This window comes from Nocardia veterana NBRC 100344 (genome assembly GCF_000308855.1).
GTDB lineage: Bacteria > Actinomycetota > Actinomycetes > Mycobacteriales > Mycobacteriaceae > Nocardia > Nocardia veterana.
Genome location: NZ_BAGM01000067.1, coordinates 1 through 83,806, shown reverse-complemented (window position 1 = coordinate 83,806; position 83,806 = coordinate 1). Strand labels below are relative to the sequence as shown.

Genomic DNA, 83,806 nt, shown 5'->3' with positions numbered 1-83,806 from the left:
CCCGGGGAGCCGGTCATCGGGTCGGCCCTGACCGGCGCGCTGGTCGTGATCGCCGCCGACGTCGCGGCCCGGACCGTCGTCCCGGTGGATCTGCCCGTCGGCCTGGTCACCGCCGCGTTCGGCGGCCCGTTCCTGCTGTTGTTACTGATCCGTGTGAACCGGAAGGCGACATTGTGAGCACTCGAACCCACCACCGGATCACCCCCGATTCCCCCGCGACCGCGGCACCCGACGCCCGGCACCGCCTCGCCGCCGAGGACATCACGCTCGGATACGGCGGCCGGGTGATCGTCGACGGTCTCAGTGTGGATATCGAACCCGGGCTGATCACCACCGTCATCGGTCCCAACGGCTGCGGGAAGTCCACCCTGCTGCGCGGCCTGGGCCGGCTGTTGCGCCCCAGCGCGGGCCGAGTTCTGCTGGACGGTAAGGCGATCGCCACCATGAAGACTCGGGAGGTGGCCCGGATCGTCGGCATGTTGCCGCAGACCCCGGTCGCACCGGAGGGCCTGACGGTGGCCGATCTGGTCGCCCGCGGCCGGCATCCGCACCAGTCGTGGCTGCGGCAGTGGTCGGCCGACGACGAAACCGAAGTCGCTCACGCGCTCGCGCAGACCGGCGTGCAGGATCTGGCCGACCGCACCCTCGACGAGCTGTCCGGCGGGCAGCGGCAGCGGGCCTGGATTTCGATGGCGCTGGCGCAGGGCACCGACATCCTGCTGCTCGACGAGCCGACCACCTATCTGGACCTCGCCCATTCCCTCGAGGTCCTCGATCTGGTCGACCGCTTGCACGACGACCTCGGCCGCACGGTGGTGATGGTGCTGCACGATCTGAATCTGGCGATCCGCTACAGCGACCGGCTGATCGTGATGCGCGAGGGGCGCATCGTCGCGCAGGGCAGGCCCGCCGAGGTCGTCGACACCGAGCTGCTGAGCTCGGTGTTCGGCCTGCGGGCCGAGGTGCACACCGACCCGGTGTCGGAGCGCCCGATGATCGTCCCGATCGGTTCGCGTCACGTCATCGGCGCCGTCGGCGGACCACGTGCCGGAACGCCCGGTGAGAGTTCCCCGACCGGGCTATGAAAAATCCCACACAGCTACCGACCGGTTACGACGAACGGTAGTACGCATTTGTGTCGTTGCCTCCGTAAGCTGGAGGGATGGCAGGTCTTGGTGAACTCGAGAAAGCGGTCATGGACCAGTTGTGGTCGGCCGATGAACCGCAGACGGTCCGGCAGGTCCATGAAGCCCTCGCCGCACGCCGCGAACTCGCGTACACCACGGTGATGACCGTGCTGCAGCGACTCGCGAAGAAGAATCTGGTCGTGCAGCAGCGCGACGACCGGGCGCACCGGTACGCACCCGTGCACACCCGCGACGAACTCGTCGCCAGTCTGATGGTCGATGCGCTGCAGCAGGCCGACGAGGTCGGCTCGCGCCGGGCGGCCCTGGTGCACTTCGTCGAACAGGTCGGAAAGGATGAGGCTGCCGCACTCCGCGACGCACTCGCTAAGCTCGAAGCAACCGAGGCCGCGCGCAACCCGTCCGACGACGAGAACACCGCGTCCGACGACAACGGAGTCGCCCCGCCGCAGTAGCTGTGCGGTGCTCTCCGGCGCCGCGATCTCGGGCCCTGGCCCCACAACGCAGTGAGCTGAGAATGAACGCAACCGCGCCGGTCTTCGCCGGTCTCGCTTTGCTTCTGGCGGGACCGGTCCCGGCGCTGCTCAGCCGAGCCACCTGGCCGTACCGGACCCCGCGCGCGGCGCTGGTGCTGTGGCAGGCCGTGGCGCTGGCGGCAGTGCTGTCGGCCTTCGGATCCGGTCTGGCGATCGCCAGTCTGCTGCTGGTGCCGGGCCCGGACGGCCGGCCGACCACCTCGCCGACCAAGGAGATCGACGCCCTGGGCCTGGCGCTGTGGCTGGTCTACGTGGTCGTCTTCGCCCTCACCCTGCTGGTCGGCGCCCGCCTGATCTACGCGGTGATCCGGGTGGGTGTGCACACCCGGCGCCGCCGCGCCCGTCATCGCATGCTGGTCGACCTGCTCGATCAGGGCGGCGATCCGGCCCACGGCGATCTGCTCGCCACCTCACCCCTGGCCGGGACCCGCGCCGCCGATATCCGGGTGCTCGCCGCCGCCGAACCGATCGCCTACTGTCTGCCCGGCCTGCGCCAGCGTGTCGTGCTCAGTCAGGGCACATTCGCGAATCTGTCGAAGGCCGAGCTCACCGCCATCGTCAGCCATGAGCGGTCACATCTGCGCGCTCGGCACGATCTGGTGCTGGAAGCGTTCACCGCGGCCCACGAGGCGTTCCCGCGCGTGGTGCGCAGCAAGTCCGCGCTGGATTCGGTGAAGCTGCTGATCGAACTGCTCGCCGACGATTCCGCGGTCAAGGTGACCGGGCCGGCCCCGCTGGCGCGGGCCCTGGTGACGTGTTCGAATTCGACCGCGCCGCAGGGGGCGATGGCCGCCGGCGGTCCGACCACCCTGATCCGGATCCAGCGGCTGACCGGACCCCTGGGCGATCTGCGCATCGCGACCGCGGCATACGTCACCGCCGCCGCGATTCTGGTCGTCCCCACGCTCGCGGTGGCGATTCCCTGGCTGGTCGAATTGAACCGGCTGCTTCGTGCCTGAGCGTCGGCGCCGCAGCAGCGGACCCCGGCGCGGCGGGAGCGGCCGACCGGCGGGGGCGAACGACCGATCCCGTCACCCGGTGCGCGACGGCCGGGGTGCCGCCGGACCCCGGAAGCCCTCGAGCGGAAACGGCGAACCACCCGCGCGCCGACACACCTCCGATGCGGACACGGCCCGCGACCGCCCTGCCACCGCCACCGGCCCGACGTTCGCCACACTCGGACTCCCGGTCGAACTCGTGCAGGCGTTGCGCCGGGCCGACCTGCGCACCGCGTTTCCCATCCAGGCCGCCGCGATTCCGGATGTGCTCGCCGGGCGCGACGTACTCGGGCGTGCGGCCACCGGCTCCGGGAAAACGCTCGCATTCGGTTTGCCGATACTGGTGCGGCTGCGCCGGGGCGCCTCCGCCCCGCGGCGGCCACGCGCGCTCGTCCTCGCCCCGACCCGGGAGCTCGCCCTGCAGATCGAGCGCGCACTCGACGAACCGGCGCTGTCGCTGGGTCTGCGGCCGGCCGCGGCGGTCGGCGGAATGCCGCTCGGGCGCCAGGCCGACCGGCTGGCTCGCGGGGTGGATCTCCTGGTCGCCACGCCCGGGCGCCTCACCGATCTGCTCGGGCAGGGTGCGGTCGCCCTGGACGCGATCCGCGTGGTGACCGTCGACGAAGCAGACCACATGGCCCAGCTCGGTTTCATCGATCAGGTGCGCGCCATCCTCGATCGGCTTCCTCCGGGCTGCCAGCATCTGTTGTTCTCGGCGACGCTCGACGGCGCGGTCGACACCCTGGTCCGCGACTACCTGAACGACCCGGTCCGCCACGAGATCAGCACCGGATCCGAGATGGACACGGCCGTACCGGACGCGGAGGGTCGTCCGGCATTCGGCCCGTCCGCTCCGACCGAGCGGGCGACCAGCGGAAACCTCGGCACCCCAACGGTTTCCGAGCCCGGGGTCGCCACCCCCGCCAACCACACCGGTACGGTCACCCATCACCTCCTGCAGGTCCGCACCGCCGACAAACGCGCGGTGGTGACGGCGATCGCCGCGCGCGCCGGCCGGACCCTGCTGTTCGTCCGCACCCAGTACGGTGCGGACAAACTCGCACGACGCCTGCGCGAATCCGGCGTGGCGGCGGTCGCGCTGCACGGTGGCCTCACGCAGAATCAGCGAATCCGCACGCTGTCGGCCTTCTCGACGGGCGCCGCTCCGGTGCTGGTCGCCACCGATGTGGCCGCGCGGGGCATCCACGTCGACGACATCACGCTGGTGGTCCACGTCGATCCGGCCGCCGACGCCAAGGATTACCTGCACCGGTCCGGGCGCACCGGCCGGGCGGGCGCACCCGGCACGGTCGTCACCCTCACCACCGACGACGGCGCCGAGGTCGCGCAGCTGCTTCGCGACGCCGGTATCGACTGCCGCCCACTGCGCGTGCGCCCCGGCGATCCGCTGCTCACCGAGGTGACCGGGGCACGACCACCCAGCGGGCGCCCGGTCGCGGATCCGGCGGCGCCGGCGCCCGTGGCCACGCCGGCCGACACGCCCGGCACCTCCCGGCGAAACGCCCGGCGGCGATATCCGCGCGGCGGCCCGAGCGAGCGCGCAGCAAATTAGCCGCGCTCCACCGCTGCCGCACCCGACTGATCCTTGAGGTCCACCCCGGAGCGCCCGAGGGTATGCGCACCGCTGATCAGGCGCGCGACCACCGCCGCGGCCTGCCGATAGCCGAGGCCCGCCGGCGGATGGATATTGGAGACGCAGTTGCGTTCGGCATCGGTACGGCCGGGCCGCGGGCGATGGGTCAGGTAGATCCCGAGACTGTCGGCAACCGACAGCCCGGGCCGTTCCCCGATCAGCACGAGCACCGTGCGCACCCCCATCGCCGCGCCGAGATGATCACCCAGCGCGACCCGCGCCTGGGTGGCGATCACCGGAGTCGCCAGCGTCCACCGGGGTGCGAGCGCCTCGGCCAGGGCGGCGAGGAGCGCCGGGCCGTGCGCGGTGAGCGCCTGCGACGAAAGCCCGTCGGCCAGAACGAAACCCACGTCCGCGTTGCCGCGCGGGACGAGTACCGAATCGGCATCCTCGGGTAACCGGCCGAGGTCGGGCCGGCGCAGATATTCGGCACGGTCGCGGGCCCGGCTGGTCACCCGGACCGGTTCGCCCAGACCGACGGCCGCCACCCGCATCGCCAGATCGTCCACGTCCAGCGGTGTGTGCACCGCGTCGCGCGCGACCGCGTGCGCGGACCGCAATTCGAGCACGCGTGCAGTCGGCAGCGCGTCCCCGGCGCGGCCGAGCCCGATCCGAGCCGGGGTACTGCGCCGCAGTTCCTGCCAGAAGTCCTGTCCCCCAGCCTTTTCCGCATCGTCCACCCGGGGGCCGGGCCGACCGCTCGCCGCGCCCTCGGGGACGGGACCCGCCGGAGTCTGCGACCGCTCGGTCATCGCGATCGCCCTACTTCCCGCAGCGGTGAGGTGGCCGGTTCCACGGCGGCGATGCCGCCGTGATCGTCCAGCATGCCCGATCTCGCCAGCCAGCGCTCGAATTCCGGCGCGGGCGCCAATCCGAGAGTCCGGCGCACGGACAGCGCGTCGTGAAAGCTCAGGCTCTGATATCCCAGCATCACGTCGTCGGCGCCCGGAACCGTGATGACGAACGCGACCCCCGCCGCGCCCAGCAGGGTGAGCAGGGTGTCCATATCATCCTGATCCGCCTCTGCATGGTTGGTGTAGCAGACATCCACCCCCATCGGCAGCCCGAGCAGCTTGCCGCAGAAGTGGTCCTCGAGTCCGGCCCGGATGATCTGCTTACCGTCGTACAGATATTCCGGGCCGATGAATCCGACCACCGTGTTGACCAGCAGCGGGTCCAGTTCGCGCGCCACGGCGTAGGCGCGCGCCTCCAGCGTCTGCTGATCGACCGGTCTGCCGCCGGTGCCCAGATGCGCACCCGCCGACAGCGCGGCGCCCTGGCCGGTCTCGAAATACATCACGTTGTCGCCGACCGTGCCGCGCCCGAGGGCTCGACCGGCGGCATTCGCCTCGCGCAGCAGCGCCAGATTCACCCCGAATCCGGCATTGGCCGCCTCGGTCCCGGCGATCGACTGGAACACCAGATCCACCGGCGCCCCGGACTCGATCAACCCGAGGGTGGTGGTGACGTGGGCGAGCACACAGGACTGCACCGGAATGTCGTATCGCGTGCGGATATCGTCGAGCAGGTGCAGTAATTCGGCGGCGGCGTGCGGGGAATCGGTGGCCGGATTGACCCCGATCACCGCATCGCCGCAGCCGAGCAGCAGCCCGTCCAGGACCGCGGCGGCGATCCCGCGCGGATCGTCGGTGGGATGGTTGGGCTGCAGCCGGGTGCTCAGCCGGCCCGGCAGGCCGATCGTGGTGCGAAAGGCCGAGCGAACCTCGGCCGCCCGGGCCACCGCGATCAGATCCTGATTGCGCATGAGCTTGGCGACCGCGGCCACCATCTCCGGGGTGAGACCCGGTGCGAGACAACGCAGTTCGTCGCCCGGCGGTCCGGCGGTCCCGGTGGCCAGGGCCAGCAACCGGTCCCGGAGCCCCCCGACGGTCAGATCCGCGATCGGGCCGAACGCCGCCCGATCGTGTGAATCGAGGATCAGCCGCGTGACCTCGTCGGTCTCGTAGGGCACCACGGGGTCGTTCAGGAATTCGGTCAGCGGTACCTCGGCCAGTGCCCACTGGGCGGCAGCCCGCTCGGCATCCGATGTGGCGGCGCAGCCGGCCAATTCGTCGCCGCTGCGCCGCGGTGTGGCTTTGGCCAGCAGATCGACCAGGCCGTCGAATGCGTAGGTGGTGCCGTGCAGGGTCTGGCTGTACCGCGTCATCGGCATACTCCTGGCGCGTCCGCGTCCGATGGTGGCTGCCAGCGTACCGCCGCGACCGCTGCCGCTCGTCCGCGCTGGTGCGTGACATTACGATCGGACGTGCACGCCGAGGATGCGGGAGGGTTGCGATGACCGAGCGCAAACCGGCCGGCATGGGCTTCGAATCCTGGATCGACAAGCAGATCCGCGAGGCAACCGAGCGCGGCGAATTCGACAATCTGGCCGGTGCCGGGAAGCCGCTGCCCGACAGCGGCCGGCCCTACGACGAGAACTGGTGGCTGCGCAACTATTTGCGGCGCGAAGGGATCGGCGGCGAAGCCCTGCTGCCGACCTCACTGGTGCTGCGCCGCGATCTGGAGCGGCTACCCGAGACCCTGGCGGAGTTGGATTCCGAAGCGGAGGTCCGCGCGTACGTCGGTGATCTCAACGCCCGCATCGTCGAATGGATCCGGATGCCGCACGGCCCGCACGTCCGGATCGCACCGGTGCGCACCGACGAGGCCGTCGAGCGCTGGCGGAGCACTCGCCGACCGCGTGGTCGCCCGATGGCGGAATCCGGTGCACCGGTCTCGACGTCCGTCGCATTCATACCGGGCCGCCCCGGCGCCCGCCCGAGCTGGTGGCGGCGGCTCCTGCGGCGCGCCTAGTCCTGCTCGGGTGGAAAACCGCCGGTCGCGACGGGCCCCCAGCGGTCGATATCGATGCGGATCAGCGATTTGTTCTGCCGCGCCATCGCCGCCCGGTAGTCGTCCCAGTCCGGATGTTCACCCGCGATGCAGCGGTAGTAGTCCACCAGCCCGTCGAGTGCCTCCGGCATGTCCAGGACCTGCGCCCGCCCGTCGATCTGCACGTACGGACCGTCCCAGTCGTCCGACAGCACACAGATCGACACCTGCGGATTGCGCCGGATGTTGCGGGTCTTCGCACGGCCGGGGTAGGTGGCGATCACGATCCGATCCGCGGAGTCGATCCCACAGGTCACCGGCGACATCTGCGGAGTGCCGTCGGCGCGGCCGGTCACCAGCACCCCGCGGTGACGGGTACGCGCGAAGGCCAGCAGCTCGGTCCGGTCGACTGCGGCGGCGGTCGCGATACGAGGCATGCTCCGGTCCTTTCTCGTGGGTCCGGTTCGGTGATCCCGGCTCGGTGTCCTTTCGCTCCCAGCCTCCCATGATCGATTCCCCTACAATGGCCGGAGTGCAGTTTCTTCCCGGACACACGCCGCCGTACGACCTCACCTACGACGATCTGTTCCTCGTACCCAATCGCACCGATGTGTCGTCGCGGTTCGATGTGGACCTGTCCACCAGCGACGGAACCGGCACCACCATCCCCATCGTGGTCGCGAACATGACCGCGGTCGCGGGGCGCCGCATGGCCGAAACGGTCGCGCGCCGCGGCGGCCTCGTGGTCCTGCCGCAGGATCTGCCGATCAGCGCGGCCGCAGACACCATCTCCTTCGTCAAGAGCCGTTCGCTCACCGCCGACACACCCGTCACGCTGGGTCCCGACGATTCGGTATCGGACGCGCTGGCGCTGATCCACAAGCGCGCCCACCGGGCCGTGGTGGTCGTCGAGGACGATAAGCCGGTCGGTGTCGTCACGGAGTCGGCCTGCGCCGATGTCGATCGCTTCGCACGCCTGCGCACGGTCGCCGAGGCCGACTTCGTGACCGCGGCCGCCACCGCCTCCCCCCGGGACATCTTCGATCTGCTCGAGGCCGCGCACGCCACGCTCGCGGTGCTGGTCCACGACGACGGCAGTCTGGCCGGCGTCATGACCCGCACCGGCGCGGTCCGCGCCGGTATCTACACCCCGGCCGTGGACGGCAACGGAACCCTGCGGATCGCGGCCGCGGTCGGGGTCAACGGCGATATTCCGGCCAAGGCCAAGGCGCTGGTCGACGCCGGGGCGGATGTGCTGGTCATCGACACCGCGCACGGCCATCAGCAGAAGATGCTCGAGGCGCTGCGCGCGGTCGCGGATCTGAAACTCGGGGTGCCGCTGGTGGCGGGCAATGTGGTGTCCGCGGCCGGCACCCGCGATCTGGCCGAGGCGGGCGCCGACATCGTCAAGGTCGGGGTCGGGCCGGGTGCCATGTGCACGACCCGGATGATGACCGGCGTCGGCCGGCCGCAGTTCTCCGCCGTCGCCGAATGTGCCGCGGCGGCAAAGGATCTCGGCATCCATGTCTGGGCCGACGGCGGGGTTCGCCATCCCCGCGATGTCGCGCTCGCACTGGCCGCCGGCGCCTCCAACGTGATGATCGGCTCCTGGTTCGCCGGGACCTACGAGTCCCCCGGCGATCTGCGCGTCGACCGCGACGGGAACGCCTACAAGGAGAGCTTCGGCATGGCCTCCAAACGCGCGGTGGCCGCCCGCACCGCCGCCGACAGCGGCTTCGACCGGGCCCGCAAGGCCCTGTTCGAGGAGGGCATCTCCTCCTCGCGGATGCGGTTGGACCCGGAACGCCCCGGCGTCGAGGACCTCATCGACCACATCTGCTCGGGCGTCCGCAGCGCCTGCACCTACGCCGGTGCCCGTACCCTCGCCGAATTGCACGACAAAGCGGTACTCGGTGTGCAGTCGGCCGCCGGTTTCGCCGAAGGACGTCCGCTGCCCTCGGGCTGGTGACGATCGTCCGTACGATTTCGTCCCGCGGCGCGCCGCCCCGCCGGACCGGCCTCCGGCTCCCGGTAACATAGGCTGTGCCGACCGGTGGAGCATGCCTCCGCCGACCGGTATCAGCTGTTGCTCGGCTCGTCCACTGCGAAAGGAACCAGTTGTCACCCGCGTCCGAGGGCGCCACACAGGAGGGCTCCTCTACCGAGCCGGGTGACCAACCCGGCGCCTCCGTCTCCGCAGATCCTCCGTTACCTGGTGGGCGGTGCTGATCCGTGTCCGTTGTGCTCACCATCGCCAGCCTGCTGGGATTCATCGCGCTCACCGCGGGCACGGCGATCTTCGTCGCCGCCGAATTCTCGCTCACCGCATTGGAACGCAGCACGGTCGAGGCGCACGCCCGCGAGGGTGACCGCCGCGCCCGTCAGGTGCGGCACGCGCATCGCACGCTGTCGTTCCAGCTCTCCGGCTCGCAGCTCGGTATCACCATCACCACCCTGGTCACCGGCTATATCGCCGAACCGGTGCTGGCCCGGCTCATCGAACCCATCTGCACCGCGCTCGGCGCCGGGCCCGCGACCGCTCGCGGAATCGCCCTGGTCATCGCGCTGGTGCTGGCCACCTCATTGTCGATGACCTACGGCGAACTGGTGCCCAAGAACATCGCGATCGCCAAACCGCTGACCACCGCCCGCTGGACCGCCGGGCCGATGATCGTGTTCACCACGGTGTTCTCCTGGCTGATCAAACTCCTCAACGGTGCCGCGAACTGGGCGGTGCGCCGACTGGGGATCGAGCCGGCCGAGGAATTGCGCTCGGCCCGGTCGCCGCAGGAATTGGGGTCGCTGGTGCGCACCTCGGCCATGCGCGGCTCGCTCGATCAGCGCACGGCGCTGGTGGTCGACCGGTCACTGCTGTTCGGGGAGCGCAGCGCGGAGGATCTCATGACGCCGCGGGTGAAGATCGAAACGCTGGACCAGAACGACACGATCGCCGATCTCATCGCCGCCGCCGGGCGCACGGGCCTGTCCCGGTTCCCCGTCATCGACGGCGATCTGGACAACACCCTGGGCATCGTGCACGTCAAGCAGGCCTTCCTGTATCCGGTCGGGCAGCGCGGCACCATCGCCCTGTCCTCGATCGCCCGCCCGGTTCCGATCGTGCCGGCCAGTCTCGACGGCGACACCGTGCTGGAGCGGGTGCGCGCGGACGGGATGCAGCTGGCCCTCGTCGTCGACGAGTACGGCGGTACGGCCGGACTGGTGACGATGGAGGACATCATCGAGGAGATCCTCGGTGACGTCCGCGACGAACACGACGAGGAGGAACTCGACGTGCGCCGCACCGCGCTCGGCTGGAACTGCTCGGGCCTGCTGCGCATCGACGAGGTGTCGCGCGCCACCGGCTACGAGGCACCGGAGGGCGAATACGACACCCTCGGCGGGCTGGTGTTGACCACGCTCGGCCGCATCCCGGTCGCCGGCGACGAGGTTCTGCTGCCGAGCCCGACCGCCGGTGCCGGGCACGGCATGCAGCCGCATACCCACGGTGGCTGGCTGGCCCGCGTGGAACGGATGGACGGGCGCCGGATCGATCGAGTGCTGCTGCAGCCGGTGGATGCCGACGCGGTGACGATGTGGGAGCTCAGCCATGGGTGATCTGTTCGGACTGCTGCTGACCGTCGTGCTGCTCGGCGCCAACGCCTTCTTCGTCGGCGCCGAGTTCGCCCTCATCTCCGCCCGCCGTGACCGCCTGGAAACCCTTGCCGCCCAAGGGAAGCGAGGCGCCAATACGGTGATCGGCGCCGCCGAGCATCTGTCCATGATGCTCGCCGCGGCGCAGCTGGGCATCACGATCTGCTCGCTGCTGCTGGGCCGGATCGGCGAGCCCGCGATCGCGCATCTGCTCGAGCGGCCGTTCGATCTGGTCGGTGTGCCGGACGAGCTGTTGCATCCGGTCGGATTCGCACTGGCCCTGGCGCTCGTGGTGATCCTGCACATGCTGATGGGCGAGATGATCCCGAAGAACATCGCCCTCGCCGGTCCGGAACGGGTGGCGCTGCTGCTGGTGCCGATCATGCTGTGGTGGCTGCGGCTGGCCCGCCCGCTGATCGGGCTGTACAACCTGGCGGCCAATCTCACGCTGCGCGCGCTGCGGATCGAGCCGAAGGACGAGCTCGACGCCACCGTCTCCTCGGTGGAGCTGGCCGAGATGATCGGCGAATCGCGGTCGGAGGGGCTCATCGACGAGGAGGAACATCGGCGCCTCACCCAGGCGCTGGGCACCACCGACCGGATCGTCGCCGATGTGATGGTGCCGTTGGACAAGACGCGCTGCGTCCCGCTGCGCGGCGACGGCACCACCCTGGGCGATATCGAATCCGCGGTGGCCGAAACCGGGTTCTCCCGCTACCCGGTGCGGGCCGGTGACGGTTCCCTGGTCGGCTATCTCCACGTCAAGGACGTGCTGGACAAGGTGGCCGACGATTCGGCCGGGCCGTCGACGCCGATTCCGCGTACCGATATCCGGCCTCTGCCGACGCTGAGCATGGGTACCGCCCTGTACGAGGCGCTGGCCCGGTTGCGGCGCACCAACAGCCACCTCGGCCGGGTCATCGACACCCGCGGCAATACCGTCGGAATCGTGGCGCTCGAGGATCTGGTGGAGGAATTCGTGGGCACCGTCCGCGATGCCACCCACCGGGTGGCGGAATGACCGCGGAATCGGCACATCTCGCGCCGCATCGGTTCCGGATTCTGCCCGCCGAGCAGTGGCGCGAGCGCGAGCGCGCGCATCGCGCCCGGGTCGACAAGCTGGTCGGCCCCTACCTGCGGGAGCGGGCGGACGGTCGTAAACATCCGGTGATCGACTTCCTGTTCACCTACTACGGCCACAAACCGGCCCAGCTGCGCCGTTGGCATCCGGGTTTCGGTGTGGCACTGGCCGATTCCGACGACTACGCGCAGCGCCGGGGCTATCACCGGGTCGACACCCCGGCCGGGCCGGTGTGCACCGCCGACCCGGCCTTTCTGGACCGGCGTCGCGACACCGTGGAATTCGTCGCGGCGCTGCTGGCCGCCACCGCCGCGCGGCCGGCCCAGTTGTCGTGTTTCGGACTGCACGAATGGGCGATGGTGTACCGCAGCGACGACGTGCGCCACCGGCAGGTGCCGCTGCGGCTCGGGCGGGCCGGTACCGATGCCGTGGTCGACTCGATGTCGTTGCGCTGCACGCATTTCGACGCCTTCCGCTTCTTCACCCCGGAGGCAGCCCCACGCAACATCGAAACCCTCACCCGCGACGACCAGATCCATCGGGAACAGCCGGGCTGTCTGCACGCGGGGATGGACTTGTACAAGTGGGCGTTCAAGCTGGTGCCGCTGATCGATTCGGACCTGCTACTGGACTGTTTCGCCCTCGCGATCGCCGCCCGCGAGATCGATATGCGCGCCAGCCCCTACGACCTCACCGCCTACGGCTACCGGCCGATCGCCATCGAGACCCCGGCCGGGCGCGCCGAATACGTTCGCGCCCAGTCCGATACCGCCCGCCGGGCGGCACCGCTGCGGGCCCGGCTGCTCGATCGGTGCCGCGCCCTGCTCGCGGCCTGACCGCTCCGGTCACCGCCCCCGCAACGCACTCAGGTCCGCGGTGGCGTCGTAGATCCACGACATATCCGCCGCCGCGAAGTCGGCCAGCCAGGTCGGCGGCGCGGCCGCGGTGAGGGTCTCGAAGTTCCAGTAGTCCTTCCACAACGAGACCTTGCCCTCGCGGACGCGGTGGACCGAGACGAACGGCAGTTCGGCGCGTTCCCCCGTGGGCCATACCCAGGTTTCGGAGTGTTCGTAGATCACGTCGGCACCGTCGGCCAGCAGCAGGCCGTCGTGGTTGGTGTATTCGGCGAGTCCGGCCAGACCGATCCGCAGCCGCTTCACGGTGTCGGCGGGGCCCTTCGCGGCGAGCGTGGGACCGGTCGGCACGTCGAGGTAGATGCAGTCCTCCGTCAGCAGTGCCGCGACGCCGTCCCAGTCGCGCCGGGCCAGCGCCGCCCACAGCCGCAGCACCACCGCCCGCGATCCCTCGTTGTCCGGCATTGCGTCTCCTCCCGTCCGCGGCCGCGGGCGCTTTACAGCACCGGGTCGATGGTGGCGTTGATGGTGTGAATGGTTCCGTCGGGAATGACGAAGGTTTCGGTGATGTCCACGGTCATCAGCCGTACCCCGGCGACACCGGAGTCCAGCAGGTAGCGCGCGGTGACCACATCACCGCATTCGGTCATCCGCAGTTCGCGGATGTCCTGGATCACCGAGTACTGGATGCCGTGATTCAGGTCGTGGGTCAGCTGCGCTCCGGAGTATCCGGTCTGGATCCCCGCTTCGACACGAGTGGCGTCCGGGGCGAACGGAACCGCACTCGCGTCGTGGGAGACCAGTGCGTCGATATAGGCCCGCGCCACGGCCTCCCGGGGGGTGTCGGCCGGATTCGGTGCGGCCGCAGCGAGTCCCGCTCCGGCGTTCAACGCGGCAGCCACCGCGCCGGATATGACTGCAACGTGTTTCATTCCCATCGGGCGAGTTTGTCCCAGATGTGGCTGTGGCGCAACAGTTCCGGTCCACTCGTCGAGTTTCGCGGAAAACGGACCGATGAGAAGGTGGCTGAGTTACCGTTTCATGCATTGCCCACGCCCGTGGCTGTCGCGCACGGTGCTCGGCGACGCAACCCGTTTCGATGTGAGAGTGGGGCCCGCAATGGTGCGGTCGACGCGTAGACGCCTGCCCAAACCGCTGGCCGTGCTCGTCGCGGCGCTGCTCGCCGCCGCCGTACTCCCGGTCGGCGGCGCGTCGGCGGATCTGCAATCCGATATCGCCGGCCAGGTGCAGCAATTCCTCGATGTCGGCCGGTCGGCCGTGCCGGGCGCCGACTGCGGCCCCGGATCGCGACCGGAAACCGGAATGCAGGGCGATGTCCCGGCCGCCGACCGCGAGAGCGGACGCAGCGCCCAGGGCTACAGCTGCAATATCTCCTTCGTGGGCGGCTACGCGGGTCACGGCGCCGGCATCACGTCGGCCACCTATGATCACTGCTCCTACACCGGGTCGTTCTTCCCCGGCAATCTGCTCGGCCCCGCGCAGGGTGTCCAGGTGCTCGACGTCTCCGACCCGGCCCACCCCGTGCTCACCGGATCGCTCACCGAACCCGCGATGCTGGCCGGGACCTGGGAGAGCCTGAAGGTCAACGCCGCGCGGAAATTACTGGTGGGCACCGGTGTTCCGGTCGGCGAAGGCGTCGGCTATCTGTCGGTGTACGACATCTCCGATTGCGCGCATCCACGCCTGCTCAACCCCGGGCCCGGGTCGAATCTGGCCATGCCACTGCCGATCACGACCCACGAGGGCGGTTTCTCCCCCGACGGGCGCACCTATTGGGCCTCCGGAATCGCACCCGGCTTCGTCAGCGCCGTCGATCTCACCGATCCGGCGAATCCGCACGTGATCTGGCAGGGACTCACCGGGATCGAGGCACACGGCTTCGGCATCAGCCCGGACGGCAACCGGATGTACCTGTCGGCGCTGGCCGGATTCACCGTCCTCGACATCAGCGCCGTCCAGCGCCGCGATCCGAACCCCGGGGTGAATCACATCGGGCGGGTGTTCTGGACCGACGGGTGGGCGACCCAGCACAGCGTGCCGGTGACCTACGACGGCAAACCGTACCTGTTCACCGTGGACGAGGCCGGAGCCGGTGGGGTGAAACTGGTCGACATCGCCGACGAGAACAACCCGAGGGTGGTCGCGAAGATCAAGTTGCGGATCGATCTGCCGGAGAATCAGGACAGCATGCTCGCCTCGTCGATGGGCGGCTCGGTGTTCTCCTACGACCCGCACTACTGCGCGGCCGACCGCCCGGCGAATCCGACCGCACTGGCCTGCGGCTGGGAGTCCTCCGGAATCCGGGTCTTCGACGTGCGGAATCCCTTCCAGCCCCGCGAGATCGCGTACTTCAATCCTCCGGCTCGCACCGGACAGAATCTGCAGCTGTGGAACTCCCCGCACGCCTTGGGCTCGTTGATCGGGCCTCCGGTGCTGGAGGGCTTCTCGGTGGCCCGCGCCATTCTCGAGGGCCGGTTCGATCCCGCCCAGGCGCTGTCACCGCGCAGCGGCATGCTGGCCTTCGGCGACGTCTCCTCGGATTGGTGTTTCGCACCGCCGGAATGGCACGGCGACCAGCTGTGGACCTCCTGCAACGACAACGGTTTCATGGTGCTGCAACTCGACAACGACGTCTATTCGCCGCCGGCGGACCAGCAGTCGATCGTGGGGTCGTAGATGTCGCGGCTGTTGCGCTGGTGCGCCGGCGTCTCGGCCGCGCTGATCCTGCTCGTGATCGGTGCGGCACTGCGACCGGTCCTGCTCCCCGAAAAGCACACCGCCGCACCGGTTCTCGATGCCGTCGAAATAGGCTTCGCACAGGATATGACCGCCCACCACCAGCAGGCGATCCAGTTGGTGCAGCGACTGGACCCCGAGGTGGACCCGCAGGTGCTACGCCTGGCCCGCCAGATCGATCAGTCTCAGCGGGTCGAGATCGGCACCATGCTGGGCTGGCTGCGGCTGGCGAACGCGGCACCGACCGCCGATCAGCCGATGGCCTGGATGTCCCCCGAAAGCGCTGCGGCGCACCACCACTCGATCGCGGAAACCACCGCGAATCCCGGCACTCCCGCCGTGATGCCGGGTATGGCGTCGATGGCGGAACTGGACCGGCTCTCGGCCGCCCGCGGTCGCGCGGCGGAAATCCTGTTCCTGCAACTGATGTACCGCCATCATCAGGGCGGGCTGGTGATGGCCCGCGCCGCCGATCAGCGGATCGTCTCCGGGCCGGTCAAGGAGCAGGCCCGGGCCATGGTCGTCGCCCAGAGCCAGGAGACCGGATTGATCGCGCTGATGCTGAACCAGCGTGGGGCGCAACCACTGCCCTGAACGCAGCAGCCCGGCCGGGCGGCACCGCAGGTGTCGGTGCATCCCGTTATGGTCGAGGGAAACTCAGTGGATCGAGAGATACGGACGCCGATGACTGCCGGTACGGCCACCACCATCCCCGCACATATCCACGGCTACCCGGACTTGGCATTCGGCGGTTACGTGGCAGGCATGCTGGCCGACCGGGTGGGCGGCGAGGTGCGGGTCGACTTCCGGCGCGGGATTGCGGTGCAGGCCCCGGTGCTGCTCACCGATTCCGGGTCGGGCAGCGTTCTCACCGATCTCGACGGCACCGTGCTCGCCGAGGCGAATCCCGGTTCGGTGGAGTTGGCCGTGCTGCCGCCGCCGTCGTGGGAGCAGGCGGTGGAGGCCTCTCGTGCGTCCTTCGCCGCCGGCCGTCCCATCCCCGATTGCTACGGATGCGGGACCGCGAATACCCCGGGGCGAGGGCTGCGGCTGTATCCGTGGCGACTGCGCGAACGTGATCTCGTCGCCGCCGCCTGGGTGCCGGATCCCGAATTGGCCGGTCCCGGTGGGCATCTCACCACCGAGAACATCTGGTCGGCCGTCGATTGCCCGGGCGGCTGGGCGGCCGTCGAACTGTCCGGCATGCGGCCCGGTGGTGTCACGGCCGCCCTCACCGCCCGCCACATAGGGCCGGTGCGCGCCGGGGAGAACTATCTCGTCTGGTCCTGGCCGATCGCGGCCGCCGGCCGCAAACATACGGTCGGGGTGGCGATCTCCACTCCCGGAGGGGATCTGCGGGTGCTGGCCGAGGCGCTGTGGATCGAACCTCGCGGATGAGTCCGCGGCCGGTGGCCGCCGAGCCGGGTCAGGGCCGTTCGTCGAGTTTGTCGAGATCGCCGAGAACCTTCTCGTGCCAAGCTATTTCGGCACCCAGGCGCATCCTGGCATGTTCGACGATCAGGTCGTCGGCGCGGGTCTGATCCGGCCAGCGACGCTCGAGCTGGTGGTCCATCGCCGATTCCCGGGCGCGCAGTGCGGCGATTCGATCCTGAAGGTAGCCGCGCAACACCTCCCGGTCGAGATCGGCGCCGACGGCCAGCGCGAGATCCACCGGATCCGGGCGGATGTCGACCTCGGTGAACGCCTCGTCGCGCAGGGCACGCAATTCGCGCCGGCCCTCCTCGGTGATCTCGTAGATCGTGCGCGCCGGCAGTGACCCGGGTTGTTCGGTGCGGAGCGGCCGGATCAGCCCCTCGTCCTGCATCCGGTGCAGGGCGCCGTACAGCGAGCCGGGTTTCACGCGCGACCACAGATCCGCGCGGTCCAGGCGGGCGTCACGGCGCAGCTGATGGCCGTGCATCGGGCCGCGCTTCGCCAGCGCGGCGAGCACGAAGAGCCGGGTTTCGTTCACCGCACCAGTCTCGCACGAGTACTCGCATTTGAGTACCCTCGGAGATATGGCCATTCGACCGATCCTCATCGCCGGTGATCCGCGCTTGTCGACTCCCGCTTCCCCGGTCACGGAATTCGACGCCGAACTGGCATCGTTCATCGACGATCTCTTCGAAACCAATACCGCCGCGCACGGTGCCGGACTGGCCGCCAACCAGGTCGGCGATCCACGGGCGGTCTTCGTCTACGACCTGGTCGACCACGGCGTCCACCACCGCGGCCATATCGTCAATCCGGTGCTCGAGACGTCCGAGCTACCCGAGACGATGCCGGACCCGGACGACGATCTCGAGGGCTGCCTGTCGGTTCCGGGCGAATGGTTTCCGACCGGTCGCGCCGACTGGGCCAAGGTCACCGGGGTCGATATGCACGGCGCCCCGGTCACCGTGGAAGGCACCGGCTACCTCGCCCGCTGCCTGCAACACGAGACCGATCACCTCGCCGGCCGGCTCTACCTGACCCGCCTGATCGGCCGCAACCACCGCGCCGCCCGCCGCATGATCCGCGACCGCGACTGGACCCGCCCGGGCAACTCCTGGCTCCCCGACGGTTCGGGCCGCCGCCCGCGGTGATACCGGCCGGGCGATGCCGGATTCGGCCCGCTCGACGGAAAGCCGTGCGCCACTTCGAATCTCGCTATCGGCTCAGCTCGACCCGGGCGCATCGGCAAGGGCCCGGTAGGCCGCGGCGTAGGTGTGTGGTTGCACATCGCCGAGCAGCAGGTATTGCTGGATGAAACCGATCATGGCACCCAGCAGGATCTGGGCGACCGCCTCGATATCGGCATCGGGCGCGAGCGTGCCGGCGGTGCGGGCACGGATCAGCAGTTCCCGCCACGCCGCCCGGACCTGAGCCAGTCGCTCCCGCACGATCCGGGCCACCGCCTCGTCGCGTCCCGCCTCCGCCCACGCCTGCACGGCCACGCGCGGAATATCCCCGTCGCCGTCGCGGGCCAGGTCCCGAATCTGCTCCAGGATCGATTCGAGCGCGTCGATGGGGGTGACCGGAGTGGCGGATTCGGTGAGCCGGGCGAGATTCGCGGTCATCCGGCCGAGAACCGAATCGGCGATCGCGCGAATGATGTCGTTCTTGGACTCGAAGTAACCGTAGACCGCCCCGGCCGACATCCCCGACTCGGCGATGACCGCACTCATCGTCGTCTTGTGGAAACCCTCCCGGGCCACGCACCGGATCGCGGCGGCGATCAATTGGTCGCGGCGTGCGAGCCGCCGTTCTTCGGTCAGACGAGGCATGTTCGCATCATAAAAAGAATGTTCGTTCTTGACAATCTGCGCAGCACAGGAGCATGCTCAGCTTATAAAAAGAACATTCCTTCTTTTTGGAGCACGTGATGAAATCCACTCCTGCCGCCCTGGCCGGACCCGTCGTCGCCCTGTCCGTCCTGATCACCGTGCTCGTCACGGCCTTCGCCTGGCCGACCGCGAATCTGGCACCGCGCGATCTTCCGGTCGGCCTGGTCGGCCCGGCTCCCGCGGTCGCACAGGCGCGGGCCGGATTGCAGAGCGCCGGCTCCGCCGCGATCGAGCCCACCGTCTATCCGGATCGCGGCGCTGCCGTGGCCGCCATCGAGGACCGAGCCATCTACGGCGCAATCGTCCTGTCCGCCAACGGTTCCGAAGTACTCACGGCATCGGCCGCGAGTCCGGCCGTGGCCCAAGCGCTGGGCGAAGTCGCGCACCGGCTCGCCGCCGCCCCGGGATCACCACGAACCGCGGCAGATACGCACCCGCCGGCCGCCACCCCCGATCGACCGGCGTCCGCCACGCCGGTGATCACCGACGTCGTCGCCCTGCCGGCCGCCGATCCGCGCGGCGCCGTGTTCGGCCTGACCCTGGTTCCGATGGTCATCGGCGGCCTGCTCACCGGCATCGCGCTGTCCCTGGTGGCCGGTAGCCGCGCGGCACGCATCACGGCCGCACTGGCGGTGGCCGTCCTCGCGGGATTCGCCGTGACCGCGGTCCTGCATACCTGGCTCGAGGTGCTGACCGGCAACTATCTCGCCGAGAGCGGGGTGGTCGCCCTCGCCGTCGCCGCCATCGCGCTGACCCTGATCGGGCTGCGGTCGGCCTTCGGGAATCCGGGTCTCGGCGTGGGCGCGGCAACCCTTGTCGCCCTGGGCATTCCACTGTCGGGCGCGATGTCGGCGCCGGAACTGCTCCCCAGCGGCTGGGGCACGCTCGGCAGCCTGCTTCCCCCGGGCGCCGCCGCCACCGCGCTCCGGTCGACCGCCTACTTCCACGGAGCGGGTTCGGCCACGGCGTTCACGGTCCTGAGCTGTTGGGCGCTCGCCGGTCTACTGCTGGCCGCCCTCCCCCGGCCGCTGCGCCTGCCCCGCCCGGCCGCGCGCGACGCTCGGCCCGCGTGAGCACCCGGGTCCGATCACCACAGGCGGTGGGCGACTCGTAGGTTGGGCAGGACCGGTACCGTCCCCGGCGCCCGGATCGACGACCTGCCCCGACTGTGGCTCACGATACAATCGGGCCTGCTCAATCGATGCCGACCGCAGCCGTGCAACTACCCACGGGTAACATGACAGGCGTACTTTTTCCATCCGGCTTTCTCGAAATGAGGCAGTAGATGACAGAGCGGATTCAGGTCGGCGGGCTCCAGGTGGCCAAGGTTCTCCATGACTTCGTGGAGAACGAGGCGCTCCCCGGCTCCGGCGTAGATTCCGCCGCGTTCTGGACCGGTGCGGAGAGCGTCATCAACGACCTCGCTCCCCGCAACCGCGCCCTGCTGGCCGAACGCGACGAGATCCAGGGCAAATTGGATGCCTGGCACGCCGAGAACCCCGGCAAGGGCTACGACAAGGCCGCCTACAAGAAGTTCCTCACCGAGATCGGCTACCTGCGCGAGGAGCCGGCCGACTTCTCGATCGGCACCCAGAACGTCGACGACGAGATCGCCACCACCGCAGGCCCCCAGCTGGTCGTGCCGGTCAGTAACGCCCGGTTCGCGATCAACGCCGCCAACGCACGCTGGGGCTCGCTCTACGACGCTCTCTACGGCACCGACGCCATCTCCGAGGCCGGCGGGGCGGAGAAGGGCACCGGCTACAACAAGGTCCGCGGTGACAAGGTCATCGAGTGGGCCCGCAACTTCCTCGACGACGCCGTGCCGCTGATCACCGGTTCGCACGTCGGCTCCAAGGCCTACAAGATCGTCGACGGCGAACTCGAGGTCACCCTCGAGGACGGCACCGACATCGGCCTGGCCGATGCCTCCGCGCTCGTCGGCTACCAGGGCGATCCCGCCGCGCCGAGCTCGATCCTGCTGCGCCACAACGGTTTGCACATCGACATCCAGATCGATCCGGAGTCGCCGATCGGCAAGACCGACGACGCCGGCGTCAAGGATGTCGTGCTCGAGTCCGCGGTCACCACGATCATGGACTTCGAGGACTCGGTCGCCGCGGTCGACGCCGAGGACAAGGTGCTCTGCTACCACAACTGGCTGGGCCTGATGAAGGGCGATCTGGCCGAAGAGGTCAGCAAGGGCGGTAAGACCTTCACCCGCACCATGAATCCGGACCGGGTCTACACCGGCCTGGACGGCAAGGAACTGGTGCTGCACGGCCGCTCGCTGCTGTTCGTGCGCAACGTGGGTCACCTGATGACCTCCGACGCCATCCTCGACGCCCAGGGCAACGAGGTGCCCGAGGGCATCATGGACGGCCTGATCACCTCCCTGATCGCGCTGCACTCGCTCAACGGCAACGCCCGGGTGAGCAATTCGCGCACCGGTTCGGTCTACATCGTGAAGCCGAAGATGCACGGCCCGGACGAGGTCGCCTTCGCCAACGAGCTGTTCGAGCGGATCGAGGATGTGCTGGGCATGGCCCGCAACACCCTCAAGGTCGGCATCATGGACGAGGAGCGCCGCACCACGGTCAACCTGAAGGCCTGCATCGCCGCCGCGAAGGACCGTGTGGTGTTCATCAACACCGGCTTCCTGGACCGCACCGGCGACGAGATCCACACCTCCATGGAGGCCGGCCCGATGATCCGCAAGGCCGAGATGAAGAAGCAGCAGTGGATCCTGGCCTACGAGGACTGGAACGTCGACAAGGGGCTGGCCACCGGCCTGCCGCACAAGGCGCAGATCGGTAAGGGCATGTGGGCCATGCCGGATCTGATGCACGACATGCTCGAGCAGAAGATCGGCCACCCGCGTTCCGGCGCCACCACCGCCTGGGTTCCCTCCCCGACCGCGGCAACGCTGCACGCCACCCACTACCACCTGGTGGACGTGTTCGCCAAGCAGGCCGAGATCGCGAAGGGCGGCGCCCGCGCCACCGTCGACCAGATCCTGGAGATCCCGCTGGCCGCCGACACCAACTGGTCGGACGAGGAGATCCGCAACGAACTGGACAACAACTCGCAGTCCATCCTGGGCTACGTGGTCCGCTGGATCGATCAGGGCGTCGGCTGCTCCAAGGTGCCCGACATCAACGATGTCGCGCTCATGGAAGACCGTGCGACCCTGCGCATTTCGAGCCAGCTGATGGCCAACTGGCTGCGCCACGGCATCGTCACCGAGCAGCAGATCGTCGAGAGCCTGGAGCGGATGGCGCCCGTCGTCGACCGGCAGAACGCCGGAGACCCCGCCTACAAGCCGATGGCGCCCGACTTCGCCGGTAGCGTCGCCTTCCAGGCCGCCAAGGAACTGATCCTGGAGGGAACCCGGCAGCCCAACGGCTACACCGAGCCCATCCTGCACCGCCGCCGCCGCGAGGCGAAGGCGCTCGCCGCCAAGGGCTGATCCGCGAGGCTGCCCGGGATCGGCGGCCGCGGGAATTCTCGTACCCGGCAGCGCCGGTCGTCATCGACGACCGGGGCTGCCGTGTGTCCGGGCGATGCGGTCGCGGTGGGCCGGGATCGAGCGATCGGACTCAGCATTCGTTCGGTGCGGGCTCACCCCGCAGCCGTTCGTCGAGCCACGTGATCAGCAACGGCCAGCCGGTGTCGCCGGCCAGGAAGTGTTCGCCGGGCACGCTGCGGTAGATCGCCGCGACACCCAGCGCGCACTGCTGCCGGAACAACTGCTCGGCGCCGGCGGCCGGGATCCAGATGTCCTGCGCCCCGTTGTAGACCAGCAGCGGCACCGCCGATTTCCGGTCCGCCAGATCGGTCGCCCGGAACACCTGCTCGGCCACCGGGCCGTTCAGCGGGTCGGGAGTGTTCGCCACGAGGTCGATCGGCATCAGCAGTGCACCCGGCGCCGCGATCAGATTCATACACGTGTTCTTCAGCGGCGATACGGTCACCTGCTGAGCCAGATTGTTCATCGACGCGAGGATCTCGGGATGCTCGCGCCCGATGCCGAACACCGCGGCCATGAACACCCCGGAGGCCAGGTTGGCGTTCATCGTCCGGGCCAGCATGCGGAAATCGGCGGGCACCCCGCCGACCGCGGCGCCGGTGACGACCTCGGTCAGATCCGGTGCGTAGGAGTCGATCAGCGCCGCCGCGGCCCGGGTCGCGATCGCGCCGCCGGAATACCCGGCCATCACGTAGCGGCTGCCCCCGAGTTCTCCGGGCAGCAGGGTTCGCGCGGCGCGCACGGCGTCCAGCACCGCGTGCCCGGCCACGAACGGTTCGGCATAGGCCATATGCGGGCCCTCGTGGTCGGGGATCAGCACCGCGTAGCCGCGCTGCAGCGCCGGCTGGGACAGCGGCGGGAAGAAGTCGGCGAAGTTCGTGGTGTCCGAAATACCGTGTGCCAGAGTGTATCCGGGGGTGCATCGGCGCCCCAGACCGTCGATCGCGAGATTGTTCACCAGGACGGGGCGGCTGCCCGGCCCGGTCCAGGCCGTCGCCGGCAGCGCCAGCGTTGCGGTCGCGAACGACGGCTCACCCCGGGCATCGGTGGTGCGGTATTTCATCTGCACCACCTGCCGCGGGGGCGCGCCGAGCGGCATGGACAGCAGCGGTCCGGCGACCGGAGTCACGTCCCTGACTTCGACGATGTCACCGGGAACCAGCTCCGCCAGCCGCGCCGGCCAGGCGTCGAACAGCGGATCGCCGATATCGTCGGGCAGCACCGCGGCGCGCAGCGCGGCGGTCGCGCGGCCGGGGGTTGTGGACTCGGCGGCGGGCGTCGTCGGCCCGGCCGGAAGCTGCGGCCGAGGCACCACGGAGTCGATCCACCGCTGCAGATCCGGAATGCTCGGCCCCGGAGGCAACGAGATCTGCCCCGCTGCCGGCGGAGGCGGCGGATCCGCCCGCGCGACCAGCGCGGGCCCGCCGGCGACCGACACCACCACCACAATCAAGACACGCCAAGCCCACCGGGGCATACAACCCTCACCATCGACAAGTGGAAACACCGGACCGGCGGCCGCGGTGTACGCCGCCCCCGAGACACCACCTCAGCTCAGAGTTCCGTTATGCCACAGCATAAATGCGCCGGTGGCTCATTGTTGCCCAGCACTGGGGAGAATCGTCGATCCCGCTGACCCGGTCGAGCGGAGAACCGACACCCGACGGCTCCTCGGCCGCGCGGCGTATCGGCCGTCACACTCCGGTTCCGGCCGTATCGGAACAAACCTCCCGGACACCACGTTGTAGAACTCGACGTGGGGGGATCACCGGCCGCTCACCCCGGCGATCGCGTGAAAAATGACCCGACAACGGCGGTAACGCTGTGTCACCATGACAACGATGATCAACCGGCACCGCCACCCGTGCGGCGCCGTCCGACGAGTTCCGGGAAGGAGGAGGTGGCCGATGTATCCGAAGAATATGCGCGACGAGATGAACAGTCCTGTCCGACAGCGACTTTCGTCCGGCATCGAGTTGTCGCACCAGCGTCTGCGGCGATCCGACCGGGAAACCGGCCGCCTCGCTCTGCAGGCCTGATCGGCCGCTCCACTCTCTTCTCGTTCGCTCTCTCCGAAACATGGTGGCCCCATGCCGTTCCGTCGTGCCGAAAGACAGCTCACTCCCGACAACTGGATACACACCCCGGTGCTGGTCCTCAACGCCTCCTACGAGGCGCTGACCGATATCGGCGCCGATCGTGCGGTGGTGCTCGTGATCAGCGGGGCCGCCGAGACGGTGGCCGAGCGCCGGCCGCGGTTTCCGATTCGCTCCAAGCATCTGGAAATCGCACTGCCGCAGACGATTCGGTTGCTGCACTACGTCTACCTCGAGCACCGCGTGCTCGTGCACGACGAGAGCCGGGCCACCCTGGCGGGCGTCTTGCGGCGCGACAACCACCGGTGCGGCTACTGCGCCGGCTGGGCGGGAACCGTCGACCACATTCGACCGCGCAGCCGAGGGGGCCCCAACACCTGGAACAACCTGATCGCGGCGTGCGGACCGTGCAACACCCGCAAGGCCGACCGCACCCCGGACGAGGCCGGGATGCGGCTGCTCTGGGAACCCAAGGCGCCCACCGATCTGCAACGGCGGCAACGGCAGATCTGGAAGCACCTCGCCGCCGCCGACACCACACAGTGAACACCTATATCTCCCGAGAAAGGAGGGGTCCGAAATGACAACGACAGCACTCACCCTGGTGGATCTGCTCCCGGTCTCGGATACGCAGAGCTGGGAACAGGCCGCCTGCAAGGGCGATCCGAACCACGATGCGTGGTTCCCGTACCCGTCGCAGGACTTCGATTACGCACGCGGGATCTGCGGCGGCTGCCCGATTCGCCGCCAGTGCGCGGAATTCGCGGCCGCCACCGGCCAGTCCGGTGTGTGGGGCGGTCACGAATTCGATCGCGGCAAGCTGATCCGCGACTGACACACCGAACCGGCGTGCCGGCGGGACCACCCGCGGGCACACCGGTTCGGTGATCGGGCCACCGCTCCCGGTCGCGGTAGGTCCTGGTCGAGCGCCGGTTTTCGGGTGACCATACACTGGAAAATCGTGGGCACACATCGCAGCGCGGGCGGATCACGGGGCGTCAGCAAAGGTTTGGTTATTACCGTGGTGGCAGTCGTGCTGCTGGTCGCGGCCGTCGGTCTGTGGATCTGGCTGGGCAATCGCTCGGCGTCGGAGAACCGCACTGCGGCAGGCCAGTGCATCGAGGGCCCGGTCACCCTGGCCGTCACCGTCGATCCGGAGATCGCCGGGCCGGTGCGCGCCGCCGCGGATCGCTACAACGCCACCGTGCCGCAGGTCCGCGATCACTGTGCCAAGGTCGCGGTGACCGTGCAGCCGACGGCCGCGATGGTGGCCGCGCTCACCGCCCCGAACTGGGATGCCAAGCTCGGTCCGCAGCCGGGATTGTGGATTCCGAGTTCCTCGCGGGCGGTGGAGCGCATGCGCGTACCGGGGCTCGTCCAAGGCACACCGGCCTCGGTCGCGTCGAGTCCGATCGTGGTGGCGGTCCCCGAACAACTCGGCCAGGCCTTGGACAAGGCGAAACCCAGCTGGTCCGATCTTCCCCGCCTGCAGCGCGGATCGCTCGCCGACCTGGGGCTCGGCAGCTGGAACGGGCTGCGCATGGCGCTACCGCCCGGGGATACCTCCCTGGCCGCGGCGGTGGCGGTCGGCTCGGCCGTCTCCGGCTCCGACCCGCTGACCGAGGACAGCGCCCGCTCCGGTCAGGTCGTCGCCGCCATCTCCGGATTGGCCGCCGAAGCGCCGGAAGCCGCCGACACCGCCGCGGCGCTGGCCGCTGTCGCGCAGCGCGGGCAGACCGCTGACGGCCCCATCCATGCCGTGGCAGTTACCGAGCAGCAAGCCAAGGCCTACCCGCACCTGGCCCAGCTCCGGCCCACCGGTGCCGCGCCGGTCGACGATTATCCGGCCGCGCTGCTCACCGGCAGCTGGGTCGACAAGACCCAGAACCTCGTCGCGGGGCTGTTCGCCGATTACCTCCGCGCCCCCGCGCAGCAGAAGTTGTTCACCGACAACGGCTTCGAAGCCCCGGCCGCGACACCCGTTGCGCCCCCGGCGAAATCGGTACTCGACCAGGTGCAGTCCGTCCTGGCCAACCCGGTCCTGGGCGTGCAATCGACCATCCTGATCGATACCTCGGCGTCGATGGCGAGCACCGACGGGTCGATGTCGCGGCTGAACAACACGCTGGCCGCGGTGCAGTCGACACTGGACACCATGCCGCCCGACTTCGGCGCGGGCGCCTGGATCTACGCCAACCAGCTCGCCGACGGCAATCCGTATCGGATGATCGCGCGCACCGCGCCGCTGAGCCCGCAGCACCGCCGCGAATTGTCCACGGCCCTGGGCAATGTGGCGCTCGCGGGCTCCAGCACCGACCGCACCTATCCGGCGCTGGAGGCCGCCTACCGCAGTGCGGTCGAGAACTACGCCACCGGTAAGACGAACTCGGTCCTGCTGATCACCGGCGGCCCCAACGACAGCTCGTCGGTGACGGGCGATCAACTCCTCGCCGATATCACCGGGGCGACCGACGCCGCCCACCCGGTACGCGTCGACGTCATCGTGGTGGGCGGCCAGGGCGCCCCGACCCTGCAGAACCTCGCACAGAAGACCGGGGGCACCTACACCAAGGTCGCCACCTCCGACGACATGTCCTTCGGCACCGCCGTCAACCACGCGCTGACCACCACATAGGACACGCGAGCGGAATCCGGTTGCGGCACAAGGGTTCGGGCCGCATCGCCCGGGCGCTCACCCTTCGGAGTGAACCTGCCCGGGCGCTCACTTTCCGGTCAGTCGGTGTAGGCGTCCAGGGGCGGGCAGGAGCAGACCAGGTTGCGGTCGCCGAAGGCGCCGTCGATCCGCCGTACGGCGGGCCACACCTTCGCCCGAGCCGAATGCAGACCCATCGGGTACACCGCGGTTTCCCGGCTGTACGGGTAGGTCCATTCACCCACCAGCGCGGCGGCGGTGTGCGGCGCGCCGCGCAGCGGGCTCTGCTCCACCGGCCAGGTACCGGCGGCCACCTCGTCGATCTCGCCCTTGATCGCGATCATCGCATCGGCGAAAGCATCCAGTTCGTCGAGGTTTTCACTCTCGGTGGGCTCGACCATCAGCGTGCCGGCGACCGGGAAACTCATCGTCGGAGCGTGGAATCCGTAGTCCGCCAAGCGTTTGGCCACATCGTCGACCGTGACGCCGGTCCGCTTGGTGATCTCGCGCAGATCCAGAATGCACTCGTGCGCCACCATGCCGTTGTCTCCGGTGTACAGCACCGGGAAATGCGGATTCAACCGCCGCGCAAGGTAATTGGCGGAGGCGATGGCGGTCGTCGTCGCCCGCCGCAGCCCGTCGGCGCCCATCATCCGGATGTAGGCCCAGGTGATCGGCAGAATCGACGCCGAACCGTAGCGCGCCGCCGACACCGCGTGTGAATCCCGCTGCAGCGGATCACCCGGCAGATACGGCGCCAGATGCTCGCGCACCGCCACCGGTCCCACGCCGGGACCGCCGCCGCCGTGCGGGATGCAGAACGTCTTGTGCAGGTTCAGATGCGAGACGTCGCCGCCGAACCGCCCCGGCCGGGCAAGTCCCACCAGGGCATTCAGGTTGGCGCCGTCGACGTACACCTGACCACCGGCGTCGTGGACCAACGCGCACAGTTCGGCCACCTCGTGCTCGTACACCCCGTGGGTGGACGGGTAGGTGATCATGATGCAGGCCAGCCGGTCGGCGTGATCGGCGATCTTCGCCCGCAGGTCGTCCAGGTCGACGTCACCGTTGTCGCGGCACTTCACGACCTCCACCCGCAGGCCCGCCATCGCCGCGGAGGCCGCGTTGGTGCCGTGCGCGCTCGACGGGATCAGGCAGGTGTCACGGTGGGTGTCGCCGCGATCCAGATGGTAGCGGCGGATCGCCAGCAGGCCGGCGTATTCGCCCTGGCTGCCGGCGTTCGGCTGCAGGCTCACCCGGTCGTATCCGGTGACGGCCGCCAACCAGTTCTCCAGATCCTCGATCACCCGCAGCATGCCGGGCACATCCTCCACCGGCGCGTAGGGATGCAGCCGGGCGAAGCCGGGCCAGGTGATGGGTTCCATCTCGGCGGTGGCGTTGAGCTTCATGGTGCAGGAGCCGAGCGGAATCATGCTGCGGTCCAAGGCGATATCCTTGTCCGACAGCTGCCGCAGGTACCGCAGCATCGCGGTTTCGGTGCGGTAGCGGGTGAAGGCCGGATGGGTCAGATAGGACGAGGTCCGGGTCTCGATCGACGGCCGCTCGCTCACCTCCGGTGCGGCGTCGGCGCCGAAGCACTCCAGCACGACCGCGACCTGCGCGTCGGTGGTCGCCTCGTCACAGGCCACCGCCACGTGATCGGCATCGACCAGGCGCAGATTGATGCCGCGCCCCTTGGCCTTGCCGACCACCGCTTCGGCGCCGCCGGGCACCGCGACCAGGACGGTATCGAAGAAGCGCTCGTGCACGACAGCGTCACCGAGTCCGGCGGCCAGCCGTTCGGCGTGGCGATGGACGCGCCGCGCGATCGCGCGCAATCCGTCCGCGCCGTGGTAGGAGGCATACATGGCGGCGACGATGGCGAGCAGAACCTGCGCGGTGCAGATGTTGGAGGTCGCCTTCTCCCGCCGGATGTGCTGTTCGCGCGTCTGCAGGGCGAGCCGATAGGCCCGATTTCCGTCGGCGTCCACCGAGACGCCCACCAGCCGGCCGGGCAGCTGCCGGGCATGCGCGGTGCGGACCGCGAGATAGCCGGCATGCGGTCCGCCGAAGCCGAGCGGGACACCGAAACGCTGCGTGGTACCGAAACAGACGTCGGCTCCCTGCTCGCCGGGCGGTGTGATCAGCGTCAGCGCCAGCAGATCGGCGCCCACCGCGACCAGCGCGCCGCGGTCGTGGGCGGCGGCGATCAACCCCGTCGGCTCCAGGATCCGGCCGGAGGCTCCCGGGGTCTGGAGCACGACACCGAAGAAGTCGCCGTCGGGCAGCTCACCCGTGCTCAGATCGGCCTCGACCAGGGTGATGCCCAGCGGTTCGACGCGGGTGGCCAGGACGGTTCGGGTCTGCGGGAAGAGGTCGGCATCGATCAGCAGTCGCTGCGAGGTGCTCTTCCGATTGGCCCGCTGCAGCAGCGTCATCGCCTCCGCCGCGGCGGTCGCCTCGTCCAGCATGGAGGCGTTGGCGACCTCCATCCCGGTCAGATCCGCGACCATGGTCTGGAAGTTGAGCAGGGCTTCGAGACGCCCCTGGCTGATCTCGGGTTGATACGGCGTGTAGGCGGTGTACCAGGCCGGGTTCTCCAGCAGATTGCGGACCAGCACCGGCGGCGTCAGGGTGTCGTAGTAGCCGAGGCCGATCATGGAGGTGGCCACGGTGTTCGAGTGCGCGAGGGCCGCGAGTTCGGTGAGTGCCTCGTGTTCGGACACGGCGGGCGGCAGCGCGTCCAGGCCGGTGTCGTCGGCGGCGTCGAGGATGGTCGCGGGTACGGCGCGACGCGTCAGTTCGTCCATCGAGCCGACGCCGACGGCGTCGAGCATCCGATCGAGCTCGGTGGGGTCGGGTCCGATGTGGCGGTCGGCGAAACTACGGGTCACGGCAGCTCCAAGGCTCGGGCGAGTCGACCGGGCAGCACTGCCACGTCGACGACTGTCGGCCCTCCCCCTCTGTCGTGGCGCCTGAGAGATTCGGGTCCGCGATGCGACCCTTTCCCCATGGGCGGGTAGCCCGCATTGTGTGCGGACACCGCTTTCCAGAGGCGTCGAACTCCGTACGGTCCCTGATGCCTGAGAGATTGACGGGGAGGTGCTGCTCCTTCGGCGCCCGGGACGGACCCGGAACTCTCCCGCACGGCGGCGACGCACCCACAGTTTAAGCGGCTCCGGATGAACGATATGTTTCCGGCCCGGTTCGACGACCAGTCGGCTCCGTCACATCCACCGGACCCGGGGTCGGCGGCGCCGCGGCCCCGCCGAGCCCTACCCGGTCTTGCGGTTCTCGCGCGCCTTGCGCCGGTAGGCCAATTCGTCCTCGGGCCGCTCGCTGGCGGCGTGGCTTTCCGCACGCTCGGCGGGGAAGTTGGCGATCGCCCCGGTCAGTTCCCGCATCGCCCCGCTGACGGCGATGCCGAAGACGCCCTGACCGCCCTGCAGTAAATCGACGACCTCTTCCGGCGAGGAGCACTCGTAGACGGTCGTGCCGTCGGAGAACAGGGTGATCCCGGCCAGATCCTCGACCCCGCGGCTGCGCAGGTGGTCGACGGCGATGCGGATGTTCTGCAGGGAGATCCCGGCATCGAGCAGTCGCTTGACGATCTTGAGGACCAGGATGTCCTTGAACGAGTACAGGCGCTGACTGCCGGAACCGGTGGCGCTGCGAATCGAGGGGACGACGAGCCCGGTGCGGGCCCAGTAGTCGAGCTGCCGATACGTGATCCCGGCGACCTGGCATGCACTCGGAACGCGGTAACCGACCAACTCGTCGGGCACCGTGTCGTCAGGGAACAGCCCAGGCTGCACGACCGCGGTGGGCCGCGGATCGGGTGCTGGTTGCTGCGGTCGGTCTCCCACTGCTACTCCCTCACTGCATCGCCGAAGAAGAACAACGGCCTAACTGTCGAGGCTACTCCGTCGATTGTCTCGGCAGCACGGGCATGGAGCCAAACTCCGCGTGCGGCGTGTTTCTCACCCTCTAGCTGAGGTATAGAGCACAATCCGGGATCGTCGCACCGCCGCACGCGGTCGCCGACGATCCGGCCGGCCGACGTCGCGTGCGACTCAGCTGTCGGTGGCCTTGAAGTCGTCCGGGGACACCGATTCCAGGAACTCCTTGAACTTCTCCACCTCGTCCTCGCGCTCGTCCGGCATCACCAGCCCGGCCTCCTCGAGCACCGGCTCCTCCGCGTAGATCGGGCAACCGACCCGCAATGCGATGGCAACCGAATCCGAGGGCCGCGCGGAGATCCGCACGTCGTTGTCGAAGACGAGATCGGCGTAGAAGGTTCCTTCTTGCAGATCCACGATCCGGACCTCCTTCAAGGTGTGGCCGAGATCGTGGATCAGGATCTTGATCAGGTCGTGGGTCAGGGGCCGGATCGGGGTGACCCCCTCCTGCTCGAGCACGATGGCGGTCGCCTCGGCCTGACCGATCCAAATGGGCAGATAACGGTCGCCCGACTCTTCACGCAGCAGCAACACGGGTTGGTTCTGGGGCTGCTCGACCCGGATGCCGATCACACGCATTTCACTCATCGCACTGGCCTCCCATACTCGCCGGCCGCCCGCACGAGCCCTGCTGGGCAGGCCGTATCACCGAGTCTAGGCGAAGAATTCAGCCGCCGAGGGACGCGCGCACCGACGTCTTCACCAAGCTGGTATGCAACGTCAGCGACAACGCCGCCAACTCGCGCACCGTCTCCTCGGCGCGGGCCCGGGCATCGGCATCGCGACTCTTGGCGATCGGCGCCGCGATCTGGGCGACCATGGCGGCCTCCCGGTCCGCGGCCAGCTTGAACGCCCGCAGATGCCGTGCCTCCAAACCGAATTCGCTCATCGCCTTCGCGGTACGAGCCAGGGTCACGGCCTCGGCGTCGAAAAACCCGGCCGCGCCGGGGGTGATGAGCCCGGCGCGGATCAATTCGGTGAGAAATTTCTCATCTATTCCGGCCTGCTCGAGCAGATCGGCACGCGTGACGCGGATTTCGTGGTCGAGCCGCAGCTCATCCGGAGACACCTCACCGGGTACCACGCCCAACCGGCGCGGCGCGGCAGGTGTGCCCAGGGTGCGGGCGGACTCGGACGCACGCCCCGAGCCGTCCCCACCGGCGCCGTCGGCCCGGGCGCGTGCTTCACGCACACCCAGGGTCGCGGCGCCGCGGTCGATCGCTTCGAGCTGCTCCTTGATCACCTTCAGCGGCAGATACTGATCCCGCTGCGCGGTCAGCACGAACTTCAACCGCTCGACATCGGCGACCGAGAATCTGCGATATCCCGAAGGCGTGCGCTCCGGTCGGATCAGCCCCTCCGATTCGAGGAAGCGGATCTTGGAAATGGTGATGTCCGGAAAATCCGGACGCAGCAGGTCCAGCACGGAGCCGATCGACATTCCTCCGCGTGTCCATTGCGCTGCGCCAGTCATCAGTGGATCCGCCTCGGCCCGCTATGCGCTCGGCTCGTTGACCTGCGGCCGCGGTCCGGTCAGGAAGACCAGCCGGAACTTGCCGATCTGCACCTCGTCACCGTTCTGCAACTCCGAGGAATCCACCGGCTCCCGGTTGACGTAGGTGCCGTTCAGGCTGCCCACGTCGACCACCTGGAAGGTGTCCTCGTCCTGCCGGAACTCCGCGTGCCGACGGGACACGGTGACATCGTCGAGAAAGATGTCGCTGTCGGGGTGCCGACCCGCCGAGGTGGTGGGCTGATCCAACAGGAACCGCGAACCGGCATTCGGTCCACGCTTGACCACCAGCAGGGCTGCGCCCGCGGGCAGACCCTCGACCCCTTGCACCGGCTGTTCGCCGGTCTGCTCACCGGAGCGCGACGCGTCGACCTCGTTGAGGAAGTCAGCGCGGAATACCGAAGTCGTTTCGGCCGCGCTCTCCCCGTAACCCGGGTCTTTGTTCTCGCTCACCCTTGCTCTCCTCCTCGAACCGATTATCCGTACCGGTATCCGGCGCCAATACTGAGCGCACTGCCCTCACCGTCGCCACCCATCGCGACCGGCTGTCGCGCTGCCAGGTGTCACCGGCAAGTTCCGGCAGAGTTCCCGGCACCGGCCGCCGGCACATCTGTTGGCATTGACCGTACCCTGCTGGGGCGCACCCGTGCAGGTAGAACTGGGAAGGCTGACTCAGCCCTCGATAACTCCTTGGTAACCCGCGGCATCCAGCAGTGCGCCGAGGGCGGTGTCGAGCGCCTCGGCGTCATCGATCTGCAATTCGAACATCCAGCCCTCACCGTAGGGGTCGGTGTTCAACGACTCGGGCTCGGAGTCGAGATTCTCGTTCGCCGCAACAACTTTCGCGTTCATCGGGGCAAAGATCTCCGACACGCTCTTGGTCGATTCGACCTCGGCGATCGCCTCACCGGCCGACACCACGGTATCGACCGCCGGCAGCTGCACGAACACCACATCACCGAGCTGCGACTGGGCGTAGTCGGTGATACCGACCCGGACACGGTCCGGCGCGATCCGCTGCACCCACTCGTGTTCCTCGGTGTAGCGAAGGTCCTCGGGAAGGTTGGTCACAGGCTGATTCCTCTCACGGGGTGTCCTTTCACGGGCATCGGCCAACCGGCATCGGGACAACTCTATCCACCCGGACCGACACCGCGACCTTGCACACCCGCTACGAAGTTGCTCGCGGCGCAACGGGTATGGTTCGCGCGACGGCGAACGCCTTGCCGAGATAGAGCAGACCCGTCCAGACATAGACCGCGACGCCCCACCACAGCAGCGCCCAACCGAAGGCGCGCCCGAAACCCGCGGCGGCCCAATCCATCTGCCCCGCGAGCAACCACGGCAGCGCCGACATGAGCGCGAAGGTGGCCGCCTTGCCGAGATAGATGACCTCCGGGGGATCGAGGTTGCGGCGGCGATAGATCGGCAGCGTCGCGCTGAGCACCAGGTCCCGCCCGATCACGACGACGACGAACGGCCACGGCAGGATCGCGCGCACCAGTAGACCGACGACGGTGGCGATCAGATACAGCCGGTCGACCAACGGATCCAGCAGCGCCCCCAGCCGCGAGGACTGGTCGAGCAGCCGCGCGAGCTTGCCGTCCAGGAAATCCGTGACGCCACTGACCACCAGCAATGCGAACGCCCAGCCGTCGGCGTGCTCGACCAGCAGCAGCCACAACAAGACCGGAACACCGGTCAGCCGCAGCACACTCAGCACGTTGGGGACGGTGAGAATGCGGTCGGACAGCACCTCGGCCGGCGGGGCACCGGGCTCGTTCGCGGCTGCCGCCCGCTCGGCGGCCTCGTGCTCGGGGCCGGATCCGCCGGCCGATGGAGTGGTCACAGCCTGTGTGCATACCGGAATGCCCGCTGCTGCGCCATTCGGGCACGCCGCGGCCGGTACGGCGGCACGATAGGTTTATCCGTCGCGTCCGACCGCCCGCAGTCCGGTTCGTGACACGATGAGTCGGATATCGTTTCATTATCGTGCGGTGACGAGAGGATGACATGCCCGACTTCGACTACGACGTGGTGGTGATCGGCTCCGGCTTCGGGGGCAGCGTCAGCGCGCTGCGCTTGACCGAGAAGGGCTATCGGGTGGCCGTCCTGGAATCCGGTCGCCGGTGGCCGGCCGAGGCCATTCCACGCTCGAATTGGAATGTGCGCAAGTCGATCTGGGCCCCACGACTGGGCCTCACCGGCCCGCAGCGGATCAGCGTGCTCGGCAAGTGCGCGGTCTTCTCGGCCGCCGGTGTCGGCGGCGGCTCGCTGATCTACGGCAACACCCTCTACGAACCGCTGCCCAACTTCTACACCGACCGGCAGTGGGCGCATATCGCCGATTGGCGGTCCGAGCTCGCGCCGTACTACGACCAGGCCAAACGCATGCTGGGGGTGGCGCCGAATCCGCGCGTGACCCCCGCCGACGAGGTGATCCGTTCCATCGCAGACGATCTCGGCGTCGGTGACACCTATCACCCCACCAACGTCGGGGTGTTCTTCAACGAGGAGCAGCCCGGTGTCGAGGTCGACGATCCCTACTTCGGCGGCGCCGGCCCGCGCCGCAGCGGCTGTATCCACTGTGCGCGCTGCTTCACCGGCTGCCCGCACAACGCCAAGAACACCACCCCCACCAACTACCTCTACCTCGCCGAGCGGGCCGGGGCGAAGGTGTTCGAGCTCACCACCGTGACCGGAGTGCGGCCGATGGTGGGCGGCGGCTACGCGATCGAGACCCAGCGGTCCGACCGCTGGATCCGCAAGGGGCGCAAGACTTTCACCGCCGAGCAGGTCGTCTTCGCGGCTGCGGCACTGGGGACCCAGAAGCTGCTGCACAAGATGCGCGACGAGAACGTGCTGCCGAATCTGTCACCGCGCCTGGGCGAACTCACCCGCAGCAACTCCGAGGCGATTCTCAACGTGGTCAGCCGGGAGCGGCGCGATTTCGCCGAGGGAATCGCCATCACCTCGTCGATCCACCCCGAGCCCGACACCCATATCGAGGTCTGCCACTACGGCAAGGGACAGAATGCGCTGTTCCCGATGTCGGTGCCCATCGTCGACGGCGGTGCCTTCCGCTTCCTGCGGTTCCTGCTGGCCATCGTGCTGCATCCACTGGTGTTCGCGCGCAGCCTCAACGCCCGGCACGCGTCGGAGAAATCGGTGATCCTGCTGGTGATGCAGTCGCTGGACAATTCGCTGACCTCGTTCCGGCGCTGGGGACAGCTCAAGACCAGGCAGGGCACCGGACAACCCAATCCGACCTGGATCCCGCTGGCCCACGACATCGGCCGCCGATTCGGCGCGAAGGTCGACGGCGACGTGCACGGCCTGGTGATGGACGTGTTCAACATCCCGGCCACCGCCCACTACATCGGCGGCTGCGTGATCGGCGAGGGACCCGAAAGCGGTGTGGTCGATCCGTATCAGCGAGTGTTCGGCCACCCCGGGCTGCACATCGCCGACGGCTCCGCGGTCACCGCGAATCTCGGGGTGAATCCGTCGCTGACCATCACCGCTCAGGCCGAGCGGGCAATGGCGTTCTGGCCCAACAAGGGTGAGGCCGATCCGCGGCCCGAACTCGGCGCGCCGTATCGCCGGGTCCAGCCGGTCGCCCCGCGTTTCCCGACCGTTCCCGAGACGGCGCCGGGCGCCCTGCGGTTGCCCATCGTGCCGATCGATCCGGCGCCGGCCGACCGCTGACCGGTGCGGCCCGGCCCGGACGATATCGTGTCTGCGGGCCGGGCCGGCACCGCAAGGCCGACATCGGCGCGTCGAATCCTCCCCCGGACCTGTAGTGCCCCTTATGCTTTCCGATATCGAGTGTCGACGGAAGGGCGGTCGCCAATGCTCGTGCGAGTGCAGAACGCGGCCGGAACTCTGGCCGAGCGGGTCCTCATCGATTGGCTGCGCACCTGGAAGGGTCCGGGTGACCCGCAGGGTGTCGCCACGGTCAACTGCAGCCTGTTCCATGCCGATCGGCTGCACCAGTTCGACGCCGTGATCTGGACGCCGACCACCTGTGTGGTGATCGAGGCCGAGGCCATGGTCGAACGGGTCAGCGGTGAACTCGAGGTGCCGTTGAACGGGCCGTGGCGCGTCGGCGGCCAGGTCGTGAGTTTCGAAGGCGACGAGCGCGGCACCCCGCTGGACCGCAGCCGGGAACACACTCATGCGCTGCAAACCTGGCTGGCCGAACGCGGACTCGGTCAGCGGGTGGTCCACGGTGTGGTCGTGGTCGTGCCACCGCACGGCGTGAACCTCCGGATCCGGCAGCTGTGGAACGATCCGGGGTTCCAGGTGGTGGCCGGAGACGATCCCGGGCGGCTGGCGGCCTGCCTGCGCGACCTGACGTCCCAGGGCCGGGCGCAGTGGACGGTCAACGACGTGGCGCTGACCTTCCGCGGGCTCGGCATTCTGCCGTATCTGCCCGCCCCGCAGGACCTGATCGGCGAGGGATTCGGCGGGCCGGTCGACACCACGCTGTGGTACGGCGGCCCACAGCAGGCCCAGGCCGAGGCCTTCCTCGAGGAACAGGCGCACGCCGACCAGGGGTACGCGCGCCCGTTGCCGATCACGATGCCGTGGTACAGCCCGTGGAATCTGTACCCGAAGGAAGCCGACCGCATCGATCCCGGCCGGGCCGCGCTGCGCATCATGCTGGCCCTGGGCATGCTGATCGGATTCGCCTGGGTGCTGTGGTTCGTGATCTCGCTGATCCTGGCCTACGGGCCGGCCTGATCTCCGTCGGCAGCACCCGGCTTACCGACCTGCCCCGGCACGAAGCCGGTATCGACGACGGTATCGGCGGCCGGCCGCGTCTCGCCGACGTCGCGGCGTCCATCGGTCCGACCGCGCAGCCGGCACAGCCCCGACCATGCCGCCGTCACCGCGGCGGCCGCGAATGCCGTACCGCCGACGATATCGGTCGGATAGTGGTAGCCGAGCCCGATCATTCCCACCGCCACGGCCGCCAGGGCGAGGAGCGCCACTGCCGCCAGGGCGATCCGAATCCACCCGGCGGCGGCCACCAGCAGCAAACCCGTTGCGATGGCGACGAATTGGACGGTGTGCCCGCTCGGGTAGGCGAGATAGTGCTGTAAATGCCTGCCCCACAGCGGTTTCAGCACCCAGGTGTTGATGGCGACCACCAACTCGGGAACGACCAGCAGGAATACGGCGGCCCACCGCTCGCGCCGCCACAGACAGTATCCGATCCCGATCAGCAACAGCGGCAACACGATATAGGCGTCGCTCGGCACCACCAGGGCGTCGTAGACCCCGCGATGGGCGTCGAGCCGCTCGTGCACGCGGTCACCGATCGCCCGGTCGAATGCGGTGGGCCCGCCGCCGGCGGGGAAACTCAACGGCAGCGTGACGGTGGTCAGCAGGCCGATCAGGACGACGACGGCGACGACGAGAGGCTGCGGTCGATGCGGGGTGATCGGCGGCGGAGCATGCACGTCCTCGACGATAGCCGGGGGCCGAGCCCGCCCCGCCGCCGATCGATCAGATGCCCTGACGCACGCTCGCGTCGTCGAGCATCGCCGCGCGCAGCATCGCCTCGGGGACACCCAGCGCCTCGACCAGGGTGGCGGAGTGCGGCCGCAGCCGGTCGACGAGTTCGTTGACGCCGCGGCGCACCGACTTGGCGCGATCCACCGACATGAACCGGTGCATGATGTACCAGGCCTGGTTCTGTTCGATGGTCGAGTAGACGAACAGATCGCAGACGGTGTCGGCGAGCGCCCGCGCGTCGGGATCCTCGATATCGGCGATGCCCTCGATGAACGCCTCCAGCACCAGCCGGTCGATATGCGCCTCACCGGCGGCGAGGATGTGATCCTGCGCGTTGTTGAACGCCTCGAAGGGGCCCGTCTCCTCGGCTCGCGCGCGCAGCCGGTGCGCGGCCGTACGGGTCAGATAGTCCTCACGGTCGGCGAACAGCTGCAGCTGCACCGAGCGGCGGGACAGGTCACCGTCGTCGACACTGTCGTCGGAACGGTCGCGCAATCGCTGGATGAGCTGGCGCACCCCGGAGGTCTCGCGCACCACGTCCCGGGCCATGGTGGCCGCGAACTTCACCCAGCCCAGCGCGTCGAGATCGCGCACCTCGTCGGCGTAGGCGGTGAGCAACTCCTTGGCGACCAACTGGGTGAGCACCACGTTGTCACCTTCGAAGGTGGTGAACACATCGGTGTCGGCCTTCAGCGTGACCAATCGGTTCTCGGTGAGATACCCTGCGCCACCGCAACATTCGCGGCATTCCTGGATGGTGCGGGTGGCGTGACGGGTCTGCGCGACCTTCAGGCCGGCCGCCCGCTTCTCCAGCGCACGCTGCGCCGCCGGGTCCAGATTCTGTCCGGTCTGCACCAGATGCATGCGCCGCACCAGGTCGTTCTGGGCGAACGACAGCGCGAACGCCCGCGCCACGTGCGGCAGCAGCCGGCGCTGATGGCTGCGGTAGTCCAGGAGCAGGGTTTCGCTGCCGTCGTCGGGATCGGAGAACTGCCGGCGCTTGTCGGCGTAGCGCAGGGCGATACTCAGCGCCACCCGTGCCCCGGCGGCCGCGGCCCCACCGACGCTGATCCGCCCGCGCACGAGCGTGCCCAGGGTGGTGAAGAAGCGCCGGCTCGGATTCTCGATCTCGGAGCTGTAGGCGCCATCCGGTGCGACATCGGCGTACCGGTTGAGCAGATTCTCCCGGGGGATCCGCACCCGATCGAACTGGATGCGGCCGTTGTCGACGCCGGGCAGCCCGCCCTTGAGGCCACAGTCGGAGGTGGTCACGCCCGGGAGGTCGTTACCCTGTTCGTCGCGGATGGGCACCAGAAAGCAGTGCACGCCCTGGTTTTCCCCGCCGGTGATCAGCTGGGCGAAGACCGCCGCCATGCGGGCGTGTTCGGCGGCTCCGCCGATATAGTCCTTGCGCGCGGACTCGGTGGGACTGTGCACCACGAATTCCCCGGTGCCCGGATCGTAGGTCGCGGTGGTCTCCAGATTGGCCACATCACTGCCGTGCCCGGACTCGGTCATCGCGAAACAGCCCAGAAGATCCAGCGAGAGCAGGCGTTTGACGATATCGGCGTGGCGTTCGGTGCCCAGATTCTCCACCGCGCCGCCGAACAGCCCCCATTGCACACCCGCCTTCACCCACAGCGACAGATCGGTGTAGGCCAGCATCTCCAAACCGGTGACGGCGCCGCCGGGATCGTTGCTGCCACCGTGCTCGATGCTGAAACCCTTTTCCGCGTAACCGAATTCGGCGACGATGCGCAGCTGTTCCAGCACTCGGGCGCGGGACTGCCGGTAGTCGAGGTACGGGTCGCCGAACAACCGGTCGTCGACCAGTTGGCGACGCGCCTGTTCCCGCACCTCGCGCCAGGGACCGTCGAGCGCGGCGCGCAGATGATCGGCCGTCGACTTCCCGGTGTGGGAGCTGCCGGCGCCCGGTGTCGCGGAGTCTGCTGTCTCGGTACCCGCTGCTGCCCCGGTACCCGTAGCCGTTTCGGTGCCCATGGTTACCGACTGTAGCGGGAGGGTCGGCGCCGCGCGGATAACCAGCGCTTTGCCCTCGTGGTCGCCGCGGCCGGAGTGAGGGAGCTGACCCCGGGGCACGGCCGCGCTCCGACTACCGTGTCCTGTGTGACAGATGAGTTGGAGCCCGAACTCGTCCGCACGGGGCCGGACACGCGGCCGAGTTCGTTGTGGCATCGGGCGATGGGTGCGGTGACCGACCGGCTGGTCGCGCAGCGCCGGGCGACGGTCGACTCGGTGGTCGAGGCGCCCGCCCCGTTGCAGCCGATCGATCTGCGCGACGACGCCGCGGTGACCGAGGTCCTCGACTTGGCCGAGCGGGTCGGCGAGGTGGTGCTCGCCTCGGGCACCGCCGTGACCGATACCAGTACGCAGGTCGAATTCATCGCGGCGACATACGGTTTGGCGCAGTGCGATATCGACGTGACCTACAACTCCATTCGCATCTCCGCCGATCGCGGTCCCTCGCTGCCACCTGCCAGCACGATGCGCGTGGTGCAGTACCGCTCGCTGGACTTCACGCGGCTGTCGGCGGTCGATCGGCTGACCCGGCGGATCCGCCGCGAGGTGGTGCCGCCGCAGGAGGCGCACGCCGCCCTCGACGCGATCACCACCGCACCGCATCCGTACAACCGGTGGGTCGCGACCTTCGGTTGGTCGCTGCTGGCGGCCTCCATCGCGATGCTGCTCGGCGGCGGCGCGCTGGTGGCGGCCGTGAGTTTCGCCACGACGTTGCTGATCGACCGGTGCAACCGCGCGCTCAACAAGCGCGGGCTGCCCTTCTTCTTCCAGAACATGGCCGGCGGCATCATCGCCACCCTGCCCGCGATCCTGCTGCAGACCTTCGCCGAGGGCCTGGAAACCAATCCCACCCTGATCGTCGCCGCCGGAATCACCGTGCTCCTCAGTGGTTTACAACTGGTCGGTGCGGTCGAGGACGCGATCACCGGCGCACCCATCACGGCCGCCGCCCGCATGCTCGAGGTGCTGGTGATGACGGGCGCGATCATCGGTGGCGTGGCGCTGGCGCTGCGCGGCGCACAGGCGTTCGGCGCTCAGGTGCCGCCGATCGATATGTCGCCGAACTACGACATCGCCAATCTGCCCCTGAAGGTCGCCGCCGGTGCGCTGGCCTCGCTGGCCTTCGCGCTGGCCTGCTACGCCGAGCGGCGTGCGCTCACCGTGGCCGCGATCAGCGGCGCGGGTATCACCGTCTGCTATCTGTTCGTGCAGCATGCCGGGTTCGGCCCGGTGATCGCGGCGGCGGTCGCGGCCACCGCGGTCGGTCTGGCCGGTGGTCTGCTCGCCCGGCGTGCGGTCACTCCCCCGCTCGTGGTGGCCGTCGCCGGGATCACGCCGCTGCTTCCCGGTCTCAAGGTCTATCGCGGTCTGTTCGGACTGATCAACGACGATCTGCTGCTGGGTCTGAACCAGATGTTCGCCGCGCTGGTGGTCGGCTGCGCCCTCGGCGGCGGGATCACGCTCGGCGAATGGTTCGCACGGTGGTTGCGGCGGCCGCGGATTCTGCGCCGGGTCACCGGAGTTCGACCCGACGACTTCAGCTGAATCGGCGGCGACCGGGCCCGCCCGGGAAGCTTCGGACCTAGGCGGCGAAGCCGATCGAGCGGGCCAGGTCGGCCAGCGTCGCGTCGAACAGCGCGTCGGGATCGCGCACCGGCATCGGGTAGTTGCCGAACACCTCCAGCGTCACGTGTCCGTAGAGCCGGGCCCAGAACTGGGTCATCAGATACGTGACGCCGAGATCCAGTTTCTCGGCGGGAAATTTCTGGCCCGACTCGGCGAGGACGGCCAGCAGTTCGGTCTGGAATCCGATCAGATCCTCGCGCAGCGCGTGCGGAATCACATCGGTCGGCGGGGTCACGATGTCGTAGGTGGTCAGCAGCCGGCCCGCCGCCTCCAGGAAGATCCGGCCGAACGGTTCGTCGAATTGCCGCATGGCACTGGCGGAATCACCGGCGGGCGAGGCGAAGACCAGGGTGAATTCGTGGGCGTGCGCCAACGCCCAGTGCCGAAACCCCTTGCAGATCGCGAACAGCTGGACCATCCCGTCCTCGGGCAGTTCGGCGACCTGCTCGGCGAGCTCCTGGGCGAGATCGGCGCAGATGTCGCTGCGCAGCGCGCTCACCAGATCGTCGCGCGAGGCGTAGTACCGATACAGCGCGGGCGCGGTGATGCCCAGATCGCGTGCGATGGCCCGCAGGGTCACCGCCTCGGGTCCCTGCTCGACCAGCAGCGTGCGGGCGGTCCGCCGGATATCGGCGTCGCTCACCGCCGGCATCCGGCCCCGTCGTGCGGCTGTCATGCGTCGTCCTTCGTCGCATGCGCACGGCCCCGACGTCACGGGAACGTCGAGGCCGGTGCGCACGCTGTGTCCTGGGCCGCCGGAGGCCGGGCCGCCGGGGTCTGCTGCACCCCGGCCGGCCGCGACGCTCATTCGTAGGCGACCTGCCAGCTCTTGATTCCGTTCAACCAGCCCGAGCGTAGCCGGACCGGCTCGGACACCTCACGCAGGTTGGGCATCACGTCGGCGATGGCGTTGAAGATCAGATCCAGTTGCAGCCGAGCGAGGTTGGCGCCGACACAGTAGTGGGTACCGGTGCCGCCGAATCCGACGTGCGGGTTCGGGTTTCGCATGATGTTGAATTCGAACGGCTTGTCGAAGCGCTCCTCGTCGAAGTTGGCCGAGGAGTAGAACAGCCCGACCCGCTGCCCCTTCTTGATGGCCTGCCCACCGATCTCGGTGTCCGCCAACGCAGTCCGCTGGAACGCGATGACCGGGGTGGCCCAGCGCACGATCTCGTCCGGTGCGGTGCGCGGCCGCTCGGCCTTGTACAGCTCCCACTGTTCCGGATTGTCGACGAAGGCCTTCATGCCGTGCGTGGTGGCGTTACGAGTGGTCTCGTTGCCGGCCACGGCCAGCAGGATGACGAACCAGGCGAATTCCTCCGAGCCCAGCGCCTCGCCCTCGATATCGGCATTGAGCAGCTGGGAGACGATATCGTCGGCCGGGCATTTGCGCTTCTCCTCGGCGAGGTTCCACGCGTAGCCCATCACCTGGGCGTTGGCCATCTTGTAGCTGTCGGCGTACTCGGGGTCGTCGTAGCCCATCATCTGGTTCGACCACTCGAACAGCTTGCCGCGATCCTCCTGCGGCACCCCGAGCAGTTCGGCGATCGCCTGCAGCGGCAGCTCACAGGCCACCTGCTGGACGAAGTCGCCGCCGCCGGTCTTCTTGGCCTCGTGCACGATCCGCTCGGCGCGCTCGCGCAGCGCGGCGCGCAGGCTCTCCACCGCGCGCGGGGTGAAGCCGCGGGAGATGATGCGGCGCAGCTTGTCGTGCGCGGGCGGATCGGTGTTGACCAGCATGGCGCGCTGGATCTCGATCTCCTCGCGGGTGATCTCGCCGTTGAAGCGGATGACCGCGGTGTTCTCCTGGGTGGAGAAGACCTCGGAGTTCTTCGAGATCTCCTTGATGTCGTCGAGCCGGCTCACCACCCAGTAGCCGCCGTCGTCGAAGCCGCTCACGCCCTTGGGCTGGTCCACCCACCACACCGGCGCGGTGCGACGCAGTTCGGCCCATTCGGCGACGGGCAGCCGCTGAGACAGCAGATCGGGGTCGGTGAAGTCGAAATCGTGACTGATGGACGGCAGAGACGGCGCGGACACGGTACCTCCTTTGGAACACGTTCCTATGGAGTGAACCACACCACACCGGTTTTGTGAACACCTATTAGTAAATAATGTTCACGCGCTTGTTCCGGCACCCTGGCACCCGGCCGGCAACACCCTGACCAGCACCGGAGCCCCCCGCACAGCCGACGGGCCGGCCCCGTCCGAGGTCGGCGCCGGCCCGTGCGAGGAGGGCTCAGTCCAGCTGCAACTGCGGAGAATACAGGCTCAGCCAGGTATGCAGGTCGATGATCCGATCCAACCCGGCCCGGCTGCGACTGTCGATACTCAGCGGATCCTGCGCTACCACGCGCTGCAGCCACTGCCGGTCGATGATCTCGAACAGCGGTGAATCACCCTCGGCGAGAACCTGTTTCGCCTGCTGCTGCAACACCGCGGCATACCCCGGATCCTGGGTCGACGGATAGGGGCTCTTGACCCGGCGGACGACCGATTCGGGCAGCACATGCTGGGCGGCATGCCGCAGCAGGCTCTTCTCCCGGCCGTCGAAGGTCTTGAGGGACCACGGGGTGTTGTAGACGTACTCGACCAGACGGTGGTCGCAGAACGGCACTCGCACCTCGAGCCCGACCGCCATCGACGCGCGATCCTTGCGGTCGAGCAGCATTCGCACGAACCGGGTCAGATGCAGGTGACAGACGGTCCGCATCCGGTGTTCGAGCTCGGATTCACCGTCGAGGTGTTCGACCTCGGCCACCGCGGCGCGGTACTGGTCGGCGACGAACTCCTCGAGCCGCAGCCGCTCCCGCAGCGCCGGGTTCAGAATCTGCCAGCGGCCATCGCCGGTCAGCGCGTTGTCGAACGCCAGCCACGGGAAGGTGTCCTCCTTCAGCGCCACCTCGTCGTGGAACCAGCGGTAGCCGCCGAACACCTCGTCGGCGGACTCGCCCGACAGCGCCACGGTCGACTGCTGCCGAATCGCCGCGAACAGCAGATACAGCGAGGTGTCCATATCGCCGAGGCCGGCCGGAATGTCGCGGGCGGTGATCACTGCCCGCCGCACCGCCGGGTCGGACAGATCCGCCGGATTAAGTACCACATCGCGATGGGCCGACCGGACCAGTGCCGCCACCTCCCGCACGAACGGCGAATCCGGGGTGTCGCGCATCTCGTCGGGGACGAAATTCTGCTCCTGGTCGGCGAAATCCACCGAGAAGGTCCGCACCTGCTCCCCGTCGCGCGCCAGCCGCGCCGCGGCCAGGCCGGTGATGGCGCTGGAATCGAGCCCACCCGACAGCAGCACACACCGCGGGACGTCGGCGATGAGCTGGCGATCGACGATATCGGTCAACAGCTCACGCACCCGGGCGACGGTCCGCTCCTGATCGTCGGTGTGTTCGACCGCCTGCAGCCGCCAGTAGGTCCGCGCGCGAATGCCGTTGCGGTCCACCGTGACCAGCGTCCCCGGCAGTACTTCCGTCATCCCCTTCCACAGCGACCAGCCCGGCTGTTTCGTCATGGCGAACAGCTCGCGCAGACCGTCGAGGTCGACGGTCTGCGCCGCCAGCGGGTTGGCGAGGATGGCCTTCGGTTCGGAGCCGAACAGCACGCCGCCGGGCGTCGGGTAGTAGTAGAAGGGTTTGATTCCCATCCGGTCGCGCACCATGATCAGCTTCTGATCGCGGTCGTCCCAGATCGCGAAGGCGTACATGCCGTTGAGGTGGTCGACGACCCCCTCCCCCCACTGCAGATAGCCGTGCAGCACCACTTCGGTATCGCTGTCGGTATCGAAGGTGTGCCCGAGCCCGCGCAATTCGTCGCGCAGCTCGCGAAAGTTGTAGGCCTCTCCCGAATACACCATCGCCACGTCGCCGGCCGGCGTCGGCACGCTCATCGGCTGCGCACCGCCGGGCAGATCGATGATGGCCAGCCGCCGATGCCCCAGTGCCGCGTGCTCACGAACGAAGGTGCCACGCCCGTCCGGACCCCGACAGGCCATCGTTTCGGTCATCGCATCGATAACCCCCTGCTGCCGGGTGAGGTCCTCGGAGAAGTCCACCCAGCCCGCGATTCCGCACATTCCGCCGCCTCTCAAAGTAGTTAGCTTAGTGAACGATGCGTAAAACCGTTGTAACACAAGGCGTCTCGACCGCGCCACCACCCGCCCGACTTGTCCACACTTGTCCGAACTCGCCCCTTTCTTCCGAATAGTTCCATTCCCCGGAGGCAAGCGAACGACCGGAAACCGCTCGTTCCGCCGCACCGGTCCGCTCCCATCGAAAGGCCCACCACAGTTCGAACTCGGTTCAGAACGAAGAGGCGTGTCGGTCCGAAATTCTGCGGTGGTCGCCCGGGTGGTGACCGATGCGTCGCGGCAAGGTCGGCCCATTCACTCCGGTGCGCCGCATTCGGCGTCCGGACCAGCGGCGGACCCACGGCCGGGCAGCGTTGGACGGCCTCCTGTTCGTGGTCAGCACCAGCATCGGCTGGAAGCAGCCGCCGCGACCGGACCGTTCGAAGCCTCGGACTCCTGAGCCGGCCGCGTTGCCTCAGCCGACGCGGTAATGGCGCGATCGCGCAACGAAACATCCGCGCATCGGCCTGAGGTCCTCGGCGCGACCTGAAGTTCGCGTCGCCTCTACCGGTCGACCATCAGCCGGAAGTCGATGACCGCGCAACAGACATGTCCATCAACCGCGCGACCGATCCACAACGGGTACGCGCCGTCGCCCCAGCCCGCATGGAAGGCGATGAGGTTGGGCTCGGAATCCGAGCCTGCTACTTCCACAACGACATCGGTCTCGAGCCCGCCACCCAGTATCTGTTCGTCGAAGGTGTCGACACCCTCGTCGTCGACGAGAGGTCCGCGGGTTGCATCGAAGAAGGCGGCTACGCCCGTGTCCACGCCGACGCCGTAGAACTCGTTCTTACCGAGCAGACTCGGGTCTTCTCCTGCTCTCAGGGCCATTTCCCACATAGCGACCGGCGCCTCGGTGACGGTCAATTTGGCGCCACCTACCCGCCCCGAGTGGTCGTCGAATCGCATGAGCGCCAATGTGACCGGATATTCTCCCGCGGGCACGGGGACCACTCGCAGCTTGTCGACATCACCTTCGATCCAGCCGGGGTCCGCCGCGGCCAAGTGTCCAGAGGTGACACGCAGCACTCCTCCGTCGCGCAACGCGATCACCGCAGTGCCGTCGACAGTCTCGTGTGTCGCGCCCGGAGTGAACAGCTCCTCGATCCCGACCGCGCTCAACGGCTGCCAATCACCCTCCATCTCGTCGTGCACGAAGCTCAGCGTCGGCGCAAGTTCGTGGCCCCCCAAAGTAAGCAGGTCCGCAAAGGATGCCCAGTCGCCGAATTCGGGTGTGGGTATTCCCAGCACGATCGGAGTGTGGTCGTGCCCGTTCTCGGTGGGAAAAACCGCGAACACCGGACGGGTGTGGTCCTCGGGGCCCGTGACCGGATAGTTGCCGATCGAAAATCGCCGCGTGACACCGGCTTCCGACTCCGTGAGCGGCCGGTGTCCGTGCCGCACTCGTTCGTGTAACGGCAACCAGGTGGTCCAGTCGGACGCCGTTTCGATCTCGAATTGTCCGTTCGCCGAGATGCTTATGATCTCCTGGGCGGCCCAGCCATCGGTGCGCGTCTCCGTGCCGGTGTATTCCCACCGGTAATCGCGGTAGACACGCATCATCGATTCCGACCAGGGCTCCAAGTCGATCATCTGCACCTGAAAACCCGCGTCATCGTAAAGATATATGCGCCAATTCTTTCGATTCGAGTATTCACCCCGAGCCAGTGGGCGGCCCTCCGCAGACAGCAACACCGTGTAGCTCTCTCCGGCCGCGTGCCTGCGCTCAGCCAACGACGGCGGGATCGGGCTGGGATGAGTGGAACCGCGGTGGCTGCCCCATTGGTCCCCGTACGACACCCGGAGCGTGCGGACGATCATGGCACTCATTCCTCTCGTCACAGCGTTTGTGAAGACTGTTTACCGGTCCGGCACGGCTCCGGCCGCATCGGCGGGTTCCCAACACGGGGACGAGACCCGCCGGCCCGGGCTCTCGACGTCGACGACAACTGTCACCGAATCGTGCGCACCCCGCGCGAATTTCTCGTCCGAAAGTTTGATTCCGTCACGGACGCGGCCCGGTATCGTCGGAGGGGAAGTTAGGTAACCCATACTTGTCGTGACGAAGTGAGGACATCGCCGATCATGCCGGACGCCACCTCCACCGAGCAGCCCGTGCCGTTCTCCGCGCAGATCCGCTCCGCCACCGCCGAACAGCACGAGCGGGCCGAGAACTCCACCTTCATGAGCGACATGCTGGGCGGCGCCCTGGATGTGCGGGCGTTCTACCGCTACACCGGTCAGCTCTGGCACATCTACCGGGCCCTCGAGGCGCACTGGGACGTGCTCGCCGCCGATCCGGTCGCCGGGCCGTTCATCCGGCCCGAGCTCGCGCGCCTGGCACATCTCGAGGATGATCTGGCACACCTGGGCGGGCCGGGCTGGCGCGACGACATCGCCGCCGTGCCGGCGACGGCCGAGTACGCCGCCCGCATCACCGAATGCGCCCTGAACTGGCCGGCGGGCTATGTGGCCCACCACTACACCCGGTATCTGGGCGATCTGTCGGGCGGTCAGGTCATCCGCGGCACCGCGGCGAAGCTGTGGCAGCTCCCCAAGCGCGGCGACGGGGTGCGCTTCTACGTCTTCGATCAGATCCCTAATCCGGCCGCCTTCAAACGTGCCTACCGGACCCTGCTCGACGAACTGGCCGTCGACGACCTGGAGAAGCAGCGCGTGCTCGGCGAGTGCCGGCGCGCCTTCGATCTCAACAGCGCCGTATTCGCCGATCTGGCAAGCGAATTCCCGGTGCGGCGCGAAGGCTGAACGACCCTCCCACGCTTCTGGACAGCCGACCGGATGGTTGCCAACAGATAGCCAGGTGCGTCTCAGGGTTACATCAAAATCGTTGTTACACATACCGATCGGCGCTCCGACGTGGTGACAAGTCCCACACCACGCGGAGCGCCGTCTGGTTGCGGGCACAAGCGGGCGCCAGCTAAAGTTACTCACCAGTTAGGCACGCAGGGGTTCCTACAGCGACCTCGATTCTGATAGAGGCCGATTCGTTCACGTCCGCATCCACCGACGCATGTCGGACGAACAACGTTGTGCGACAACATGTTCGACATGCAAGGAGGGGTTATGTCCACCTATATCGTGACCGGTGGGACGGGTTTTCTGGGACGGCGAGTGGTGGAGGGCCTGCTCCAGGCGGATCCCGACGCGATCCTGCACATCCTCGTCCGCGAGGCGTCGGCGGCCAAACTCGCCGAACTCGCCGTCCGCTGGAATGCCACCGACCGGGTATTTCCGCTGATCGGAGACCTGACGGCCGACCGACTGGGACTGGCCGACGAACCGCCGGCGGCGCAGCACGTCATCCATCTCGGCGCGGTCTACGACATGACCGCCGACGAGGAATCCGCCTATGCGGCGAATGTCGAGGGCACCCGCGCGGTGATCGCGCTCGCCACCGAACTCGGTGCCATGCTGCACCACGTCTCGTCGGTGGCCGTCGCCGGCGACCATCGCGGCAAGTTCTTCGAGGACGACTTCGACCTCGGCCAGAACCTCGAATCTCCTTATCATCGAACGAAATTCGCCGCCGAGAAGCTGGTCCGGGAGAGCGCCGGGCTGCAGTGGCGGGTCTACCGACCGGCGATCGTGGTCGGCGACTCCCGCACCGGCGAAATGGACAAGATCGACGGCCCGTACTACTTCTTCCCCGCGATCGCGCGGCTGGCCGCGCTGCCCGGCGGGCTGCCGCTGCCACTGCCGGATCTGGGCGCCACCAATATCGTCCCGGTCGACTACGTGGCCCGGGCGATGGTCGAGCTGATCCGGCGACCGGGCCTGAACCAGCGCACCTTCCACCTGGTCAACCCCCGTCCGCAGCCGTTCACCGAGATCTACGGCGCGCTCTCGCGAGCGGCCGGCGCACCCGCAGGCCTCGGTCCGGTTCCGGGCAGCCACACCGCACTGGCGACGCTGAGCCGTCTGCCCGGCGTCACCGCGGCTCGTGATTTCCTGTTGCAGCAGTTCGGCATTCCGGCCGAGGTCGCCCCGCACGTGTCCTTCGCCTCGGAATTCGTCTCCGATTCGACTCGGGCACTGCTACGCCGAATCGATCTCGAGGTCCCCGCCTTCGACACTTACGCCGAGAATCTGTGGCGGTACTGGCGCGCCCATCTGGATCCCGACCGCGCCCGCCGGCACGGCGGCGACCCGCTGCGCGACCGGATCGTGCTGATCACCGGCGCATCCTCGGGCATCGGGCTGGCGACCGCCCATGCGGTGGCCCGCCGCGGCGCGACGGTGCTGATGGTGGCCCGCGGTGTCGACGAACTCGAGGCCGCGGCCGCCCGGGTCCGCGAACAGGGCGGCGACGCCTACAGCTATTCCTGCGACATCACCGATGAGAAGGCGGTCGAACTGCTGGTCAAGCAGGTGCTCGCCGATCATCACCACGTCGACTACGTGGTGAACAACGCCGGGCGTTCGATCCGCCGTTCGGTGCTGAACTCCACCGACCGCATGCACGACTTCGAGCGGACGATGGCCGTCAACTACTTCGGCGCCGTGCGATTGATCCTGGCGCTGCTGCCGTCCATGCGGGAACGCCGATTCGGGCACGTGGTCAACATCTCCTCGATCGCGGTGCAGACCAAACTGCCCCGCTTCGCCGCCTATGTGGCGAGCAAGTCGGCGCTGGACACCTTCAGCGAAATCGCCGCCGTGGAGAACGCCGACGCGGGCATCACCTTCACCTCGGTGCGGATGCCGCTCGTGCGCACGCCGATGATCGCGCCGACCGAGATGTACCGCTCGCTTCCGGTGCACAGCCCGGAACAAGCGGCCGCGATCGTGGTGCGCGCACTGGAGGAGCGGCCGGCCCGCATCGATACCCCGATCGGTACGTTCGCCCAGGTCATCGACACGGTCATGCCCTCGGTGAAGAAGGCCATCCTGCACCAGGGTTTCCGCCGCACCGGTGAGTCCGCCGCGGCGCAGCACGGCCGCGCCGCATCGACCGAGCCGGCGGAATCCGGCGGCCGCAGTCCGCTGCTGGCGCTCGCGCCGGTGGTGCAGCCGCTGATGGGGCTGCCGACCCCGGCGGCCCGGATCGTCAACCGCCTGCCCGGCCTGCACTGGTGATCCGCACCTACCACCGGACCCGTTGTCCGGTGGTAGGTTTCGCCGATGACACGCAGGCTTCTGCTCGGCGGTGCGATCGTCGTCGTCATCGCGACGGTGGTGTCGATCGGCGCGTACGTCCTGATGAACTCGCGGACCTTCCAGGTGGCCGGCCGGCTGGTCCACCGGGTCGACACCACTCGCAAGGTCGTCGCGCTGACCATCGACGACGGCCCCACCGACCGCACTCCGGCCATCCTGGAAACCCTTGCCGCCGAGCATATTCCGGCTACCTTCTACCTCGTCGGGCGTGATCTGGCCGCCCATCGCGACTACGGGGCGCGGATCGCTGCGGCCGGGCACGAGCTCGGTAACCACAGCTACTCCCACCGGCGCCTGGTCTTCGTCACCCCGGCCACGGTCCGCGACGAGATCGAGCGCACCGACGCGGAGATCGAGCGCACGGGCTATCACGGTCCGGTGACGTTTCGCCCGCCCCACGGGAAGAAGCTGGTGGCACTGCCCCGGTATCTGTCCCGGCACGATCGCACCACCGTGATGTGGGACGTCGAATCCGATTCCACCGGCGGCGCCGGCACCGATGCCATCGTGGCGGACACCGTGAGCCGTACCCGGCCGGGTTCGATCATTCTGTTGCACGCCATGTACCAAGCAGCGGCAGCGGCGGCGATCCCCCGAATAGCCGCGGAACTTCGTTCCCGCGGTTACGATTTCGTAACCGTCTCGCAATTGATCGCAGGCGGTAACCGCTCCGGAATGTGACCGAACTCCCCGCCCATTTCGGCCAAAACTAGAACGTGTTCTAATAGGCTATGGGTATGGAACGATTGACCGGGCTGGATGCCAGCTTTCTGTACCTGGAGACCGACACCCAACTGCTGCACGTCTGCGCGCTGCTGATCCTCGATCCGCCCGCCGACGGCACGGACTACGAATTCACGGCGCTGAAGGAAGAGCTGAGCCGTCGCCTGCACCTGGTGCCCTCGATGCGCCGCCGCGTGCACCGCGTCCCGTTCGACCTCGACCATCCGGTCTGGGTCACCGATCACGACTTCGACCTCGACCGGCACGTGCACCGCCTCGGCCTGCCCTCCCCCGGCGGACCGAAGGAGTTGGCCGAACTCGTCGGCGACCTGGCCGCTCAGCCGATGGATCGAACCCGGCCACTGTGGGAGATGTGGGTGATCGAAGGCTTGGCCGACGATAAGGTCGCCGTCGTTTCGAAGTACCATCACGCCGCCGTCGACGGCGTCACCGGCGCCGACATGATGGCCTATCTGTGCGACGCCGAACCGGGTGTGCGCTATCCGGATCCGCCGGCCGAGATCCACACGGAGTCGAACGAACCCAACGACCTCGTCCTCGCGGCCGAGGGACTGGTACGGATGCCGGCGAAACTCGGCGTGGTCGGCATGGTGCCGAAAACACTCGGCAAACTCGGCGGCCTGGTCCAGCGCCGCCGCGCCGACAAACAGGGCATGGCACTGCCGTTCACCGCGCCACGCACCCCCTTCAACCGGACCATCACCCGCCATCGCAGCGTCGCGTTCACCACCGCTCCGCTCGCCGATATCAAGGAGATCCGGGCGGCCTTCGGGGTGAAGATCAACGATGTGGTCCTCACCGTGATCGCCGGGGCCCTGCGCCAATATCTGGCCGAGCACGACGAACTGCCGGAGACCTCGCTGATCGCCTCGGTCCCCGTCTCGACCCACGAGACCACGCGGCACGAACGCGGCGTCAACAAGGTGTCGACGCTGTTCACTCAGCTCTACACCGACGTCGCGGATCCGGTGGAGCGGCTACGCCTGATCGCGGCGGCCAACGTCGGCGCCAAGGAGGAGCACGAGGTGCTGGGCGCGGACTTCCTGCAGGACTGGGCCGAATACGCCCCGCCGAACACCTTCCGGCTCGCGGTGCGCGCGTATTCGTCGTTCAAACTCGCCGAACGCCATCCGGTAGTGCACAACCTGGTGATCTCCAATGTGCCCGGGCCGCAACAGCCACTGTATTTCCTCGGTCATCGCATCGACGCGCTGTTCCCGTTCGGGCCGGTATTCCACGGCGCCGGTCTCAACGTCACGGTGCTGTCGGCCAACGGTGATCTCGATTTCGGCTTCATCGCCTGCCGTGAACTGGTCCCCGATCCCGACCGGATGGCCGATGCCGTGCACGACAGTATCTCCGCGCTGCTGAAGGCGGCGCACGCCCACGGCTGAGCGGTTCAGCTCTCCCGCCGAGCGGCCACCGCCGCACAGGCCTCGAGGAGCACCGGGACAAAGACGTCCGCCTCGAGTACGCAGGCCGCATGTCCGGCCGGCGCCAGGAAAATCTCCGCTCCGGCAATCATTTTCGCCATTTCCAGCTGCCGATGGACCGGCAGTGCCCGATCGTGGGTCGTGATCACCACCCCCGTCGGCACCCTCAGGCTCGACAGCCAGGGCGAGGAATCGAACCGCCCCAGTTCGGCGATCGCCTGGGTCATCGCCCATCCGCTGGTGGTGCGCAGTTCGGCCAGCGCCCACCGATCCATTCGCCCGTTCTCCCACGATATTTCGGGCAGATGCGGCAGCTTGGTCGCCGCCCGCGCGACCCGGCGGCCCGCGGTCTCGGACATCGCCCCGGCGACCAGTGCCATTCCGCCGTGAAACAGCCGCTCCCGCCACTTCTCGCGGAACCGATAGGTGGTGGCGCACAGCACCAGCCCGCCCACCAGATCCGGATGCCGATGCGCGACGGATTGGGCGACGATGCCACCCATCGAGTAACCGGCCAGGATCGGACGGTCCGCGCCGACCAGTTCGGCGACCGCCGCGGCATCGTCGGCCAGATCTTCGAGATCGAAACGCGGCGAACGGATTCCGTGGCCGTGCCAGCGCTGGTCGAACAGCACGACGCGATAGCGTTCGGACAATTCCGCCAGCGCCGGAAACCAGTTCAGCATGGCCGTCGTCACCAGGCCGTGCAGCAGGATCACCGTCGGCGCGCCCTCCGGCCCGGGGATGTCGACCAGATAGGTCCGCCCGCGCCCGGGCAGGTCCACCATGCGGCCGGCGGGCACCGAGGTCGTGCGTGACACGCGGGAGCCGAAACGCCCGCCGACCGCCCCGCGCCCCCGGCCCGTCGTCTGCCGCTCCGTTGCCATCGCATCCTCCTACACCGCCGGCCCGGTCGTGAATTAGAACACGTTCCAGTCCGATGGTACCGGGTGCCGCACGCCGTCCGATGCGGTCAACGGATCCCGGGTAGCAGGACGGCCGCGCCGGCGAACCGGCCGTGGGCCAGATCCGCCAGGGCGCGATCGGCGGATTCGAGCGGATAGGGGTTGATCCGCACCTGCATCCGGTGCCGCCCGCAGAACTCCAGAAACTCCCGGCCGTCGGCGCGGGTGTTGGCGGTGACCGAGCGGATCTCGCGCTCCTGGAACAGATGCCGTTGATAGTTCAGCGGCGGGATATCGGTGAGATGGATACCGGCGATCGACAACACACCGCCTCGATCCAGCGCCGCCAACGCGGGCAGGACGAGATCACCGACCGGTGCGAACAGAATCGCCGAATCCAGCGGCACCGGCGGCGGATCGGCAGCGCCCTGGGCGGAGGCCGCCCCGAGCGCCAGCGCCAATTCCCGGGCCTCGGCGTCCCGGGTCATCACATGCACCTCGGCACCGCGAGCCAGCGCGACCTGCGCGGCCAGATGCGCGCTGCCGCCGAATCCGTAGATACCCAGCCGGCCGCCCGGCGGCAGCGAAGCCCGTTGCAGCGCCCGGTACCCGATGATGCCCGCACACAGCAGCGGCGCCAGCTCCGCATCGGCATAGCCCGAGGGCAGCGGGTATACGTAATCGGCGGGCGCCGTGGCGTATTCGGCGTACCCACCGTCGGCGTCCCATCCGGTGTAGCGCGAATCGGGGCAGAGGTTCTCCGCCCCGCGACGGCAGTATCCACACTCCCCGCAGGTGCGGCGCAGCCACGCGACACCGACCCGGTCACCGGGTGCGACAGCCGTCACCCGATCGCCCAGGGCGACCACCTCACCCACGACCTCGTGGCCGGGCACCACCCGCGCTCGGTGCACCGGCAGATCTCCCTCGGCGACATGCAGATCGGTTCGGCACACCCCGCACGCCAGCACCCGCACCAGCACCTCGCCCGGGGCCGGTTCCGGAATCGGAATCCGGGTGCGCGACGGCGGACATTCGTCGATCGGGCCGGGCCGCAGCACCTGCCAGGCGGCCATGGTCGCAGGATTCATCGCACTCCTTCCGACACCGGAACGCCCCGCGCCGCGGCGGGAAGATCGATGGTAGTGCCCGGGTGCGACGAACCCGGCGAATCCGGCCCCGAGCCGGTCGGTTCCCGCCCGCACCGACGTTGATAGCGTCGCTGCGTGCCCACCACGCCGACCGCTGTCACCCTGCCCATCGGCCGGGTGCACGCGATCGTCGATCTGGCGCGCCGGCGGGGATGGGACACCGCCGAACTGCTCGCCGACGCCGGGATCGCACCGCAGCTGCTCACCCAGGGCCGGGCCCGCGTCACCGTCGGACAAACCGTGCACATGGTGCAACAGCTGTGGCGCAGTACCGATGACGAGCTGTTCGGGTTGGGCCGGCGACCGATGCCACGCGGCACCTTCCGGCTGGTCTGTTTCGCCCTGCTCGGTTCCCGCGATATCGCCGCCGCGCTGCATCGGTTCCGGATGTTCCAGAAGGCCCTCCCCGGCTTTCCGCCGCTGCAGCTGACCACGGACGGTCGGGAGGCGCGAATATCGTTCGATATCACCGATATTCGCCATCCGCACGGTCTGATCATCGACACCCTGCTGATGGTCGTCTACCGGTTCCTCGATTGGGCGGTAGGTGGCTCGCTACGCCTGTTGCGCGTCGAGGTCCCCTATCCGCCCGCCGATCTCGACGACTACGACGTGATCTTCGGTGCGCCGGTGCGCTTTTCGGCACCGCACCCCGCGCTGGTGTTCGATGCCGCAGTGCTGGCCGCTCCGCTGGTGCGCGACGAGGACGATCTGATGCGCTTCCTGCGCAACGCCCCGGAAGCGGTGATCGGACGCGGCGACTATTCGGTGTCCACCGCGGCGCGGGTGCGGCGCATCCTCGAACGCGGTGGGCCGGGGCAGTGGCCGAGCGTGGAGCAGATCGCCGCCGAACTCGCCGTCAGCCCGGCCACCCTGCGCCGCAAACTGCGCGACGAGCACACCTCCCCCAGCCGGATTCGGGAGCAGATCCTGCGCGATGCGGCGATCGCCGCTCTGGTGCGCGGCGAGCCGGTCGGCGCGCTGTCGCGGCGGCTCGGTTTCTCCGAGCCGAGCGCGTTCTCCCGCGCGTTTCGGCGCTGGACCGGCAGCCCGCCCGGTTCCTATCGCAGTCCGGGCGCCGCCTCGTGAGCGATCCGGTCACAAGATCGAGCGCTGCGGTCATTGGCTCCGTCGGCACCGCACTCCTACCGTCACGGTGAGCACAGTTTTCGAACAGAGGAGTTCCCCCGTGCCGGTGCATCGGTCCCCGTGGATGGACGAAGATCTCGACGCTCTCACCGACCTGGCGCGTCGCTTCTTCGAGAAGGAATGCGCCCCGAACGAGGACCGCTGGGGCCGTCAGCACCACGTCGACCGGGAGATCTGGAATCGCGCCGGCGAGCTGGGGCTGCTGTGCATCTCCATTCCCGAGGAATACGGCGGTGGCGGCGGCACGTTCGCCCACGAGGCCGTCATCGCGATCGAGCAGACCCGGGCGATGGCCCCGAGTCTCGGCAACCCGGTGCATTCGACCATCGTCGCCCACTACATCAACGCCTACGGCACCGAGGATCAGAAACAGGCCTGGTTGCCGAAGATGGCGTCCGGCGACATCGTCGGCGCCATCGCGATGACCGAACCCGGCACCGGCTCGGACCTGCAGAGCATCCGTACCCGCGCGGTCGCCGACGGCGACCACTACGTCATCGACGGCGCCAAGACCTTCATCTCCAACGGCCTGCTCGCCGACCTCGTGATCGTCGCCGCCAAGACCTCGGAAGGTAAAGGCGCCGAATCGGTTTCGCTGATCGTGGTGGAGACCGATCGCGAGGGTTTCCGGCGCGGACGCAACCTGGAGAAGGTCGGCCAGCACGGCCAGGACACCTGCGAACTGTTCTTCGACGGGGTGCGGGTGCCGAAGTCGAATCTGCTCGGCGCCGCCGAAGGCACCGGCTTCGTTCAGCTCATGCAGCAGCTGCCGCAGGAGCGCCTGATCCTGGCGGTGGCGGCCGCCGCGGCCATCGAGAAGACGGTCGAGATGACGGTGGCCTACACCAAGGAGCGCCAGGCCTTCGGCAAACCGATCTTCAATTTCCAGAACACCCAGTTCACCCTCGCCGAATGCGACACGATCGCCTCGGTCGCCTGGGCTTTCCTCGACGACTGCGTGGCCAAACACCTGCACGGCGAACTCGACATCCCCACCGCCGCGAAGGCGAAATGGTGGCTGACCGAACAGCAGTGCCGCGTGGCCGACGAATGCCTGCAGCTGTTCGGCGGCTACGGGTACATGGCGGAGTATCCGATCTCCCGCGTATTCACCGACGCCCGAATCCAGAAGATCTACGGCGGGACGAACGAAATCATGAAGCTGATTATCGGGCGCAGCTTGTAGAACGCCTGGTGAGAGGTGGTTTTCGGGGTCAGGATGCGGCCGCTGTCCCGTCTCCGTCCCGTCTCTCACCGAAATCGGGGTCGATTTTTCCCGGTACCCCCGGGGGGTTACCGTTCTCCGAGGTGAAGATGTCGTCGATCGCGGAGACGGTGTGGGAGTCGTGATCGGGCCACAGATGCGTGTAGACCTGCAGGGTCACGTTCGCGCTCGCGTGGCCCAATCGCATCTGCACGGTCTTGACCGAGGCGCCCTTGGCGATCAGCGCCGAGGCGTAGAAGTGCCGCAAATCGTGCCAGGTGAACCCTTTCGGAACGCCGGCCTTGACGGCGATCTCGCGAAATCGCTGCCCCATTCCGTCGGCAGACCACGGGCGCCCCACTCTGGTATAGAACAGCAGATCGTTCCTGCCTCGCTCAACCGTGGCGAGGAAGGCACTGAGTTCATGATTCGCTTCCGCGGGCAGTGGCACGGTGCGCTTGCTCCGCGGTGTCTTCAATCGGGCCGTGGGCGGCCGGCCGCGAAAGTGGTTGGCCTGCTGGACTACATACACCTTCCTGCGCAGGAAGTCGATGTCGCACACTCTCAGTCCAGCAACCTCACTCGGGCGCAGGCCAGTTTGGGCGGTCAGCAGCATCATGCATCCGGTCTGCCGATTCGAGCACTGAATCAGCGAGCGGATCTGCTCGACCGTCAACACTTCAGCGGGCGTCTTCTCCGCGTCGGGGCGAGCCGGTCGCTCCACCTTGCGGCACGGGTTCACCGCCAGTACCCCATCTTCGGCTGCAATGTTCAACACGGTGAACAGAAACTGGAAATGTAAGGCCACCGAGTTCTCCCCCAGAGCCCGGCCGCGACACCACGGCCGGCCCAGACGAAGGTGGTCGAGCCAGTCTCGGATGTCAGAAGGTCGGATTGCACCGATCGCCATCGGGGCCAACTCCCCGAGGTTGTTGGCGAAATTTCTGCGCTGATAGCGGGTCGTTTCCGTCCGCGCTCGCCGAACCCATTTCTCGACCTCGACCCGCAAAGACACCTTCGCGAGGTCCGGATCCACGTACATGCCCCGAGCCATCCGCTTTTCCAACTGATGCTTGTAGTGCTCGGCTGTGCCGGGGAGGTCGTACCGGCCACGTTTGGCGAATGATTCCGACTTCTCATTTCCGTCTGGATCAACCCAGCGAACTACATAACTCACCGTTCGCCCTCGGACACGTCTCTGTATATGTGCCACCTTTTCAACCCTTCAGATCGAACCAACTCCACACTCGGACAGGTTCAATGAACACACTCATGGCTCTAGTTTCAAGATCATTCTTGTTGCTAGATATTAGCTATGGACAGATTGGGGGTCCGATCACCGCTGCGGTGTCAGCCGGCGTCGTCCAGTTGTTCCTGCTCCCACGCCACGACATCCTGAAGTCGATAGCGGCGATACTTCCCCATCCGTACGTATCGAGGCCCCCGGTCCAGCGACGCCCAGACGGCGAGAGTCTTTTTCGGGATCTTCAAGCGCGCGGCTACTTCATCTGTCGTGAGCCACACCTCGTCCGCCGTCATCGGCGCATCACCTCGAGCCCCATGGCCACTTGGTCAATCTGCGCTCAAATCGCACAGAGAGCTTCAGTCGCACAGAGATACTGGTGCCTCGGCGGAATGGCCATCCAGGCGAACAAGCATAGAGGTGTGGAGGTTCTGAGCCCACATTCGACGGCGGGAATCCAACTTTCCCGCTACAAGGACAAAGCACGGACACTACATGCCTCCCGACATGTCATGAGACCGTTCAGTTCCTCGCAGTCGCCACCATACGCTCGACGCGCCCCCCAAGCAGCCACGAGACGCAGTTGTTATTCGTATTGCGCACTTACCCGAGCCGAAGCACCCCCCCGGCGGTGAGCCCAGGATTCGAAGGTCCCATCTATCGCGACGTATCCCGATACGCTGTTGGACAGCTTGGCCCACGCCTCGCGTCACCAACCGTGGCGGCAGAGTCACACCGCCACCGCGATTGCGCACACTCGACAACCCCACCGCCGTATCGCCAACAACGTTCCGTCACAGCGAGTTCCGATTCGGTGTCTCCGACTCCTACTGCGGCTTGCCCAGCGGGTTACGACCTGCCGACTGGGATGGATTCCAGGGACGGGACAGAGGTACTTGGCTAACAACACCCAGACGCGACCTGGATTCACGGAATTCATGCAGATGACGAGCGGAGACCTCCACCGCGCTCTACGTGAGGTGTGCCACATTCCTGTCACAGGTGAGGAGGTACATGACCGATGCGCGACACAACTGTTCGTTTTACCTATCGACAGGCTCGGAGTGGAGGTGTTCGATGGAAGCAACCATCTCGCCATCGGCTACGAGCAGAGACGTTGTTGCGCACCTGCGATCTTCCTGGCGCAGCGGCGGTCGGAGGGGATCGAAACCTCATGAGCGTCGATATCTCTTGTCCCGCTTGCGGCTACGACGACTGCGTACAGAGCGTTCCTGCGATCCGCGCTTCGGGGACTTCGACGGTATATAGCACCGACTACTACTCGGGTGTCGGTGTGAGTTCGTCGGGCCTGGTGCCGGTCATGGGCTCCTCGCTCGTTGAACGAACGCAGTCCAGTTATCTGGCACAATCACTCGCGCCCGAGCCTGGCTTCCGGGGTGCTGGTCGCCTCACAACTCTCGCAGTGGTGCTGAGCCTGCCTGCGGTCGTGTATTTCGTCGCTGGGGGCGTGCTGATTAGCCGTCCACATCCGGACATCTCGACTGCTTCGATTTTGATTGGGGCTTTTGGCTTTGCGCTTTTCCTCGCGCTTCCGTCGTTGCTGATTTTGTGGTTCGCGTTCCGGAGACTGCGACGGTCGGCCCGAATTCGCCGAGGCGCGCCTGCGGCTTATGCGGTGTGGCGCGCCGGGATGTACTGTCATCGATGTGGCACGTGCTTTTGGCCCTTCGCGCCCGCCGCTGGAGTCCCGGTGCGACATCCGGTTCCCCCAGGCGGTTTCCAGGGGATCGTCTGGAACGCCGGGGGCTACCTCAACGACGCGTGATCGGCCGTAAACACGCTCTTAGGACTTCACTGCGGTAGGCCCGGCATTGCCCGCTTGGGCACCGTCCTATCGGCGATCCCGGCAGCAGGCACTTCCAGGCTGCCAGTTAGGGCGATTGTTCTGCCGATTCCACGGACCGCTGCAGCTCGTTGAGCGGTGGCTCGCTCTCAGGATGTGCCGTCTGCGCGCCTGGTTCGGGCTCTGCCCGCCCGGCGGCAAGTAGTTGCCGCGCGGCCTTGACGCTGATTTCGAGTAGTTCGGCGATGTCGTCGGTGCTGCATCCGTGCTCATTCATGCGCGCCACGGCCGCAGTCTGCCTAGTTTGGTGCACCGCGATGTCGGTTGCAGCGGCCTGTTCGAGGTGACCAATCTTGTCGTGCAACGCTCGGATGCGGCGGTCGCGGCGTTGTTCAATCTTTGAAATCGATTGCCACGCTAACCAATACTCTCGTACGGCGTCGCTGACGATCTGTTCGCGTTGACGTTCGACCGCACGGCGGCGATCCATCACTTCCCGCGAATGATGTAGCCGCGCAGCAAGTTCCCCAGCGTCTTGCCCGCGTGCGCTTCTGCTTGTGCGGGGGTCGTTCATGTCGGGATCTCCCAAATTCTGGGTGAGATCGACCGTTCCTCGCAGTTCAACGATACGCCCAACGCCGACGACCTGGCGCCGCCGCGTCCGCAGCAACGCGGTCGAGGCGGCGACGCCGTACGGCGACTCGCGGCTACGCCTTGCCTGTCCTTCTCTCCTGCCCCTGCTGTCAAAAGGAGCCCCTGTGACCGAAACCCAGCCCGCTGATGTCGCTGATGTCGCGTCGATGGTATCTCGGTGTTTGTCCGATCTCGAGCCGGTGTTCGAGCAGATCGACTGGGCCGAGGACGAAATCGCCCGCGCGCAACGACGCCACCCCCGCCACCGCAACGCCCTCTACCACTCGTTCGCATTGTTGATGCCGACCCATGAGCGGATGCGTCAGGAATTCGTGTTCCGCTCGCACTGCCGTGAACTGCTCGACCGCGTCGCCGCAGGCCTGTCGCCGACGCCGGGGACCGCAGCCGAGGTCGCGCTCGCGGTCATGCACGCAAGCCAGAAAGCCCCACTTAACACCGCTGGATTCGGCCTCTACGTACGCATGTGGATCCAGGCCGGATTCCCGGACCTGGAATCGGTGACCTGTTCACACGAACACTACGAAGCCATAGCCAAGTCGCGCATCGACGATCTGGAAGCCGAGACACGCACCCGCCTGTCCGTGGCCGACCGCGTCCTGCGGTCTGTCGACTGTCCGGGCCGCCACCACGGCCAACCCGCCGACGACTGCGAATACGCCCGTCCCAGCCTGGCCGCCTGACCGAGAGCCGCAGTTTCCATCGACTGCTCACCTTTTCTCGGCTTGCCTCTGTTCCTGTCCATGTTCCGCGCCGGTCGACTCCCTTTGTCGGCCGGCGCTTCTGTTGTGGAGGGTGTGTGTGTTCATGACCGATCCGATCCTCGGCCCGTCGTGCGCGGTGTGTGATGGCGCGGCGTCCGAAACGGAGCTGTGCATCGCGAATGCCGCTGTCTGCGAGTCATGTTGGCAACAGCTCCCTCGCTGCGACCACTGCCGGGCCCCCTCACTGCGGTTGACTCGCACGGCTGAGGAATCCGAGTTGTGTGCTCACTGCTTGACCGGGTGGGCGGGGTGTGTGTCGTGCCGGGCGTTGACTGGCCCGCACTTGCGCACCGACACCGATCACCCGGTGTGCGCACGCTGCGCGGGCGCGTTGTTCGCCGCGTGTTTCAGCTGCGGGCGGTTCAGTGCCGACAGCCGCTACATCTCAGGCGGGCACCGCGCCTGCCCGCGCTGCGCTACACAATTTCGCGCTTGCCCAGACTGCGGCACCCTCGTCCAACCCGGGCACCGGTGCGAGGCCTGCGCCCACCACGGGCAGGTGTGGAACTACACCTACCGCCCCGACCCCCGCTTCCACGGCACCGGCCCCCTCTACCTCGGCCTCGAGTTGGAGATCATCGTCCCCGAACACCGCGTCGCCACCTGCGCCGCACTCGCCACCGACCACCTCGGCCACCTGGGATATTTGAAGCGCGACTCGTCCATCAGGCCGTGCGGATTCGAGCTCGTCAGCCACCCGATGTCCTACCGGTACGCGATCGAGGCATTTCCTTGGCCGTTGCTCGACCAGTTGCGCCGGCTCGGGTGTGAGGCCGACGCGTCGGTGGGCCTGCACGTGCATGCCAGCCGGGCCGGTTTCGACAACCCCGCGCATGTGTATCGGTGGCTGAAACTGTTGTACCGCAACGAAACCGCAGTCGCCCGGTTGGCGCGCCGCCGCACGCACTACGCCCAGTTCGACAGCATCGCCCGCGCGCGGGCCCGCCATACCGCCAAGGGCCCGCAGCACGCGTTGGGCCTGGAGCGATACCAGGCGATCAACCCGTTGCCGCGAAACACCTTGGAGGTGCGGGTGTTCGCCAGTTCTCTGGATGTGCAGCAGGTGCAGGCCGCACTCGCGTTCACCGCCGCCTCCATCGACTACACCCGCGGGCTGCGGGTCGCCGATATCCGCGCCGGCGCCTGGGACTGGGCTCGTTTCGCCGCCTGGGTCGCTACACGCCCCGACTACAGGCCGCTGGCCGCGGAGATGGAGAACCTGCAATGTGCCTGCTGACCTACTACCCCGCCCGCGTCGTCCCCGACCTGGGGGCGTTGCGGTTCGGGGCGGAGGCGAACCCGGACGGTCACGGCTTCGCGATCGTCACCCGCGGCCGCATCATCACCGGGCACGGTATGAACGCCGACACCGTCATCGACGCGTTCTCCCGTACCCGCGCCGAGCACCCGGACGGTCCGGCGTTGTTCCATTCCCGCTACGCCACCCGCGGTGCGGTCGAGCTGTCCAACTGTCATCCCTTCCGTCTCGGTGGTGACCGTCGAACAGTGTTGGCGCACAACAGCACTCTGCCCAAACGGGTACATCCGCGTGCGTTCGACCGACGCTCGGATACCCGGATCGCGGCCGAGGACTACCTGCCGAGGCAACCGTTCGGGCCGATCGACACCGCCGCCGGCGCGCGCGGACTCGCTGGCTGGTTGGGGCCGAGCAAGCTGGTGATCTTGACCGTCGACCCCGCCTACGCCCACACCGCCTACCTGTTCGGTGAGCACGCTGGTCTGTGGGTCGGCGGGATCTGGTACTCCAACCGCTCCTACCTGCCGCCCGAACTGCGGTGGCCGACCCGGCGCCGAACGGTCTGCGGGTACTGCCTGGACCGCGATCTCGAACGCACCAGCCGCTACTGCCGCACCTGCGGCTGGTGCTTCGACTGCCACTCCACCCTCTCCCACTGCACCTGCCTGCCCACCCCGACCAGGCCGTCTCCCACCGCGGGCCCCGCGTCCAACTGGACCTGACCCGACTCGCCAGGACTGCTCGACTCGAGCCGCTTGGCACCGCTGTCCCCTCGCGCCCCGCTCCGCCGGCTACGGCCGGAGCGGGGCGCCGCCGTCTGTCCCCCAAAATTCTCTGGAAGGCGTGAATTTCGTATGCCCGCATCCACGCTCACCGATCAGCGGTGTGATGACTGTTCACACCCGATCGACGACACCACCACCGTCACCACCGTCGAGGGTGACGATCTGTGCCGCGCGTGCGCCGACCGGCTCGAGACCTGCGACGACTGCGCCACCCCCACCCGTGAGCGTCGCTCCACCGTGGGCGGCACCGACGTATGCACGGAATGCTCGACCGGGTGGCGGCGGTGCCGCGACTGCGACCGCTTCGACAGCGATCTGGTCACCGTCAACGGCCACGGCGAGGTCTGCGACGACTGCTCCGACAGCTACCTGGTGTGCGACGACTGCGGCTCGCGCGCCGACGGGCTCAACGAGACCGAATCCGGGGCCGATGTGTGCGGGCGCTGCGAGGACGCCGACTACCGCTGCTGCGCAGGCTGCGACATCCTCATCCGCTGCTGGGAAGACTACTGCGACACCTGCGCCAACGAACGCCCCGACCACCGTGGCATCCACTCCTACGACTACAAACCCGAACCCGACTTCCACGGCACCGGACCGCTCTACCTCGGCCTGGAACTGGAAATCAAAACCCCACGGAACGTTTTCGACGAAACCGCCGAACTCGCCATAGACCGCCTCGGCGAGCTCGGATATTTGAAGCACGACGGGAGCATCCAGCCGTGCGGATACGAGATCGTCACCCATCCGATGTCGTACGACTTTGCACGACAGCACTTTCCGTGGTCGCTGTTGAACAGGTTGCGGTTGCTTGGCGCTTACACCGACACCAGCGTCGGCATCCACGTCCACCTCTCTCGCGCCGGATTCTCCTCCCCTGCCCACGCCTACCGGTGGTTGAAATTCGTCTACCGCAACGAACCCCACGTCAAGGCGCTGGCGCGGCGTGACTGCGAGGAGTGGGCCGTGTTCGATCCGGGCACCCGCGCCAACGCCGCCGCCCATGCCAAATCCAACGCCGAGGACGCGTTTCGGTATCAGGCCATAAACGTGCGTCCCGAGCACACCTTCGAACTGCGGGTCTTCGCCAGCTCCTTGAACACGCGGGAGGTGCAAGCGGCGCTCGCCTTCGCCGACGCCTCCGTCGAATACACCCGCGCCCTGTCGGCCTCCGACATCGCCCGCCGGCGTGGCTGGGAATGGACGGCGTTCACCGCGTGGCTGGCCGCCCGGCCCGAATACCGCTGCCTTACCGATGAATTGGAGGCCCTCGCGTGTGCATCCTGACCTTCTACAAGCCCGGTCAAGCACCTGACCTCGACGCCCTGCACGGCGGCGCGCTGGCCAACCCCCACGGGCACGGCTACGCCATCCACACCAGCGACACCATCCTCGTCGGCCACGGCATGAACAGCGACGAGGTGATCGACGAATTCGCCCGACAGCGGGCGAAGCACCCCAGCGGTCCGGCGTTGTTCCACTCCCGCTACGCCACCCACGGCGACCACGACACCAGCAATTGCCACCCCTTCGCCGTCGGTGGCGATCCACGAACGGTGCTCGCCCACAACGGGGTCCTGCCTCCCACCGTGCACCCCGCGGCCGACGACACCCGGTCGGATACCCGGATCGCGGCCGAAGATTTCCTGCCCACCAACCCGTTCGGCTCATTGGACAGCTGGGCAGGGCGCGACCGATTCGAGCACTGGCTCACCAGCAACAAGGTCGTCATCTTGACCACCGATCCCGCCTACAAATACCGCGCCTACATCTTCAACGAACGCCACGGACATTGGGTCGGCGGCACCTGGTACTCCAACGACAGCTACCTGATGCGCGAATGGGCCAGCGCCGACACCGACTACTTCGGCTTCTGCCAGCAGTGCGGCGAATTCGAAGACGACCCCCTCGGCCCCCATTGCGGATACTGCGGCTACTGCGCCGACTGCGCACACCCGTTTCCCCGCTGCGCGTGCCCACAATTCGACGGCATCGACCGCTACGCCGACCTGTTCGGCCTGCAAACCCACTGACCAGTCCGACCTCATATCGATGCTCTCGGCCACCGCTGCCCGGCCGAAAACGGCAGCGGCCGAACGCATCAGCTCGAAAGGAGCAACACACCGTGGGCGATTCCACCGCACAACCGTTGAGCCGCGACGAGACCGTCACAGTGTTACTCGACGCGCTCGAACCCTACATCGCCTCCGCGCAGCACGCTCTCCGCGTCGCGCACGCAATGGCCACCGTTATCGGCGGTGAGCCCCTAGATCTGCTCAACCACGCCATCGCCGACTACCGGATCCGGGAACGCCTGGTGCGCACCGCCTCGCGGGCACTACGCACGCAGTCGTCTCCGGGTGCCCAGCCGCGCTGAGGGCCCATGCGCTCACGCCCTTCTTGTGCATTTCCCTGTCCCGATCCGAACGGAGGTCTCCGATGCCCGAAACTCCCAGCGGTCCGGCGCCCGGCCCGATTCCGCAGCGTCTGGCTGAAGCGCCGGTCTCGGCGGGCATGGTCGTGCCCTACATCACGATGAGTCACCGCGACCCCGCCAAGCCGGTGTGGGGTGCGGTGAATCCGGCGCGGCTGCAACAGATCTGGCTGCACACCCTGTGTCAAGTGTGCGGCCAGCGCCTCGACGGCCCCTGGGTCGTGGTCTACATCCGGCCGCAGGACTACCTGCGCGGTATCGGGCCAGAACCCGCTCTGCACCCCGAGTGCGGCCTCTACTCCAAACGGACATGTCCAATGCTGGCCGGCCAGACCGATCACTACAACCGCCATCCCAGCCGCCGCCCGTGCGGTGACCCGGAATGCACCTGCCGCCTCTGGGCGCCACCAACTCAGGCCCCCGGCGAGGGGCAACGTGAAGACCACCCGGCCGAAGCGTGGTACGAGGCGTGGATCGCGATCGAGGACTACACCCTGATCCGGGCACCCGGCGGCGAATACGGCATGGGCAGGTTCGGTGTCGAACTGCGCCCCGCCTCGCGGCTGCGCAAACTCCGAAAGGTCCGCGACGCCGCACCCAGCGACAACCGTGAGCAGACGCTGGATCTGCTGGCCGCGATCATCGCCACCCGCACCCTGTTCACCGGGGACGGTGAATGATGACCGGCTCGGACAAGTTGCTCACCCGGATCGGTGCCTTGATGCGCCAGGCCGAGGGCACCGATAACCCGCACGAGGCCGAGGCATTCCTGTCCCGCGCTCAGTAGCTGGCAACCCAGCATTCCATCGACCTGGCCGTGGCGCGCGCCACGGCCGCCGACCGCGGCCGTGCCCGACCGATGCCGGGCATGCGGCGCATCGAGATCGGCGCCCAGGGAACCAAGGGACTGGCCACCTATGTGGCGTTGTTCGTGGCCATCGCCCACGCCAACGACGTCCGCGTGGACGCCGCCCACAATTCGACCTAGGTGATCGCCTTCGGGCTCGGCGCCGACATCGACACCCCCCAACTGCTGTACACCCATCTGCTCGCCCAGATGGTGCGCGGCTCACGCGCCTACCTGCACTCCGCGGCCCACCAACGCCACCCGGCCGCCGGTGTCACCGCACGCCTGGCCTACCAGCGCGCCTTCGCCGCCCACGTCGGACAACGCCTGCGCGCCGACCGCGACCGCGCCCGCGCCGACGCCCTCGCCACCGACGCACCGGCAGCACCGGGCACAGCGTTGGCGTTGCGGGACAAAGACATCGAGCTGCGCGACTACTACACCGCCCACTCGACCGCGAAAGGAACCTGGACTGGTCACCGGCGAGCCAGGGGCCACGCACCGGCCGCCGCCGACGCCGGTGACCGTGATGGACAACGCGCCCGCCTGCACGACCTCGCCCAGATCGACGGCCCGCGCAAGGGTTTGCCGTCGTGACCGCACGGCCACGCGACACGCATCGCCGCAAGGTCTACGACGCCGAGCACCGGCTGCGTGCCCTGTTCGATCTCGCCGACCAAACTCCCGGGCGCACCGTCGAACTGTTCGGCTCCCAGATCAGCGTGCCGATCGAAAGACGCATAGGCACAGTCGAATCCGTAAGCGCATACCTCGACGCCGTTCTAGCGTTGTCCTCTCTTCAGGCCCAGTACCCGCACGCCGCGGTACCCGTGCGGGTGCGTGCCCGGCGCGGCAGCCGCTACGCACACTACAGCCCGCCACCGCCACGATCGCCGTCCCGCTCCACGAGCGCGCCGTGCGAGAACTGCTGGTGCTGTACGAGCTCGCCCACCACCTGCAACTCCGCCCCGCTGGGCACGGACCCGAGTTCTGCCGCTTGTTCTGCGATGTCCTCGACACCGCCGTCGGCGCCGAAGCCGGATGGCTGATGCGCACCCTGCTCCACGACACCGGAGCCCGCCTCGCCTAGCACCCCGACCGGCGACACGAATGCTTCTAATGGGTTCGCTCACCCACCGCCGCGACGGGAAGCCAGCGTTTAGGATTCGCGAAGGGATCGGGGATCGAGGGGATGCACGGGTGGCTCGCACCATCCCCTTCCCTGATGCAACCCATTTCGTCGTCACGGTGCACTCACACCGTTGCTGGGACGAAAGGGGGGGCGAGAACGGGCGTAGTTCCACCCCTCCGGACGCGCCCGTTCTTCTCACCCCACCTGCGTCGACAGCACCTTCCGCGACATGGCTGACTCCCGCCCACGTGGCGCCACTGGATACGCCTCGCCCCTGGCGACACCGATGCTCCGGCCGGAGTCATGGGCGCCGTCGCGGCATCGAGGCATCTGGCTCTCCTGCACGTCCGCTGGCGACAGAGCTACGTCTAGCGCTCGAGTCCGGCACTGCTCGACTCCACCATCGACTTTTCAGGAGGACTACCGTGACGGCTTCCGACCATGTCTTTGACGAACGTTTCGCGCTGTTGACCTCGCGGCGGCGGCTCGCGTGGGCCGTCGCCGCTCGCGCCGCGTTGACCAATTCCCTTGGGGTGTCGTCCCTTCTGGCCGACACCGATGTCGAGGACGTCGCTGATCGGTTGTGCACCGAACACGAACTGTTCCAGATCCCATCAGATGTGGGCGAACAGGCGGTAGCGGATCTCGATCGCGCCGCCGCCGTCGACGCAATGCTGGTAACGCCTGAGGATCCCGATTGGCCGACGGCCGCGGTCGCCGACCTCGAACGCGCGAATGTTCGTGCCCCGGTTGCGTTGTGGGTGCGTGGGCCGCTGCCGCTGACGGTGTCGGTGGATCGCACCGTGGCGGTGACCGGGTCGCGGGCTGCCTCCGACTACGGCATCCACGTGGCACACGATATGGCGACCTACTTCGCCGACCGCGGCTGGCGGGTCCTCAGCGGCGCGGGGTTCGGCATCGATACCGCCGCCCACCAGGCAGCACTGCTGTTGTCGGCACCCACCATCGCGGTCGTGGCCGCCGGGATCGACCGCGCCCGCCCGGCCGGCAATACCCGGCTGTTCGATCGGCTCGCCGACCGCGGACTGATCGTGTCGGAGTATCCGCCCGGCTCCGTGCCGACCAAAACCCGCTTCCTCGAGCGCAATCGGCTCGTGGCGGCGCTCTCGACCGGCCTGGTGATCTGCGAGGCCGGTGCGCGGTCGGGAACCCTCGACACCGCGTCGTGGGCCCAGCGACTGCATCGGCGCATCGCCGCGGTCCCAGGACCGATCTGCTCAGCGACCTCGGCTGGATGCCACCAGCTGCTGCGTGAACGCACCGCGCACCTGGCGGCCAGTGGAAGCGAGGCGCTCGACATCGTCACCGACCTCGGCGCGGGACCAGCGTCGTGACCGGCACCATCACCTCCGATCTGTTGGACCGAGCACTCGTCGCCCGGGCGCTAGCCCACAACGCGCGCGGACCCCGGCTGCTGTGCCAGTCCGGACCCACCGGCGAGATAGCGGACCGGATCCGCCGCGGACACGCCGGTTTCGCGATCCCGTCCGGTCTCGAGGAGCACGCGCGCCGCGACGTCGGCCGTCTCGACGAACTCGGAGCACGGCTGATCACTCGCGATGACGCCGAATGGCCATGGCCGCGGCTGGCGCGGCTGGACCGCGCCACACAATCCGCCCCGTTCGCGCTCTACCTGCGCGGCCCCGCCCGCCTCGACACCCTCACTGAGCGGGCCATCACCGTCACCGGCTCCCGCGCGGCGACCGGATACGGCCGCACCGTCACCGCCCGGATCGTTACCGAACTCACCGCCTTGGGCTGGAATGTCTTGGCCGCCAGTGCATACGGCGTCGCCGCGAGCGCACACAGAGCCGCATTAGCCGCTCACGGCAGTCCGGTCGCGGTTCTCGCGGCCGGGATCGACGTCGCTCACCCGCCCGGACACGCCGGACTACGCGACACCATCGCCGCCAGCGGCCTCCTGGTGTCCGAGTACCCGCCCGGCACGTCAGTGACCCGGGCCCGTCGCCGCGCCCAGGCTCGCCTTTTGGCCGCGCTGTCGCGGGCAGTGCTGATCGTCGAGTCCATACCAGGCGGTGAACCCGCCACGATCGCGGCGCACGCTGTGCGCCATCGGGTTCCGGTATTCGCGGTGCCTGGGCCGGTGACCAGTGCGACCACCGCGCTGCCGCACGAGTTGATCGCCACCGGCCGCGCGCGCCTGATCACCAGCGGTCACGACATCCACCACTTGCTGAGTTGACCGCGGCCCGCCGACCTGCCTATCCCGCGCCCCAATCAGCTGTGTCGGCCGTCTCCGATTCGTTGTCCAGTGAAGGGACTGTTAATGACTCAGCCGACGACACTACGCATGTCTGCCCCGGGTGAACTCATCGCCGCCGTGCCGGCGCTGCTCGGTTTTCACCCCGTCGATTCCTTGGTGGTGGCACTCCTCGAACGCCGCCCTCCCGCCGGCGAGGTCTGCATCAAAGCCGTCGCACGCCACGACCTCCACATCACCGACAAGCGACTCACCGCCGTCGCAACGCAACTGGCCGGCATCGCCGCGAACGAAAACGCGTCGGCAGTATTGGCTCTCGTCGTCGACAGCGGCGCGCAACCGGCGTCCGCACCGCACCACCGACACACCCACACCGTCGACATCCTCGACCGCGCCCTCACCGAGCGTGGTGTTGTTCTCGCGTCGGCGTGGGCGACCCGCATGATCGAAGCAGGCGCGCCGTGGTGGAGCCTGCTCGATGCCAGCGAGACCGGCGTCGTGCCCGACCCCGACGCTTCGGCGCTCGCCGCCTCGTTCGTCGTCGCGGGACATCCGATCCGCCGTTCCCGCGAGGAATTGACCCGCCTGATCGAGCCCGACCCGGGGCTGGCCGCCCAGGTCCGCGCACTGCTCCCCGCCGACGCCGGCCTCGGCACGCAGCGGGCGTCCAGCGAAATCACCGCTGCCGTCGCGACGGTGGTCGAGCACATCGACACGCTCGCGGCAGGTACGAGATTGACCCCGGCGGATATCGCCAGGCTCGCGATGGCCTTAGGCACGGCAACCGTGCGCCATTGCATGCTCGGCCTGGCCGGCACTGCCCGTGCCGATGCGGCTGAACGGTTGTGGGCGCTGCTCACCCGCAGCCTGCCCGATCCTGAACGCGCCCATGCCGCAGCTCTGCTGGCGTTCTCGGCCTATCACCGAGGCGATGGAGTGCTGGCCTCAATCGCCCTCGACGCGGCCCTGGCCTCCGACCCACAGCACTGGTTCGCCCGGTCCCTCGACGCCGCGTTGCGAGACGGCACGTCCCCGCCCCGACTCGGTGCTGTCGTCACCTACGCGCACGACATCGCCGACGCGCTCGGCCTCGATCTGCACCACTGACCAGCATCACCTCTTTTCTCGTCTCCTCGTTTCGTCCCGATCAGAAAGGTCGTTGTTCATGCCGTCCGCGAACTCTGTCCCTACCCTGTCCCGCGCGGAATTCGATCGACTCGAACACCGCGGCGCCGCCGGCGCGACGGCCATCCTCGCCGAGATGGATTCCGCCGTCGCCGACCGCTGGCGCCGCGAGCAAGCCAGGTGGCGGGGCCGCCACTGGGCCTACCTCGACGACGAGCATGGCGTGCTGCGCCTGCATCCGGTCAACGTCACCCGGGCCTCGAGCCGAGCTGCCGCCTGAGCCATCCGCATTCCGGTCTACTGCCCAGCTCGGCGCGGCCACACCATCATTCAACGGTGGGTCGCGCCGTTCGTATCTCCTAGGAGGTTTCCCTGTGAGTTCGACTGCCCTGACCGTCGTCCCCGACATCGAACCCGACGCCGGCTCCGCTTCGTTCACCGCGGCGGGCAATCAGGCTGGCGACGAGCACACCGATACACAGCCTGTGCCCGCCGGCATCGCCGACGAGGACACCGACGATCGGACGCCGGTTCCGCTGAACGCGACTGCGGCGTATATGGCTCCGCGCGAGTTGGTGATCGCGGAGAACGTGCGTAAGGACTTCGACGTCGCCGCGCATCCGAAGCAGGCCGCGTCGATCCGCGAGTTCGGTGTCACCGCACCGGTGTTGGCCGAACGCGAACCCGACGGGACGGTGCATGTGATCGACGGCCAGGTACGGGTGTTGATCGCACAGGCCGTCGGCGCCTCCCGGGTGCCGGTGTGGATCACCGATGCACCTACCGAGGTCGATATCAAGCAGCGGCGCATCGAGCGCGCGATGGCCCAGATCAATCTGAACGAGCGTCGGATACCGTTGACCCAGGCCGACTACGCCGCCGGTGTCGCGCTCATGATGGATCTGGGTGCCTCACCGACCCGGATCGCGCGGGGCCTGCAAACGGCCAAACGCGCCGACGTCCGCAAGCTCGCCGCGGTCGGCCGGTCGGCGGCCGGCCGCACGCTGGCCGACGACGGCCAGTACAGCCTCGATCAGCTGGCGATGATCGCCGAATACGACAACCTCGGCGACACCGACGCCGTGGAGAAACTAACCTCCGCCTCCCGCTATAACTTCGGCTACATGGCCAAGGCGATCGCCGCGGACCGCGAGGAAACCCGGAGACGCCTGCACGCGTCACTGCCGTACGCGGCATACGGATTCGGGATCCTGACCGACGAACCCGGATCCGACGACGGATATCTGGCCATCACCGACCTCGTCCGCTCCGACGGCGAACCGGTCACTGACGACGACGTGCATGCCGACCCGGCGCGGTGGCTGGCGTGGGTCGACGTCGAGGAAAACGGGGAGCTGGTCGACACCGCCACCGGCGAGCTTGTCGATCCCGACACCGTCGACTGGGTCACCCAAGACCACCCCGGCACCGAACCCGGTGACGGGTTGCGTCGCGCGGACGGGCTGGCCTGGCGCGACCGTTGGATCCCGGCCTACTACGTGCCCGCCGACCAGCTCGACACCGCCGGACTACGGCCGGCTGTTGCGCGGGCCGCCGACCCGCACGAGGCTCTGGCCGCCGCCGAACGCGCCGTGGCGGAGCGGGAACAATCGCGGCTGGCGCGGCGCCGGGTGCGGGAGCTGAACAAGCGGGGCGTGGCCGCGGCCGAGCGTCGCGAGGACTTCCTCGCCACGTACTTCCAGCGCACCAAACCGCCAACCCAGGCTGCGCATTTCGTCTCCGAATATCTGGCACGGAATCTGGCGCCGGGTGCGTTGCAGCTCGTGACCAAGCTGCTCGGAATCGGGTTCTCGACCGAGGAACTGGTGAAAGTGATCGGTTCGGCGTCGGTGAACCGGGCCTGGGTGCTCGCACTGGGCATGGTGCTGGCCACCCGCGAGGTCACGCTGGACAAGAGCTTGTGGCGCACTCACTCGGACGCGACGGCGCGGTATCTGCACCTGCTGGCCGACATCACTGGTCCCGACGACGATTTCGCGTTGGTCGACGTCGAACAGGCCGCCGCCGGCGACATCGACTACCGCGACATCCCCATCGACCAATAACCACGACCCGGCCCCGCCCCTGGCCGGGCCGGTCCTTGCATGCCATCCGATCCCGCTCTCTGATTGAGGAGGACGTCCATGGCCGGTGACACGGTCTTGACCGTCGTAGGAAATCTGACCGATGCGCCCGAGCTTCGGTTCACCCCCGCCGGCGCGGCGGTCACCAATTTCACCGTCGCCTCGACACCGCGGTACTTCGACCGCGACGCCGGTGAATGGAAAGACGGCGATCCGCTGTTCCTGCGCTGCAATCTGTGGCGCCAGGCCGCGGAAAATCTCGCCGAATCGCTGTCGCGCGGTGCGCGTGTCATCGTCACCGGGCGACTCAAGCAGCGTTCGTTCACCACCCGCGAGGGCGACAAACGCACCGTCGTCGAACTCGACGTCGACGAGGTCGGCGCCTCCCTGCGCTACGCCACCGCGACCGTCACCCGCGCCACCGCAACCGGCGGGCCGCGGACTCGACGAGCGGTAACCACGCACCGCGACGGATTCGGCGACCCCGGCACCGGATTCGAGCAGCCGTCGGCTTCCCCGTCGGAGAGTTCGGATCCGTGGCGCGAGCCGGCGATGGCCGGAGCCGCCGCGGGTTTCGGCGACGACGCGCCCCCGTTCTAACGCACCGCCTCTCTAATTGCTTCTGCTCGGCTCGCTCACCCCGCTCGCAACCGTCGATTCCGGGCGGGGTGAGTTGCGTTGTGGGGGCGGGAGTCTGGCCGGTCGTAGTGACCAGCCATCCGAGGGCTACCAGGTCGGGCCGCGCCGCGCGTGACGGCCCGCGCCCGGCGCGCACGAATTCCCCGGCGCGCCGACCCCACCATCTCCCGCCGACCGAGTTGGTGCGCGGGAATTCGCCCGCGCACGCCCCGGCGCGTTCCGCCCCAACCCGCGCGTCGTGACCCGCCCCGGTTCTCGCGCCCTCGGCTGGTCACCGCTACCGGCCCGACACCCGCATGCTCGATCACGGGGCCATACCGGTCCCATCGGGTGCTCGCCCATCTTCGATTGACGACAGGACAAACTCTCGTGACCGAAACCAGCACCTTCCTCGATGCCATCGCCCACCTCGACTACGCCATCACCAGCGACCGCCGCGCCGCGCGCCGCACCTTCACCACCGCACTCACCCACGCCACCACCGCCGAGCGGGACGTACTCGACACCATGGTCGACACCTTCACCCTCCACCCGTACCGCAGCGCGCTGCTGCGCCTGGAAGCCGCGTTCCGCCACGACGAACCCAAACGCGCACTGCTGGCGCGGCTGCTGCCCGACACCGACCCCGGCCTGTATGTACGCGAGCGCGCCGAGCGGATCGCGATCCTGGAACAACGCGCCCGCACAGGCGGCGGCAGCGTCGATGACCAAGCCTTCCGCGACTACGCACCGCTCACTACCGCCGAGACCGAGCGGACCTCGATCCGGTTCTGGCGCAACCCGCCCGCCCGGGTTTACCTCGCGCCGTCACGGCCGACCGACAAGTCGCGCATGACGCCCGAGCAGATCACCGCGCGTGTCCGTGCCCGCGGCAAGCGCCGCCCGGCACTCATCGAGCCCGACGCGGTCGCCGCCTACGTCGCCGACACCATGCACCGCGACACCATGGTCGGTGAGCGTGCCCGCATACGCGCGACCGAGGAGCGGTTCCGCGATCTCGGCCTGCTCACCGAACCCGGGTCGTCTTCATCAGTGCGCGTGCACGGGGCGCAGCCGCGCAGCGATGAGGATATGCGGGCGCGGTGGGATCTCGAGTTCGTGCACCACGTTGCCGAACAGCACATCCACGCCGCCGCTGCCGCCGAGCGCAGCCACCGTGTGTCTCAGGAGCAGGCGCTCGCCTACGCCGATGTCCGCACCGGTGTGCGCGGAGATCTGCGGCCCGAGTTGCCGTTCCAAGGCAACAGTGTCGACTACACCCGCGAAGCTATGACGCCGATCTCCGGGTGGCGCTGCGTCGCCTGCTTCATCGAACGCTCAACCCGCGACCAGCACCCCTTCCACACCGACGGCGGCCGGTTGCGCAGCGACGACGGCCTGTGCGACTACTGCCGCAGCGACGATCGCACACCGCGCCTGCCCGAACTGCCCGCCGGATTCACCGCCACCGACCTCGCCCGCACCTACTGCCGGTTCCTCACGACCACCTACCCAGGCGCCGCGCCCGCCCTGCTCGCCGAGACCCGCCGCCGTGCACCGCGCTGGCTGACCACCATCATCGACGAGTTCGTGCCCCAGCCCGCACACGCCGAGCACGCCGCCGATGCGGAGGCCGACGCTGAAACAGGTGCGGCACAGGCCAAGCCTGTGACACGCCGCCGTCGCGGCCCGGTGACCGGTGCGGGGCAGCGCCAGGCCCGCTGCGAAGGATGCACCCGCATCCGCGCCATCCACGATGACGGGTTCTGCACCGAGTGCCGCGTCTGGCTCGGCCTCGTCACTCCCCCACGCGCCAGACTGTCGCCGCCTGACCCAGGCGAGCGTCGCGCTCCGGTCCGTCGCGGTGACGCCCCACCCGCGACGGGCCGGCCCCCATCTATCGGCCCTGCAAGGAGTTCCGCATGCACGACCTGCTCATCTTCATCGTCGGCCTTCTCATCGGCCTCGCCCTGGCCGGCCACCCCCTCATGACCGTCCCCGACACCCGCGCGCCGCGCGACGACCCGCGGCCACACGACTAACCCGATCGCGCCGCGCAACCGCAGCGCGGTCCCGATCGCTTGCGTCCGCGTGGGGCCTGCGACTACCAGCCCGCAGGCCCCACCGCCACATCCCACAACCACTCATTCACCACCACACATCACCCACACCACATATCCCCTCACACCCATAACCCCATATCTCCCATAACCCCTCACCCCTCATACACTCACTCACCCATAGCAGACCTCATGCATCGCGGAATCTGAGAATTTCCTTACATCGCGGGGAAATGGCGCGTTTTGATACAAACTACCTCCCTTCGAAGTCTGGAAATCCTGGGTGCAATGGGCTTGTGATGGATTAGTGACCGCGACGCTTCACAAAATTCTCGCGGGCGACAGTTACCGGTATTACCTTCGTCAGGTCGCTGCGGCCGATGCCACCGACCGCGGACCCGCAACCCTCTCGGACTATTACTCCGCCCACGGTGAACAACCCGGGACGTGGTGGGGCAACGGACTTGCCGCCCTGGACCTCTCACCCGGTGACGAGGTCACCGAAGCGCAGATGCGGGCGTTGTTCGGCCACGGCCGCCATCCCGACGCCGACGCGATCACCGCACGCGTCATCGCCTCCGAGACCGCGAAAGGAACCAGCCTCAAAGCCGCGAAGGAAAACGCGGAACGCGCGACACGTTTAGGTAGCCCATATCGCACCTATTCCGGTGACAACGAGTTCCGCAAACGCTGCGGCAAGGCGTTCGCCGAACACAATATTGCTGCCGGAGTCGACGCCCGCGCGGCGATTCCCGATGATGTTCGCGCGCGGATTCGCACCGATGTCGCGACGGAAATGTTCACCGAACACTACGAGCGACCGCCACTGGATGACCGCGAGTTGTCCGGGTTCGTCACCAAGACGTCGCGCCCGAAATCAGCGGCGGTCGCCGGGTTCGACCTCACTTTCTCTCCGGTCAAAAGCGTCTCCGCGCTCTGGGCCATCGCACCCCTCAAGGTGTCCGAGCGCATCGCTGCAGCGCACGACGCCGCCGTGGACGACGCACTGCGATGGCTGCAAAAGCATGGGATCTTCACCCGGGCGGGTCGCAACGGGGTGCGCCAGCTCGATGTCGACGGCATCATCGCCGCCCGGTTCGTTCACCGCGAATCCCGGTGCGGGGACCCGGATTTGCACACTCATGTCGTGATCGCCAACCGCGTGCGCGGTGCCGACGGGCGCTGGCGGACACTGGACGCGGCGCAGATCTACCGGCTGAATGTGACGATCAGCGAGATCTACAACACCCGCCTTGAGCACCACCTGCGCGCCGACCTCCGGGTCGAGTTCGCCGAACGCGCCGGCACCAACCCGAACAAGCGCCCCATCCGCGAGATCGTCGGCATCCCTGAGGCGGTGATCCGCTACTGGTCACGGCGCGATACCGCCATCCGAAGACGGCTGGGTGAGCTGACTGTCGAGTTCCATCAGCAACTCGGGCGCGAGCCCACCGCGGCCGAGATGTGGAATCTGTCCCAGGTCGCGACCTTGCAGACCCGCCCAGCCAAACACCTGTCGCGGTCGTGGGCCGAGCAACGCCGCGACTGGCGCACCCAAGCCTCCACCGTGCTCGGAGGCCACACCATCCTCGACCAGGTCGTCGCCACCAGCATCAACCGCGCGTCACCTCCCTCACCGATGCTCGGCGAGGATCGTGTCGCGGATATCGCTCGCGAGGTGGTGGAGGTTGTGTCGGGACAGCGGTCGGTGTGGCAGCACCACCACATCCGCGCCGAAACCGAACGCCGCATCCGCGCCCTCACCGACCGCGACACCTGGGCCGACATCGCCGACGCCGTTGTCGCCCATGCACTCTCACCCCGCAATTCCCTGGCCCGCCAAGACCGCGACATCGCTGCCGAACCCGACCTCGCCACCGTGCCCGCACCGTTACAGCGTCGCGACGGCGCCAGCGTCTACACCCATTCCGGCACCCAGACCTATACCTCCGCCCACCAACTCGACATCGAATATCGCCTCACCGAACTGGCGCTGCAGCCCGGCGCCCGCAGCATCGACGAGCGTTTCGTCACAGCCGCGATCGCTGCCTACAACACCGATGCCGCCCACGAAGGCAAGAAACTCAACGCCGGCCAGGCCGCCATGGTCACCCACTTCGCCACATTCGCGGCACGCATCGCGGTCGCGTCTGCCCCGGCGGGCACCGGGAAAACCACCGCGATGCGCGTCCTCGTCGACGCCTGGCACGCCTCCGGCGGAACAGTGCTCGGCCTGGCCCCCGAGGCCGCGCCCGCCGCGATCCTCGCTGAGGCCACCGGCGCCCGCGTCGAAACCGTCGACCGACTCCTGCACATTCTCGACCGACACCGGCCACGCAATGGCTCCGAAACCGCGCGACCGGCCGACGATTTCCCCGCCTCCGTACCGATGTGGGTCCACCAAATCGACGAACTCACGCTGGTGATCGTTGATGAACACATCAAACTGTCGGATCGAAAACGATTGCGGTTGTTCGAATTCCTCACCGCCCGCGGCGCTACCGTCCGGTGTGTCGGCGACGACAAACAACTGCCCTCGATCGACGCCGGCGGCGCCGGAATAGACGGCACCCAGGCCCCCGACGCGATCACGTTGACGCATGTGGTGCGCTTCGCCGACACCGCCGAAGCCACCGCCGGACTCGCACTACGCGAAGGCGATCCCTCAGGTCTCGGCTACTACCTCGACCACCAGCGCATCCATTCGGGCAGTACCGCCACCGTGGCCGACAAAGCCTACGGAGCCTGGTTCGCCGACCGGCACACCGGACGCGACGCGATCATGCTCGCCCCGACCCACGACATCGTCACCGACCTCAACAACCGCGCCCGAAGCGACCGCCTCGCCCGTACCACCGAAACAGCCTCGGCCACGACGGTATTGGGCGACGGATTGTCCGTGTCCGCCGGTGACATCGTCTGCACCCGCCGCAACAACCGCCGCCTGGCCCTCGGTGAACGCGACTGGGTGCGCAACGGCTACCGCTGGCGCGTCGACACCGTCCACGCCGACGGCAGCCTCACCGTCACCCACCTGCGCCCCGGCGGCCGGCCCGGCGCCGCCACGGTCCTTCCTCCCGAATACGTGGGCCTGCACGTGCGTCTCGGGTATGCGATGACGATCGATTCCGCCCAGGGCACCACTGCCGACACCTGCCATGCCGTGCTCACCGGCAGCGAATCACGCAACCAGCTCTACGTCGCGATCACCCGCGGCATTCACGCCAACCACCTCTACGTGCCCACCACCGTCGACGGCAGCGAGGCCTCCTTCTGGACCGAACCCGCCATCCTGCCCCGCACCGCCGTCGAAGTCCTGCAACACATCCTGGCCCGCGAGGCCACCCACACCAGCGCCCACACCGCGCTGCGCGACGCGCTCGACCCACACCGCAGGCTCGGCCGCGGGGTCGATATCTACCTCGACGCCATCGGCGTCGCCACCGAACACACCCTCGGACCCGACGCCCTCACCCAACTCGACCACGACACCGAAACCCTGCTCCCCGGACTCACCGACGCACCCGCGTACCCCACCCTGCGTCAACACCTGGCCATCCTCGCCCTCGCCGGCCACAACCCCGTCACCGCGCTGCGCGCAGCCATCGGCGACCGTGAACTCGACACGGCGAAAGACCCCGCCGCCGTGCTGGACTGGCGCCTCGACACCAGCGGCGCGCACTCCACCGGAACCGGACCACTGCCCTGGCTGCTCGGCCTGCCCGACCGGTTATCCGACCCGGCACTCGCCGGCGAACTGGACGCGCGCCGACGCATCGTCGCCGACCTCGCCACCCAGATCACCACCGAGGCCCGAACCTGGACCGCCGCCACCGCACCGGTATGGGCGCGCCCGCTGCTCGGCAACCGCGAGCTGATCGCGGATCTGGCGGTGTGGCGCGCCGCGAACCACGTCCCCGACACCGACCTACGACCCACCGGGCCCGGCCGCTTCCCCACCCGCGAACGCGAACACCTAACACGCCTCACCGCCCGAGTAACCAATGCGCTCGACGACCTGCAAACCGCCACCCATACCTGGGAGCCCCTGGTCAAACGCCTCGACACCCGCATAACCAGCGACCCTTGGTGGCCCGTCCTGGCCGACTATCTCGACACCGCCGCCGCGGCGGGACTCGACATCGACACCCTGCTCACCGACGCCGCCGCTACCCGCGCGCTGCCCGACGACATGCCCGCCGCCGCCCTCTGGTCACGCCTGCGCCTCGACCCCTCCGCACTCGCCACCCCCGCCGGGCCGCCGTTGCGCCCCGACTGGATCGCGCACCTTCACGACATCGTCGGCCACGACCTCGCCGAACACGTCATCACCGATCCCGCCTGGCCACGCCTGGTCGCCGCCATCGACACCGCACCCGCCGACTGGACACCACACGACCTGCTCGCCACCGCCCACGAACTTCTCCTCACCGCCAGCGATCACGCGACTACCCTCCCCCGCGCCAACCAGCTGGCCACCGCACTGGCCTGGCGCATCGAAATACTCACCCACCCGGCCTCCGAATCCGAAAACCCCCACCCCGCAACCGAAACCGCGACCGCCATGACACCACCGACACCCGAGCCCCACGACACCAGCCCGGACCACGCCGACAGTGCCGGCCCGGTGCCCGCCGAAATCGTTCACGCGATCGGCGATCTTGCGTCCTCCGGCAGGATCGACGATGCCCGACAGACCTTCACCCGCCTCACCGCCCACCTCGACAACACCGAACGCGACCTCCTCCAACGCGTCATCACCACTCTGACCACCCGCGCCTACCCTGTCGCAGCCGCGCGGCTCCGATGGGCCGCCGACCGCTACCCCAAACACCGCGCATTCATCCTCGCCGCAATCCCAACCACCGACCCCCACCTCCACCAACCCCCCGACAATCCCCCGCCCAGTCCCGACCCTCGCACCGCGGCACACGATCACCGCGAATACGTAAACCCCGCACGGCGGCGTCCACCCCGCCCCGACGCCGGCCGCGACGCGTATGACACCTACACCCAATCCTTCGCCGACCTCGACACCAACCCCACCCACCTACCCGTCCCCGAAGGAACCGGCGCCACACGCCACCGCCCTGGCAAAGACGCGTCGGACCGCTCCGACACCACCAGCTTCCTCGCCGGCACCAGCCACACGGTCGACTACGACCGCTACGCCGTGCCCGACCACGACAAACTTTCCTGCGTAGCCTGCGGACTCGAACGCGCCCGCACCGACCCCCACCAACACCACTACGACGACGGCCTGTGCAGCACCTGCCGAGACGACAACCAACCCGGCATCCCCGACCACGACCCCACCGATCATGTCGCCGCCCGGTGCACATTCATCACCGCCCAACAACCGCCCAACGCAGCGCTGGCCCTCCTACGGAAAGACTGGCGCCACACACGAAACCCAGCCGACCGCGCCACCATCGAAACCTTCGCAGACGCACTCATGACAGCCGAAACCCCGGCCAGCCAGAACAATGCATCGCAAGACCTCGGCAGCGACAGGGGATTCGATCCGTCCAACCCGACGCACGTGCTTACCGATACCGAACTCATTCAAGCGATCGGCACCCTCGAACTCCGCATCCAACTCGCCGACGACAAGGCCACCATCTATGGCCCTGCACGCGCCGCCACCGAGCACGCAGGCGACCCAGACGATGCAGGCTGGCTGAAGGAAGAACTCTCCGATCTGCAGGCAGAACGCACACGCCGCGCCCACCTCACGCCCGAACAAACCACCACCGAAGACACCCAACGCGCGAATCGCGAAAACGGAATCGAACACAGGCCTGCCCTCGAACACACCGGCCTGGACACCAGCGCAGCTGCCGATACCGACGGCCCTGAGCTGTAGACAAGCCGACGCCCCGCGTACTCGCCACCGGCCCGCACAATCTGAGCGGGTGGCGCCGCGGCTGCCGCTGCAAGGTGTGCCGCACCGCCCACAACGCCGATCTGCGGCAACGGCGAACGCAAGACAGCGCCGACCGCGGCCCTCACCTGGTATCGGCGTCAGCAGATCCTCCGCATGGTGGCTGGCGGCGTGCCGCTTACAGAAGCCGTCGAATCCTGGGGCTTCACAGTACAGTCGCGCACGCCTACCGACGCCGCAGCCCGGCCTGGGCCGTCGCGCTGGACGAGGCGCTGACCGCTGGCAGCGATCCCTCCCTCGACCATGGCCCCGAAATGACCTACCGGCACCACCGCTGCCGATGCCCCGACTGCCGCGCCGCCCACCACGGCAACGCGACGTGGGGGATCGGCCGACCGGCATCAACGCGCTCGCACAACCGCTGCCTTCGGGGGTCAGCGGAGCAATTGCGATACAGCCCGCGCATGCCGCCCGGGTCGGTACACAAGGCCTCCGCCTTACTGGCTCGTGCACGAGACCGATGGAGTAACCGACTCGACCGGCGGCACCAACCTCATGAGGTTGAACAGTTAGCTGCTCGCTCTGTCGATCTCGTCGCTGAGGTAGGTCAGAGATTTGTAGTGGCAGTGTCGCCCATGGACGAGTTGGTGCGCCATGATTTCTTCCTTATTGAGCGCGCCGATCTCTGCCAGCTCCGCAAGGTAGCGTCGGAGATCTCGCTTCCCAGGCGCATCACCCCAGCCGTTGTTGCCCGCGAAATCTATTCGCTCCAAGAGCTTCTGGTGGTCGGCCGATCGGGATACAGAATGGACCTGCCTCTCCACCAGGTTGATGGCTCCGATTTCATCGGCCCAGGCGGCACATGAAAACGATGGGTCTTCAACCACAGCGATCGGCTGGTCGCGGGTGTACCGCTGCGCAAGCTCCAGTTCCTTCAGGGCAGGGGCATACACCAATGCCGGGTGGCCGTATCCGATGCGGGACTGGTGCGCGTTCTGCGGTGTGAGGACTGTTCGGTTTTGCGAGAATCGCTGCAACCGCGACGAATAGTTGAGGATCTGCATCTGCGGGACGATCACGATCGCGGTACTCGCGGCGCCCTGGTGGCTCAAAAAGGCAGCGGCAAGTTCCACTGCTGGATCAAATCCTTCTTCCGGGTTGAACGGGATGTACGCCGCTCGGGGCAACTTAGATCTT

Annotated in this window: 72 protein-coding genes, 2 pseudogenes and 1 riboswitch; of the genes and pseudogenes, 47 read left to right on the top strand and 27 right to left on the bottom strand. The window is 68.1% G+C overall.

What is annotated here, in order from left to right; all coding sequences use genetic code 11:
* Positions 1–15: 15 nt before the first annotated feature.
* The 5 genes from ON37_RS31725 to ON37_RS30930 all read left to right on the top strand — a co-directional run bounded on the left by ON37_RS31725 (position 16) and on the right by ON37_RS30930 (position 4,252).
* Complete coding sequence (locus tag ON37_RS31725) at positions 16–177, top strand: iron chelate uptake ABC transporter family permease subunit (protein WP_422615687.1); 162 nt, start codon at positions 16–18, stop codon at positions 175–177.
* Between the two features lie 20 nt (positions 178–197).
* Positions 198–1,085: an ABC transporter ATP-binding protein gene (locus tag ON37_RS11720; protein ID WP_051031487.1), complete on the top strand. Its 888-nt coding sequence runs from the start codon at positions 198–200 to the stop codon at positions 1,083–1,085.
* 77 nt (positions 1,086–1,162) lie between these two features.
* Positions 1,163–1,600 (top strand): BlaI/MecI/CopY family transcriptional regulator, encoded by a 438-nt coding sequence (locus ON37_RS11715; protein ID WP_051031486.1) that lies wholly within the window; start codon positions 1,163–1,165, stop codon positions 1,598–1,600.
* A 62-nt stretch (positions 1,601–1,662) separates the two neighbouring features.
* Positions 1,663–2,640: a M56 family metallopeptidase gene (locus tag ON37_RS11710; RefSeq protein ID WP_040719063.1), complete on the top strand. Its 978-nt coding sequence runs from the start codon at positions 1,663–1,665 to the stop codon at positions 2,638–2,640.
* Between the two features lie 238 nt (positions 2,641–2,878).
* Positions 2,879–4,252 carry a DEAD/DEAH box helicase gene (locus ON37_RS30930; RefSeq protein WP_085997277.1) on the top strand — a complete coding sequence of 458 codons (1,374 nt, stop codon included), beginning with the start codon at positions 2,879–2,881 and terminating at the stop codon, positions 4,250–4,252.
* On the opposite strand, the gene eutC is transcribed toward ON37_RS30930, so the two are convergent.
* Together eutC and ON37_RS11695 are read right to left on the bottom strand one after the other, a co-directional pair.
* Positions 4,249–5,085 carry an ethanolamine ammonia-lyase subunit EutC gene (gene eutC / locus ON37_RS11700; protein ID WP_083892916.1) on the bottom strand — a complete coding sequence of 279 codons (837 nt, stop codon included), beginning with the start codon at positions 5,083–5,085 and terminating at the stop codon, positions 4,249–4,251. The two genes, ON37_RS30930 and eutC, sit on opposite strands and share 4 nt — an antisense overlap.
* Positions 5,082–6,500, bottom strand: a complete 1,419-nt coding sequence (locus ON37_RS11695) for an ethanolamine ammonia-lyase subunit EutB (RefSeq protein ID WP_040719061.1) — start codon at positions 6,498–6,500, stop codon at positions 5,082–5,084. The genes eutC and ON37_RS11695 overlap by 4 nt, the downstream gene beginning before the upstream one ends.
* A 128-nt stretch (positions 6,501–6,628) precedes the next feature.
* Here ON37_RS11695 and ON37_RS11690 point away from each other — a divergent pair, with 128 nt between their 5' ends.
* The gene (locus tag ON37_RS11690; RefSeq protein ID WP_040719059.1) at positions 6,629–7,147 is read left to right on the top strand and encodes a DnaJ family domain-containing protein; all 519 of its coding nucleotides are present in this window, start codon (positions 6,629–6,631) and stop codon (positions 7,145–7,147) included.
* Here the strand turns inward: ON37_RS11690 and ON37_RS11685 are convergent.
* Positions 7,144–7,602 carry a PPOX class F420-dependent oxidoreductase gene (locus ON37_RS11685; RefSeq protein ID WP_040719057.1) on the bottom strand — a complete coding sequence of 153 codons (459 nt, stop codon included), beginning with the start codon at positions 7,600–7,602 and terminating at the stop codon, positions 7,144–7,146. The two genes, ON37_RS11690 and ON37_RS11685, sit on opposite strands and share 4 nt — an antisense overlap.
* Before the next feature lie 95 nt (positions 7,603–7,697).
* Between ON37_RS11685 and ON37_RS11680 the strand changes: the two genes are divergently transcribed.
* The 4 genes from ON37_RS11680 to ON37_RS11665 all read left to right on the top strand — a co-directional run bounded on the left by ON37_RS11680 (position 7,698) and on the right by ON37_RS11665 (position 12,733).
* Entirely contained in the window at positions 7,698–9,134 is a 1,437-nt protein-coding gene (locus tag ON37_RS11680; protein ID WP_040719093.1) for a GuaB1 family IMP dehydrogenase-related protein, read from the top strand.
* A 263-nt stretch (positions 9,135–9,397) separates the two neighbouring features.
* A complete protein-coding gene (locus tag ON37_RS11675) occupies positions 9,398–10,780 on the top strand; it encodes a hemolysin family protein (RefSeq protein ID WP_040719055.1) in 1,383 nt (460 codons plus the stop codon).
* On the top strand, positions 10,773–11,837 hold the full coding sequence (locus ON37_RS11670) for a hemolysin family protein (protein ID WP_040719053.1): 1,065 nt from the start codon (positions 10,773–10,775) through the stop codon (positions 11,835–11,837). Before ON37_RS11675 ends, ON37_RS11670 begins: the two co-directional genes overlap by 8 nt.
* On the top strand, positions 11,834–12,733 hold the full coding sequence (locus ON37_RS11665; protein WP_051031484.1) for a hypothetical protein: 900 nt from the start codon (positions 11,834–11,836) through the stop codon (positions 12,731–12,733). Before ON37_RS11670 ends, ON37_RS11665 begins: the two co-directional genes overlap by 4 nt.
* A gap of 9 nt (positions 12,734–12,742) precedes the next feature.
* Here the strand turns inward: ON37_RS11665 and ON37_RS11660 are convergent, their stop codons facing one another.
* Both ON37_RS11660 and ON37_RS11655 read right to left on the bottom strand, forming a co-directional pair.
* Positions 12,743–13,216, bottom strand: coding sequence for a nuclear transport factor 2 family protein (locus ON37_RS11660; protein WP_040719052.1), 474 nt, complete (start codon positions 13,214–13,216; stop codon positions 12,743–12,745).
* 32 nt (positions 13,217–13,248) lie between these two features.
* Positions 13,249–13,689, bottom strand: a complete 441-nt coding sequence (locus ON37_RS11655; RefSeq protein WP_040719051.1) for a DUF8021 domain-containing protein — start codon at positions 13,687–13,689, stop codon at positions 13,249–13,251.
* Positions 13,690–13,870: 181 nt separating this feature from the next.
* Here ON37_RS11655 and ON37_RS11650 point away from each other — a divergent pair, with 181 nt between their 5' ends.
* The 3 genes from ON37_RS11650 to ON37_RS11640 all read left to right on the top strand — a co-directional run bounded on the left by ON37_RS11650 (position 13,871) and on the right by ON37_RS11640 (position 16,906).
* Positions 13,871–15,448, top strand: a complete 1,578-nt coding sequence (locus ON37_RS11650; RefSeq protein ID WP_051031483.1) for an LVIVD repeat-containing protein — start codon at positions 13,871–13,873, stop codon at positions 15,446–15,448.
* Positions 15,449–16,102 carry a DUF305 domain-containing protein gene (locus tag ON37_RS11645; RefSeq protein ID WP_040719050.1) on the top strand — a complete coding sequence of 218 codons (654 nt, stop codon included), beginning with the start codon at positions 15,449–15,451 and terminating at the stop codon, positions 16,100–16,102.
* A gap of 90 nt (positions 16,103–16,192) precedes the next feature.
* Positions 16,193–16,906 (top strand): hotdog fold domain-containing protein, encoded by a 714-nt coding sequence (locus ON37_RS11640; protein WP_040719049.1) that lies wholly within the window; start codon positions 16,193–16,195, stop codon positions 16,904–16,906.
* A 28-nt stretch (positions 16,907–16,934) separates the two neighbouring features.
* Here the strand turns inward: ON37_RS11640 and ON37_RS11635 are convergent, their stop codons facing one another.
* Entirely contained in the window at positions 16,935–17,480 is a 546-nt protein-coding gene (locus ON37_RS11635) for a PadR family transcriptional regulator (RefSeq protein ID WP_040719048.1), read from the bottom strand.
* 46 nt (positions 17,481–17,526) lie between these two features.
* Here ON37_RS11635 and ON37_RS11630 point away from each other — a divergent pair, with 46 nt between their 5' ends.
* A complete protein-coding gene (locus ON37_RS11630) occupies positions 17,527–18,093 on the top strand; it encodes a peptide deformylase (RefSeq protein WP_040719046.1) in 567 nt (188 codons plus the stop codon).
* Positions 18,094–18,165: 72 nt separating this feature from the next.
* Here the strand turns inward: ON37_RS11630 and ON37_RS11625 are convergent, their stop codons facing one another.
* Positions 18,166–18,774 (bottom strand): TetR/AcrR family transcriptional regulator, encoded by a 609-nt coding sequence (locus ON37_RS11625; RefSeq protein ID WP_040719044.1) that lies wholly within the window; start codon positions 18,772–18,774, stop codon positions 18,166–18,168.
* A 98-nt stretch (positions 18,775–18,872) separates the two neighbouring features.
* On the opposite strand from ON37_RS11625, the gene ON37_RS11620 reads away from it, so the two are divergent.
* Both ON37_RS11620 and ON37_RS11615 read left to right on the top strand, forming a co-directional pair.
* Positions 18,873–19,907: a hypothetical protein gene (locus ON37_RS11620; RefSeq protein ID WP_040719042.1), complete on the top strand. Its 1,035-nt coding sequence runs from the start codon at positions 18,873–18,875 to the stop codon at positions 19,905–19,907.
* A 212-nt stretch (positions 19,908–20,119) separates the two neighbouring features.
* Positions 20,120–22,303 (top strand): malate synthase G, encoded by a 2,184-nt coding sequence (locus ON37_RS11615; RefSeq protein ID WP_040719041.1) that lies wholly within the window; start codon positions 20,120–20,122, stop codon positions 22,301–22,303.
* A gap of 130 nt (positions 22,304–22,433) precedes the next feature.
* Here the strand turns inward: ON37_RS11615 and ON37_RS11610 are convergent, their stop codons facing one another.
* On the bottom strand, positions 22,434–23,840 hold the full coding sequence (locus tag ON37_RS11610; protein WP_040719039.1) for a lipase family protein: 1,407 nt from the start codon (positions 23,838–23,840) through the stop codon (positions 22,434–22,436).
* A gap of 613 nt (positions 23,841–24,453) precedes the next feature.
* Here ON37_RS11610 and ON37_RS11605 point away from each other — a divergent pair.
* The 3 genes from ON37_RS11605 to ON37_RS11595 all read left to right on the top strand — a co-directional run bounded on the left by ON37_RS11605 (position 24,454) and on the right by ON37_RS11595 (position 27,094).
* Positions 24,454–25,005: an HNH endonuclease gene (locus ON37_RS11605; protein WP_040719037.1), complete on the top strand. Its 552-nt coding sequence runs from the start codon at positions 24,454–24,456 to the stop codon at positions 25,003–25,005.
* 34 nt (positions 25,006–25,039) lie between these two features.
* On the top strand, positions 25,040–25,294 hold the full coding sequence (locus tag ON37_RS11600; RefSeq protein ID WP_040719036.1) for a WhiB family transcriptional regulator: 255 nt from the start codon (positions 25,040–25,042) through the stop codon (positions 25,292–25,294).
* 186 nt (positions 25,295–25,480) lie between these two features.
* The gene (locus tag ON37_RS11595; protein ID WP_051031482.1) at positions 25,481–27,094 is read left to right on the top strand and encodes a substrate-binding domain-containing protein; all 1,614 of its coding nucleotides are present in this window, start codon (positions 25,481–25,483) and stop codon (positions 27,092–27,094) included.
* Positions 27,095–27,192: 98 nt separating this feature from the next.
* Here ON37_RS11595 and gcvP read toward each other — a convergent pair whose 3' ends face one another.
* The 7 genes from gcvP to ON37_RS11560 form a co-directional block, all read right to left on the bottom strand.
* Positions 27,193–30,006 carry an aminomethyl-transferring glycine dehydrogenase gene (gene gcvP / locus ON37_RS11590; RefSeq protein WP_040719035.1) on the bottom strand — a complete coding sequence of 938 codons (2,814 nt, stop codon included), beginning with the start codon at positions 30,004–30,006 and terminating at the stop codon, positions 27,193–27,195.
* 166 nt (positions 30,007–30,172) lie between these two features.
* A riboswitch (glycine riboswitch) is annotated at positions 30,173–30,267 on the bottom strand.
* A gap of 120 nt (positions 30,268–30,387) precedes the next feature.
* Positions 30,388–30,978 (bottom strand): MerR family transcriptional regulator, encoded by a 591-nt coding sequence (locus tag ON37_RS11585; protein ID WP_040719033.1) that lies wholly within the window; start codon positions 30,976–30,978, stop codon positions 30,388–30,390.
* Positions 30,979–31,185: 207 nt separating this feature from the next.
* Entirely contained in the window at positions 31,186–31,659 is a 474-nt protein-coding gene (locus tag ON37_RS11580) for a bifunctional nuclease family protein (protein ID WP_040719032.1), read from the bottom strand.
* Between the two features lie 79 nt (positions 31,660–31,738).
* Positions 31,739–32,512 carry a transcriptional regulator FtsR gene (gene ftsR / locus ON37_RS11575; protein WP_085997275.1) on the bottom strand — a complete coding sequence of 258 codons (774 nt, stop codon included), beginning with the start codon at positions 32,510–32,512 and terminating at the stop codon, positions 31,739–31,741.
* Positions 32,513–32,566: 54 nt separating this feature from the next.
* Positions 32,567–33,037, bottom strand: a complete 471-nt coding sequence (gene odhI, locus ON37_RS11570; protein WP_036500944.1) for an oxoglutarate dehydrogenase inhibitor Odhl — start codon at positions 33,035–33,037, stop codon at positions 32,567–32,569.
* Positions 33,038–33,256: 219 nt separating this feature from the next.
* Positions 33,257–33,655: a glycine cleavage system protein GcvH gene (gene gcvH / locus ON37_RS11565; RefSeq protein WP_040719029.1), complete on the bottom strand. Its 399-nt coding sequence runs from the start codon at positions 33,653–33,655 to the stop codon at positions 33,257–33,259.
* 100 nt (positions 33,656–33,755) lie between these two features.
* Positions 33,756–34,340 carry a CDP-alcohol phosphatidyltransferase family protein gene (locus tag ON37_RS11560; RefSeq protein ID WP_040719086.1) on the bottom strand — a complete coding sequence of 195 codons (585 nt, stop codon included), beginning with the start codon at positions 34,338–34,340 and terminating at the stop codon, positions 33,756–33,758.
* 257 nt (positions 34,341–34,597) lie between these two features.
* Here ON37_RS11560 and ON37_RS11555 point away from each other — a divergent pair, with 257 nt between their 5' ends.
* Entirely contained in the window at positions 34,598–36,292 is a 1,695-nt protein-coding gene (locus tag ON37_RS11555) for an FAD-dependent oxidoreductase (protein WP_040719028.1), read from the top strand.
* A gap of 144 nt (positions 36,293–36,436) precedes the next feature.
* Complete coding sequence (locus ON37_RS11550; RefSeq protein ID WP_040719027.1) at positions 36,437–37,330, top strand: nuclease-related domain-containing protein; 894 nt, start codon at positions 36,437–36,439, stop codon at positions 37,328–37,330.
* Here the strand turns inward: ON37_RS11550 and ON37_RS11545 are convergent.
* Both ON37_RS11545 and ON37_RS11540 read right to left on the bottom strand, forming a co-directional pair.
* Positions 37,315–38,052, bottom strand: coding sequence for a phosphatase PAP2 family protein (locus ON37_RS11545; protein WP_245553161.1), 738 nt, complete (start codon positions 38,050–38,052; stop codon positions 37,315–37,317). The genes ON37_RS11550 and ON37_RS11545 overlap by 16 nt on opposite strands.
* A 46-nt stretch (positions 38,053–38,098) precedes the next feature.
* A complete protein-coding gene (locus tag ON37_RS11540; RefSeq protein ID WP_083892912.1) occupies positions 38,099–40,108 on the bottom strand; it encodes an acyl-CoA dehydrogenase family protein in 2,010 nt (669 codons plus the stop codon).
* A 201-nt stretch (positions 40,109–40,309) separates the two neighbouring features.
* Between ON37_RS11540 and ON37_RS11535 the strand changes: the two genes are divergently transcribed.
* Positions 40,310–41,692: a threonine/serine exporter family protein gene (locus tag ON37_RS11535; protein ID WP_040719026.1), complete on the top strand. Its 1,383-nt coding sequence runs from the start codon at positions 40,310–40,312 to the stop codon at positions 41,690–41,692.
* Positions 41,693–41,729: 37 nt separating this feature from the next.
* Here the strand turns inward: ON37_RS11535 and ON37_RS11530 are convergent, their stop codons facing one another.
* From ON37_RS11530 to ON37_RS30925, 4 genes are all read right to left on the bottom strand, one after another.
* Positions 41,730–42,449: a TetR/AcrR family transcriptional regulator gene (locus tag ON37_RS11530; protein ID WP_040719025.1), complete on the bottom strand. Its 720-nt coding sequence runs from the start codon at positions 42,447–42,449 to the stop codon at positions 41,730–41,732.
* A 128-nt stretch (positions 42,450–42,577) separates the two neighbouring features.
* The gene (locus ON37_RS11525; RefSeq protein WP_040719024.1) at positions 42,578–43,813 is read right to left on the bottom strand and encodes a cytochrome P450; all 1,236 of its coding nucleotides are present in this window, start codon (positions 43,811–43,813) and stop codon (positions 42,578–42,580) included.
* A 199-nt stretch (positions 43,814–44,012) separates the two neighbouring features.
* Positions 44,013–45,857, bottom strand: coding sequence for an asparagine synthase (glutamine-hydrolyzing) (gene asnB, locus ON37_RS11520; RefSeq protein WP_040719023.1), 1,845 nt, complete (start codon positions 45,855–45,857; stop codon positions 44,013–44,015).
* A gap of 558 nt (positions 45,858–46,415) precedes the next feature.
* Positions 46,416–47,507, bottom strand: a complete 1,092-nt coding sequence (locus ON37_RS30925; protein ID WP_157171430.1) for a DUF4241 domain-containing protein — start codon at positions 47,505–47,507, stop codon at positions 46,416–46,418.
* Positions 47,508–47,999: 492 nt separating this feature from the next.
* On the opposite strand from ON37_RS30925, the gene ON37_RS11510 reads away from it, so the two are divergent.
* The 4 genes from ON37_RS11510 to ON37_RS11495 all read left to right on the top strand — a co-directional run bounded on the left by ON37_RS11510 (position 48,000) and on the right by ON37_RS11495 (position 53,230).
* On the top strand, positions 48,000–48,680 hold the full coding sequence (locus tag ON37_RS11510; protein WP_040719021.1) for a biliverdin-producing heme oxygenase: 681 nt from the start codon (positions 48,000–48,002) through the stop codon (positions 48,678–48,680).
* A 318-nt stretch (positions 48,681–48,998) separates the two neighbouring features.
* Positions 48,999–51,011 (top strand): SDR family oxidoreductase, encoded by a 2,013-nt coding sequence (locus tag ON37_RS11505; protein ID WP_040719019.1) that lies wholly within the window; start codon positions 48,999–49,001, stop codon positions 51,009–51,011.
* Positions 51,012–51,056: 45 nt separating this feature from the next.
* Entirely contained in the window at positions 51,057–51,773 is a 717-nt protein-coding gene (locus tag ON37_RS11500) for a polysaccharide deacetylase family protein (RefSeq protein ID WP_040719017.1), read from the top strand.
* 56 nt (positions 51,774–51,829) lie between these two features.
* Entirely contained in the window at positions 51,830–53,230 is a 1,401-nt protein-coding gene (locus ON37_RS11495) for a WS/DGAT/MGAT family O-acyltransferase (protein ID WP_040719081.1), read from the top strand.
* A 5-nt stretch (positions 53,231–53,235) separates the two neighbouring features.
* Here ON37_RS11495 and ON37_RS11490 read toward each other — a convergent pair whose 3' ends face one another.
* Together ON37_RS11490 and ON37_RS11485 are read right to left on the bottom strand one after the other, a co-directional pair.
* A complete protein-coding gene (locus ON37_RS11490) occupies positions 53,236–54,156 on the bottom strand; it encodes an alpha/beta fold hydrolase (RefSeq protein ID WP_083892910.1) in 921 nt (306 codons plus the stop codon).
* 86 nt (positions 54,157–54,242) lie between these two features.
* Positions 54,243–55,250: a zinc-binding alcohol dehydrogenase family protein gene (locus ON37_RS11485; RefSeq protein ID WP_040719079.1), complete on the bottom strand. Its 1,008-nt coding sequence runs from the start codon at positions 55,248–55,250 to the stop codon at positions 54,243–54,245.
* 150 nt (positions 55,251–55,400) lie between these two features.
* On the opposite strand from ON37_RS11485, the gene ON37_RS11480 reads away from it, so the two are divergent.
* Together ON37_RS11480 and ON37_RS11475 are read left to right on the top strand one after the other, a co-directional pair.
* Entirely contained in the window at positions 55,401–56,414 is a 1,014-nt protein-coding gene (locus tag ON37_RS11480) for an AraC family transcriptional regulator (RefSeq protein ID WP_040719013.1), read from the top strand.
* Between the two features lie 124 nt (positions 56,415–56,538).
* Entirely contained in the window at positions 56,539–57,660 is a 1,122-nt protein-coding gene (locus tag ON37_RS11475) for an acyl-CoA dehydrogenase family protein (RefSeq protein ID WP_040719076.1), read from the top strand.
* A 28-nt stretch (positions 57,661–57,688) separates the two neighbouring features.
* Here ON37_RS11475 and ON37_RS30920 read toward each other — a convergent pair whose 3' ends face one another.
* Entirely contained in the window at positions 57,689–58,855 is a 1,167-nt protein-coding gene (locus ON37_RS30920) for a tyrosine-type recombinase/integrase (protein WP_157171429.1), read from the bottom strand.
* Between the two features lie 173 nt (positions 58,856–59,028).
* Positions 59,029–59,217, bottom strand: coding sequence for a helix-turn-helix transcriptional regulator (locus tag ON37_RS11465; RefSeq protein ID WP_040719011.1), 189 nt, complete (start codon positions 59,215–59,217; stop codon positions 59,029–59,031).
* Between the two features lie 878 nt (positions 59,218–60,095).
* On the opposite strand from ON37_RS11465, the gene ON37_RS32905 reads away from it, so the two are divergent.
* Positions 60,096–60,707, top strand: coding sequence for a hypothetical protein (locus tag ON37_RS32905; RefSeq protein ID WP_157171428.1), 612 nt, complete (start codon positions 60,096–60,098; stop codon positions 60,705–60,707).
* A 106-nt stretch (positions 60,708–60,813) separates the two neighbouring features.
* On the opposite strand, the gene ON37_RS32900 is transcribed toward ON37_RS32905, so the two are convergent.
* Complete coding sequence (locus ON37_RS32900) at positions 60,814–61,218, bottom strand: hypothetical protein (RefSeq protein WP_157171427.1); 405 nt, start codon at positions 61,216–61,218, stop codon at positions 60,814–60,816.
* Between the two features lie 265 nt (positions 61,219–61,483).
* On the opposite strand from ON37_RS32900, the gene ON37_RS11455 reads away from it, so the two are divergent.
* The 18 genes and pseudogenes from ON37_RS11455 to mobF all read left to right on the top strand — a co-directional run bounded on the left by ON37_RS11455 (position 61,484) and on the right by mobF (position 82,591).
* Positions 61,484–62,059, top strand: coding sequence for a hypothetical protein (locus ON37_RS11455; protein WP_040719007.1), 576 nt, complete (start codon positions 61,484–61,486; stop codon positions 62,057–62,059).
* Between the two features lie 580 nt (positions 62,060–62,639).
* Complete coding sequence (locus ON37_RS11450) at positions 62,640–63,377, top strand: hypothetical protein (protein ID WP_040719005.1); 738 nt, start codon at positions 62,640–62,642, stop codon at positions 63,375–63,377.
* Positions 63,365–64,120, top strand: a complete 756-nt coding sequence (locus ON37_RS11445) for a class II glutamine amidotransferase (RefSeq protein ID WP_051031478.1) — start codon at positions 63,365–63,367, stop codon at positions 64,118–64,120. Before ON37_RS11450 ends, ON37_RS11445 begins: the two co-directional genes overlap by 13 nt.
* A 132-nt stretch (positions 64,121–64,252) precedes the next feature.
* The gene (locus ON37_RS34110) at positions 64,253–65,470 is read left to right on the top strand and encodes a hypothetical protein (RefSeq protein ID WP_210741624.1); all 1,218 of its coding nucleotides are present in this window, start codon (positions 64,253–64,255) and stop codon (positions 65,468–65,470) included.
* Complete coding sequence (locus tag ON37_RS11435; RefSeq protein ID WP_040719004.1) at positions 65,458–66,216, top strand: class II glutamine amidotransferase domain-containing protein; 759 nt, start codon at positions 65,458–65,460, stop codon at positions 66,214–66,216. Before ON37_RS34110 ends, ON37_RS11435 begins: the two co-directional genes overlap by 13 nt.
* Before the next feature lie 92 nt (positions 66,217–66,308).
* A complete protein-coding gene (locus ON37_RS11430; RefSeq protein WP_040719003.1) occupies positions 66,309–66,560 on the top strand; it encodes a hypothetical protein in 252 nt (83 codons plus the stop codon).
* A 62-nt stretch (positions 66,561–66,622) separates the two neighbouring features.
* Positions 66,623–67,297, top strand: a complete 675-nt coding sequence (locus ON37_RS11425) for a hypothetical protein (RefSeq protein WP_051031477.1) — start codon at positions 66,623–66,625, stop codon at positions 67,295–67,297.
* A pseudogene (locus tag ON37_RS11420) lies at positions 67,297–68,061 on the top strand (DUF2786 domain-containing protein). Before ON37_RS11425 ends, ON37_RS11420 begins: the two are co-directional and overlap by 1 nt.
* Positions 68,058–68,279, top strand: a pseudogene (locus tag ON37_RS34105) (TIGR04338 family metallohydrolase); the annotation flags it as partial. The pseudogenes ON37_RS11420 and ON37_RS34105, both read left to right, overlap by 4 nt.
* Before the next feature lie 101 nt (positions 68,280–68,380).
* Positions 68,381–68,554 (top strand): hypothetical protein, encoded by a 174-nt coding sequence (locus tag ON37_RS34100; protein ID WP_245553163.1) that lies wholly within the window; start codon positions 68,381–68,383, stop codon positions 68,552–68,554.
* A 467-nt stretch (positions 68,555–69,021) separates the two neighbouring features.
* Positions 69,022–69,951, top strand: coding sequence for a DNA-processing protein DprA (gene dprA / locus ON37_RS32895; protein WP_051031476.1), 930 nt, complete (start codon positions 69,022–69,024; stop codon positions 69,949–69,951).
* On the top strand, positions 69,948–70,820 hold the full coding sequence (locus ON37_RS11405; RefSeq protein ID WP_051031475.1) for a DNA-processing protein DprA: 873 nt from the start codon (positions 69,948–69,950) through the stop codon (positions 70,818–70,820). Before dprA ends, ON37_RS11405 begins: the two co-directional genes overlap by 4 nt.
* Positions 70,821–70,904: 84 nt before the next feature.
* Complete coding sequence (locus ON37_RS11400; RefSeq protein WP_083892907.1) at positions 70,905–71,945, top strand: DUF4192 domain-containing protein; 1,041 nt, start codon at positions 70,905–70,907, stop codon at positions 71,943–71,945.
* A gap of 58 nt (positions 71,946–72,003) precedes the next feature.
* Complete coding sequence (locus ON37_RS11395; protein WP_040719002.1) at positions 72,004–72,243, top strand: hypothetical protein; 240 nt, start codon at positions 72,004–72,006, stop codon at positions 72,241–72,243.
* Positions 72,244–72,337: 94 nt separating this feature from the next.
* Positions 72,338–74,029, top strand: coding sequence for a ParB/RepB/Spo0J family partition protein (locus tag ON37_RS11390; RefSeq protein ID WP_040719001.1), 1,692 nt, complete (start codon positions 72,338–72,340; stop codon positions 74,027–74,029).
* 78 nt (positions 74,030–74,107) lie between these two features.
* Positions 74,108–74,647: a single-stranded DNA-binding protein gene (locus ON37_RS11385; RefSeq protein ID WP_040719000.1), complete on the top strand. Its 540-nt coding sequence runs from the start codon at positions 74,108–74,110 to the stop codon at positions 74,645–74,647.
* 408 nt (positions 74,648–75,055) lie between these two features.
* A complete protein-coding gene (locus tag ON37_RS11380) occupies positions 75,056–76,657 on the top strand; it encodes a hypothetical protein (protein ID WP_040718998.1) in 1,602 nt (533 codons plus the stop codon).
* A gap of 375 nt (positions 76,658–77,032) precedes the next feature.
* Complete coding sequence (gene mobF, locus ON37_RS34465) at positions 77,033–82,591, top strand: MobF family relaxase (RefSeq protein ID WP_051031473.1); 5,559 nt, start codon at positions 77,033–77,035, stop codon at positions 82,589–82,591.
* A 587-nt stretch (positions 82,592–83,178) separates the two neighbouring features.
* Here the strand turns inward: mobF and ON37_RS11370 are convergent.
* The coding region (locus ON37_RS11370) for a hypothetical protein (RefSeq protein ID WP_217999928.1) at positions 83,179–83,806 on the bottom strand (628 nt) is incomplete at its 5' end.

Bases quoted from the DNA above. Each gene is read 5' to 3' on its own strand.
- ON37_RS11550 (WP_040719027.1), top strand. From the start codon at position 36,437: ATGCTCGTGCGAGTGCAGAACGCGGCCGGAACTCTGGCCGAGCGGGTC.
- ON37_RS11665 (WP_051031484.1), top strand. From the start codon at position 11,834: ATGACCGCGGAATCGGCACATCTCGCGCCGCATCGGTTCCGGATTCTG.
- ON37_RS11530 (WP_040719025.1), bottom strand. From the start codon at position 42,449: ATGACAGCCGCACGACGGGGCCGGATGCCGGCGGTGAGCGACGCCGAT.
- ON37_RS11710 (WP_040719063.1), top strand. From the start codon at position 1,663: ATGAACGCAACCGCGCCGGTCTTCGCCGGTCTCGCTTTGCTTCTGGCG.
- ON37_RS11715 (WP_051031486.1), top strand. From the start codon at position 1,163: ATGGCAGGTCTTGGTGAACTCGAGAAAGCGGTCATGGACCAGTTGTGG.
- ON37_RS11505 (WP_040719019.1), top strand. From the start codon at position 48,999: ATGTCCACCTATATCGTGACCGGTGGGACGGGTTTTCTGGGACGGCGA.
- ON37_RS11580 (WP_040719032.1), bottom strand. From the start codon at position 31,659: ATGAGTGAAATGCGTGTGATCGGCATCCGGGTCGAGCAGCCCCAGAAC.
- ON37_RS11535 (WP_040719026.1), top strand. From the start codon at position 40,310: ATGGGTGCGGTGACCGACCGGCTGGTCGCGCAGCGCCGGGCGACGGTC.
- ON37_RS11495 (WP_040719081.1), top strand. From the start codon at position 51,830: ATGGAACGATTGACCGGGCTGGATGCCAGCTTTCTGTACCTGGAGACC.
- ON37_RS11660 (WP_040719052.1), bottom strand. From the start codon at position 13,216: ATGCCGGACAACGAGGGATCGCGGGCGGTGGTGCTGCGGCTGTGGGCG.
- ON37_RS11600 (WP_040719036.1), top strand. From the start codon at position 25,040: ATGACAACGACAGCACTCACCCTGGTGGATCTGCTCCCGGTCTCGGAT.
- ON37_RS11650 (WP_051031483.1), top strand. From the start codon at position 13,871: ATGGTGCGGTCGACGCGTAGACGCCTGCCCAAACCGCTGGCCGTGCTC.
- ON37_RS11610 (WP_040719039.1), bottom strand. From the start codon at position 23,840: ATGCCCCGGTGGGCTTGGCGTGTCTTGATTGTGGTGGTGGTGTCGGTC.
- ON37_RS11490 (WP_083892910.1), bottom strand. From the start codon at position 54,156: ATGGCAACGGAGCGGCAGACGACGGGCCGGGGGCGCGGGGCGGTCGGC.
- ON37_RS11685 (WP_040719057.1), bottom strand. From the start codon at position 7,602: ATGCCTCGTATCGCGACCGCCGCCGCAGTCGACCGGACCGAGCTGCTG.
- ON37_RS11625 (WP_040719044.1), bottom strand. From the start codon at position 18,774: ATGCCTCGTCTGACCGAAGAACGGCGGCTCGCACGCCGCGACCAATTG.
- ON37_RS30925 (WP_157171430.1), bottom strand. From the start codon at position 47,507: ATGATCGACTTGGAGCCCTGGTCGGAATCGATGATGCGTGTCTACCGC.
- ON37_RS11510 (WP_040719021.1), top strand. From the start codon at position 48,000: ATGCCGGACGCCACCTCCACCGAGCAGCCCGTGCCGTTCTCCGCGCAG.
- ON37_RS11630 (WP_040719046.1), top strand. From the start codon at position 17,527: ATGGCCATTCGACCGATCCTCATCGCCGGTGATCCGCGCTTGTCGACT.
- ON37_RS11445 (WP_051031478.1), top strand. From the start codon at position 63,365: ATGTGCCTGCTGACCTACTACCCCGCCCGCGTCGTCCCCGACCTGGGG.
- eutC (WP_083892916.1), bottom strand. From the start codon at position 5,085: ATGACCGAGCGGTCGCAGACTCCGGCGGGTCCCGTCCCCGAGGGCGCG.
- ON37_RS11695 (WP_040719061.1), bottom strand. From the start codon at position 6,500: ATGACGCGGTACAGCCAGACCCTGCACGGCACCACCTACGCATTCGAC.
- ON37_RS11485 (WP_040719079.1), bottom strand. From the start codon at position 55,250: ATGGCCGCCTGGCAGGTGCTGCGGCCCGGCCCGATCGACGAATGTCCG.
- ON37_RS11645 (WP_040719050.1), top strand. From the start codon at position 15,449: ATGTCGCGGCTGTTGCGCTGGTGCGCCGGCGTCTCGGCCGCGCTGATC.
- ON37_RS11670 (WP_040719053.1), top strand. From the start codon at position 10,773: ATGGGTGATCTGTTCGGACTGCTGCTGACCGTCGTGCTGCTCGGCGCC.
- ON37_RS11500 (WP_040719017.1), top strand. From the start codon at position 51,057: ATGACACGCAGGCTTCTGCTCGGCGGTGCGATCGTCGTCGTCATCGCG.
- ON37_RS11605 (WP_040719037.1), top strand. From the start codon at position 24,454: ATGCCGTTCCGTCGTGCCGAAAGACAGCTCACTCCCGACAACTGGATA.
- ON37_RS11465 (WP_040719011.1), bottom strand. From the start codon at position 59,217: ATGACGGCGGACGAGGTGTGGCTCACGACAGATGAAGTAGCCGCGCGC.
- ON37_RS11640 (WP_040719049.1), top strand. From the start codon at position 16,193: ATGACTGCCGGTACGGCCACCACCATCCCCGCACATATCCACGGCTAC.
- ON37_RS11425 (WP_051031477.1), top strand. From the start codon at position 66,623: ATGCCCGAAACTCCCAGCGGTCCGGCGCCCGGCCCGATTCCGCAGCGT.
- ON37_RS34110 (WP_210741624.1), top strand. From the start codon at position 64,253: ATGCCCGCATCCACGCTCACCGATCAGCGGTGTGATGACTGTTCACAC.
- ON37_RS11400 (WP_083892907.1), top strand. From the start codon at position 70,905: ATGACTCAGCCGACGACACTACGCATGTCTGCCCCGGGTGAACTCATC.
- ON37_RS11475 (WP_040719076.1), top strand. From the start codon at position 56,539: ATGGACGAAGATCTCGACGCTCTCACCGACCTGGCGCGTCGCTTCTTC.
- ON37_RS11395 (WP_040719002.1), top strand. From the start codon at position 72,004: ATGCCGTCCGCGAACTCTGTCCCTACCCTGTCCCGCGCGGAATTCGAT.
- asnB (WP_040719023.1), bottom strand. From the start codon at position 45,857: ATGTGCGGAATCGCGGGCTGGGTGGACTTCTCCGAGGACCTCACCCGG.
- ON37_RS11555 (WP_040719028.1), top strand. From the start codon at position 34,598: ATGCCCGACTTCGACTACGACGTGGTGGTGATCGGCTCCGGCTTCGGG.
- ON37_RS11690 (WP_040719059.1), top strand. From the start codon at position 6,629: ATGACCGAGCGCAAACCGGCCGGCATGGGCTTCGAATCCTGGATCGAC.
- ON37_RS32905 (WP_157171428.1), top strand. From the start codon at position 60,096: ATGAGCGTCGATATCTCTTGTCCCGCTTGCGGCTACGACGACTGCGTA.
- ftsR (WP_085997275.1), bottom strand. From the start codon at position 32,512: ATGTCGATCGGCTCCGTGCTGGACCTGCTGCGTCCGGATTTTCCGGAC.
- ON37_RS11615 (WP_040719041.1), top strand. From the start codon at position 20,120: ATGACAGAGCGGATTCAGGTCGGCGGGCTCCAGGTGGCCAAGGTTCTC.
- ON37_RS11655 (WP_040719051.1), bottom strand. From the start codon at position 13,689: ATGGGAATGAAACACGTTGCAGTCATATCCGGCGCGGTGGCTGCCGCG.
- ON37_RS11620 (WP_040719042.1), top strand. From the start codon at position 18,873: ATGAAATCCACTCCTGCCGCCCTGGCCGGACCCGTCGTCGCCCTGTCC.
- ON37_RS11385 (WP_040719000.1), top strand. From the start codon at position 74,108: ATGGCCGGTGACACGGTCTTGACCGTCGTAGGAAATCTGACCGATGCG.
- ON37_RS11540 (WP_083892912.1), bottom strand. From the start codon at position 40,108: ATGGGCACCGAAACGGCTACGGGTACCGGGGCAGCAGCGGGTACCGAG.